This window comes from Pseudarthrobacter leeuwenhoeki (assembly GCF_055412885.1).
Window position 1 is genome coordinate 1 of the sequence record NZ_JBVAYY010000007.1, and the last position, 111,244, is coordinate 111,244.

Sequence of the window (111,244 nt, forward strand, 5' to 3'; positions counted from 1 at the left end):
AGAACCCCGCCGCGGCACAAACCCCGGCCGGCACCGAAACGCCGGAGAGCAGCACCGCCAAGTCCCGCACCGCGCCCGCACCGGACGACGCACGCAAACCGGACAACCCGTGACCCTGGCGCTCCAGCCGGAGTCGCCAGCAAAATGGACCGCTCTTGAAAGTGAAGCCTGCCTCCAGTAAAAGCAGGCGGACATAGGGGGCCGTCAGCAGGGACGGGGCAAGAGGCCGCAACTATGGGAGCGGCTGACGGGCGGCATCGTAGGAGGGCACCGTAGTTTGCCCGCCCATCGTCCGAAGAGGAAGCCGGCAAGCCTCGAGGGCTAAGTCCGATGGGCCGCAGCGCCCGGTCCGGGGGAGCGCCGCTGCAGCTCCTTCACCAGGCCACGGCCTTCTTCTGCCGCGAACTGATAGCTGAATTTTGACCGCAGTTCGAGCAGGAGATCCGGTAGGTCCTGGATGTGGTGAAGATCGGGATGAAAAACAGCGTGAATTTGGAGGCGCGTTCCTGGAGGTGGTGGTGAACGAACCGGCCACAGTTCTGGCAGGTTGCCGGCCTTCCGGGGAGGTTGTTCAGGACGGTCTTGAAGCCGAAGAGGAGAAACATGGGTGGTGCCTTTCAGGAAGTTGGCTGGTCAGGCACGGAGGTGAGGCGAGTCAACCAGGGCCAAAGCCGCTGACTTGCCCCTCGAAGAAGAGGCCTCTCATTTAGTAAGCAGGCTTGCTAATACGACAGTCTACGCGTAATTTCGTTATTGTAGGAAGTCAGGTTTCCCCCGAAAGTCCTGCCCCACACGCATCATCCCGGAGCCGCCTAGGTGCCGTTCCGGGACCCTCTTGCCGTCCCGTCCCGTCCCGTCCCGTCCCGTCCCGTCCCGTCCCGTCCATGGCGTTGGCGCCTAGGCTCGACAACGCCGTGCCGTCCTGTCAGTCCGGCCCGGTGGATCATCCGAGCGGCTCCGTCCCGACCCGCTTTTTGTCGTGTAAGTGCATTTTCCCTCGTCATCTGCACCGAGACACGGTTAAGACGGGACGACGACGGCGGGAGACTCCCGCCGTCGTCGTGGTGTTGCGCCGTGGTTGTGGTGTTAGGAGGAGACGGACTCCAGGTTGGCTGCGCCGTGGTTCAGGCTGAGCGTGAACGTGCCGGGGCCGCTGGCGTGGACCGCGATGTTGCTCTTCGGGGTGTTGTGGCGGACCGAGAGGTCGTGGATCAGGGAGTCCAGCTCGTGGTGCATCGTGGAAGGGTCCCAAAGCTTGTGGGTGACAGAGGTGGCAGTTTCAAACGTCATTGTTCAGTTCTTCCATTCGTGATCGGGGGGTCCGGCCGCCGCACCGATGCGGAGCCGCCGTGGTGTCAAACCGGGAACACTCCGGGACCGTGGGCGGCTCTGCGAGCTCACCGGTTTGGCCTCATTGCGTCCACCAGGATGGGTAAAACCGTTGCCGCGGACCCTCTGATCCGCTGGTATCGCGGAGCGTTCGAGTGACCAGGGCTGCTGCGGCCGGGAAGTTGCCGTCCCCGCCGCACCTTTCCATAGTGCACAGCGCGGCGCCATCGTCTCAAGCGTATTTCGCATTGTTGCTCGTGAGGCTCGTCACAGCCGGCCGCCGGCCAGCCATGGTTTCAGGCTACGGATGGTGGAGGAACCGGGGAGGGCCTGACATCACACTCCGCCGGGGGCCCTCACCCGGCTGGGGTCGTCGACTGCCGATTTGTTGAGCTCACGGTGGAGCCTGGTCCGGGCACTGTTTTCGATCAGCGTCGGGATGTAGATTCTGATCCGCCCGGTTTCCAGGGCGTCGTATTCCTCCGCGACGATTCCTTCGATGCGGTGCCGGGGCGCCGCGGGGAAGCGGGGGGCGAGGCGGTCCGCAACCTTGCGGATGGTCGGGTCCCTCTCGGCATCGCTCATTTTTTCATTGTGATCCAAGCCGATTCCGGCGTCAATGCACCCGCGGGTCGAGATCACCATCGACCACTGCGTCGGGCCAGAGCTGAGACTCAGCGCTCCGGAATGCAGGCAGGACGACGGCGGGGGTTCCCGCCGTCGTCCTCCCTGCAGAGGTTCCGCTTGACGCGGAAGCCTTGGGTCCTACCCGCGCTGTCCCGTGGGGGTCGCCGCGGTGAGGGCGGCGAGGGCGCCGGTGTCCACATTCTCCGACGAGCCCTGAAGGTACCGCGTCAGGCTGTCATCCATGGCATTGATCCAGCGCGTGTGGTGCCGCGCAGCCATTGTGCCGGTCATCACCGAGCGGTGCACATTGTCCCGGTAGCCGAGGATGTTGTCCTGCTTGTCGAGCATCCACTGCTTGAACAGCGCGGAAACGGTGTCCAGATCGAACTCCGGGTAGTCCGTCAGCGCGATGAGTTCGCGCAGATAGTCCGTCTGGTAGTCCGCCTCGGCATCATGGCTCGCCAGGGCGGCCTGCCGTTCCAGCCAGACCGTGATGTCGGCTGCCCGCTCCGCGGCGTCCGGCAACTCGATGCGGCCAAGCATCACATCGCGGGCGAACCACGCCTGCGCGTCGAACATGTTGAAGGTGTAGTACTGGTCCTGCGCGCCGAGGTAGAACAGATTGGTGTTGTCCTGCCAGAGCACGCCCTTGTACAGGTGGTCCGGGTAGAGCACGTTGCGCGACTTCAGCGACAGCTCACTCGGCAGGAACGGGTACTTGTGCTGGTAACCCGTGCAGAGGACGACGGCGTCGAAGTCACCGGAGGTGCCGTCGCTGAAATGCGCTGTGCTGCCCTGAAAACGTGTCACCAGAGGGCGTTCCGTCGCGTTCTCCGGCCAGTCGAAGCCCATCGGGGCGCTGCGGTAACTGAACGTCACGGACTTCGCGCCCATTTTGTGTGTCTGCATGCCGATGTCCTCGGCCGAGTAGCTGCTGCCGATCAGCAGGATGTTCTGGCCGGCGAACCGTTCGGCGCCGCGGAAATCGTGGGCATGCAGCACCTCTCCCGGGAAGCCGCCGATGCCCTCGAACTCGGGGACATTCGGGAAGGAGAAGTGGCCGGTGGAGACCACCAGCTTGTCGAAGACGTGGGTCTCGGTGGTCTCGGTGACCAGATCCTCGACGGTTACGGTGAATTCCTGTGCCTGTTCGTCATAGGAAACCCAGCGGGCCACCGTGTTGAAACGGACGTACTTGCGCACATCCGACTTCTCCACCCGGCCCTTGATGTAATCGAAGAGAACCTCGCGCGGGGGATAGGACGAGATCGCGCGGCCGAAATGCTCATCAAAGGTGTAGTCCGCGAACTCCAGGCACTCCTTCGGGCCGTTGGACCACAGATGACGGTACATGCTGCTGTGGACGGGTTCGCTAAAGGCATCCAGGCCGATCCGCCAGCTGTTGTTCCACTGGCCGCCCCAGTCGTCCTGCTTTTCGAAGCACATGATTTCCGGGATGCTGGCTCCTGCCTGCCGTGCCGACTCAAACGCCCGTAGCTGTGCCATACCGCTGGGGCCAGCCCCGATGATTCCGACTCGCATTGACATGCCTACTCCTGTTCGTTGGATCTTCTCCATCAGATTCGACGCTCGGAATGCACGAGGTGGCCGTGAGGCAAACTCGCCGTTCCGCAGGCGGCGCAAGGCGCACGGCGGTTTAACGGCTTTTTCGATGACACTGCCGGCGCGGCTGCGCGCCGGGCCTCGATAATCAATCCCCGCGGGCCTGTGCCTGCAACGGGAGAAAGGGCAAGGGGTGTCTGTTGTCAGCAGGAAAACGGTCCTGCTTAACTGTTCCGAGCGGTCCGCCTACGATCCAATAAGGTCGGCGGTCCTCTTGTATTATGCGCATCCGGGCTGTGGATAAGTCAAAATGGGGCAGTTGCGGCAGCCGTGACGGCCGCGGCAATGTTGGGATTCCGGCCTGCCGGGGGTCCAGCGGTACGGGGCTGATCGGCACGGCCGGTTCCCGACACGCTGCGGTTCGAGGGGCAAACCCGCGAAGACAACAGTGCGATGCGCAAGACATTTCTTCGTGCAGGCCTTTTCAGGGAAGCCCATTACCGGATGGGCCGGCCCACCGATGGTCATGTCGCCTCCATCGCGTATGCAATCCTTCGGCAGGGATGGAAGAACGGCACGGTGACTCAATTCGCGTGGGAAGACGTCCATATCCAGCCGTACGTCCGGCCAGGCGGGCCGCGCCAGCCAATTGCTATGGCGAAAACTATTGTCCGGGAGCAAAATGCAAGACTAAGAAGCGTGTGAGCCCGGAATCTGACCATGGGTGAGTTGTGCAATCTGCCGGCTGACCTTGGCCGGGCGTCGAAGGTCCTGAGATGAAGACTGTGGATGAATCTAGTGCAAACGAGAATGTGGTCAACCGACTGAACGCGCGTATCAGCGACCGTCGGGCTGAGCTTATGGACGAGCTGTTCCAGGACGACGCGGTGATGCACTGGGCGCAATCCGGAGAACTTGTGCGCGGCGCCGAGAACCACAGGGGAATCTACAACGCTTTCCCGCAACTGCCGATCATCACGCCCCGCAGACCTGTCAGTGGCGGGAACCTGGTAATCGCCGAGGCGTCACTGGATTATGGCGGCCCGAAGTGTGAAACGGTCTTCATTTTCGAACTCCGGGACTGCAAAATTGCCAAGGAAACGGCGTATTGGAGTGAGGCCTTCGAAGCGCCGGCCTGGCGCGCCCAGTGGGTTGAAATGATCTAGCGAGGCATCCGCGGCGTGGCCTGTTCCCAGCCTGCGGCGATTCTTGCGGGGACGAAGGAGGGGATCGTTATGACGCTGGACCAGTTTGCCGCGTTGGCGGCTTGCACGGTTCTGGCCGGCTTGGCCGTCTTTCAGGGCGCTCTGATCAGCGGAGCGCCTTTGGGACGGCTGGCGTGGGGCGGTCAACACGAGGTCCTGCCGACCGGGCTGAGGATCGGAAGTGGAATGTCAATAATCCTCTACGCCGTGTTCGGCTATGCCGCGGCGGGCAAAGCCGGCCTGGTGCTTCCCCTGGTCAACGAGAGTGCCACTTCGATCTTTATGTGGGTGCTGACGGTGTACTTCGCCCTCGGTGTGATCATGAACGGGATCTCCCGGAGCAAACCGGAGCGCCTTGTCATGACGCCTACCGCGATCGTCTTGACGGCTCTCTATCTGATCCTGGCGATTTGATGATTCCCGGCATGCGTCTACGCGACCGGGATTCCCGCCTCGGTTCGCCCCGGACGGTGCGCGGCCCCTTGGCCAGCAAACCAAAACGCTTCTGACGCAGGGAACGGCCAAACCGGAACTGTTATGCGGCAGGGCCGGGACGGTTGGTGTAGTTGGGAAGCGTGTCCGCGACAGCCTCCAAGGCTGACGTTAAGTCGGATGCGAGCCGGGGGGGTGCGCCGGCGGGGGGTATCCGGTTTTTGCGGAGTTCCGCCGCCAGGCCTGTGCAGTAGAGGGTCATCTGCTCCGCTCCGAGCATGGCCGCGCTTGCCTTGAGGCTGAGGACGGCGTCAAGGGCGGACACAGGGTCCGCCCTCGTCAGTGCTGCGTCCACGCGGGTGAGACGGCATTCGAGGAGTTTGCGGAAATCGTCCGCAAACCTGGCTGCGGCAGAACGCCCGGCGTGTTCGATCAGAGCCTGCAGTGCCAGCGGATTCAGAACCGGTGTTGCTGCGGGGCCGGTCCCGGAGGGCGGCTTTGCGGCCAGCTGATCGGGCCTGAGCGCCTCAGGGCGTGGTTTGTTCAAAGCGTCCCCCAACGTCATGATGTGAAGCTTAGCCTGCGCCGCGAGCCAGCCCCAACTGCCCGGCAGCGGGGACTTGCCCGCGGCCCCACGTGTGCATCCAAGGGGGTGCGCTCGCCGCCGGGCAGGTCACGGTGGACGGGGACGCGCTCTGGTGGAAGACGTCGGCGGCGCCCCCCTGCGTCCAGCGCCTCGATGTCCCGCCGGACGGTCATAAGAGACACGCCCAGCATCTGTGGGAGGTCCGCGGCGGGGACGATCCGCTCGCGCTGGACCTCCGCGATGATGGCGGAGTGGCGGGCTGCGGCGAGCATTCCGCATGTTTTGGGGTGTGCTGGCAGGGAAATGGGGGAGTGGGCGGAGGCAACTGCGCACGCTTCCTCATGTAGAACTGAAACCATGACGCGAACCACGATGACCCGGCTGGCCGACGGCCGCGAAATCCTCTACTTCGACGACGCGGGCTCCGCCGACCGGCCCGCCGCATCCCTCGTGGACCACCGCGAGCTGCCCGCCCGCCAGGAACCAGGCCAGCTGCGCTTCGACGCGCTCAGCCGCGAATGGGTGGCCGTTGCGGCGCACCGGCAGTCCCGAACCCACCTGCCGCCGGCGGACCGGTGCCCGATCTGCCCGACGACGCCTGCCAACCAGACGGAGATCCCGGCGCCGGACTACGACGTCGCCGTCTTCGAAAACCGTTTCCCTTCCCTCGGCCCGGACACGCACGCAGTCCCTGCGGCGCCGGGCTGGGGGACCACCGCCCCCGCCGTTGGCCGCTGCGAGGTAGTCGCCTTCACCCCGCAGCACACCGGATCCTTCGCCGAACTGGGCTGGCGCCGCACCCGCACGGTGATCGACGCCTGGGCCCACCGCACGGAAGCGCTCAGCGCGCTGCCCGGCATCCAGCAGGTCTTCCCCTTCGAGAACCGGGGCGCGGACATCGGCGTCACCCTGCACCACCCGCACGGCCAGATCTACGCCTACCCGTACGTCACGCCCCGCGCCGCGGTCCTGGCCGCCGCGGCCGGCGATTACTTCGACAACTCGGACGGCACGGCGACCCTCACGTCCTCCGTGCTCCGGGCCGAGCGCGGCGACGGCAGCCGCATGGTGCTCGAGGGCGAACACTTCAGCGCCTACGTCCCCTTCGCGTCACGCTGGCCGCTGGAAGTCCACCTCGTCCCGCACCGCCAGGTCCCGGACCTCGCCGCCCTGGACGGGGCCGAGCGCGACGAACTGGCACAGCTCTACCCCGAACTCCTAAAGCGCTTCGACGCCCTGTACCCCACGCCGACCCCCTACATCGCGGCCTGGCACCAGGCCCCGCTCGAACCGGCCCTGCGCCGGGCCGGTCACCTGCACCTGCAGTTGACGTCGCCCCGCAGAGCCGCGGACAAGCTCAAGTACCTGGCGGGTTCGGAGGCCGCCATGGGCGCCTTCATCAACGACACCACCCCCGAATCCGTCGCGGCCCGGCTGCGCGAAGTGGCCGGCGCGGTGATATCGCGGCGCTTTTCCTGACATCGGTTACGCGTAACCGCCCTTTTGACCGCCGCCACCGACCGGCTGCTATGCCAGGATCGGCTACTGCCACGCCCGCACATAGTCCACCCTCACGCTGCTTCCCTCGCCGAAAATCTGCAGACCCGCCGAAACTCCCACATTCAGGAGTAGATAATGGGGGCTGTTGCCGTCATTCGTGGTGTAGGAGTGAATGAGCCGGCCGTCATAGTAGATGTCGTTGGCTCCGGCCTTCCGGTGCAAACCGTACGTGTGGTAGGCCCCGGACCAGCAGCCGGAGGCCTCCCGCTTTTTCGAACCCTCCGCTGAGTGATAGACGCTCCACATATCACCCTCCAGGGCCTCCGCTATGTCGATTTCTCCGGTATGGGGAAACCGCTGCCCCACTGTCCACCACGCCGGCCAGTTGGGGATCCTGTTGCAGGTTCCCGGGAAGAAGATCCGCGCTTCGACGAAGCCGCTGGTGAACTCGAAGCCCACATGGCCGGGTACGCCGTCCTTGGGATTGGTGGAGAGAAGTGCGCCGGACTCGCCATCGGTGAGCTGGAGGACTGCTTCGCCATTGGCAACCCTTACGTTGCTCGAACAGGTCTTGACGTTGTTCATCACGGATTTGGGGTTGCAGTCATTGAACCAGTAAGGAGTCCAGGATGCTGTGTCCAGGGTGTCGAACTCGTCGTCGAAGACCAGATTCCACGGGCCGCGAACGCCGAGCGGAACCCGCTGTGTTGTGTCCAGGACCGGCGTGACAGTCAGCAAATCAACTCCACCGGGAGTGCCGGAAGAGGCTTCGGCGGAAGTGACTGCGCCATTGTCAGGAGGAGGCGCTTCCGTCGGGATGCCAGCCCCGCTATCGGGCAAAGGCGACTCCGCCGGCAGGTCAGCTCCCGGGGCGCTGGAGATTGCTGGATCGACGGCGGCAGATTCTGATGCCGTGTTTCCCGAGTCAGAAGATGGCTGCGGAATGGGGAATGCAGTCTGAGCTGAACTCCCTGACAGCCCGGCCAGGATGACAAGGCCGCACAACCAGCGCATTGAGCGGCCCTTCATGAAAAAACGACGCCCCGGGTCAGGGCAGGGACGGGATGCTGCCGAAGTCGTGGCCCCCTGTTGGCCGGTGCCCACCCTGTGGCGCGCTGCGCGGGCTGGTTGCACGTTGGTCCTCCCCATTTCGACCCGGCCTATAGCCGGATCCTCTTCTTTCGGTTCAGGCTATAGGCCGGGCTGCGGCAGGTCAGGCGTACCGGCTACTTATCTGTGGGCTTCCCTCCTCTCGGTTCGGCCTCCCGGATTACTTGTTTCGCGTCAGCTGCCAAAGCTAGACAACAAAAGCCGGTCAGTCCCGACCGGTGGCAACGCAAGGGTAGCCACCGGGCCTGTTTTCCTCAGTGCCGTTGCGGGTGAAACACCCCGCCGGCGGCCGATTTCGCACCACCGCGCCTCAAGCACCAAACTGCTACGCTCCACTTATCGGCGCCGTCCGGCGCCGGTAGGTGGAGCAGCAGCGGGGCTGCGGGTGAGGGAGACGCCATGACGGTTGCCGAAATCCAGGTGGACCAGCGTGTGATCGGGATTGACTCCCGCCGTTTCGCTTCGGTGGAGAAGGCGCTGGTGGAGCTGATCACCAACAGCGACGACAGCTACGCCCGGCTGGAGAAAACCGGGGCCCCTGTGAGCGGCACCATCCACGTCGGCTACGAACGGCACCACAACGGCGCGGTGCTGATGGTGACGGACCAGGCGGAGGGCATGTCCTTCGAAGCGGCCGCCCGCATCCTCACTTACGGCGGCGCGCACAGCCCGCTCTCCCGCGGCGAAGGCAATGGCCGCGGGTACTTCGGCCGCGGCCTCAAGCAGGCCATCTTCGGCCTGGGCCACGGCTGGATCGAGACCATCAAGGACGGCCGGTTCACCCGCATTGACGTCTTCCGCGGCGAGAACGGCGGCTACCTCTACGACGACGGCGAGGAGGACCGCCGGGCGTTTCCGGCGGACTACGCAAGGCTCGGCATGCCCGCCGGCGTCGCCGAAAGCGGCACCCGGGTCACGATCGTCGTCGACAATCCCCACGTCACGATCACCCAGCACGCCACCCTGCTGCAGTCTCTGTCCAACAACGTCTACCTGCGGGATGTGCTGGACCGCCGCACGGTGGAACTGATGCCTGTCCGGCTGGCGGGCCAACACGGAACGGGCCGCCACGGAGCCGGGGATCATGGCAGCGAGGCAGTCCGCTTCGAGGAACCACCTGCCATCCTCCTCCTCGGCCCGGAGCAACCGGGAAGCTTCAGCCACGAGGGGCAGAAGTATCCCTTCACTCTCACCCTGAAGCGGGCGAAGGACGTGGAGCTCGCGCTCAAGGGCGACGAACGCACCAACGGACTGGTGGTCCTGTCCGGGATGGCAGTGCTCGATTGCACACTGTTCGAGTACGAGAACCAGGTCGGAACGGAGTATCTCTTCGGCGGTGTTCGCTGTGCGGCGCTGATCCAGATGCTGGGGCGCGGCAAAGCGGTCATCAGCGACGAGCGGGAGGGCTTGAACCTCAAGGATCCGTTCGTGGCAGCGTTCTCCCAAGCCGTCAGCGCCATGATCGGCGGCGCCGTGCAGGCCGAGAAAGAGAAACTCACGCATCTGGAACGGGCCACCACCTCCGGCCGCACCGCCGAGATGATCGGGCGGCTGCTGCAGCACATGAGCGAGGCGGCCGTGATCGACCTGGGCATCGAATCATCCCCGGAATCCGCTGGCCCAACCCCGGCCGAAGAGGAACCACCGGCCGCGCTGCGCTTCACCACGCCGTTCTATTACCGGAAGCCGGGGCACCCGTTCCACGTTGCCCTGCTGCTCGATGCAGGCCAGCTGCCCGGCGGCGAACAGCTCACCTTCGAGCTCGACCTGCCCGAGTCGATGCGGCTGGAGCCAGCGCCTGTTGCCGTTCCGGTCGATTCCCTGCGCGGAACCCAGCGGATCGAGTGGACGGTCACGGGGGAGGTGCCGGGGGAGCGGGGCGAGATCACGGTCCGGGCCGGCGCCTACTGGGCCTGGTGCGAGATGGTGGTGGCCGAGCACGCCTCGCACCATAGCGAAGGCCAGCCCCCGCACGCTGCTGTTGTTCGACCTGCCGGCAACTCCCCCGACCACCCCGCGGCACATCGGGTGCCCCGGGACCACGGCATGGATTTGTTCGTCGGCTACGAATTCCGGAACCTGCACAACAACGCGGACCGGGCCGTTTACAGCGCCGCGGAGCGCAAGGTCATCATCAACACCGGCGCGCCCACCGTGCGGCTCTACGTCGACGGCCGCGGGCGCTTCCGGGACTCCGCGCGGCTGCTTCTCGCCGAACTCTTTATGGACGTAATCTCCGAGGAACTGGCGCGGCGCCGCATCGAACAGCACGGACACGCGGGAGATCTCGACGCCTTCCACAGCGCCAAACGGGACATCATCCGCCGTTTTGGCAGCGACATCCATTTGTCCTTCCTGAGCTGACACCCTCTCCCGCAATGCTGCGGGCCTGAAGCTCCCGCAGCATCGCCGCCCTAACGCTGCAGCGGCAGGAACAGCACCGTGTAGATGCCCAGCCCGGCCAGGGCCACCACGCTGCCGGCGATGGCCGCCGTTCCCCGGACATTCGCGGCCATCACCGCTCCGCCGATTCCACTGGCGTGGTGGTGGTAGCGGCGTCGCTGCGTGAGGGCAATGCCCAGGGCGACCAAAAGTGAAGCCGCCACCAGGGTGCCGGCAAACCAGCCGTAGTGGGGTACCCAGCGCAGGAAAATGCAGGCAGCCGTGATCAGCGTCAACGAGGTTCGCCGCCAGGCGAGGTCCGTACGCTCGGGCTGGAGCCCCGGGTCATCGTGCACCGCAACGGTCCTGGTTTTTGCCACGGCTAGGCCGCCCGCCCGATCACAAAAACGATCAGGACGGCCGCAACGAGGGAACCGCCGGCCGCCAGGATCGGCGCGAGCAGCGGCGCCGGGAGCGGAGTCTGGTTCCGCATGGCCCGTTCCACATTGAGCCAGCGGAAGAAGGAGCCGCCGGCAGTCATCAGCCCCAGCAGGAGCAACAGCACGGCCACAGTCTTGCGGAGTTCCGGAGCCAGCAGCCCCGAGGTGAAGGCCTCGACGGCGATGCCCCCGGCCACCATCGCCAGCGAGGTCCGGATCCAGGCCAGGAACGTGCGTTCGTTGGCCAGCGTGAACCGGGGATCCGGGTCGGTCCCGCCGCCCAATGCCCGAGCCAAGATCCCGCGGCGACTCCGGTCAGTGCCCGAAACTTCCCCGGCAGCCTCCGTTCCAGTGGCGTTCGTGGCCGGCGCCTCGCCCTCGGGTGCTTTACGGCCGGCGTCGGACGTGTCGTGTGTCTCTTCGTGTGCGCTCATGATGCTCTCAGGATGCCACCCCACCGAACAATTCAACACTCTCCTGCCGCCGCTCCCAACCTGTCAGTTGTTCACGGCCGCATACACGTTCAGACTGGCCGAAAAGACAAGCCATGAAACGTAGGGCAGCATCAGCAGGCCGGCAGTCCTGCTGATCGGCCCGAAGCAGAGCACGGTAAAGGTCGCCACCACAGCGTGGGCGCCAATAAGGAACAGTGCCAGCCACAGGGCTGCGGCCCCCATCATCGGGTACAGGCCGAAGAACATCAGCGGCCACGTCAGGTTCAGCAGCAGCAGACCTCCGTAGAGCTTGAACGCAGCCCCGCGGGGGAAGTGCAGTTGCCGCCACACCAGCCAGGCGGCTACGGCCATGGCGGCGTAGAGCACCAGCCACGCTGCGCCGAAGATCCACCCCGGCGGGGTCCACGGCGCCTTGTCGGCCAGGGCGTACCAGCCGGCGTTCATCCGGATCGGCAGGGAGGCCAGCAGCGACACCACCCAGGACACCGCCAGGAATCCGATCAATGCCGCGCCCTGCCGCGGCCAGGGGCGATCGCCCCTCAGCGCGGGGCGCGGCAGACTTCCTTCAACGATGGCGGGCACTGACTCACTGTGGACAATCGGGGGCTGGTCCGTCAAACCGTGACGGCGTAACCTCCGGCGGTCGAGGTTTGCCGCTGCGCAAAATAGCCAGCGCTGCGCAAGCGGGCCGACGGTACGTGCACATCGCAGCGCAGGGAATTGCGCGCAGCGACAGCAAGCTTGGGCAGCGCCGCTCAGCCCCCCGGCACCCGCGGCACCCCGGCGGCGGCCAGCAGATACGGCACCGGGTCCGAGCCCGCGGCCCACCGCATCCACGCTTCCAAGGTCGCGGCCAGATAGGCCGCGCACAGGTAGCCGGCCGTGTCCTCGGGAACGGCGAGGACAACCAGATGCCGCCGGGCCTGCTCGCACCGGGGTGCCAGGAATTCGTAGCTCCGGCTGGCGAGCTCGGAATGCTCGGCGATCAGGCGAAGCCACCCCCGCGACACCGAAAGATCGGGAATCACCGCAACCCCGGCGACGGCGGCGGCCCGCAACCCCGCCATCAGGCCACCGCGGCGCAAGTGGCGGCCTCAATCACCTTCCTCCTCAGCGCCGACGGCACCAACGTCAACGGCGCCATCCTGGCCTCCGACGGCGGCTGGTCCGCGGTCTGACCGAAGTCCGGCACAAGCAAGGGGACGACCACCAGAAGCCACGGAGCTTCCCGCCGTCGTCCCCTCGCGATACCTCAACCGGGCAGCAACAGGGTTAGTGCGTGCTTCCCTAGGCCGGCTTGAGTGCCGTCCGCCAGACTGCGACGGCCTTTGCGACGTTGAAGGTCCAGGTGGCTGTGCCGCTGGCGCCCGCGGTCGCCTGGACCCGGTCCGCTTGTTCAGCGATCTGGCCGTCAGCGGATTCCCAGCGTTCGGTCCAGCCGGTCGGGGCGGATGCGCCCGGTGTTGAGCTGTCGAAGCCGACGCCGCCGATCAGCATCGCGTTGTTGCTCGCCGTGGTGACGCTGGGGGCTGCAATGCTGCTGGCCAGATACGTGGTGTTCGCGGCCGTGGCGACGCTGCTGTCCAGCGGTGTCGTGTTGTTCACTCCGCGGTAGGCGGTGACTCCGCCGCCCCACTTCGCCGTGGTGCTGAGGCTCCAGCTGTAATTAGCCGGGTCGGAGGCGCCCACCACCCGGTAGTACGCGAACACCCGGGCGCCGCTTCCGACGGACAGGTTGTTGACGATGGCTGTCCAACCCGCCGGAACTGCGGACACGGTTGGGTTCTTGTCCGCCGTGAACGAGGCGACCAGGACGTCACCGGCTGCCGCGCCCGAAGGTTTGGTCAGTGTGACGGTGGTGGTGGCCGTGGTGTTGTTGGTGGTGGTGGAGGCGCCGAGGGTGATTCCTGACGTCGGCGGCGGCGTGGTGCCACCGCTGACCGTGATCGTCGTGCTGGCCGACGTCGAGCCTCCGGCGTTGGTGGCGGTCAGGGTCGCGGTGAACGTTCCCGCCGTGGAGTATGTGTAGGACGGGTTCCGGGTGGTGGAGGTCCCGCCGTCCCCGAAGGTCCAGGCCCAAGAGGTCGGCGAACCTGTGGACGTGTCAGTGAAGGCCACGTTCAAGGGTGCGGTGCCCGACGTCGGGGACGCGGTGAACGAAGCCACCGGCGCCGCCGGAGTGGACGAGCCCTGGCTAGCCGGCTTGAGTGCCGTCCGCCAGACTGCGACGGCCTTTGCGACGTTGAAGGTCCAGGTGGCTGGGCCGCTGGCGCCCGCGGTCGCCTGGACCCGGTCCGCTTGTTCAGCGATCTGGCCGTCAGCGGATTCCCAGCGTTCGGTCCAGCCGGTCGGGGCGGATGCGCCCGGTGTTGAGCTGTCGAAGCCGACGCCGCCGATCAGCATCGCGTTGTTGCTCGCCGTGGTGACGCTGGGGGCTGCAATGCTGCTGGCCGTGTAGCTCGTGTTCGCGGCCGTGGCGACGCTGCTGTCCAGTGGTGTCGTGTTGTTCACTCCGCGGTAGGCGGTGACTCCGCCGCCCCACTTCGCCGTGGTGCTGAGGCTCCAGCTGTAATTAGCCGGGTCGGAGGCGCCCACCACCCGGTAGTACGCGAACACCCGGGCGCCGCTTCCGACGGACAGGTTGTTGACGATGGCTGTCCAACCCGCCGGAACTGCGGACACGGTTGGGTTCTTGTCCGCCGTGAACGAGGCGACCAGGACGTCACCGGCTGCCGCGCCCGAAGGTTTGGTCAGTGTGACGGTGGTGGTGGCCGTGGTGTTGTTGGTGGTGGTGGAGGCGCCGAGGGTGATTCCTGACGTCGGCGGCGGCGTGGTGCCACCGCTGACCGTGATCGTCGTGCTGGCCGACGTCGAGCCTCCGGCGTTGGTGGCGGTCAGGGTCGCGGTGAACGTTCCCGCCGTGGAGTATGTGTAGGACGGGTTCCGGGTGGTGGAGGTCCCGCCGTCCCCGAAGGTCCAGGCCCAAGAGGTCGGCGAACCTGTGGACGTGTCAGTGAAGGCCACGTTCAAGGGTGCGGTGCCCGACGTCGGGGACGCGGTGAACGAAGCTGCCGGTGCTGCAGGAGGCGGCGTGCCCCCCAACGTCCGGTAGGAGAACCAGTAGCGCTTGGTCACGTTGTTGCTGGCCAGCACGACGAGGCCGGTGGTGCTGTTGACGCTCTGCTTGCTGGTGGTGACGTCGTTCATGTTGGCGGACGCTCCGTCCTGGATGATGGGCGTCCCGCGTCCGGACGGGAACACCGGGTTGTCCATGGACGCTGTCTTTTCGTAGATGGCGCCGGGGACGCCGGAGTACGCGCAGCCGCTGACGTCGGTGCCGGGCGCTGTATGGAAGGCGTGCACCGTGTTGTTCTGCGTGTCCAGGACGATCTGCGGGCGGGACACGCAGTCCCCGATCGTGGCGATGGTTGACTGCGAGAACGAGCCGGTCGCGGGCTTGAAGACCAGCAGCACCAACTGCGCCAGGCTCTTGTCGGTTTGGGCGTCGTTCAGGCCGGTCTTGATCGCAGCGAAGACCCGGCCGGCACTGTCGGACTGCAGCGTCTTAATGTTCAGGTGGTCGTCCGCCATATTGGTGCCCCTGACCGCGTCCTGGACTTTCCACGAGGACGCCGCGGTGGGGCTGGTCCCGTCGGTGCGGGTTGCCCAGCGCACGGCGCCGGTACGCTGGTCGCTCCACATGACGCCGATCTTGTTGCTGCCGTAGGCCACGATCGCGGAGATGTCATCCGGTGCGGGGTTCGGGTTGGTGACCGGGATGACGAACGGGGAATTCCAGCTGGTCCCGCCCGGTGCGGAGCGGTTGACGTAGACGGTGTTGGTGAAGCCGCTGGTCGAATTGCCGGAAACCTGGGTCCAGGTGGCCCAGATGGCGCCGGTGCTGTCCTGGTCGATCGTCATCGACTCGCTGCTGTTGTTCATGATGGTGGTCGGGAAGCCGCTGTCCAGGGTGAACTTTCCCCCGGAGTAGCTGTAGCGGTACAGCTTGGCCGGCTGGCCTGTGACCGACGCCCGGGGCGTCGTGTCACCGGACACCGTGACCACGTGGGAAGCGATGTAGAGGTGGGTGCCGTCCCAAAGGGTGTCCGCCAGTGTGCTGGCGCGGGTGTCGTTCGTGAGGCCCGTGCTGACCCAGGTCTTTGATGCAACGTCCAGCCGGTGGATCTGCCAGCCGGTTCCGGTGGTCCACATATCGGCCCACCACGACCCGTCATTCCACCAGAGCTTGCTCTGCGGTTTGTCCGAGGTCGGCGGATTGCTCACGCCGGCGTAGCTGTTGCCCTGATAGCCGTAGTCCGTGGCCGCAGTGGCGCTGGTCGAAATTCCCAGCAGCCCCCCGGCCGCAACTAATGCTATTACTATGAATTTGCTGAGCCAACTGGCGGTACTTTTCATCTTCATCGCCGTTTCTTTCATGCGTCTGATCGCCATTTCCATGGTGAATTTGCAGATATCTCCCGACTAGGGTGATGCTAGCCCATTCCGGAAGTGAAAAGGATGTTCTTTTGCAAAGATCTATAGTGCTTTCCTGGCGGGGAAAGCACTGTCATGGAATCCGCGATATGCACCCTGGGTGTCAAGCTGGACTGCACCCAGGATCCCGTTTCCCCCTGAATCCGCAGCCACCGCGGCATCGTCCCCTGCGGCTGTGGAGCAACGCCGGCCCTAGACCATTCCATCCCGTCGGCGCACCGTTCCAGTATCGGTACAAAAGCTCTGAAACTCAAAGAACATTGGCCCCCTGGCCGCTGACCGAGTAGACCATTCAAGGATGGCTCGTGGTTCCCGGGTAGGCCGCCCCGAAGACCCAAGTAGAGGCTCGGGGATCCTGCAGGGAGTGGAACAGCGAACCAAGTACTGGCCACTCGTGACACAACTTTGGGTGAACTTTACGCTTTGGGTATGGCCACCGCTTCGTGGTAGCTGGGGTATGGGGTTGAGCATAATTTTGACGGATCTCTCTGAATTCGTCCTCTAGGTTCTCATTCGCCGATGGCAACGTCGGCGACCGAAAATGTCATGAAGTGGTGAGGCTATTGTCTATTCCAAATTTAGTCCCTAATTCGCCGTCTGAGCACATATCCGCTTCGCAGCGGGCTACGGTGAGCGTCGTCATTCCAACGCTTAATGAAGAAATGAATTTGCCCTGGGTTCTCCGGCGGATGCCTTCCTACGTTGATGAAGTTGTCATCGTGGACGGACGCTCGCACGACCACACCATCGACGTCGCCCGGGCACTCAGGGTCGACGTCGTTGTGGTGGCTGAGCCGCGTAAGGGCAAAGGCATCGCTGTCCGCGCCGGCTTCGCCGCAGCGTCGGGGGACATCATCGTGATGCTGGACGCGGACGGGAGTATGGATCCGCAGGAAATCGGCTGGTTCATTTCGCCCCTTCAGCATGACTACGACTTCGTCAAGGGTTCGCGCTACGTGACCGGAGGCGGGTCGGAGGACCTGACCTGGCTGCGGAACGCCGGCAACCGCGTGCTGACTGGGTTGGCCAACACAGTGCTGAGAAGCAACTACTCGGACCTCTGCTATGGCTATATCGCACTCCGCCGGGAATGCCTCGAGGTCCTCGAGCTGGAGTCGGACGGTTTCGAGATCGAGACGGAGCTGATTGTCAAGGCCGCCCGCGCAGGTCTTCGCATCGCGGAAGTGCCGAGCTTCGAACTCGACCGCATCTCCGGAGTCTCGAACCTGCAGACCTTCCGCGACGGATGGCGGGTCCTCCGCACCCTGGCCCGGGAATGCACCATGTGGGAATCGCCAACCGCGGGGGCAAGACCAGAAGCCCTGCGGCGGGTGAAGTACACCTATCCAAATGTCCGGTTTGCTCGCACACCCACGGATCCGCAAAGCGTTCTTACCGTGGCGGAAGGAGTCTAAGATGCTCGACTTCAATTTCCGGCCCTCCGCTTCGGTGGTCATTTGCTCCTATACGGAGCAGCGCTGGGACCTGCTGATGGACGTGATTGACTCCGTCCACGCCCAGACGTTCCAGCCGAAGCAGTTGATCGTTGTGGTTGACCACAACGAGGACCTGTACAAGCGGCTGGTGGCGGCCGTGCAGGATGTCACCCTGGTGGAAAGCACCGGGCTTCAGGGGCTCTCCGGGGCGCGAAACACAGGCGTCGGCCTGGCGACCTCTGAGATCGTGGCTTTTCTGGACGATGACGCCGTGGCGGCTCCCGACTGGCTCGAAAAGTTGACGGCCCTCTACGACGATTCGGACGTACTGGGGGTCGGCGGCAAGGTTGAACCGGTGTGGGAAAGCGGCCGGCCCGGTTACTTCGGCCCCGAACTGGACTGGATAGTCGGCTGCAGCCACCGCGGTTTGCCCAAGGTAGCCTCCGAAGTGCGCAATGTCATTGGCGCGAACATGTCATTCCGGCTTTCAGTGCTCCAGCAGGTGGGTGGCTTTAACCTCTCCCTCGGCCGCCAGGGAACGAAGCCGCTGGGATGCGAAGAAACCGAAATCTGCATCCGGGCCGCGATTAGCTCCCCGGGGTCGCGCATCGTGTACGAGCCGGTAGCCCTGGTGCGTCACCACGTCCCAGCCCAGCGGGGAACGTTCCGCTACATGCTGGAGCGTTCCTGGTCGGAGGGCATTTCCAAAGCCCAGGTCAGCCACATCGTGGGCCACAAAAGGGCGCTGGGCCCCGAGCGGCGCTACGTGCGCAGGGTTTTGCCGCAGGCATTCTTTTCCGCTCTGGCGGACTGGAGCAGGGGTGCCGAGCCGCAGGGCTGGCGCCGGGCCGGGGCCTACGCGGCTGTTCTGGCGTTCACAGCCGCAGGATACTTCCGCGGACGCCGGCTCGCCCAAGGTTCAGGATCAGTCCTGACCGGTTCAGCACCCGTTCCCCAGAGCAGCCCTCCCTGGAGGGAAGCCACGTGATCGACGTTGGAAGTGAGTTTGTGGTGGCAACAGAGGACGCCGGACTGGACATTGCACCGTCGATGGGGACCGAAGCTATCCCCGACTGGCCCGGAGCCCTGTGGGTTGGAGCCGTTGATCTCGATTGCCTCGCCGGCTACACCCACCTGAGGCTCCAGGACTCCATGGGCTATCACCGTGCGCGCCTGCTGGTGCGCAGCGGACCGTCCGTGCGCGGGTTTATCGACGTCGACGCTCCAGGCGGGGTCCTGGACTGTGGCGTGCTTGAGTCCGCCGCGGCAGTCCTGCCGGCGGCCGTGGCATCCCAGGCATCCTCGACGCCCTCGATCACCGTGATCGTGTGCACACGTGACCGCGCTTCGCTGCTGCGTGGCGCCATCGCTGCGATCCTGCGCCTCGACTACCCGAACTTCGACGTCATCGTCGTGGACAACGGGGCAAGCACTGCTGAGACCCGGGACATGGTCCTTCGGGAGTTTCATGACCCCCGCCTTACCCTTATCTCGGAGCCCAAGCCGGGGCTGTCAAAGGCCCGCAATGCCGGCTTGCGCCTTGCGCGCGGGGACATCGTCGCGTTCACGGACGACGACGTCGTCGTCGACAAGTTCTGGCTGCGGGGGATTGCGGCCGGCTTTGAACAGGCACCTGATGTTGGGTGCGTAACAGGGCTCGTGCCGGCCGGAGAGCTGCGTTCGCCCGCCCAGGGCTACTTCGACGAAAGGGTCAACTGGTCCAAGATCGTCGCGCCGAAAGTCTATTCCATGGCGGATCCTCCGGCCGATCTGCCGACGTTTCCGTTCTGCGTGGGGGCCTTCGGCACAGGAGCGAACTTCGCGCTCGACCGACGCGCTGCCTTGGCGCTGGGCGCCTTTGACCCGGCTCTCGGCGTCGGAACGCGCACGTGCGGAGGCGAGGACATCGACATGTTTACCCGGGTTATCCTCGAGGGCCACTCGCTGGTCGTCCAGCCCTCCGCGATTGTCTGGCACCGCCACCGGGCAGAGCTGGATGACCTGATGATTCAGGCCCGCGGATACGGCAAGGGCCTCGGTTCGTGGCTGACAAAGATCCTCCTGGACCCACACACGGCGCGGCTTGCCATCGCCCGAAGCCCCCAGGGGGCGCTGCACTTCCTGAGAAACGCACGCAACCAATCACAGGGGCAAAGTGCGGCGGAGGCCGCGGCGCCGGTGCCGCGGGACCCGCGAGTCGCAAAGGCTCTGCGGACTGAACTTCTCTCAGTGGCGCGAGGTCCACTGAACTACCTTCTCGAACGCTGGTCGGGAAAGACATAGAAGGTCTTCCTCAGGCACGGCCGACAGCATACAGTTCCGGGGGGAACGCGTCACAAGGGGACGCTGACTTCCCACTCGCGAAGTCCCCGATGATCGATCAAGGAAGTTTCAGCGAAATGAGTCTCCTACTCCACGACGAAACACCAACCCCCGAATCACCGAAGCCAACGGTTCTGGCGTTGAGGGCGGATCGGCCCCTGGACTTTGTACTGGCTCTGGCCGGTCTCGTGCTGGCCGTCCTTGTCCTGTTCGACCTCGGCGGCCCGGTGCTCGCGCCCTTCACGCTCCTGGGGTGCTTCGTGTTGCCCGGGTGGGTCCTGGTGCGGCGGCTTCCCGACGCTGATCCGGTGGCGCGGGTGGTCTGGACCGTGGTGATGAGCGCAGCCCTCTACACAATTCTTGCCCTCATTATGGTGTGGGCTCACATATGGCATCCCCGGCCCATGACAGCCGCCATCCTGGTTGCGGCCTCGGCCCTGATCGCGGTTTTCCCGCCGGGACCCGGAACCGGAACCGGGCGCCATGCAATCGACGGGCATCCTGTCGCCAGGCGCCCGGTGGACTGGCGTTCCCTGTGGAATCTGGACGCGTTCCGCGGCTGGAGCCCGAGGACGTACGTGCCGTGGGCCCTCCTCGGGGTCGCGATGGTGGTGTGGGGTGTGGCCCTGGCAATAACAGGGGAGGAACTCGTCGGAGACAGTGGACTGCTGACAACGTTCCCGCTGATCTGGTACTTCGCCGTGGCCGTCGTCGTGGCGTTGTGCATCCGGGCCGTAGCGGCGCGGAAGATGGCGTCGAACGCCTTCCTGGCAGCCTCGACCACGGGGCTCGTCGCCATGCTCTACGCCTCGGCACCCATGCTGGTCAGTGTTCCGCGCCTTCCCTGGTCCTACAAGCACATCGCGGTGAGCAACTACATCAGTGCCACGGGCCAGGTGGATCCGTCGATCGATATCTACCAGCGGTGGCCGGGCTTCTTCTCGGTCAGCGCCTTTATGGGCGAGGCCGTCGGCTACCGAAACGCCGTGGATTATGCCGCGCTGGCAGAGTTCGGGTTCGCCCTGCTGGATGTTGTGATTATCCTGGCCATCGCGCGGACCCTCACCAGCAACCCGAGGATCTACTGGACCGCCACCCTGGTCTTTGCCCTGTCCAACTGGGTAAACCAGAACTACTACTCACCGCAGGCGTTCGCCTACACCCTCTACCTGACGATGTGCCTGGTCGCCCTGACGTTCCTCCGCGGCACACCCGCCAAAATCGCCATCTGGGTGGAGAACCGGTTGGAAGGGCTGCAGGGGCATTTCAACCGGGGACTCACGGCCGCCCCGGAGGCTCACGCGGTCCACTCCAGCCGCACTATGGTCATGCCGGCGGCAGTGGCACTTCTCTTCCTGCAGGCCGCGACGGTCCCGAGCCACCAGCTGACACCGTACATGGCCATCCTGGCGCTGTTCCCGCTTTTTGTTTTCGGCTATTTCCGGCCCAAATGGCTCGGCCCCGCGCTCGCGGTTCTGGCGGTCGCGTACTTTCTACCGAACGTCGACTACGTCGACAACAAATATGGCCTGTTTAACGGGTTCGACATTTTCAAGAACGCGAGTTACGAGCCGCCCCAAGTGAGCACCATGAAAGACGCCGCCAGCTGGATGGCACGCACCCCGGATGCCCTCTCGATCTTCGTCGGGCTGCTCGGGATGGCCGGCTTCGTCCGCAACCTGCTCCGCGGCAACGTCCGGCAAACGCTGATCGTCGGCTGGCTGGCAGTTGCGCCGATATTCTGGCTCCTGGGCCAGTCCTATGGCGGGGAGGCCAAGTTCCGCATCTTTCTTTTCGCTCTCCCGTGGCTGGCCGTCGGGGTGGCCTGGCTGTTCTGGTCCGGACCGGTCCGCACCCCGAAAAGTGTCATGGGCGCTACCGCCTCGCTGACGATCATGGCCATGCTGTTCACGATTGTGTACTTCCAGGCCGAGGGGAAGTTCCGGGTCCCCAAGGAGGACGTGGTGGCGGCGCAATGGCTGGACGCCCGGGTAGGGGAGAAAGACGTCATTTTTGAAACCAACGCTTTCTTCCCGCTGCTGATCGGCCCGAACTATCCCAACTATCTGGAGTGGGGCCAGGTCACGTCGCTGACTAAGTTCTTCCAAAAGTCCAACGGGAGCGTGATGCCGGAGGACGTGGAGCGCTACGCGAACAAAAACTGGAAAGCTGAGCGTGTCTTCGTCGTCTTCTCGGACTCACAGCTGGAGCATGCGATCGAGGACAAACTGTTTGATGTCAACATGCTCCCCGCTCTTGAACGGGAGTTAGCCGCAGGGGATAAAGCCGATCATGTATTCGACAATGGGGCCGTCCGGATCTACCAAATCAAAAAGACCCTTTAGCTTGGGCAGCAGCGGCGCAGTCCTGGCCAAAGTCGTCGCGATGTTCGCCGCAGGTGCGCTGCTGGTCGCGCTGGTTTTGTTTTTCACGCGGGGACGCCCACCGACGGAGATGCCGGTGGGGGACCTCCCGGGCTGGAAGCAGACCGGTGCCCAGGACTTCACCACCCCGGCCGGGCTGGGCCGCGTGGGCGAGGTCTACGGATCGGATATGCGCGGGTATCACGAACTTGAGGACACTTCCGGTGAGGGCCTTTACACGCCGGATTCCGTGCTCTCCGTGAAAGACGGCAAACTGGACTACCACCTGCACATGAAGCGTGGAATACCGCGGGTAGCGAGCGTCGTCCCGTTCGGCTATGCCGGTCAGACTTATGGCCGCTACTCCGTCCGGTTCCGGTCAGATACGCTGCCGGGCTACAAAATCGCTTTTCTGCTCTGGCCCGCAAGCGATGATTGGCTCGAGGGCGAGATCGACTGGCCGGAAGGCGAACTCAACGGGAAGATGTATGGGGTCTCCGCCATCAAGGACTCCACGCTCAAAGGACCGGCCAGGTTCGATCCCCCCACGCGGTACTACGCGCCGACCGATGCGACCGATTGGCATGTGGCGACGACGGAATGGACACCCGGCAAGGTCAAATGGTTCTGGGACGGGGAACTTGTTGGTGAGACGACGATGCCCGAGGGTGTTCCCACCACGAATATGCGGATGACCCTGCAGGCCGAGACGAAAGACGGAGCGGACTCGTCCTCGCCCACGCCTGAAACTTCCGGCCATCTGGAAGTCGATTGGGTCGTGCAGTATGCCTACGCGCCCTAGCCCCCACCCACTCGCCGATCACCGGCACAATTCGTCAGGCATGATTTTACGGTCTCACGGCAGTAAGGAACAGATGGATATCCCAAGTAACGGCCAGCCCGACCCCGGCGAGTGGAACGGAGAGCAACCGGACATTCACCCGGCGATCGCGAGGGCGTTCCGGGCGCTGGAGGGATCGGGGCTTCCCTGGGTGCTGTTGCGTGGCGAGGAGGACCTGGTCCGACCCGACGGCGAGGTGGACATTCTCGTGGCAGCCGGCCAGCTCCCGCGCCTGGACGCGTTGCTGGCGGATGCAGGGTTCCACCGGGTCGTGGCCCTTGGGCACGGAAGTCATCGGTTCTATTTCAGCTACGACACCACGGACGACCTGTGGCTCAAGCTGGACATCGTCTCCGAGATCTCCTTTGGTCCGTTTCAACAATGGCACACGCTCCTTGCCAGGGGGTGCCTCAAGCGGCGCCTCCGCAACGGCGTGCTCTGGCTCCCCGCAACAACCGAACAGGCATGGCTCCAGCTCCTCCACATCATGCTGGACAAAGGCGGCGCCGTCAGGCCTGGACGGATGGAAACCGTACGGGTCGCCGGCGCGCTGGCCTCGACCGACGACGTGATCGCAGCATACGTCGACCGGGAGGTGGGGCCCGGAACCGCTGCGCAGTTGCTGAAGCTCGTCCGTTCCGGCAGCGTTGACGATTTCCGTGATCCGGCACACCGCATGGCGTCAGCCCTGACCCGCAACGCGCCGTTGCGCACCCGGTTGACCGCGGCGAAAAACAGGATGCTCCGGCTGCTCAGCCCGACCGTCCCAGGGCGCTTCAGCCGCGGGCTTGTGGTTGGGGTGATGGGCCCGGAAGATGCGGTCAATGTGACACTGCTGCACCGGTTCGGAGAAAGCTTCCCCATTCCCAGCCGCTACGTGTCCTTGGGTAGGAGGGGACCCGGGCGATGGGACGGCTGGCTCACGCGGATTCCCGGTGGACGGATCGGCCAGCGCGTTATCGGGCAACTCCGCGGCGCGTTGGCGGCCAACTATCACTACCGACGGGGCCGGTTGGTTATTGTGGACCGGCCCGCCTACGACGCTAGCCTGCCGGGTTATGCCGGGACCACTGACGGAGGGCGGACGGAGACTGCCCTCGCGGTCGTGCTGACGCCCGCAGCCGACGTGCTGCTGGTACTCGCCGTTCCCGGCGAGGTCCTGTTCGCCGGGAACGGCGGATACTCGCCCGAGGTCCTCCAGAAGTGGCGACAGACCCGGCTGGAGACGGTGAGGCGGCTCCCGAACGCCTGGGTTGTTAATGCTGCCCAGCCCCAGCCGCTCATCCGAAAGGTTGCCACCGGGATCGTCTGGGGGCAGATGGTGGGTTCCTCCCCGACCTCGGCCGCGCCCGTCCAGCCCAAGTCACAGGCATTGAACGCCGGAGGGAAATCGTGAACTTCATCGACTCGGTGCTTTGCGGGCACTACGGAGAGTGGAATCTGGCGGACTACGGGCTGGGAGCGGAGTGGACCACCGTTCTGGTGACGCCGCAATTCACCACCTCCCGGCACGTGGTGGGACTGGTCTTCCCTGCCGGTGCAAGCCAACCCAAACTGGTCGTCAAAGTGCCGCGGTGCCCGGGAGACAACGAAGGTGTCCGGCGGGAGGCGGACATGCTCCGTCAACTCAGCACCCTCAGCGGCGGGCAGGTGGAAGGCGTCCCCCACATCGTGGCTGCCTTGGACGTCGGTGAGCACACTGTGTTGGTGGAGACTGCTTTGACCGGCGTTCCTTTGGACCCCTACCGGGTCGCTGGGGATCTGGCCGGTGCAGTCGCTCTCGGTGTGGACTTCCTGGCGGCACTGCCCTGCACCCGGCCGGGACCGGACAACCGGGGCTGGTACGAGCGGACGGTGGAGCGCCCGTTGGAGGCACTCGCCTCGCTATTGCCCGAGGACCCCGAGGTGTCCGCGCTGGTCAAGCGCACCCACGAGCTGCTGATGCCCCTGCGGAGCACCACCCTGCCCGCCGTGTTCGAACACGCGGACTTGAGCCACCCCAACCTTCTTGTGCAAAGCGACGGGCGGCTCCAGGTCATGGACTGGGAACGGTCGTCGCTGTTCGGCCTGCCCGGCCATGACCTCGTCTTTTACCTGCAATACCTCAGCGAATCGTCCGACATGGCGTTTTCGCGGGTTGCCCAGTTGGCGGCCTTCGACAAGGCCTTTGGGCCCGGCGGGTGGGCGCTGGCGACGCTGCGCGAGCACCTGGTGCTCAGGAACGTCGACCCGGAGTTGCTCCCGCTGGTGGTGATCGCCACCTGGGCGCGCTCTGCCGCCACCCTGGCCTTCCGCCTCGCTGCCGAGGACGTTCCGGGGCCCGGGTCAGCGCAGCTGCGGGCCGCCGTGCTGGACGACCGCGACTTCTGGCTGTGGCGGCACGTTGTGGCCTCCGGGCTGAGCTAGGCCTGCACGGGCGGAGGCAGCGCCGGAAATTCGCTGGGGAGAGGTGCTTCACGGCAAGATGTGAGCATGAAGCATACTGACCAGCAGCCCTGGGTGAAGAACTACCAGCCGGGTGTCCCGGCCGAGATCGAATTGCCTACGGAGTCGCTCGTTGCGATGCTCGAGCGGTCCGTGGCTGAGGCCGGTGCAGCCCCCGCGCTGGAGTTCTTCGGCCGCCGTACAAGCTACACCGAACTCGGCGAACAGGTCGATCGGGCAGCCGAGGGCCTGCGCCGGCTCGGCGTCCGCGCCGGCGACCGGGTGGCGCTGATCCTGCCGAACTGCCCGCAGCACGTCGTGGCGTTCTACGCGGTGCTGCGCCTCGGCGCCGTCGTCGTCGAACACAACCCGCTGTACACCTCCCGGGAACTCCGCCACCAGTTCGAGGACCACCAGGCCAGGGTCGTCATCACCTGGGACAAGGCCGCGGCTGCCGTCCGTGACTTCCCGGCGGACATCGAGATCGACCATGTCGTTTCCGTTAACCTCCTGGCGGCGTTTCCCGCCGTCAAGCGCCTGGCCCTGCGCCTGCCCGGAAAGAAACTGCGTGAGTCCCGCGAGGCGCTGACCGCCCCGGCGCCGGGCACCACGCCGTGGAAGGAACTCCTCAGCCACGGACGCATCGATCCGGAACACCCCCGCCCCGGGGTGTTTGACCTCGCCGCGATCCAATACACCTCGGGAACCACCGGCCGTCCCAAAGGCGCCATGCTTACCCACTTCAACCTGTACTCCAACGCCCTGCAGGGCGAGGCCTGGATGCAGGGGGCCGAGTACCGCAAGGAAATTTTCTACTCGATCCTGCCCATGTTCCATGCCTTCGGCATGACGCTCTACCTCACCTACGGCATCCGCAAGCAGGGCCTGCTGGTGCTTTTCCCCAAGTTCGATCCGGACCTGGTGCTGGACGCCATGAAGAAGTCGCCCGCCACGGTCTACTGCGCGGTTCCGCCGATCTATGAGCGCACAGCGATGGCCGCGAAGGAGAAGGGCATCTCGCTCCGGTCCTGCAAATACTGCATCTCCGGCGCCATGAACCTGCCGGACCACGTGGTGGAACTGTGGGAATCGGTCTCCGGCGGACTGCTGGTGGAAGGCTACGGCATGACCGAGTCCTCCCCTGTCGCGCTGGGCAACCCCTTCCACCCCACGCGCCGCAACGGCACGATCGGTGTGCCGTTCCCCTCGACCCTGATGAAGGTCGTCGACCTGGACGACCCCGCCGTCGAAGTGCCACCGGGCCAGCCGGGGGAGTTGCTGCTCAAGGGCCCGCAGGTGTTCCAGGGCTACTGGAACAACCCGGAGGAAACCGCGAAGACCCTCACCGCCGACGGCTGGCTGCGCACCGGCGACGTTGTGACGGTGGACGAGGACGGTTTCACCACGATCGTTGACCGGGCCAAGGAGCTCATCATCACCGGGGGTTTCAACGTCGCACCCACCGAAGTGGAATCGGTGCTGCGCCTGCACCCGGACGTCATGGACGCCGCCGTCGTCGGCAAGCCACTTGAACGCGGCGGCGAGATGGTGATCGCCGCCGTCGAACTGGAACCGGGCGCCGCGCTGGACGAGGACACCCTCCGCAGGCACTGCCGCGAGCACCTGGCCGGCTACAAGGTCCCCAAGCGGATCGTTGCGATCCCTGACATGCCGCGCTCCATGCTCGGCAAGATCCTGCGCAAACAGGTGCGCGAGCAGGTGCTGCCGACGCTCTGACTTCCGGGGCGGGGAACGGGTAGGCGCACGTGGAACCAGCGCACTGTACAAGTAGCCCGGTGCGGCCGGGGCCAGAAACCGCTACTGGTGACACCCCTTGGTGCTGATCGTAGGCTTCATTTCAAAGATCCAGCGGCGGCTTTGCCGGTGGTGTCATCCGGTGAGGGAAGCGGTTGGTCGAGCGGCGGGCGGCTTCACGCGGCAGCCGACCGCCAACCCGGCCAAGGAGGTCTTACGCGCATGGTTCACGAAGTCCGGAGCGACATCCCGGTACTACTGCCTCCCGGAAACGCTCGACGGCGGCGCTCATGACGGCGGGCCCGCACACCAGCCATTCGGCCGTGCACCCGACGGTAGCCAAAGCGTTCCGCGCCCTTGACGGGACGGGTCTGCCCTGGGTTCTGCTGCGCGGTGAGGATGACCTCGCCCGGCCCGCCGGCGATGTGGATATCCTGGTGGCGGGCGGGCTGCTGCCGGGCCTGGACGAGCTGATGAACGGGATCGGGCTGTGCCGGGTACGCGCCGCGGGGCACGGAAGCCACCGCTTCTACTTCGGCTATTCGGAATCCGGTGAGCTGTGGCTGAAGCTCGACATCGTCTCGGACATCTCCTTTGGGCCGTACCAGCAGTGGCGGACCCCGCTGGCGCAGGGCTGCCTTGAGCGGCGCGTCCGGAACGGCGGGCTGTGGATGCCCGCCCCGGCCGACCAGGCCTGGCTGCAACTCCTCCACCTCGTACTGGACAAAGGGGAGATCCAGCCGCAGCGGGAATGTACCGCCCTGGCTGCGGCCGCGGGCGCGTCGCCAAGGGACCGCATCGCCGGGTACGTGGACCAGCGCAGCGGGGCCGGCACCGCCGCGCAGCTGCTGGACCTGGTCCGCTCGCGCAGGTTTGCCGAGGTCTCCGACATGGCCACGCGGCTGCGGTCCGTCTGGACAGGCGGGGCGCCCCTGCGCACCCAGTCACTGGCCCTGGCGAACCGTGCCTTGCGCCAGTTCAGCCCCAGGCTCCCGGGCCGGGGCCTGATAGTGGGAGTTATGGCCCCCGACGGCGCCGGCAAGACTACGCTCCTCCACGGCCTGCGTGCAGAGTTCCCCGTCCCCACCGCCTATGTCTACATGGGGATGTGGGGCGCGGGTCCCTGGGACGGCTGGCTGCACCGGGTTCCCGGCGGGCGAACCGCAAAGAAGATGTATCGGGTCCTCATAGGTGGGATGGCCGCCAGGTACCACCGTGTCCGGGGCCGTGTGGTGCTGATGGACCGGGTTGCCTACGACGCACTGCTGCCCGCCGCTGGGGACAACAATCCCTCAAACAGCAAAGCCGCCGGCGGCGTGTCCAACGCCCTCGCTGTGTGGCTGGGCGCTGCCCCGGACCTCCTGCTGGTTCTCGATGTGCCTGGTGAGGTGATGTTCTCCCGGAAAGGTGAACACACGGCGGAAATTTTGGAGAAATGGCGGCAGTCCTATCTGACGTTGGCCGAGTGGCTGCCGGGATCCCGGGTCCTCGACGCCGCCCAGCCCCAGCACTTGGTCCAGCAGCTGGCCACGAAGACGGTGTGGCGCGGCGTGTGTCCCGGCGAACCGGAAATTTCCGCTCCGGACAGCCCAGCGGCCAACGCGGGGGACGCAGGGGATGCGGACGCCCTGTCCCTGCACCTGTGGCGGCTGCTCGACTGGCGCTTTCTGGTGCCCGTACTGCAGCCCCGCAACGTGGCCTACGGCGGCGCGTTGGGTCCGGAGCTGCTGGCGGCGCTGCGTCTCCTGGACCCCGCCGCAACTCGCATCCAGCCCGGCGGCCAGGCGGGCATCCACCCGGGCAGCCGCACCGGCCGCAGCGACACCCCTGCAGAGGTATTCGAGGTCGTGCTGCTCAGGGAGCCCGAACCCCAGCTTTTTGAAATGGCCACGGCGGCGGTGCAGCCCGGAGGCTGGATGTGTGCCCAGGTGAAACGTTCGCTGCTGCGCCGCTCGGGCCCGCGCACCCTGGCGGGGTGGAAGCGGACCTTCAGGCGGTCCGGGTTCGAGGACGTCAGCGTCTACTGGCACGCGACGAGCCTGGACAGTCCGGGCCGCCTGGTTCCCGTGGCGTCGGCAACCGCAGTCAAGGACACGCTGGCGCTGCATAAGGGAATCCGCTTCGGACTGGCCAAGGCGGTCCTGGCGCGGCTTGCCCTGGCTCTGCGGTTGTTCGACGTGGCCGTCCCGGAAGGGACCGTGACCGGCCGCCGGCCGGACTCACTTGCGCCGGAGTAGCCCCACCAGCTCATCATGCACGGGCCTGAACCCGAAGCGAAGAATCGTGTAGACGACCGCAATGGCCGTCGGGACAACCAGGACTAAAGTGGTCACCCCGCCCAGGACCGGCGCCGCCAGGACACCGAGGCCTGTCACCGCCACGGCAGCCCCGCAGACCAGCCCGGGCGCGACCGCACGGAGCAGTTCGCGTGCCCGCAGCTGGATGACTCTGGCGGCCACGAGCTGCATGCCGCAGGCGAACAGTACTGCGACGACGAACTGTGCGCAGGCGATGCCCACGATGCCCCACTGGGTGGCAAACAGCAGGACCGGCAGCAGGATGGCGAGCCGTACCAGCGATACCCCGATGGACAGGCCCGGACGGCCGATGGCCTTATAGACGTCGTTGGCGCCGGCGCCCAGCGAGCGGGCCGCGGCGTAGAGGGCGAGGAAGACCAGCGGCACGACGGCGTCCATCCACTTCTCGCCGAAGACCAGCGGCACCAGAACCGGGGCCACGACGGCCAGCCCCACGCCGGTGGTGACGCCGTACAGGGACTGGATCCGCACACTGGTCAGGTAGCCGGAGCGGAGCCGTTCCGGCTCGCCGCGGACCTGGGTGTACAGGGGGAACAGGACGGTCGAGAGCACGAAGAAGACGTTGAGGATCAGCACCTCGGGGAGCCGGAAGGCCAGCGTGTAATAGCCCAGTGCCTGCGCCCCGAGGAACAGGCCGATGATGAGGTAGTCGATGTCGAAGATCAGCCGGGCCAGGAGGCTGCTGCCGGCTACGGGCGCGCCATATTTTATGTTGGCTTTGAGGGCATCTTTGCGCACACGCCAGATTTGCCACGGTCCGCCCCTGCCGAGCAGGAACCAGCACGTCACTGCGTACGCCACGGACCCGGCAGCGGTTCCGACGGCCAGTGACCACGCCCCGTGGCCGGAAAAAGCAAGGGCCAGGGTCACGGTGCCCATCGTGGCGGCGCGGATGACCGGGGCCGTCGTGAGTTTCTTGAATTTCAGGTCGCGGCGCAGCAGTGCCTCGGGGACAGCGCCGAACGAGGTGGCCACCACCGAGATCCCCAGGACCTGGACCAGGGGTTCCACATCGGGAAGGTTAAAGAGCTCGGCAATCAGGGGTGCAGCAAGGAAGGCGCCCAGGCCCAGGAGCATGCCAAGCGCCACGGAGATCAGCAGCGCGGATCGTGCAATAACCCCGGTGCGTGGCAGATAGACCAGCGCCTGGGCCACGCCGGCGTCGGCAACAGTCTCCGCGTACGCCATGAGAACCAGGGCCAGCGCCACCAGGCCGTACTCCTCGGGGGAAAGCAGCCGCGCCAGCACGATGGTCGTGACCAGGACGATGATTCTCCCGCTGGCAAACGCCAGCCCCTGCCAGATGGCGCCCCGGACACCGGTCCGGGCCAGTTCCCCGGGAGCGTACGTCATGCCGGTGAACTTCCGAGCGGCAGATCGGCGCTGCCGGGTTGGATCGCACGGCGCAGCTCTTCCAGGTACTCCTGGGCGACCACCTGCCAGGTCCGGACGGCGTCGGCGTCGGCGTCGGCGCCAGCGCCGCGCGCTGCGTCCAGCGGTCGCGGACCGGTCAGCCGATGAACGATGTGATCAACAAAGCTCCCGGTGTCGTTCGAAACGGTAAGCAGGGGATGCGGGTCCTGTTCACGGGCGGCCACCGGCGTAGCAACCACGGGGAGCCCCGCGGCAAGGGCTTCGCGGACTGAGTTCCGGATGCCGACGCCGTGTTCGTCAGGAAAGGCTGCCACATCGGCGGACGAGAAGACGTCCAGGACGGACGGCACATTGGCGAGCACCTCCACCCGGGGGCCGGCGAGGGCGAGGACCTCAGGCTCGGGTCGGCGGCCAGCGAGAACGAACCTGGCGTCAGGGACCTGCTCCCACACCAGGGGAGCAATCTTCCCGACCAGGACCTTCGCGCTGTCGATGTTGGGCCCGTAGTTCAGGCTGCCTACAAAGCAGACCACGGGGATGGTTTGCCTGGAGTCAGGACGGACGGCCCGTTCAGCTCCGTTCGGGATGCTCCGCACGGGCCGCGCCAGGCGTTCAGCCCATTCCCGGGCATCCTGGGACCCGACCGTGAGGAGGCGTGCCCGCGCGGGCAGGCGGCGCTCGGCCCGCAGCGCCTGGCGCTCCCTCGCCCGGTAGGCCGGCCGCAGGAAACGGGGCGCAATGGCGGTGTCCATCCCGGCTCTGATCGACCAGGGGTCCACTGTCTGCAGGACAACCGGCCCCTGCACGTGGCGGGCGAGGAACAAGGCATGGGGCCCGTGGATCAGGGTGGCATCACTGTCCGCCGAAAGCCTCGCTGCCGTCGAGACGGCCTCCGCCGTGGCACGTTCGTGCTTTCCGACGCCGTTCAGGCCCGCGAGGGACCGCACGAACGCCGCCTTGCGGCCCTGGGGTGCCAGGACGTGCACCGCTGCGCAGCGGCTGCGCACCTCGTCCGGAAGCCCGACCGGGCCCTCGTACGTCAGCAGGGTCACGTCCACGTCGGCGGGCAGATTCCGCAGAATCTCATAGGGAATCATCGAGCTGCCGTCACCGAACACGGGGTCCCGATTTGGCGCACTCTCGGTGATGTACAGAAGCCTCATTGCACGAGTGTACTGGAGGCCGGAGGCCGGGCGGCCGGGGGCCAGCAACCCTGTTCGGGGGCCGCCCGCCAGGACCCGCCAGCCAACCCGAAGGTGCCTCCTGACGGCGACTCAGCACGGCGGGATCCACGTGGCCATTCAGGACGACGGCGCCCAGGGTTTCGTCCTTGGCCGCCGGGACCTTGCTCCGCATACTGGAAGCAGGGTGCAATTCGGCGCAGCCAGTAAGGACGGGGAGCCATGAGCGGCGGGTCAGACGGGTCGTTCCGGCGCCGGGTGGAGCGTGCAGCGGAACTCCGCTCCCTCCGTATTAGCGGAATGACGGTCCAGGAAGAGGAGGAACTGGCCGCCGCCGAAGAGAAGGAACGGGAACTGCGCGCAAAATTCGATGACGCCGCCAGGGCCGAGTACCTGATCCGCGATGCCATGGCGCAGGGCAAATTCGACCACCTCAAATACGCCGGAAAACCTATCCCCGGGCTGGGGGAGAAGTACGATCCCGACTGGTGGGTGAAAGGCCTGATCCAGCGCGAAAACATCACCGGGATGGGTCCCAAGGCAATCCTGCTCCGCACCGAGGACGCCGGGCTCGATGACCGGATCGACGAGCAGCGCGCGGAAACACAGGTCCGCCAACTCCTGGAGGATTTCAACGCCCGCGTGATTGATGCCAGGCGGCAACTGCAGGGCGGGCCTCCGGTCGTCACGAAAACCCGCGACGTCGAGTCCGAAGTGCGGCGCTGGCGGGAACGCCGCGCGGCCCGCGCCGCCGCCGTCGCGAAGCTGGAAGCCCAACAGGAACCGGACCGGTTCCGCCGTCGGTGGTGGCGGCGGATCCGGCCCGGTTCCTAGCGGGCTTCTGGCTCTTGGCCCCTGACTGTTCCCCGGTTCAGTACCGCGCGATCTGGGTCAGATAGCCGAAGTACTGTCCATCGATCGGCCGGAGCGGGTCGCCCTCGAAGCCGAAGCCGAGGTGTTTCTTGTTGTACGCGGCGGTGATGTCCAGGAACTGGGCCATCACGTCCTCGCTTGAACCCTCACATTCCCCTTCGCTGATGCACAGTGCAACGGAGCCGGCGACGGCAGGGCTGGCGAAGCTGGTCCCGTGTGCCACGGAATAGCCTCCCGGCGCCGTGGAGGTCATGCAGACCCCGGGGCCGGCGATGGTATGGGCCTGGTCCGCGGACTCGCTGGCGTAGTTGGAGAAGAATGCCGGACGGTCATCCAACTGCCCCCGCCCGGACCAGTCCTCGGCCCCGCAAACCGGGGCCTCAAGGCCATCAGGCTTGCCGTCGAAGTCTGCCATCGCCGTGGCGGTCAGCACCTCGTCATACGTGGCAGGGACCGTGCCGGCAAAGTCCTGGCCGGAGTTTCCGGCCGCGACGGCGTACACGACTCCGGCCCTGACCGAGCGACAAATGGCGTAGTGCATGGGATCCGTGCCCTTGCCGCAGTTGGCGGTTTCGGTGCCCGGCCCGCCGATGCTGATGTTGGCCACCGCAATGTCGTTCTTCGGGTTTTCGTCCTTGCGCGTTGCCGTCACCCAGTCGATGGCGCAGATGAGCATGTCCTCCGTGATCACACCAGCGTCGTTAACGACGCGAACGGACCACAGCGGGGTTCCCGGTGCCGCCCCAATGACGCCCTCGTTGTTGTCCTTTGCTCCGATGACCCCGGCCACGAAGGTCCCGTGTCCAACGTCATCCGTGGGCTCCACCCTGACCGGCGACCCGGTGGAGCAGTCGATGCCTCCGCGCACATTGAGGTCCGGATGGCTTCCGTCGATGCCGCTGTCAATCACGGCCACGTTGACGCCGGGGGAGTGCATGTCACCCTCGGGCTCCGTGTCACCAGAGGCAGTGCCGCCAATCCTCAGCCACCAGAGCGGCGCCACCTGGGTGCTCGGCTCGGGGTCCAACGGTTTCTCGAATTCCCGGGCCAAGGTGACGAAGTCTACGCCCGGGTCAGCAGCGAGGCGGGCCGCGACGGACGCCGTCATCGAGGCGGCGTACCCGTTCACTGCGGCCCGGTAGACCGTGGAAACGGAAAGGCCGTAGCTGCCCTGCTGTGCCGCGGCTGCTGTGCCGGCGTCAACAATGCCGTCCTTCAGCACCACGATGTAGCGATGTTCCTGCTCGGCGCCGGCTGAGGGGACGGCGGCGACGAGGCCTCCGGCCACGGCCAGGCTCAGCGCGGCGAGGCCGCACACGAGTCGCCGGAACCTTGACATGATTTTAGGCGATGGCGCGGCGGTCCCGGCATTCCGGCGTTCCCCCGCGGTTGCAGGCACTGGTTCCCGTGATCGTCCTGGCCGGCGGACGTGGCTGAACATAGTGGTCTCCCTTGAGCGTCTACGCTGCTGAACGCCCCCGCTCCTAGCTTAGGCCCGCGACTGTCTCTTGCACACGGGGCCCTTTGGCATTACTTGGGCGGCCCTAGGTGCGGAGCCAATCCTGATCAAAGTCGGGGTGGTCGTAGTAGGGCAGGGCCAGGGCGTTCAGCGACTGCTCCAGCCATTCCAGGGACTGCGGGATCCAGCCGGCGTCCTGCACGGGGTCGCTGACCAGCGATGCGAGGGCCGCCTGCCGGGAGGATTCCACGATGCGGATCAGGCGCCGCTTGGCCTCGCATTCGAGCAACAGGCGCTGTTCGTACCAGGCCCCGGATTGCGAGACAGTCCGGTCGCCCAAGAGGGTCCGCGCCACGGCCTCGTCCTCGGTGATCCGCTCGGACAGGAAATCGACAATGTCCACACCGCGAGCGTACGCGCGGTCCTTGGTTGGCAACCAGCCCCGGCCGCCGCAGATTTCCCGGTGACTAGTGTACTGCCAGGTTTTCTGCGTCCTCGGGACCGATGAAGCGGCAGGATCCAACGTGGCGTTCGGGGACGTCGCAGGTCCGGCCGGTGGGCAGGTGGACGTTGCCGCAGAGTCCGCTAATGGCCACGTCCTCGCGGACGTGCAGGCTGCTGAGGTCGGGCCGGGCCTCGCTGCCCTCGTGAATCTGGGGGCTGCCGGGTGCATTGTGGTCTTGGCTGTTCATGTCTGCGTGGTTCCTTGGAGTCTGCGGTGCAGCTGGGTTGCCAGTCTCGATTGAGTCCGATGCCCAAGTCTCACACGACAACGTTGTAAACGGGGTTACCGCCCCGCTAGATATTTGGCTCAGGCCCGGTACCGGGGCGCGTTATCAGGGGTATATTACGAAGCAGGGACGCATCGGGAATCAACTAGGCAAAAGGGGACGCCATGATGGGGCCAAAGTCAACGGAAACCGGCGAACGGGAGCCAGGTCTGCAGGACACCGAACCGATCACTGCCGACGCCCTAGCCATCCGACTGGGCGACATCGCACGGGAGCTCCAGAAGAGGGTGGACCCTGAATCCATGATGGCAGGTATCGTGTACGCGGCGTTGGAGCTCGTGCCGCACGCTGCCGAGGCCTCGGTCAGCCTGATCACGGGCCGCCGGACGATTGAATCGCGTGCGGCTTCCAGCGATCTGCCGCGCCGGGTGGATGCCCTGCAAAGCGAAACCGGGCAAGGTCCGTGCATGGAAGCCTCCTATGAAACGCGGGTTGTCAGCGTTCCTGACCTCAGCACGGAAAAGCGCTGGCCGGATTTCTCGCCGCAAGCCTTCAAACTCGGAGCGAAGAGCATGCTGTCCTTCCAGCTCTTTGTGGATGGTGACCACCTCGGAGCCCTGAATCTCTTCGGGAAGGAAGCGGGCGCCTTCGACGCCGAATCGGAGCGGATCGGAGCGCTCGTGGCTGCCCACGCCGCCGTCGCCGTCGCCGGCAGCCAGCAGGTCAGCCAGCTCACCCTGGCGCTGGACACGCGTGACCTGATCGGTCAGGCCAAGGGAATCCTGATGGAGCGCTACAAGATCACCGCCCAGCAGGCGTTCCTGCTGCTCTCGCGCGCCAGTTCAGAGCTGAACATCAAGCTTCGCGACGTCGCGGAAAGGCTGACCGTCAGCGGGGAAATGACCAAAAAGCCCTGACGCCAGCCGGGCGTGCGCCCGGCACCCGGGGGTTTCAGCCGCTGGCAGGCAGCCGCGGGCCATCGATGAGATCCGCGCACACCCGGGACAGTGGGGCACGATCGGCCCGGGCGCGGCGCAGCAACTCTTGAAGGGCCTGCTCCGCCGAGAGCCCGTGGCGTTCCATCAGGATCCCGCACGCGCGATTGGTGTTGTCCCGGCCGGCGAGCGCGCCTTTGAGCGGGCCGCTCAGCTGCCGGGGTGTCTCGGAGCCTTGGACATGGGCGAGCAGGGTCGCCGCGGGAACGGCGAATTTCTCAAGAAGCAGCCCCGTTGCGGCGGTGTAGGCCGCTGGCAGTGCGGCGTAGATCTTCAGCGTTCCGATGGGCCCGGCGGCGGCGGCCAGCGGAGTGCTGATGACGGAGCGGACGGGCAGCGGGGCGACAGCTTCGCGCCAGAGCGGCCACCGGTCATCCGCGGTGGCATCGTGGACCAGGACCGTTGTCCCTGCCGTCCAGGCCTCGACGCAGGGGCCCTGGCCCAGGCCGTGCTGGGCGGCGTCCACCTGCCCCACGAGCCGTGCTGTCGGCGCGGTGCTGCTTCCGCGCCCCTGCTCGTCGAACAGTGAGATTCCGGCCCCGGCTGATCCTGGAATGGCATCCCGGACCGCGTGAACGAGGAGCTGCAGGGCATGCTCCACCTTGTCCTCGGTCAGGAGCAGGCCTTTGATGCGCGCGAAGACGGCGGTCAGTTCATCGAGGGGGAGCGGGTTTAACGGCTGGTTGAGCACTGGGGCCTTACGGCGTGAGGGCACGATCACCCGGCGTATGCCCCCTGCTGAGCCGGGACGCCTCAAGCGACGGTCCACTTAAAGCATAGCCCCCGCGCTGCGCGGCAGGTAACAGATCATATGAGGCACGCACCCCCATTCCGCGAGCACTCCAGATGAGGACCTATGTACGCGGCAGGAGAATTTTCTACCATTAGCGGACGATCACTGTTGCCCCATCTTGGGACCGGTCGGCAGGAAGGCCTCTGGCATGGACGTTTCGGGAGCATCGGCAGCAGTCGCAGGAGCCCACGGAAAGGCGCGGTCCTCCATGCCCTTCGGGGACCGGCGCGATTTCACGAATACACAGCGTGGCTTCATGGGAAGACGCGAGCCCGGCGCTATTCACGCCGCCGACGGCACGGTGGTGTGGGATAACGACAGTTACGCCTTCCTGTCGGGGGACGCACCCGAAACGGTGCACCCGAGCCTTTGGCGTCAGTCGCAGCTGAACAGCATGCAGGGACTGTACGAGGTGGTCGAGGGAATCTATCGGGTGCGTGGGTTCGACCTCTCGAACGTCACGTTCGTGGAGGGGGATACGGGCGTCATCATCATCATCGACCCCCTGACCTGTGGGGAAACGGCCCGCGCCGCCGTCGAGCTGTACCGGCAGCACCGGGGCGAGCGGGAGGTGCGTGCGGTGATCTACACGCACAGCCATGGGGACCACTTTGGCGGGGTAAAGGGGGTGACCACCCAGGAGGAAGTCGACAGTGGACGTGTCGCTGTCATCGCTCCCGAGGGGTTCACCGGGCACGCGGTGGCCGAGAACGTGTACGCGGGAACAGCCATGGCCCGGCGTGCCGCCTACATGTTCGGAGCGGCGTTGGACCGTGGGCCGGAGGGCCAGGTCGGGTCAGGACTGGGACAGACGCTGCCCACCGGCGAGGTCACGCTGATCGTGCCGACCATTGACATCACCTCGACTGGGCAGACTCTCACGGTCGACGGGGTGGAGATCGAGTTCCAGCTCGCGCCGGGCACGGAAGCCCCGGCCGAGATGCATTTCTACTTCCCCCGCTACCGGGCTCTGTGCATGGCTGAAAACGCCAACCACATCTTGCACAATTTGCTAACGCTGCGCGGGGCGCTGGTGCGCGACCCGCGTATCTGGGGCGCGGTACCTCACGGAGGCCATCGAGCTTTTCCGTGGCCGTGCGGATGTCGAGTTCGGCTCCCACCATTGGCCCACCTGGGGCCGGGACGAGATCGTGGACTTCCTCATCACCCAGCGTGATCTTTATGCGTATCTGCATGACCAGACGCTGCGCTTGATCAATCCGGGCCTGAACGGCGCCGAGATTGCCGAAGAGATGACGCTGCCGCCCTCCCTTGAAAGCGCGTGGAGCGCCCGCGGATACTACGGGTCGGTCAGTCACAACGTGAAGGCTATTTACCAGCGCTACATGGGTTGGTTCGACGGCAACCCGGCCAGGCTCTGGCAGCACGTGCCGGAGCAGGCGGCCCCGCGCTATGTGGCCGCCATGGGCGGTCTTGATGCGGTCATCGCCCAGGCTCAGACGGCGTTCGACGGCGGTGACTTCCGCTGGGCGGCCACGTTGCTGGACCACGCAGTGTTCGCCGATACCGCCAACGAACGATACCGCCAACGAAGAGGCCAAGGGTCTGCTCGCCGATACCCTGGACCAGTTGGGCTATGGCGCGGAGAACGGCACGTGGCGCAACTTCTTCCTCTCCGGCGCGGCCGAACTGCGCGGCCGGAACTTCGGTACCCCCACGGTCCCATCGCCGGACATGCTCCGGCAGCTCAGTGTTGAGCAGTTCTTCGACGCCATCGCCATCCAAATCAACGGCCCGAAGGCCTGGGACCTGGATGTCGCCATCGACTGGACCTTGACGGATTTGGACCGTAACTACCGGACCAGGCTGCGCAACGGCGTGTTCATCACCGTGCAGAAGCCCGCCGCGTCCGATGCCGACGTGACGGTGACCTTGACCAGGGCCGTCCTGCCGTTGTTCATCGTCGACTCGCCGGCCGCGGCTGCGGCTGCCGGGGCCATGGTTGAGGGGGCGCCGCGGCATTGGACGCGCTGTTCGGCGCACTGCAGCCGGGCGATCCGTCGTTCCCGATTGTCACCCCGTGAGCGACACCTTCCGCCGGAGGGCCGGTGCGCCTCGCCGGGACGGCGGACCGGCTACCGGCGGGCGTGATGTGCTTGAGCTGATTGCGGAACTGGTGCCGCCGGCCATCGGCGTCGCCCTGAGTCCGCTCCCGTTGATCGCGGTGGTGCTGATGATCCTGTCCCCGGATGGGCGGGGCCGGAGTATCCTCTTCGCCGTGGGCCGCGTCGGAGCAGTCCTCGCCGTGGTGGTTGTGATGGCGGTGCTGTCCGAACTCAATACCAGGGGTGAGGGCGGTTCGCGTATTGGCGCTATTATCCGCCTCGTGCTCGGTGCGGCGTTCATCGTCCTGGGTATCTTGAAGCTGCGCTCACGGGCGAAGGCCGGCGCGGAACCGGAGGCCCCGGGCTGGATGCAGGCCATCGAAAGCATGCCGCCCAAGCGGACGCTGAGGATCGGATTCCTGATCTCCGCCGTCACCCGAAGGAAGTGATCTTCAGCATCACCGCCGGAGTCGTCATTGGCAGTGCGAGCGTTCCTCCGGGTCAGATGGCCGCAGCCACCGGGGTATATGTGCTGATCGCGACGGTCACGGTCGTCACACCCGTAGCGGCCTATCTGGTTTTCGGCGACAGGACACGCAGCTGGCTGAGGCCGTTCCAGACCTGGCTGGTGCGGTACTACGCGGCCATCATTGCTGCTGTGCTGTTCATTCTCGGCGGGGTCATGATCGGCAACGCGTTCGGAGATCTCCAGACGCCGCCGAATCCGCTGTCGGCCGTTCCAGCCAGGTAGGAATGATGCGGATGCGGAAGCGGAAGTTCTGGTTTCCCGGCTCGCGTTCGCTGAAACGGGACGTCGGTGCCGGCATTGCCCTCGGGCTGGTCAGCATCCCGACGGGCTAGCGGCCGGGATACTGGCCGGCGTCAGCCCCGTGGCCGGTCTCTACGGATATCCGGTGGGCACAGTGGCTGCCTCGCTGCCGCCGGGCTCACTGTTCGAGCGTCCGGAATACGTGCTGCCCGCCACGGTTGAGGCGGAGCGGCTGCTTTCCGTATCCGCGGCCGAGGCCGACCGTGCGGACACGGCAAGCCAGATCGGGGACAATTTCGTGCGCGTTCCCGTGCTGTACGCCTGGGTGCTGTTTCTTGCCGGTATTGCCGCAAGAATATCCAGTCCCCGCTCAGCCCACGCGGCCGTAGCCCTCGCCGCCCTCATGTTCGTGGCCGCAACGTCCGCCATGTTCAGCATGCCTCTGAACGCAGGGTCTGATCATGGCCACACCGGCAGCCCCGGCAGAGTTCCGCCGGCTGACCACCCCCCGGTCGGCTGCCATCGCGGGAGTGCTCTTCGCGGTGCTCTTCGCAGGCAGCCTCGTCCTCCTTCGCGTCGCGACTCCCGAGGAGGTCGACAGGGGAACCGCCTGGCTGGAACAGGGCACCCCCGCGCTGTCGGCTGCCCTGACCATCATGCCTTTTGCAGGCATTTCGTTCCTCTGGTTCATCGGGGTTGTCCGAGACAGGCCCGGGGACGGGGAAGACAAATTCTTCGCCTCTGTCTTTTTCGGCAGCGGCCTGTTGTTCCGTGCCATGATTTTCGTGTCGATGGCGGTTGCGGGCGGCATCCTCGCATCCGCGCAGACCGGCCCGGACCCGGCCTCTACGGAAGAAATCGTATATTTCGCGCGTGCCGTGATGTTTCAGATCAGCAATGTCTGCGCCCTTCGTATGGCCGGTGTCTTTATGATTTCCCTCGGGACCATCTGGCTTCGCACCGGTGCCATGCCGAAGTGGCTGGCCGTCATAACCTACGTCGCCGCGACAACGCTCCTGCTCACCGTGACCCTGAGTCTTTGGGCCACCCTGGTCTTCCCGGCGTGGGTGCTGCTCGTCAGCCTGCACATTTTGTTGCGGACCTTCGGCCGCAGGCCATCGCGCCCCCAACCCTGACCGGGCCGGCCGTGAACCGGGAAGTCCGAAGCGGCCTGCCGGCGCCGAAGGACATCTCAGCCCGCTGCAGCCAGCGGAATTTCCAGGAACCCGCCGGCAGCGTCCCAGCTGCTCGCCGTCCCGAGGTGCCGGCTGAGCCGCTGCATCCGTTCCGCGATCTGCCGGGAACCCCGGCCCGCCAACCGTGCCTGGAAATCGGTAATCAGCGTAGGGTACAGCCGGAGCCTCAGCGGTGTGCCCCGGTCCGTTTCGAGCAGGAAGATGAACGACTGGTCGTTGCGCTCCAGCGGATCCACCGCGTAGTCGTCCACAAAGTCCCCGGCGCTGTAGAGGATCGGCCGGTTCCTGAACACCTCGATGCCCTGGAAGATGTGCGGTGAATGGCCATAGACGGCCCCCGCCTCGATGAGAGCCCGCGCCAGCCCGCGGTGCTCGGACGGTGCCCCGGAGCCCCAGTTCGGCCCCCATGGGCGGAGACGATCAGGAGCCCGGCGCGGGCCCTCGTCCGCCGGACCAGGGCCAGCAGTTCAGCTACCCTGGGGTACTGTCCACCACCGGCACGTGGAAGACGCCGGCCCCGTAGTCCAGGACGTGGTTGTTGGCCAGTGACACCATCCCGATCCCCGCGGACCGGAGGCTGGCCACGTTCTACGGGTCGGAACGGAAATGGAATACCTTCCCGGCCTCCGGCTCCCCGCGGGCTGCCAGGACGCATTCGAGGTTGGCGATCGTGAGGTCCGCCTGGCGCAGCACGGAGGCGGTGTCTCCCCAGGGGTAATCGGCGTCGACCCGTCTCAGCCGCTCGTTCACGAGTCTGCCCAGCATGACGTCGCCCAGCAGCCCAATCAACATCGCATACCCGCCCGGGACTCAGGACTCGTAGTTTTCCACCTGTCTGATGGGGCGGGGCTCCGCCTCATCCGGGTTTTCGCCGTACTGCAGCTTGGCCCGGCGTTGCCGAAGGAGGTCCCAGGACTGGTCCAGGTCCTCTTCAATGCGCTTCAACCTGGCGTGCTCGGGGCTGTGCTCATAGTCCGGCGAGGAGGACGGGGCCTTCTCGCGGAGCGCCTGTTCTTCTTCCACCAGCGCTGAAATGCGTTCCAGAATGTGACGTTCGTCCACGACGGCCTTCTTTCGGGTAGCAACTCCTTCCGCCAGAGTAGCGAGGCCGTGATGCGCTGGCCAGAGGACCGTTGACCGGATGCGGCTCTCATTTCCGACGGAGCGGGGGGCCGCGGCGCCGAAGCGCCCGTTTTCGGCGGGGACCAAAACAGCAACATACTCAGCTTGCTTATTATTTTGTCGCTTCCTACAGTGGATCCTGTAAGGCATCAATCTCTCCGTGTGGAGGATCCAGGCCGGGCCACCGGCTGCGTGTTCCTCCCCGGGCACCAGAGGAGGACCCATGTCAGAGCACAACATTGCCGGTAAGAAAGTCGCCTTCCTGCTCACGGACGGTGTGGAGCAGGTGGAACTGACCAGCCCCTGGAGCGCCGTGAAGGAGGCGGGCGGCGAGCCCACGCTGGTGGCCCCCAAGGGCGGAAAGCTCCAGGGCTACGACGGCACCGAGAAGGGGCAGAAGTTCGACGTCGACCTTACCGTCGCCGAGGCGAACGCCTCCGACTTTCACGCCCTGGTGATCCCCGGCGGCGTCGTCAACGCGGACCACCTCCGGGCCGACAAGGACGCCCAGGCCTTCACTAGGGCCTTCTTCGAGCAGCACAAGCCGGTGGCCTCGATTTGCCACGGCCCCTGGCTGCTGATCGACGCCGGCGTCATCAGCGGCCGGAATGTCACGTCCTACCACACGCTCCAGACGGACCTGTTGAACGCCGGTGCCAACTGGAGCGACCAGGAAGTTGTTGTCGACCAGGGCCTCGTGACCAGCAGGACCCCGCACGATCTTCCCGCCTTCAACGACAAACTGCTGGAGGAAATCGAAGAGGGCGAGCACGCCGGCCAGACTGCTTAAGCGGCGCCGTCAGCAAGAATGAGCGCGGGCGCACCTGCTCTGGATGGCTGATCTGGGGCACGACGTGCCCTAACGTGCGCCGCCGTGGCCGCACGCGGCACCCTGGCTGGCGCCTTAGTAGCAAGGAGTCCGGATATGACCACCCCTTAGCCCGTCCCTGAATTTCCGCGACAGCGCGAAAGAAGCCATGACCGACGAGGCCGAACTGCGCGGCTACTTCGACAAGCTCGCCGACGGCGGACGGGTGACCGTGCCCCTGGCGAAAGCAGCCTGGGGAGACGTCTTCGGCATGTGCACGGACCGGTTCGGGACCGACTGGCTTGTCAACTTCGGCCCAGAGTAGGTCACGCGCCTGCTGCGGACTGAGGCCGCCCGGCTGCTCGGGTCCAACTGCGAGGGCCCGGCCGTTGGCTGTGGCTGCCCAAGATCCACCGCCGCCCGGCCGGCGTATTCCCCTCTTCGATGGACGCGGGTATTCTGGTGGCGGCCGGGACGCCGCAAATTCGAGTCCACATTCCCGGCCTAGAGAGGAATGCCATGACCGAGAAGTTGCACCTCAAGCCGGAGGATGAGTTCCCGACGGACCTTACTAAGGTGGAAACCAAGGACCTGCAGATCCTCGACAGTCAGGTACAGCGTCAGCTGGACCACGAATACGTGGCAGATGGTGAACCGAACCCGGAGACCGAGTTCAGGCACTACGACCTCGATGAGGAGTTCAGCGAGCGCGACAAGAGGGAAGACTGACAGGCTGATTTAGTCAGTATGCTTAGTAGGCGCTGATGAGTGGCGCTAAACAAATGCGCTGAACAGAAAAGAGCCCACCATGAGCAGGCCTGACCGCTTTGAGATCGAGGCCGCAGGCCATCTGGGCCATGTGTTCGTCTCCACACGCCAAGCCGGCCCATTCGGAGCCGACGCGGCGCGTCCGGCCGTCGTGCTGATCCACGGGATCGGCGTCTCGCACCGCTATTACAGGAGGCTCCACGGGCTGCTGGCCGAATCTGTCGACACCTACTCGATCGACCTGCCCGGCTTCGGCTCCACGCCACGGCCGGAGCACACCCTCACAGTCGCCGACCACGCCACCTACATCCTCGGCGCTCTCGAACAGCTGGGGGTCCTGGAGTTCGTGCTCGTCGGCCACTCGATGGGCTCCCAGTTCGCGATCGAAGCGGCACTTCAGCAGCCCGGCCGGATTTCCCAGCTGGTCCTGATGGGCCCTGTGGTCGATGCGAAGCGACGCACTGTGGTTCAACAGGCGCTGGCGCTGGGCCGGGACAGCGCGTTCTTCGAAAGCCCCTCCTCGAATGCGCTCGTTGCTACGGACTATTTCCGCTGCGGGCCCCTCTGGTATCTGAAGACCCTGCGCGTCATGATGGGCTATCCGACGGAGCAAAAGATTCCGGGGGTTTCTGCCCCGGTGCTCGTGGTGCGCGGCGCCAACGATCCCGTGGCCACCTCTGACTGGTGTCGTCGTCTGGCCGCGCACGCAGCCCAGGGGCAACTGCTCGAAATAGAAGGCACCGGGCACGTGGTGCAGCACAACCGCTCCGCGGAAGTGGCAGGAGCCATCCTGGACTTCGCAGGGGTCCGCCGGACGGCCGAAGAGGCTCCCCAACGGCGCCCGGCGTGAGCCGGGCCCTGCAGGCGGCCCGGTGGTGGGGCCAGGACTACCTCTACGCCGCGGGCCGGCAGGTCCTCAGTGCTGCGTCCCGGACCAGGCCTGAGGATTTCCTTGACGGGACCGCACGGCCCGTGGTGGTGATTCCCGGAGTGTACGAGGATTGGCACTTTATGCTGCCGCTGGTCAAACGGCTTCATCAGGCCGGCCACCCGGTGCACGTGCTGACCCTGCTGCACCGGAACCGGCTCGCGGTGCCCAAAGCTGCGGACCTGATTGCCGGATACATCCGCGACCGGGGCCTCACGGACGCGATGATCGTCGCCCACAGCAAAGGCGGCCTGATCGGTAAATTCGTTATGCTGCAGCTGGATCCCGAACGCCGGATCGCCGGCATGGTGGCGGTCTGCTCGCCGTTCTCCGGTTCAAGCTATGCCTCATTCATGCTCCTGCCGAGCCTGCGCGCCTTCTCGCCACGGAATGCCGTGACCATGCAGCTCTCCCGTGAAGAACGCGTCAACGGGCGCATCACCTCGGTCTACGGGCTCTTTGACCCGCACATCCCCGAAGGGAGCATGCTCCCCGGCGCCCGGAATATCCAGCTCGACACTGCCGGACACTTCCGGATCCTGGGCCACGAGGACACGATCCGCACCATCCTTGACGTGACCGCCGGGACGCCTGCCCCGCACCCGGCCGAGCCCACGGCCTAGCCCTCGAAGCGGGGGCGCGGGCCAATCCGGGCATTAAGGCCCTCACATCCCAGTGCCTCCTGACAGATAGTGGGAGGAGCGGCCAACTGGTCAATTTCCCAGCCTGCGGAGCGCACGCCTGGATGAGGTCACGGCCGACATTCCTATTGGAAAGCCATACCGATGAGCATTTTCGAAGACAGGGTCGACGCCGGCCGGCAACTGGGAAGGCGGCTCGCGGAGTTGCGGGGTCAGGACATCGTGGTGCTGGGCCTGCCCCGCGGCGGCGTCCCCGTGGCCTTCGAGGTCGCCGCCGCCCTTGACGCGCCGCTGGACGTGATCGTGGTGCGGAAGCTGGGTCTTCCTTACCAGCCGGAGCTTGCCATGGGAGCGATCGGGGAGGGCGGCGCCCGCGTGCTGGAAGAACACGTGCTGGCCCATGCCCGCGTCACTGAGGCAGAGCTGCAGGCGGTCGAAGACCACGAGCGTGCCGTGCTGGAAAACCGGGTGGTCCGCTATCGGAAGGGCCGGACCAGGCAGGACCTCACCGGACGCATTGCCGTCATTGTCGACGACGGGATCGCCACCGGATCCACCGCCCGGGTCGCCTGCCGGATCGCCCGGAAGCTCGGTGCCGCGAAGGTTATCCTGGCCGTTCCAGTCGCCCCCGCAGACACCCTGAGGAGCTTGACCGAGCCCGACGAGGTGGTCTGCCTCGCGACCCCGTACCAGTTCTCCGCGGTCGGCTACCACTACCGCGATTTCTCGCCCACCGAAGACGATGAGGTCGTGCAGCTGCTCGACGCTGCGGCCAAGCGCCTGCGGGACTCGCAGACGACGTCCCGGGAGCCGGCCGTGGCCAGCATGCGGGACGCGGCGGACTTCGATGAGGAAGTCGAGATCCCGTCGCGCGGCGTCCGGCTCCAGGGCCAGCTGCACCTGCCGGTTCCGGCGCGGGCCGTGGTGCTGTTCGCGCACGGGAGCGGCAGCAGCCGGCACAGCCCGCGGAACCGGTATGTCGCCGGGGTGCTTCAGCAGGCCGGTCTCGGCACCCTGCTGCTGGACCTGCTGACACCGGCGGAGGAGCGAAACCGTGCCAACGTCTTCGACATTGAACTGCTGGCCCGCCGGCTGTCCGCTGCCACTGACTGGCTCGCCACCCGGCAGGCCACGGCTGCCTGCACGATCGGCTATTTCGGGGCCAGTACCGGTGCCGGCGCCGCGCTCTGGGCCGCCTCCGAACCCACCGCCAGGATCGACGCCGTCGTCTCCCGCGGCGGCCGCCCCGATCTGGCCGGTCCCAGGCTGTCCGCCGTCCGTGCGCCCACCCTCCTTATCGTGGGCAGCTACGACCATGAGGTGCTGGAGCTCAACCGCAAGGCGAAGTCCATGATGCGCTGCCCCAACCAGTTGGCCGTCGTCCAGGGTGCCACGCATCTCTTCGAAGAACCGGGTACGCTGGCGGCGGCTGCCATCCTCGCCAGGGACTGGTTTGTCGACTACCTTCTGCCCGCCAAAACCACTCCAGGAGCAACAGCATGAGCTACACCTACACAGCCGTCGTCCCGCTGAGCTGGAAGGACGCCGTCGAAAAGACGCGTGCGGCGCTCGCCGCCCAGGGCTTCGGGATACTCTCGGAAATCGATGTGCGCGCCACCTTCGCCGCCAAACTCGGCGACGACGCCGCGGAAGCACTGGGGGACTACGTCATCCTGGGTGCCTGCAACCCGATGCTCGCCAGCCGGGCGCTCGCTGCCGAGCCGGAAATGGGGGCGCTCCTGCCCTGCAATGTGGTGGTGCGCCGCGGAACGGGAGCGACCGCGACGACGGTCCAGGCCATCGATCCGCAAACCATGGTGCAGCTCAGCGGGACCCCCGCGGTCCGCGAAGTGGCAGACGACGCCGGCACACGCCTGCGGGCGGCCATGGCCGAACTGGCAGGGGACGCCTGATCCGTCAGGCGCCGTGCACGTTGTGGTGGCTGCCGGTGCGGTGGCGGTAGGCGTAGACCAACAGTGCCACGCCGGCGAGCAGCAGGAGCGCAGGGACGAAGAACTCGCTCGCGGTGAGCAGCGCCGTGGCCTGCAGGGCGAAGATCAGCCCCATCACGGCCAGGATCGCGGCCGGAATCAGGGGCCACTTCATTCTGGCCGGTTCCGTATCCCCTGGCTGGCCGGGGATGCCGGCGGGCTGGGCGGGGCGGTGTTCGGGCCGGACGGGAACCAGGGAAAGCGCCGCGAACGTGGCAGCCAGACCGAGGAAGAGGACAGCGGGAACAGGCATGCCTTCCCAGGCCGGAGGGAGGGCCACCACAAGGGCCAGGGTCAGCATCACCCCGCAGGGGATCAGCGCCCACCAGTTGGACCGTTCGCGCACATAGACTGCGCCGAAGCCTGCGCCCATGAACAGGAACAGGAAGGCCCCGGCCCAGTACGCCGCCGGCCCCGGCCAGAGCTGGGTGATCAGGATGACCGCCGCCAGGCCCAGGAATACCGAGCCGGGGATGGCGGCCCACCAGTTGTCGCGGCTGCGGACGAACAGGACCACGAAAGCGGTCCCGGCGGCAGCGAAAATTAACGGCCACACGAGGGCCGCGCTGTCCAGGATCCCGAGCAGATCCAGCAGCAGCAGGACACCGGCCGCCATCAGTGCGATGCCGGCGATGATGCTGGTTTTTTCCGATTTCACTGGTTTCCTCCCGGAACCCGGCGGGCGGCCGCACGCCGGCCCCGAACCTTCAGGCTATTCCCGCGCGGGCAGCCGGCGTAGGGCACAAGGTCACGGAGGCTGCCAGCCGCCCAGCTACCGGCCACGGCCTTCTGCCCGGGACTTGATGCCCAGGAGCATGCGGCGTTCCATGATGAACTGCAGGGGTTCCAGCACCGGCCGGAGGATCAGCCCCACGGTCAGCGGGGAATAGTCGTAGCGCGTCCGGGACAGCAGCCTCGTGCTGCGTTCCTGGACAGGCTGCAGCACAAACGTCCAGCCGAGCTCCACCCGCGGCCCCGCGGCAGCGCCGCCGGACGGCCTGATGATCCCGCTGCGCGGATCCATCGTGCCGCCGAGGCCCAGCACTGATCCGGTCTCCATACGCCGGACCGGAATCCCCACGTCCGGACCCTTCTTGGACACTAACGGGACGACATCGCCGACGTCGAGCTGCTGGTATTCGGGAAGGATCCGGTCTGCGCTGTGCATGCCGAGGCCCGCGGCGTTCTCCAGCAGGTCGTAGCTGTACATCCCGCCGCGTCCGGCACCCAGCTGGACCAGCCAGGGCCAGACGCTCGCGGCCGGCGCGTTGATGGTGACGGCCCGGGTGCTCTGCATCCGGGGCGTTCGCACGAGCTCGTCGCCCGGAAGCGGGGCGGCGGTCTCCTGGCCGGTCGCACCCCAGTGCAGCATCCGGGGACGGACGGCGAGGACGTAGCCGGCGGCGACCGCGGCCGACGCCACGGCAGCCAGCGGTCCGATGAGCCGGAGGGAGGTAGGGGTCCGGCTCATCGCCGGATCTGCTTCGCAGCTTGCAGCTGTGCCATGGCTCCTACCTCCCCGGTCCTGAGCCCGGACCCGCGCCCGGACCGGGAATGGCGTCGGCGCCGGCACCCGCTGTGCGGGGCAGGGGAGTCCGGTTGCGGGGCGCCGCTGTGCTACTGGGGTTCAGGTCCAGCTTCCAGAGGTGCAGCCCGCCCAGCACCAGGAAGAGGGCCGATAGCAGTACCGAGGACCACAGGGACAACACGGACACCGGAACGTCGAAAAGCGGCTTGAACAGTTCGCCCAGCGCCAGGGAAAAGATCAGCGTGGAGCCGAGCAGATACAGCGCGGGCATGAACACCAGCCCGGGCCAGCGGTCCCGGAACGTCAGGACGGCGAGGATGAGGAACGCCGGCATGATGAAGCACAGGTCAAGGACGAAGACGGAGTAGAGCGAATCGATTTGATCGCCGGTCCGCATCAGCGGCAGCAGCATGGCTATCCACAGCGGATAGAAGATGAGCGGCTGCAGGAGCGCGCCGGAGGCGGACAGGACCCGGATGCCCTGTGGCAGCCGGGCCCGCCTCGGCCCGTCCGCCCGGAGCTCCAGGGCCGTGTAAACCATCCCCCAGAAGGACAGGGCAAAGACGGCCAGGTAGACGAGGTAGAAGCCGTTGTATAGCCGCTCGATGGAGTAGATGCCGTAGGCGTAAAACAGGAAGCCCAGGATTCCCAGCGCCACGAGCTGCACCTTGGCCCGACCCCGCCGGTCGGCGAAGGCCAGGACCGGCAGGGCAACGCCGGCGACGGCGGACATCAGGTCCTGGGACACCGCGCCGGGCAGGAGCTCCGGTGCCACGACGCCCCGGTAGATCTCCGGGAACAGCAGCCCAGTCACCGCGGCGGGGAGGGTCAGCACACCGGTGAGGGTCCAGAGGGCCCGCACCGGCCACCGGCTGCGGTTCATTCCCTGGCCCGGCGTTTATCGTCGTCGTCGCCGACCACCAGTACCGGGCAGTGGGCATGGGCCGCGCAGGCGCCGCTGACCGATCCCATGATCTGTGCGAGGAAGCCGCCGCGGCCGCGCCGGCCGACCACCAGGAGCTGGGCGTCCCTGCTCTCCGACACCAGGACCTTGGCCGGCGGGCCGAACTTCACGGTCCGGGTCAGTCCTGCAGGGACATCGTCGCCGAAGGCACGCTCCAGGGACTCGGCGACGAGCCGTTTGGCCGTCTCTTCGAGCTGGGTGGTGGTGGGGGAGCTCTCTTCGGGCAGGTGCGAGGCCAGGAAGCGGTCCGAGGTGCCCAGGCAGGTGATGACTTCCAGCGGCGCGTCCAGGCTGCGAGCCATGCGCCCGGCGAGCCGGAGCGCCGTCGTCGAGAAATCCGAACCGTCCACGCCCACGACTATCCGCTGTTCAGCGTTCATGGCACCAGCCTGACCGGTCCGCCCGGCCACGCCTAGGGCCAAAAGTCACGCCGAGGGCCGCGCCCGGCCGAAAGGGAGCCCCGCCCCCTGGGCGCCGGTGCCGCGGCCGGGCCTGCCAGGGGGGTGTGCACCGTCTCCGGCCCCCTCTAGGGTGGAACAAACCCACACCGTCCCACGATGCGAGGAGTACTGATGCGAGTTGCTGTTACCGGAGGAAGCGGAAAGCTGGGCCGGAGCGTCGTCCGGCGGTTGAGCGAGGACGGGCACGAGGTCACCAACCTGGACCGCACCGGCAGGCGCGGACACGGTTTTACCGAGGTGGACCTGCGCGACTACGGCCAGGTGGTGGATGTGTTCCTGGGCCTTGAAGACCGGCACACGGGGTTCGACGCAGTGGTGCACCTCGCCGCGATCCCGGCACCCGGCCACGCCCCGGACGCCGCAACCTTCGAGAACAACATGCAGGCCACCTACAACGTCTTCCAGGCTGCCCGCCGCGCCGGGATCAAGAAGATTGTCTACGCCTCCAGCGAGACGGTGCTGGGACTGCCGTTCGACGTCGACCCTCCCTACCTCCCGGTGGACGAGGAATACCCGGCGCGGCCGGAAAGCACCTACTCCCTGGTGAAGCACCTCGAGGAACAGATGGCGGTCCAGCTCACCCGCTGGGATCCGGAGCTGAGCATCACCGGCCTGCGCTTCTCCAACGTGATGGACCCGGAGGACTACGAGGAGTTCCCCGGCTTCGACGCCGACGCCAGGCTGCGCAAGTGGAATCTCTGGGGCTACATCGACGGCCGGGACGGCGCGCAGGCCGTGGCCCGCGCCCTCGAGCACGGCATCCCGGGGTTCGAGGCGTTCATCATCGCCAACGCGGACACAGTGATGAGCCGCTCCAGCGCCGGCCTCGCCGCGGAGGTGTTCCCCGACGTGCGGGTGGCCAAGGAGCTCGGCGAGCACGAAACCCTGCTCTCGATCGACAAGGCAAAACGGCTGCTGGGCTATGCGCCCGAGCACAGCTGGCGGAACTACCACCCGCTGCGCACGACGCCCACCGAAGACTGAAGAGGAGCCCCGTGCAGTACTGGACCCTGGGCACGTGACGCGCACTGCCCTGACCGTTCCATGCTGGCCATTCCATCCTGACCGTTTCCGTCTGAAACGGGCTGGCACAAAGAAGGTCCCGGGCGGGAGTCGATGCTCCGCCGCCCGGGACCTGGCTTTTTGCGCTGAGGGCAGGCGCCTACCTCAGGCACCCAGGCTCTGCCAGGGTCAGTGGATGAGTTCCCGGGTCATGCCGAAGGGCACCTGGTCGGACAGTGCCGCGGTGTAGTGGCCGGCCGTGTGCCGGGTGAGCAGGATACCCTGCGTCCCGGCTTCCATGGCGATCTGCTGAAGCCCGCGGACGGCGTCGTCGAGCCGTTCGTCAAGGACCTGACGGCTGTCGACCTGGATTTCAATGCACTCTGTGGTCATCGCACTGTTCTTTCTTGGGTGTTTCTCGTCGGCTCCAATGATCGAAGTGACAATAACGTCATACTTATCGGTCCGTCAAATCGCCGCGCCGTTCCTGCACGCTCTCGGTCCGGACCAGGAATTCGGTCGCCGCGTACCGTACGCCGTTGACCTGAAGTTCCAGGACGTGCGCGCCCGGATGATGGCGCCGCGTGGTCATCTGGCGGAAAGCGTGGCGCTTCGAGAACGTCCGGGACTCGCCTGGCCCGAGGACGGACGTTCCGAGCTTGAAAACCTTCTCCGCGCGGGTGCCGTTCGCCTTGGCATAATGCACCACATAGTCGACGGCGAGCCGGGCCTCCGCCGGCCCGGTATTGGACACCTCGAAATCGAAGGCGAGCTCTCCGGGAAGCTCGACGACGGTGCGCTCCAGCCGCGGCGGCGCCACGGCGAGCGACGCGGGCGGGAACCCCAGCAGCTCCAGCGCACCGGGGTGGGCCTTCTTGAGCAGGGTCCGCAGCCCGTGCCGGACCACCCTGGGCGTGTTCGCGTCCGGGGCGGCCAGCCATTTGGCCGCCGTGGCAACCACCTCGTCGGGGGCGTGGCGGGCCAGATCGTTGAGGTGGTTGGCCACCGAGCGCCGGACGTCCTCGACCGGGTCCCGGTACAGGGCATCGAGGATCGGCAGGGTCGCGGCGGGCCGGTCCGTGATCTCCCGGACGCGGATCGCCCACGGCAGGTATGTCCGGGTGCCCTCGCTGGCGAGCCGGCGGACCTGCCAGTCCGGGTGGGAGGTCCAGCCCTGGATGACAACCAGTGCCCGGTCCAGATCGGCCGCGAGGAGCCGCCGGATCGCGAATTCCGCGGTGAGCCTTGGCGTCAGCTCAGCGAGGAGAGCCAGGCAGTCCTCGAAGTCGCCGGTTTCCTTGCGGGCCAGGCCGAGGGTGGCTGCTGTCTCGGTCACGGGCCAGATCATCCAGCCGGTGAAGTCCGGATCATCCAGTGCACGGCGGAAGATGTCTGCGGTGCCGGAGTAATTTCCGGGCAGGTCAGCCAACAGGGCGCGGCTCAGGAGGTCGGTGCGTTCCCGCAGGCTCAGTTCGTCGAGTTCCCCGGCCGTTGCGGCGAGCCGGGTCAAGCGGCGGCCCGGTGCGGCCGCGGCGAGGATCCGCGCCAGCGAGCGGACCACTCCCGGGTTGATCAGTTCATTCATAACGCCCATGGCTTCAGGCTACCGGGCGCGCGCCGCGGGGCTTCCGGGGAGCACCAGCCCCTGCGGCAGCACCGGAACCGGGATATTCTTCACGAACGAAATGACCACACACGGCGCAGAGGCGGAGACGGGAATGGCAGAGGAAACTACCGGGAAATCGCCCGGCCGGTGGCGGGTTTTCCACGACAAGTTCGTGGTGGAGGAACGCTACATGAGCGAGCGGGACCGGAAGAACCTGTACCGGATCGCCGTCGGCCTCATGATTCTTGGCGCCGTGCTGTTCGTCTCCATCCTTGCCAGTGTCCTCCAGCAGGATGGCCTCACGGCAGCCGACGAACCGGTCCGCGCCTGGCTCCTGACCCTCCGCTCCGAACCGCTCACGACGGGCATGATCATCCTCGCGATCGTTTTCGGCCCCGTCGCCCTGCCGATCATCATCCTCGTGGTTACCGTCACCTGGGGCCTGCTGGCCAAGCACGCCTGGCGGCCGATCCTCCTGGCCGGCGCCATGCTCACGGGCGTGATCCTCGGCCAGATTATCGGTCGCACCATCGGGCGCCAGCGCCCGCCCGTGGACCTTATGCTCTTCGGCGCGGACTACACCTTCTCCTTCCCGTCCGGCCACGTCCTGGGCGCCTGCGACTTCCTGCTGGTCGGCACCTTCCTGATCTTCTCCCGCCGGCACAACCGGCTGGCCGCCGTCGCTGGCTTCCTGCTGGCCGGCGTCGGGATCTTCTTCGCCGCGGTGAGCCGGCTCTACCTGGGCTACCACTGGCTGACCGACGCGATGGCCTCGCTGTCCATCTCGTTCGTGGTTCTCGGCGGCGTGATCGCCCTGGACACCTGGCGGACCGCCCGCATCCGCGGTGAGCAGATCACCGGAACGCTTTCCAGGGCCGACACCAGCCAGTAATGACTGCCCGGCCTGGCGGGCTCATGGCCCGGATCTGGGAAGAAGGCGTGCTCACGGTCAAGACGGAGGAACGCGAAGCCCTCGAGGAATCCCACCGCATCGCCGGGGGCCGGAGGCCGGAGGCGTAATACCTAGGTGCGGCGCGAGCGGAGGCGGTGCAGCTCACTCTGCAGCCGGGCGTTGACCGCCTCCAGCTCCAGCACCTTGGCCACCCCGGCCAGGTTCAGCCCCTCCTCCAGCAGTTCGCTGATCCGCCGCAGGACCGCCAAATCCGCGTTGCTGTACTGCCGCGTTCCTCCGGCGGTGCGGTCCGGTGTCAGCAGGCCCTTCCGCTCGTAAAGCCTGATGTTCTGCTGCCCGGTCCCGACCAATTGGGCCACCACGGAGATCGCGTAGATGCCCAGTTCCTGACCTTCCGTCACAGTACTCCTTTGCAGTTTCCTGACGCCGTTCCGTCGTGCCGCCACTTTGCCTCTTGCATCAGTGTCGCGCCGGTGCCGTTTGGACCTCGACATTGAGCGTAACGTCCTGACCGTGCGGGCTGAACGGCGGGACCCGACCCAGCCCAACGTTGAGCTGATTGCCTCGGAGCGGCCGCGCGGCGTCTTCAGCCGCCAGCTCATTCTGGGCGACACCCTGGACGCCGGGAAGGTCAAGGCGCACTACGCCGACGGCGTCCTGACGCTCCGCATTCCGGTGCTGGAACAGGCCAAGCCGCGGAAGATTGAAATCACACGCAGGGCAAGATGCAGGAGATCGGAACGCTACTGCGCGGCGGACGCACGCCGTCCAGCCGTCCATCAGCGGGGGACCAGAGGACGCCGGCCGCAGCCGGCGCCGTCTGGTCCCTGCCCGGTCCGTTTCGAGGGCGGTGAGTCAATGAATCGCGACCCCCGTGGCTACTGCGCGGCCTTGCATGTGACACCGGATGCGCCGCGGCCTAAAATCAGTGAACTGCCTGAAACTACATAGGGGAATCCACTGATGAAAGCATCCGCCAAGGACTTGGCTGCCCTGCTGCCGCCGCGCTTTACCCTGGGCGTGGCCACTGCAGCCTTCCAGATCGAAGGTGCCTTGGATGAGGACGGACGAGGTCCCTCGGGCTGGGATCACTTCGCTGCCAGGCCAGGTGCGATCGTGGGGGACCACAGCCCCGCAATTGCGTGCGACCACTACCACCGGATGCCCGAAGACGTGGCCCTGATGAAGGAACTTGGGGTCGATTCCTACCGCTTCTCCCTGTCCTGGTCACGCATCCAGCCCGGCGGCAGCGGGCCGGTCAACCCCGCCGGCCTCGACTTCTATGACCGGTTGATCGACCTGCTTCTGGCCAACGGGATCGCACCGATGGCCACGCTGTACCACTGGGACACGCCGTTGGAGCTGGATGAGGCCGGCGGCTGGATGAACCGGGACACGGCCTACCGGCTGGGCGAGTTCGCCGCGATCGCCGCGGCCGCGTATGGAGACCGGGTGATCCGCTGGGTGACGGTCAACGAACCCGCCACGGTCAGCACCAACGGCTACATGCTGGGGATGCACGCGCCGGGCGAAGCGCTCAAGCTGAAAGCCCTGCCCAGCGTCCACCACCAACTGCTGGGCCACGGGTTGTCGTTGCAGGCGCTCCGGGCCGCCAATGTGCCGGGCGACATCGGGTTGACGAATGTCTATTCGCCGATGGTTCCCGCCTCGATTAACCCCCTGGACAAGCTCAGCGCCGGTCTCATGGACATGGCCCAGAACCGGCTCTACGCGGACCCCGTCCTGCTCGGCAAATACCCCGACGCCATCCGGGCCGCCACGTTCTTCTCCTCCTTCAGTCCGTCCACCGAAGACATGGAGCTGATCTCGCAGCCGCTGGACTTCTACGGGCTCAATTACTACATGCCAACGCGTGTGGCGTCCGGCCCGGGCGAGAGTGCCGTGCCCAAAGGGATGGCCGAGGCGATGGGCGATGACCTGAGCGGCACCGCACCCGGCTCCCCGTTCCACATTGTCGCGTTCCCTGACACCGAGACCACCGCGTACGGCTGGCCCATCAAACCGGAGTACATGGCCGTCGCGCTCGCGGAAATGGCTGAGCGCTACCCGAACCTTCCACCGGTCTACATCACCGAGGGCGGGGCGAGCTTCGAAGATCTTGAGATCCGGGACCCGGACGGCGGGCTGATCATCCCGGACGAACGCCGGGTGCGCTACCTGGCGGACCACATTGCCACCGCCATCGAAGCGACGTCACCCGGGGGCGCGGCTGACTCGGTCGAGCTGCACGGGTACTACGTGTGGTCACTCATGGACAACTTCGAATGGTCGGGTGGCTACAAGCAGCAATTCGGGCTGTTGCACGTGGACCGCGAGACCCAGGAGCGCACAAAGAAAGCCTCGTTTTACTGGCTCCAGGAGGTCCTCGCGGCACGGCACCGGGACGCTGACCCGGTGACTCCCGACGCCGGCACCGAACCGGTCGCGTCCGACGCCGCCAGCCCCCAGTCGGCAGGCTGATCGCCTGGACGGTGGCATCGTGCGGGGACACCGCCGGCGGCGCCAGGGCCCGGGTTGCCTGCAGGTACTCGGCGGCGAGCCGCACCTTCAGCGCCGCGGTCCGGGCCTCCAGCCGCGCGACTTCGGCGAGGCCGTCCAGGCAAGCATCCGCCAGATCCCGCAAGGGATCAGCCCCCAGCGGATCAGTTTCGGCGTCGCGCAACGGATCAACGCCGGGAGGATCAGCGTGGTCCGCGCCGGTGAAGGCCGCCAGCGCAGCAGCGGACGCGGCGACAGCCGCCAAGGGCCTCCCGGCTCTCCGCACTCCAGTCTCTTCGATCCATGCCCCAAGCATCTCAAGAGGCACCGACATTCAATGATGAAACCGGCGGCGGCGTGGGACCCGCACTGAGTACAGCAACGGCGCCCGGCTCCCGTCCGGCGGGCGTTTAGAGAATCTCCAGCTCCTGCAGGCTTTTGGCCATGCCCGCACCGTCCGGGGAGTAGATCCACGGAACATTGGAGCCCGTGTGGTCTCCGGTCTCCGAGTGGCCGCCGGCCAGGACGGCTTCGCTGGCCGAGAGCTGCCGGATGCCGATGGCGGCCACCAGGTCACCGTGGTGCTGGGCGAAGTGTGAGTAGATCGATTCGTCGTGCTGGCCGTTGTCCCCGAAGAGCAGCCAGCGCATGTTCGGGAATTCCTCGGCGAGCAGTTCCAGGTTGCGGCGCTTGTGCTCCTGGCCGCTGCGGAACCAGCGGTCATGCGTAAGTCCCCAGTCGGTGAGTAGCAGGGTGCCGGAGGGGTACATGTTCCGGGTGATGAAACGCGCCAGGGTGGGGGCGGCGTTCCACGGCCCGGTGGACAGGTAAATCACCGGGGCCTCCGGGTACTCCACCATGATCCGGTCCATCAACACGGCCATCCCGGGCGTCGCCATCCGGGCGCGCTCGTTGAGCACAAAGGTATTCCAGAGCGCAAGGAAAGGCCGGGGGAGCGCCGTGATCATGATCGTGTCATCGATGTCTGACACGATCCCGAGCTTGGTCTCGGCGGAAATGACGAAAATCTTCGCCGAGGCAGGTTTGGTCCCCTCGGCGCGCAGCACCGCGGTGTGCCAGCCCGGGGTGAGCTCCACCTGCACGACGGTGTCCACCAGGCCGCCGCGGTCCGCATGCACCCGGGCGGTCACCCCGCCGATCTCGATCTCCACCTCGGAGTATTGGATCGGGACGGACGTGAAAGCCCGCCAGCCGCGGATGTTCTGGTTGCCGTTCTGCGCTGCCTGCTCAGTCCGGCTGCCGGGGTGGGGCTTGCTGGTCAGTACCACCCGGCCGAGGACCCGGACCCAGGTGGTGGATCCGTAGCCCTGGTAGGCGACGGTCGTCGGGACAAAGTCCCAGCGCCGGGCAGCCTTCAGGCGGGCACGATTAACGGTGTCCGAGACCCGGTGTGCCAGGCGGAACGCCCTGTTGCCGGTGACTAGTTGCTCCTGGGGAGATTTCTGTGACGCCAATTCCATGCCTCCACTCTCCCACAAGGGTCCGTCCAGCCGCGGACCGTGTCCGGAAACGCCACGGTTCAGGCGCCGCCCAGAACATCTCTCAGCACCATGGCGTTACGCACGGCGTTCCCGCCGCCGTCGTTGTTGAAATACACGAAGACCTCCTTGCCGGCCGCCTGCCATTCGCGGATCCGGTCCGCCCACCAGCGCAGTTCGTCGTCCGAGTAGGAACCGCCGTAGAGGTGCTCCCGGTCCGGGCCATGCAGCCGGACGTAGACGAAAGGTGCGGTGGCCCGCAGGACGCACGGCAGTCCGGCGCCGCTCATGATGCAGTAGGCGGCGCCATGCCTTTCCAGCAGCGTGTAGACCTCCGGCGCGTCCCAGCTCGGGTGGCGGAATTCCACGCTGACCCGGATCCAGTCCGGCAGCGCCGACAGGAAGTACTCCAACCGCGCGTCGTCCCGGGCGAAACCCGGCGGCAGCTGGACCAGCAGCACCGCCCGTTTATCGCCGAGTTCATGCCAGCACCGGGCGATCCGCTCGATCCAGACCTCCGGGGCGTAGAGCTTCTTCCCGTGCGTCAATCCGCGGGGGGCCTTGACGGACAGCAGGAATCCCTGCGGAAGCCGCCGGCGCCAGCTGGCGAACGACGTGTCCCGGGGCCACCGGTAGAAGCTGGCGTTGAGTTCCACCGTTGTGAAGCGCGCCGCGTAGTGCGCCAGCCGCTCCCGCGCCGGCAGCCCCGGCGGGTAGAGCACGTTCTCCCAGTGGTCATAGCTCCAGCCGCTGGTGCCGATGTGCACTGGTCCATGCCGGGTTGCGCCGTGGTCCATTCCGCTATCCCCTTTCCCGGCCGGCAGAGCCGATGTGCCCGGCCGAATCCGAGCGCCTAAAGCTACAGGGACGTTGTTCCGAAGTTCCGTTTCAGCATCCATGGATCCTAGTCCCGGGGAAACCGGTGTGGCACTGTAAGATCCATGGCTCGCATTGAAGATTACGCACTGGTCGGCGATCTGCACACCGCGGCCCTGATCAGCACCGAGGGTTCGATCGATTGGCTCTGCCTGCCCCGCTTCGACTCGCCGGCCTGCTTCAACGCCCTGCTGGACACTCCCCGGGCCGGGCGCTGGCTGCTGGCGCCGGAGGGCGGCGGTGAATGCACACGACGGCACTACCGCAAGGGCACGCTCATCCTGGAAACCGAATGGGAGACGCCCTCCGGAAAGGTCAAGGTCATCGACTTCATGCCGCCGCGTGACGCGGTGGCGGACATCGTCCGGATCGTCGTGGGCATCTCCGGAACGGTCAGAATGCGCGGCGAACTGGTCCTGCGTTTCGACTACGGCCACATTGTCCCGTGGGTCCGCCACGACGATCACGGGATCCACGCGATCGCCGGTCCCGATGCCGCGTACCTCGTGACACAGGCGCCGCTCCGGGGCGAGCGCCTGCGGACCATCAGCGACTTCACCGTCAAGGAGGGGGAACGCGTGCCGTTCGTGCTGACCTGGGCGCCGAGCCATCTGGACCGTCCCCGCGCCGTGGACCCGGAACGGGTCCTGGCATCGACTGAGGAGTTCTGGCGGCGCTGGTCTGCCAAGTGCGCGGTCACCGGGCCCTACCGCTCGGCCGTGCAGCGCTCGCTGATCACCTTGAAAGCCCTCACGTTCGACCCGACCGGAGGGATAGTGGCGGCCGTGACCACCTCCCTGCCGGAGGAGCTCGGCGGCGAACGGAACTGGGACTACCGATTCTGCTGGCTCCGTGACGCCACCCTGACGCTCCAGGCGCTGCTCGCGGCCGGGTACACGGAGGAGGCCGCCTCCTGGCGCGACTGGCTGCTGCGGGCAGTGGCCGGAGACCCCAAGGACCTTCAGATCATGTACGGCATCCATGGCGAGCGCCGCCTCCCCGAGGTGGAGCTCCCCTGGTTGCGGGGATATGAGAATTCCGCCCCCGTCCGGACCGGCAATGGCGCGGCCGGGCAGCTCCAGCTCGACGTCTGGGGCGAGGTGCTGGACTGTCTGTCCCTGACCCGGAATTCGCTGCTCAAAAGCACCGACGAATCCTGGGACGTGCAGCTCGCCCTGATGGAGCACCTGGAGACGGTCTGGGACCGGCCCGACAACGGGCTCTGGGAGATGCGCGGACCCCGAAGGCACTTCACCCACTCCAAGGTGATGGCGTGGGTGGCGGCCGACCGTATGGTGAAGGGCGTCCGGGACTTCGGCCTGGCCGGCCCCGCTGACCGCTGGGAGGAGCTCCGGGACACCATCCGCGCCGACATCATGGCCAGGGGGTTCGATACCGAAAGGAACACCTTCGTGCAGTCCTACGGGCGGCCGGAGCTCGACGCGAGCCTGCTGCTTATCCCGCGCGTCGGATTCCTGGCCCCGGATGACCCGCGCGTGATCGGCACGATAGATGCCGTCCAGCGGGAACTGACCCACGATGGCCTCCTGCGCCGCTACAAGCCCGAAGAATGCGACGACGGGCTGCCCGGCGGGGAGGGCGTGTTCCTCGCCTGTTCGTTCTGGCTGGTCGAGGCGCTCCTGGGGGCGGGCCGGCACCACGAGGCGCGGGAACTGTTCGAGCGGCTGCTGGCGCTGCGCAACGACGTCGGACTCCTCAGCGAGGAATGGAGCATCGAGGCCGGACGGCAGCTGGGAAATACGCCCCAGGCGTTCAGCCATTTCGCTCTCGTAATGAGCGCCCTGGAACTGCACGAGGACGGTGTGCGCCGCAGCGACTCACCGGGCCCGGAGCGGTGATCCGGGCCGCTGCACGCGCACGCGCCCGCTCCCAAGTGAGCGGGGCAGGGTTTTCAGCCAGACCATAGATAAGTATACTTACTAATACCCCAGCGTGGGGTGAAGGATTAAAGGAGTGTGCAATGGCTGGATATTTCGAGCTCGTGGACGCGCCCGACGGCGGCTACCGGATCCGGATGCTTGACGGAGCAGGAAGCCTGATGGGAATTTCAGTCACGTTTCCCACAAAGCGGGCAGCTGTGGCCGGGATCGCCCAGGCCCGCGAAATCGCCGGCACAGGGCTCGTCCGGGACCGCAGCGCCGGCGGGCAGGCCGTGTCCGCGGGGCCACTGTCCAGGGTTTCGAGGAGGACCGCCGGAGGCGCCGGCCGGGGAACCTCCTTGTCCGGCGGCTCGCTGGCAGCCGGAAAACGGGCACGCACACACCACTGATGAGAATCCCGACAGTCTCCTCCGCCGTGGCCCCGCAGACCGCCTGACCGCCGCCCCGTCCCGCGGCCGGCGCCAGGCGACCGTTCTGTTCGACGTCGACGGCGCCGTGGTCGACTCCGCGTACCTGCACACCCTGGCCTGTTGGCCGAGGTTCCAGCAGGCCGGTTATGTCGTGCCGATGGCGAGCATCCACCGCTCGGTCGGCATGGGCGCCGCCCCTGGCCAGCGGTTACAGTGTCTCCATGAATCCATCCGGGGACAGGGAATCCGGGCCGTCCCGGCTGAGGCGGCTGGCCTGGCTCGCGGTGCCGCTTCTGGGCGCGGTCCTGCTGGCAGCGGGGGCTCTCTTCCTGTCGCTGCCGGTGCGGCAGGAGGAGCTCGGCTGGTTCGCGTATGCCCCGCTGTCCCAGCAGACCATTGCCGCCCCGGGCCTGTTGGTCATGGATGCGGAGAAATGGGCCGGCGCCGTGCTGGCCGGTCTCGGACTGTTGACACTCGCATTCTGGTCCGGCGTCCTCGCCGGCCGGCACTTCGCCAGGTGACATTTCGCCGCAATGTTGGTACGGAACACTGTCCCGGTGCAGCATCTGGGCATACGCTGTCCGGATGACACGACAGCATCTGCCCGGCCGAGTGGCAGTAGTTACCGGCGCAGGCTCGGGGGTCGGCCGTGCGGTCGCCCGGCTCATGCTCGCGGACGGGTACCGGGTGGTGCTGGCCGGCCGGCGGGAAGCGCAACTCCTTGAGACCGGGGCCGGCCATGCCCAGGCACTCGCCGTCCCCTGCGATGTCACCGTGCCCGACGACGTCGAGCGGCTTTTCGCCGCCGCGCTCGAGCGGTGGGGACGCGTGGACATGCTCTTCAACAATGCCGGCGTGTTCGGCCCGGCCGCCTCCGTGGACGAGATCAGCCTCGCGGACTGGGATGCCACCCTGGCGGTAAACCTGACCGGCTCCATGCTGTGCGCCGCTGCCGCCGTCCGGGCCATGAAGGCGCAGTCCCCCCAGGGCGGGCGGATCATCAACAACGGCTCGATCGCCGCACATTCACCCCGGCCCCGGACGGTCGCCTACACCGTCACCAAACACGCCATGACCGGGCTGACGAAAAGCATCGAACTCGACGGCCGCGGCTTCGGCATCAGCTGCGGGCAGATCGACATCGGCAACACGGCCACGGAACTGATGGACACGATCGGCGTCGGCTCCGGCGCGGTCCAGGCCGACGGCAGCAGCCGCGTGGAGCCGACCTTCCCGGTCGAGGACGCCGCGCGTGCGGTGCTGCTGATGGCCGGGATGCCGCCCTCCGCCAGCATCGGATCCCTCGTGATCACCGCGGCAGGGATGCCGTTCATCGGACGCGGGTAGGGCGCGGCCCGCCTGCAGTGGCAGCAGTCCGTCTACAGCGGCAGCAGGCCGGACAGGTCGGCGCGCAGCCCGGAGGCGGCCACCCGGCCGGCATCGACGGCGTCCGCCCAGCTCACCTGCCCGCTGACCATCGCCAGCCAGGTGGCGGCGTCGCACTCAATGACGTTCGGGGGAGTGCCGCGGGTATGCCGGGGGCCCTCCACACACTGCGTGACGCCGAACGGCGGGACGCGCACCTCCACTGAATTCCCGGGCGCCCGGGCGGTGACCTCCTCGAGGGAGTAGCGCACCGCCGTCGCCAGCGTGCTGCGGGGGACCGGGGTGCCGGCTTCGGGGCTGGCGGGAGCCGCGGCGTCCGGCCCGGGGGCGCTGGCTGCCTGCCACGCTGCGAGGGCGGCGCGGCCCTCGTCGAGGGCGATACGGCGTCGGGCTACAGCCATGGTCAGTCGAGCAGCGCCGACACGGCGTGGCCCAGGCGGATCCTGCCCACGGGCCGCCCGCCGCCGAGTACGGGCGGGACCACCTTGTCCAGGACACTGGCCACTTCCGGGACGTCGACGGCGCCGGCCGCTGCCAGGAGGGTCAGGCCAACGAGCGTGGTGGCCCGGATGCTGCCGTCGAGGATCTTGATGGCGACGGAGGCGCCCGTGGGGGTGGCCATCACCAGCACGCCCTCGGCGCCGATCTTGGCGAGGATGCCGAGGTCGTCCATGACGATCGTGTTGGATTCGCCCTTGCCCTGCACCGCCCACGGGTAGTCCAGCATCGACGTCGCGATCGTGGCGGCACGGGCGTTGGAGTGCTTGTCGCCGGGGGCCTTGGCCAGCGTGGAAAAGGCCCGGGCCAGCCCGGTCAGGGAGACAGCGGCCACGGGCGCGCCGCAGCCGTCGATGCCGAGGTGGGCGATGCTTTCGCCGCAGTACTCCTCGATGACGGAGCGGATGCGCTGCTGCAGCGGGTGGTTGGGTTCGAGGTAGCTGTTGGTGTCCCAGCCGTTTTCGGTGCAGGCCCAGAGAAACGCGGCGTGCTTTCCGGAGCAGTTGAAAGCGAGCTTGGACTTGCCCCGCCCGGCCTGGACCAGCCAGTTCCTGGCGGACTCGTCCTCCGGCCAGGCTGCCGGGCACTGGAGCTGCTCTTCCTTGACGCCGGCGGCCTTGAGCATGCCCTCGACGACGTCCATGTGGTCCAGTGAGCCGACGTGGCTGCCGCAGGCAATCGCTGCCTGCACGCCGCGCAGAGGCACTCCGGACTGCATGGATGCGAGGGCCTGGAGGGGCTTGAGCGTGGACCTGGCGTAGATCGGGGTGGTGATGTCGCCCAGCTCGGTGACGACGGTGCCGTCCCCGGCAACGAGGACGGCGGAGCCGATGTGCCGGGACTCCACGAAGCCGCTGCGTTCAACGACGGCCAGTTCGACGGCGGACTCGACGGTGAAGGTGGCATGCGAAGTCAGGGGCATGCAGCAAGTCTATGGTGCCCGGCGGTAATACCCGGTTATTCCACGGTCACCATCAGCGACTGCCAGCCGGAGGCGCCGTCGGGCACCGGATCCGCGCGCTGGTCCGTCTGGACCTCGCCGGTTCCGTCGGTGGCGCGGGCCTTGATGTAGTGCGGGCCCGGTGTGGCTTCCCAGTCGAAGGACCACTGCCGCCACGTCACGACGGACGCCTCAGTCGAGAGTACGGCCTCGGTCCAGGGCCCGTTGTCGATCTGCACCTCAACCTTGGTGATGCCCCGCGTCTGGGCCCAGGCGGTGCCGCCGATCGCGACCCGCCCGGCCGGAACCTTCGCGAAGGACTTGGGGACTTCCACCCGGGCCATGGTCTTGATGGGGCCGCGCTCGGACCAGCCGCGCTGCGTCCAGTAGGCCTTGCTGTCCGCGAAGCGGGTGACTTCCAGATCCACCACCCATTTGGTGGCGGAGACGAAGCCGTACAGGCCGGGGACGACCATGCGCACCGGATACCCGTGTTCGAGCGGGAGCGCTTCCCCGTTCATGCCGAACGCCAGCATGGCGTCCCGGTCGTCCTGGAGGACCTCGAGCGGAGTGGAGGCGCTGAAGCCATCGATTGAGGTGGAGAGCACCATGTCCGCGCCGTCCTGGGGCCCGGCCATTTTGAGGACGTCGCGGATGGGCATGCCCAGCCATTTGGCGTTGCCGGCCAGGTTCCCGCCGACCGGGTTGGACACACAGGTCAGGGAGACGTGGGATTCGATCAGGTCCGCGTCGAGCAGGTCCTGGAAGGTGAGCCGGATTTCCCGGTCCACGAGGCCGTGGACGCGCAGCTCCCAGTCCTGGGCGTCGATTTCGGGCACACTCAGGGCGGTGTCAATGCGGTAAAAGTCGTTGTTGGGCGTCAGCCACGGCGTGACCCCGGGCGCCGTGGACTGCACTCCGGCGGGGACCGCGGGGGCCGGTTTCGCCGCCGCGGGAAGCTGGAGGGACTCGCGGGCCTGGGCCACGTTGCTGCGGGCCGCGCTGAGCAGGCGTCCGCCGGTCGCGGCGATGGCTGAGGCCGCGGCGGTGACGCCGGTCGCGGCGAAGAAGGCGCGGCGGCTCGTGGCGGGACGGTCCGGATCCTTGGCGGCCAGGTCCGAGTCCAGGTCCGGCCACTGCTGCATCCGCCACAGCCTCGTGATGAGGAAACGGAGCGCGATGAGTCCGGCCACGGTGCCGACCACCGTGGGAATCGCATCCAGCGGCTCCACCCCGGACCGCGTCACGACGGCCGCCACGATCACCGCGCCCATCAGCAGCACACCGGCGACGCCGAGCGCCCACTTCCGGTACGCCACGATGCCCAGGACGCAGGCAAGCAGCAGGATGGTCACGGCCATGCCAACGAACAGGGCGAGCTTGTCATTGGTGCCGAAGGTGGCGATCGCGAAATCCTTCAGCCACGACGGCGTGAAGTCGATGAAGGTCGAGCCGAGGGCAATCACCGGCGTCGCCCGCGCCGTGAAGAATGCGCCGATCAGCTCGGCAACGGACAGGACGACGGCGGCCGCCGCGATCCCGGCCATCGCGGCAAGGACGCTCGGACGGCCCAGCCGCTTCGAGGCTGAGTGTTGGCCGGGCCGCTTCCGTGCGGGCTTCTCTATCCTGAGTTCTTCCGCCCGGGGCCTCTGCGTGCTGGGTTTGTCCATACTGGGTCTTCGGAGCAGCCCGGGCCGCGGATTGTCCGCCGGGGCGGCGCAACCCCGTGGGACATGCCCTCCCTTCGGGCGCAGGGATGGGCATGCTGGCATTATGTCCAGCGGGCGCGGCCGGGACTGGGCATGTCCCCGTGGGGGTCGCGGCTTAGGAGCCTGCCGGGTCCACAAAGTACCCTTGGGAACTGTGAAGGTACTAGTCATCGGCCCCGGCGGCCGCGAACACGCCATTGTCCGATCCTTGCTTGCCGACCCGAACGTGTCCGAGGTCCATGCGGCCCCGGGCAACGCCGGCATCAGCCAGCTGGTCCCCACACACGCCGTCGACGCGAACGATCCCGACGCCGTCGCGGCCCTCGCCGCCAGGCTCACCGTTGACCTTGTGGTGGTCGGCCCCGAGGCGCCGCTTGCCGCCGGAGTGTCCGACGCCGTCCGCGCCGCAGGCATCCCGGTGTTCGGGCCCAGCAAGGCCGCGGCCCAGCTCGAAGCCTCCAAGGCCTTCGCGAAGGAGGTCATGGCCGAGGCCGGTGTCCCCACCGCCATGGCCCGGGTGGCGTCCAACGCCGAGGAAGCCGCCGACGCGCTCGACACCTTCGGGGTTCCCTACGTGGTCAAGGACGACGGGCTTGCCGCAGGCAAGGGCGTGGTCGTCACCAACAACCGGGACGAGGCGCTGGCGCACGCGCAGAGCTGCTTCGCTGCCGGCGGCACGGTGGTGATCGAGGAATTCCTCGACGGCCCCGAAGTCTCGGTCTTCGTCCTCTGCGACGGCCTCAACACCGTCGCGCTCTCCCCGGCGCAGGACTTCAAGCGGATCTTCGACAACGACGAAGGCCCCAACACCGGCGGCATGGGCGCCTACACCCCGCTGGAATGGGCCCCCGAAGGCCTGGTCCAGGAAGTCCTCGACCGGGTCGCCCAGCCCACGGTCAACCAGATGGCGCACCGCGGCACCCCGTTCGTCGGTGTCCTGTTCGTCGGCTTGGCCCTGACCTCCCGCGGCACCCGCGTGATCGAATTCAACGTCCGCTTCGGCGACCCGGAAACCCAGGCCGTCCTCGCCCGCCTCAAGACCCCCCTCGGCGGGCTGCTGATGGCGGCCGCCAAGGGCGAACTGGACAAGGCCCAGCCGCTGCGCTGGTCGAAGGAAACCGCGGTCGCCGTCGTCGTCGCCGCTGAAAACTACCCGGACACGCCGCGCACCGGCGACCGCATCCGGGGGCTCAAGAAAGCCGAGTCCGTCGAGGGCGTCCATGTGATCCATGCCGGCACCAGGCTCGACGACGAAGGCAAGGTGGTCTCCGCCGGCGGGCGGGTCCTGGCCGTGGTGGCGCTCGGCACGGACCTGGTGGAGGCCCGGGAACGGGCGTACGACGGCGTCGAGCTGGTCCAGCTGGAGGGCGGCCAGTTCCGCACCGATATCGGAGGCAAAGCGGCCCGCGGCGAGATCAAAGTGCAGACGCCCGGCGCCCCCGCCGCCCCGAAAGCGAAGGCCTGAGCATGACCACCCCCGAGTCCTCCGCGCCGGAAGCCACTGACCCTGCCTCGTCCGCGCCCAAAGGCGGCCTGGACACCGCGACGCTGGACCTGCCCGGCTGGAAGCACATGTACTCCGGCAAGGTCCGTGACCTCTATGTTCCGGCGGACGGGTCCATCACGGAGCGCATCGGCCAGGAGTGCGTCCTCGTCGTGGCCAGCGACCGGATCAGCGCCTACGACCACGTCCTCGCCAGCGAGATCCCGGACAAGGGCCGCATCCTGACGCAGCTAAGCCTGTGGTGGTTCGATCAGCTCGGCGTGGAGCACCACGTGCTCGCATCCACAGTCGAGGCCGGCGTGCCCGCCGCAGTGGAGGGCCGGGCAATGATCTGCAAGAAGCTGGACATGTTCCCGGTCGAATGCATCGCCCGCGGCTACCTCACCGGCTCCGGGCTCCTGGAGTACCGGCAGTCCGGCACCGTGTGCGGCATCCCCCTGCCCGACGGGCTGGTCGACGGATCCCGGCTGGACGAGCCCATCTTCACCCCCTCCGCGAAGGCCGAGGTGGGCGAGCACGACGAGAACATCACCTACGACGCCGTCGAGGAGATCGTGGGCGCGGAGACGGCCTCCCGGCTGCGCGAGCTCACTCTGGAGATCTACACGAAGGCCGAGGAGACCGCCCGCGGCCGCGGCATCGTCCTTGCCGACACCAAGGTCGAATTCGGCCTCGACGCCGCCACCGGCGTCATCACGCTCGGCGACGAGGTGCTCACCCCGGACTCTTCACGGTTCTGGGATGCCGCCACCTATGAGCCGGGCAGGGCCCAGCCCTCCTACGACAAGCAGTACGTCCGCGACTGGCTGACCTCGGCTGAATCCGGCTGGGACAAGTCCACGGACGAGACACCGCCGGCGCTGCCGGCCGACGTCATCGCCCGCACCCGCAGCCGCTATGTCGAGGCCTACGAAAAGCTCACCGGCCGGACGTTCGCGTAGGCCGCCGCGCGGAGTGACCGCCTGCGGCAGGCCGGCTAAGTTCCGGTTGACCCGGCGGCCTGCGCGCGGCGCTGGGCGAGCCGGATTTCCAGCACGGCGTCCATCGACTGCTGGACCCGGTCCGAGGCGCCGGCGGCGCTGAATTCTGTCTGTGCCTCCTTGAGATAGACCAGGGCCTCGTCGGACTCTCCGGCAGCCTTGAGCGCCTTGCCGAGCAGCAGGGCCACCTCACCGGCGACGTGCTTGGCGAGCGCATCCTTGTCGGCGTGGATCTCGCGCAGCTTCTGCACGGCTGCCACGATGTCCCCGGTCAGGTAGAGCCAGCGGGCCCGGATGAACGCGACCTCGAGCTGGTCCGTCTTGTTCCCGCCAACGATCGAGAGCGCCAGTTCGGCGCGCTCGATCGACTTCAGGGTCTCGGGCTCCACGATCCCGGAGGACAGGCGGACCGCGGCCGAGGCCTTGTTGAACCGCGCCCAGAGGTCGATGTCATTGGCGGGGGAGAGCAGCTGGGCCGCCCGCTCGTGGTATTTGATGCCCTCCGTGTAATCGTGGCGCATAAAGGCCACGTTGCCGATCACCCAGGCGACTTCACCGGCGAGCTGGGTCATGGAGTGCTCATCCATCTGCTCGTTCATGGCCTGGCAGTACTCCCAGGCCTCATCCAGCCGGCCGCTTTCGGCCAGCGCACCGATGAGGGCGCGCAGCGCACCAATGATCAGGGTGGAGCCCTTGGGCAGCTCGGCGCAGAGCCGCACGGCTTCCTGCGCGTGTTCGACGGCGACTGCCAACTGACCCTGGCCGTGGCACACGGCCGCGAGCATCTGCCGCGCCCGGACCCCCAAACCTGCCGATTCGGCGGCCATCGGGTGGTCCAGCAGCCGCTGCACAATGTCCTGGCATTCCTTCAGGTGGCCCTGCTTCATCAGGCACTCGGCCTGCATGTAGGTCATGTTCCACCAGGCGCTGGTGTTCTTGGCCTCCAGGGCAATCTGGGCCGCAGTCGCGGCATGGGTCTCCGCCAGGGCGTAATCCCGGAGGTCCCAGGCCTGACGGGCATAGAGGCCCGCGAGAACATACTCGGCATCGCTGACCGACACCGGCTGGCTCCACGCCTCCAGCGCCTTCGGGGCGAGCTCGAGCCGCCGGGCCAGCTCCTCGATCACATCCGCGGTCGGTTCACGGCGCCCAGTCTCCAGCAGGGAGATGTAGCTGGGCGAGTACAGATCGCGGCCCAATTCCGCTTGCGTCAGGCCGCGGTCGAGCCTTTCCGCTCGGAGTTTTTCCCCGAATCCGTTCCCCACGAACACCTCCAAATTCCGGACAGTCTTTGTACTAGATGCTTGACAGTCTCTGTGCAAGTCATTTTACAATGTATGTCAACAAGGGCTCGTACTGGCTTTGTAATGTGTCCGACTCGCGTTTCCCACCTGTATTGAGGAACCCACATGATCAAGAAGATTGCAGCTTCCGTCGCCCTGGCGGGGGCACTGGCTCTCTCCGCAGCTGCTCCCGCAGTCCTGTCCATCAGCGCCATCGGCAACTGGCCAGACCCCATGGGCAGCACCACCTCGGCGATCGGCAACTGGCCCGACCCCATGGGTTCCACCCAGGGAAGCCTCTCGGCTATCGGCAACTGGCCGGACCCGATGACCTACTCCACCAACATCGGCAACTGGCCGGACCCCATGTAGTCAGCAACTGTTTCATGGCCCCGGGACAGGTGCGAACCTGTCCCGGGGCGATTTTTTTGCCGGTCAAACCGCCGGGCTGCGGCCGGCTGGAAGTCCGGGCGCACAAAGAAGAGGGCCTTCCAGCTGGAAGGCCCTCTTCTTGATTGGTCGGGATGACAGGATTTGAACCTGCGACCTCGTCGTCCCGAACGACGCGCGCTACCAAGCTGCGCCACATCCCGATCCGTTACTTCAAAAGCAACTTCACAAGACTATCCGATCAGGACCCCGGATGCGAAATCGGGCCGCCGGCGCCCGCGTCAGAGGCCGCGCAACCCCGGTCGGCTCAGACCAGCGAATCCTTCCAGGCCCCGTGCATTTGCGCGAAGTGGCCGCCGCCGCCGATCAGCTGCTCGGGAGTGCCGTCCTCGACGACCCGCCCGTCGTGGACCACGAGGACCCGGTCGGCGGTCTGCACCGTCGACAGGCGGTGCGCGATGATGAGGGCGGTCCGGCCGCTGTCGGCGCCGATTCCCTGCAGCAGTCCGGCGAGGCCCGCTTGCACGAGCCGCTCGGACGGGATGTCCAGCGAGGACGTGGCCTCGTCCAGGATCAGCACGGCAGGCCGGGCCAGGAACGCGCGGGCGAAGCTGATCAGCTGGCGCTGCCCGGCGGAGACGCGGCCGCCGCGCTTGTTGACATCCGTGTCGTAGCCTTCCGGGAGTTCCCGGATGAACTCGTGGGCCCCCACGGCCTTCGCGGCCGCCTCGATCTCCTCGCGGGAGGCCCCGGGCCGGCCCAGGGCGATGTTGTCCGCGACGGAGCCGCTGAACAGGAAGGCCTCCTGGGTGACCATCACGACGTTCCGGCGCAGATCCGCCGTCGCAAGCTCCCGCAGGTCCACGCCGTCGAGCGTGAGGGAGCCGGCGGAGACGTCGTAGAAGCGGGCGATCAGCTTGGCGAAAGTCGACTTGCCGGCGCCGGTCCGGCCCACCAGCGCCACGGTCTGGCCGGCGGGAATGTGCAGGTCCAGAGTGGGGATGATGACCGGGCCGTCGCCGTAGCGGAATTCCACGCCCTTGAAGTCGAGGGTTCCCTTGGCACCGTGCAGGGCCACGGGATTCCTGGGCGGACGGACGGTGGGGACCTCCTCGAGCAGTCCGGAGACTTTCTCCAGCGCCGCCTGGGCGCTCTGGAAGGAGTTGTAGAACATGGCCATCTGGTCAACCGGCTGGAAGAAGCGCTTGGTGGACAGGATCAGGGCCAGCAGCACACCGATGGCGAGCTCGCCGCTGAGCACCCGGAAGCCACCGAAGAGCAGGACGACGGCGACGCAGATGTTGCCGATCAGCACCAGGCCGGGCTGGAAGATGCCGTTGAGGTTGATGGAGCGGACCGTGACCTTGCGGTAGTCCTCGGCGAGGTCGGTGTAGCGTGCGGTGTTTTCGCGTTCCTTGCGGAAGGCCTTGACCGCGCGGATCCCGGTCATGGTCTCGACGAAGTGCACGATCAGCCGGGCCGAGACGACGCGGGATTCGCGGAAAGCGATCTGGGAGTGCTTCTGGTACCAACGGGCCAGGAAGTACATCGGCACGCCGGCGGCCAGGACCAGAAGCCCGCTCCGCCAGTCGAGGACGAACACTGTCACCGCCGTGAACACCATAAACACCATCCCCGAGGCCAGCGAGCTGATCCCCGAGTCCAGGAGTTCGCGCAGCGCCTCCAGGTCAGAAGTCTGCCGGGCGATGATGCGCCCCGAGGTGTACTTTTCGTGGAATTCCAGGCTCAGCCGCTGGGTGTGCCGGAAAACCCGGACGCGCAGGTCCAGAAGCATCGCCTGGCTCAGCCTCGCCGTCGACGTCACGTACAGGGCGGTGAGGCCCGCCGTCGCGACGGCGGCGGCGAGGTAGGCGACGCCGGTCAGCACCAGCGGTAGGTTGTCCCCGGCGCTCAGGGCGGGCAGGGCCCGGTCGATGCCGAAAGCGATCAGCACGGGACCGGCGACCCGCGCCGCCTGGGACAGCACGACGGCGGCAATGGTCAGCCAGAACCGCCGGCGGACCGGGCGGATGAGCGAACCCAGCAAGGCCAGGGAGCGGCGCCGGACAGTCCTGCTCTCGCTCTTGGACAGGTGCGCGTTGTCCTCGTTCGCGGTGCCGAAGGCTGCGCTGCTCATCGGGAGACCTCCTCGGCGTTGAGGCCCGACAGCTCGGAGTCAATCAGGTCGGAGTCCAGGTCCCGGGGTTCCGGGTCCAGGCTGGCGATCACATGGCGGTAGTGCCGGTTCTCCGCGAGCAGTTCGGTGTGGGTGCCGACCGCGGTGATCCGGCCCGCCTCAAGCAGCGCCACCCGGTCCGCCAGCGCCACGGTGGACGGCCGGTGGGCCACGATCAGGGTCGTGGTGTCGGCGAGAACCTCCCGCAGCCTGGTCTCGACGAGCTCCTCGGTGTGGACGTCCAGGGCGGAGAGCGGATCGTCCAGGACCAGGACCTTGGGCCGGGCGGCGATGGCCCGGGCCAGGGCGATGCGCTGCCGCTGGCCGCCGGAAAGGCTGAGCCCTTCCTCGCCGATCAGGGTGTCCAGACCGTCCGGGAGCGAGTAGGCGAAGTGGGCCTGGGCGACGTCGAGCGCCTCCTCGAGGGCGTCCTCGCGGCGCCCGGCAGGGAGGCCCGCCGGGGCGCCGAGCAGAACGTTGTCCCGGACCGAGCTGGAGAACAGGGTGGTGTCCTCGAAGGCGACGGCGACCACGGTGCGGAGCTCCTCGACGCCGAACTCGCGCAGGTCCACCCCGTCGATGGTGATGGAACCGTCGGTGACGTCGTAGAGCCGGGGGACCAGCTGGAGCAGGGCGCTTTTGCCGCTGCCGGTGATGCCCACCAGGGCCATGGTTTCGCCGGGCCGGATGTCCAGGCTGATGTCCCTAAGGATCGGTTTGTCCGGGGCGTCCTCATAGGCGTAGGTGGCACTGTTGAAGCTGAGGGCGCCCTGGAGCTCGGCGGGGCGGCGGGGCTGTTCGGGGCTGGTGATGGTGTTCGCCGAGTCCATGACCTCGAAGTGCCGGTCCACGGCGGTCTTGGCGGTGAGGGCCATGGCCAGCAACATGCCGGAGAACTCCACCGGGGTGGCGATCACGGCGGCGGTGGCGAAGAACGCCACGAGGGCGCCGATGCTCAGCTCGCCGGTGGAGGCCAGCAGAACGCCGACGACAAGGCCGGCACCGAGGGCCAGCTCGGGCAGGAGGGTGACGACCAGGCTGAAGGTCGCGAGGTGCTTGGCCTTGACGATCTCCGTCTGGCGGAGTTCCTCGGCCTGTTCGTTGAAGTTCTCCAGCGCCTCGCGGCTGCGGCCGAACGCCTTGAGCACGCGGATCCCGTGGACGGATTCCTCGACCGTGGTGGCGAGGTCCCCGGCCTGGTCCTGGCTGCGGCGGGCCACCCTGCTGTAGCGGGTGCGGAACCGGAAGCCATAGATCATGATCGGCAGCGCGGCGGCGAGGAAGATCAGTGCCAGCTGCCAGCTCATCGTGAACATCACCACGACACCGATCACCACGGTCAGGGTGGTCACCACAAGCATGATGGCGCCGAAGGCCATCCAGCGGCGCAGGAAGTTCAGGTCCGTCATGGTGCGGGAGAGCAGCTGCCCGGAGCCCCAGCGGTCGTGGAAGGAGACCGTCAGGTCCTGCAGATGGTCATAGAGGGACACCCGCATCCGCGTCTCGACCGTGGTGGCGGGGTTGATGACGAACTGCCGGCGCAGCGCCACGAGGCCGGCCTCGGCGATGCCCAGGCCCAGGATGATGAGGGAAGCGATCCAGACCGCGTTCGCGCTGCCTCCGGGCTGGAGCGATTCGTTGACCAGCACCCGCAGCACCTGGGGGATGGTCAGGGCCACCACACTGGCGAGCAGGGCGCAGACCAGCCCCAGGACGAGCCGCGGAATAATCGGCCTGACGTGGGGGTAGAGACGGCTGATGGAGGAGAAAAATGAGATCTGCTTGGCCATGCCTGCTTCTTCAAACGCACGTGCGGATTTCTGACGCACCGGGATGTAGTTTCCTGTAGCAACTACCCTAGGCCATCAGGTGACCGGGTTCACATGAAAATGGAGGGCATCAGGATCTCGCCCAGTAATTACGTTCCGCAATGGCGCGCGGCACCGGTCCCCCCGCGGGACATGCCCATTCCACACCGCGGGACATGTCCAGTCCAGGGCGCGGGGAGTGGACATGGACCCACTATGTCCAGCCGTGGAGTGCAGGGGAGGGCATGTCCCGTGGTGGCGGGGAGCCGGGCAGTCTCAGGAACGCGCGGTGAGCGTGAGCAGCACGGCTTCGGGCTTGCAGGCGATCCGGACCGGGGCGAAGCGCGAGGTGCCGATGCCGCCGGAGACGTTCACCGGCGTCGTGCGGCCCTTGCTTTCCCAGTCGTGGAGGCCCTTGGCGCGCCAGGTCGGGAGGTCGCAGTTGGCGACGAGGGCACCGAAGCCGGGAACGCAGATCTGGCCGCCGTGGGTGTGTCCGGCCAGCAGCAGGTCGGCGCCGTCCTCGGTGAAGTGGTCCAGGACGCGCTGGTACGGGGCATGGATGACGGCGACCCGCAGGTGCGGCCTGGTGTCCTGGCCCTTGGTGCCCCGTGGCCAGCCGGCATACCGTTCGAGGCCCAGGTGCGGATCGTCCACACCGGAAAAGTCAACGCGCAGGCGTTTGATCACGAGCGACTGGCACCGGTTGGTCAGGTCGACCCAGCCGCCCATGCCGAAGCCGGCGCGGAGCCGTGGCCAGTCGAGCCGGGCCGGGCCCGTGGGCTTCGAGGACGGCCCCAGGAAGTACGACGCCGGGTTCTTCAGCCGCGGCGCGAAGTAGTCGTTCGATCCGGGAACGAAGACGCCGGGGAACTTCATCAGCGGGCGCAGCGACTCCAGCAGGGGTTCCACGGCCTTGACGTGGCTGAGGTTGTCGCCGGTGTTCACCACCAGGTCCGGCTCGAGCCCCGCCAGCGAGGACAGCCATTCGGCCTTCCGGTGCTGGCCGGGCACGAAGTGGATGTCGCTCAGGTGCAGCACCCGGATGGGGCCGAAGCCGGCCGGGAGGATCGGCAGGGTCTCCTCGCGGAGCACGAACTGGTTCTTCTCCCACACCCCGTATCCGGTGGCGGCGGCACCGGTCACGGCCCCGGCGGCGGCGGTGACGGCAACGCCGCGACCGATGCTCCGGGCGCGGCGGGCCAGCGAGTCAAGCCCGGTCACGGGGTGGGCACGTCTTCCTTCTTGTCCTGGCCCGGCGGCGCGGGCTCACTGGGCGCGGGCTCACTGGGTGCCGGCTCACTTGGTGCCGGCTCACTGGGTGCCGGCTCACTCGGCGCAGGCCTGGTCGGTGCCGGCGTCGCCTTGGTGGACGGCCGGGGTGCCGGACCGTTCACCAGGGGCGACGGCGGGGCCTTGAACGGGTCGGTGCCGTAGGCCGGTGCCACCTGGGTCATGTAGTTCGAGAACTGCGGGCCCGCGATCATGTAACCGTCGATCGCCTTGTAGAACTTGCCGTTGAGGGTCAGGTTCCGCCCCGGCCGGTCCTGGCCGCCCAGCGCGTCGCCGAACCAGGAAGCCGTCGCGAGGCCGCTCGTGTAGCCGACAACCCAGGTGGAGTTGTTGGGGTCGTTGGTACCGGTCTTGGCGGCGACCGGGAAGCTGGTCCGGGTCGAGATCCGCGGCTTGATCAGCGCGCCGGAGCCGCGGTTGAGGACTTCCTGCAGCGCGAAGCTCACGCCGCGGGCAACTTCCGGTTTAATCGCTTCGCGGCAGCTCGTGGCCTGGGACGGCAGCTGGGCGCCGGAGGCGTCCGTCACCGATTCAATCGCGATCGGCTCGCAGTACTTCCCGTCGTTCGCGAAGGTGGCGAACGCGCTGGCCATGGTCAGCGGCGAGGTCTGGGTGGCGCCGATCAGGTTGGACAGGCGCGTCATCGGAACGGGCTCGTTGGTCTGGCCGGCGTGGATTCCCACGGCGTCGACGATCTTCTGGATGCCGCAGAGGTCCACCTGCGCCGCCGTCGCGAACGTCATGGTGTTGATCGAGTTCGCCAGGCCGTCAACGACGCTCATGTTCTTGTAATAGCCGTCCTCGGCGTTCTGCAGGTCATCCGCCGCGCCCAGGGCTTTCTCCGCCGTGTTGTAGGCGCCGTCCACCCGGGTGGGGCAGGTGTTCTTCCACCGGTAATTCAGCGGGTACCTGCGCACGGAGCCGTTGAGGACCGTGTTCATGGACTTGCCCTCGTTGAGCCACTGCGCGAAGGTGAACGGCTTCATCGTGGAACCCGGCTGGAAACCGCCCAGCCCGCCGAGGTCGTTGCCCCGGGCGTCGCGCATGTCCACGTTGAAGTTGATGACGTTGTTGAACTTGCCTTCGGCCTCCAGGAACTGAGTGTTCTGGGCCATCGAGATGATCTTGCCGGAACCCGGCTGCACGGAGACCAGCGAGGCGCCCCACTTGTCCGGGTTCTCCCCGGCGGAGCCCTCAACCTGGGCCTGCGCCACGGACTGGGCGTTCGGGTCCAGCGTGGTCTTGATGGTCAGGCCGCCGCGGAAGACCGTCCGCTCGCGCTCGTCGGCGTCGGCGCCGTAGGCGGGGTTGTTCAGCATCAGGTGCAGCACGTAGTCGCAGAAGTACGGGGCTGTCGCCGAGTAGGCGCAGCCCTGGCGGGGCTGGGTGACCTTGGTTTCGATCGGCGTGGCGACGGCGGCGTCGTACTCGGCCTGCTGGATCTTGCCCTGGGCCAGCATGGAGTCGAGGACCAGGTTGCGGCGGGCCTCAGCGTTGTCCGGGTTGTTGATCGGGTCGAAGAACGACGGGCTGTTGACCAGGCCTGCGAGCAGTGCGGCCTGCGGCAGGGTCAGATCCTTGGCGGTGGTGCTGAAGAAAAACTTGGATGCGGCCTCGATGCCGTAGGCGTCGCGGTTGAAGAACACGATGTTGAGGTAGCCCTCCAGGATCTGCTCCTTGGTGAACTTCTTCTCCAGCGCGATGGCGAGCTTCATTTCCCGCAGCTTGTCGCCGACGCCCTTGTTCACACCGTTCAGCAGGACCTGGTCGCTCTTGCCCTCGGCTTCGAGGGAGGAGTTGATGACATTGTTCACGTACTGCTGGGTGATGGTCGACGCGCCCTGGCGGTTGCCGCGGGCCGTGGCGACGAGGGCGCGCATGATGCCGGTGGTGTCCACACCGCCGTGCTCGTAGAAGCGGCTGTCCTCGATGGCGATGACGGCGTCCTTCACATACGGCGACATCTGGTCGAGGGAGACCCGGGTGCGGTTTTCGGCGTAGAGGTTGGCGATCACGCTGCCGTCGGAGGCCAGGATCGATGTCGACTGGCTTGGCAGGTCGACCTGCAGTTCGGCCGGCAGGGTCTCGAAGAACTTGACCGAGCCGCTTGCCGTGCTGCCGGTGACGGCGGCCGCAGGGACCAGCAGTCCCGCCACCAGGACGCCACAGATGGCGCTCACGCCCAGGAAAAGAATGATCTTTCCGAGGGTGGTGGCCGTGTCAAATAAAGGGTTTTTACCAGTCGCCATGTTTTCCACTTTACCGGCAAGGACTAGGCTTTAGCTCATGACCAAATGGGAGTACGCCACGATTCCGCTCATTATCCACGCCACAAAGCAGATTTTGGACCAGTGGGGTGACGACGGCTGGGAGCTTGTCCAGGTTGTCCCCGGCCCCGAAGGAAACGGACTTGTTGCCTACCTGAAGCGGGAGAAGCAGTAGCCATGGGCACCCCCGCATCTGCCTCCCCGGGCGCCTCCGCCGTCCCCGGAACACCGGCGGAGAACGCCGCCGCAGCGGGCGCGCCGTCCGCCGTCGAGCAGCGCCTGGCCGAGCTCGGCCTGACATTGCCGGAGGTGGCCGCCCCGGTTGCCGCCTACGTTCCCGCCGTGATCTCCGGCAACCACGTCTACACCTCCGGCCAGCTGCCGTTCATTAACGGCTTGCTCGAAGCGACCGGCAAGGTCTCCTCCGGCACCGAAGGCGCCTCGGACGAGGCCACGGTCTCGCCGGAAGCCGCCAAGCAGTACGCCGCTGTGTGCGCCGTCAACGCACTGGCTGCCGTCAAGAGCGTCATCGGGGACCTGGACCGCATCACGCGGATCGTCAAGGTTGTCGGCTTCGTCTCCTCCGACCCGTCCTTCACCGGCCAGCCCGGCGTCATCAACGGCGCGTCCGAACTGCTTGGCCGGGTCCTCGGCGACGCAGGCCAGCACGCACGGTCCGCCGTCGGCGTTGCTGTACTTCCCCTCGACTCACCTGTTGAAGTCGAACTGATCGCCGAATTCGCCTAAGGGCAGGTCAGTTCCCTTGCCTCAGTTAGCCCGACGCCTGTTTGCCCTTCCCCCGGATCTCGAGGGGGCGGCCCGCAGCTGGATAGAACACGGCGAGCGGACTCCCCGCGCGCCCCGCTTCGCTTCCTCGGTCGTGCTGCTGCGTGACTCGCCGACCGGCCTGGAGACCTGGCTGGGATACCGGCCCGGCTTGTCACCGCTGGGAGTTCTCGCCTTTCCCGGCGGGTCGCTGGAAGCGTCCGACGACGACGCCGTCGGCTGGCTGGGCCCCTCGCCGCAGTATTGGGCCGAGCGCATGGGGACCGCCGACATCGGACTGGCGCGCCGCCATGTGGTGGGCGCCATCCGTGAATTGTTCGAGGAAACCGGCATCCTCCTGGCCGGACCGGACCTGTCCACCACAGTGGAGGCGACCTCCAAAGCTGAATGGATGCGGGCCCGGGTTGCGGTGGCGGAGCAGGAGAAGTCCTTCACGGACGTGCTCGCCAACCGCGGACTCTCGGTGCGGACGGACCTGCTCAAGCCCCTGGTCAACTGGCTCAGCCCGGACTTCGCGCACCGCCGCTTCAACACCCGCTATTTCGCGGCCACCGTGCCGATGAACCAGCAGCCGTCGTTGCTGGCCAGCAAGGGTGTGTGGGGCCGCTGGGTGTGCGTCCGCAAGGTCGTCGAGGGACGGAATACCTCGTTGCTCGGCGATGAGGTGGGCCAGGAGAATACGGTCGGACGCACCCTCGGCCAGCTGCTGGTGCCCGGCTCGGAGATCATGCTCGAGAAGATGGCCGCCGCTAACGGCTGCATCGCCTACCTGAGCTACAAGCGCAAGGCCCACGTCTACCAGCCGACGCTCGTCGAGGAAGATGGCCAGCTCATGCTCGAGGTCGAGGCGGCCAAGACCGTTGCCGGAGAACCCCAGCGCGAACGCTGACACCTCCGCCGCGCCACTGGACATGCCCCCTGCCGGGCCGGGCCGGTGGACATGATGGCACTGTGTCCGCCCGTTGCCGCGAGGAATGGGCATGTCCCGCGGTTCCCGGGACCAAGATTGAGCATGTCCCCTCACCCCGCCCGCCGCTGGACATGTCCCGCGTACGCCCGAGCCCGTCCCGCCGCTGGACATGTCCCGCGTACGCCCGAGCCCGTCCCGCCACTGGACATGTCCCCTGCTGGGCCGGGCCGGTGGACATGATGGCACTCTGTCCGCCCGTTGCTGCGAGGAATGGGCATGTCCCGCGGACCCGGATCCCACAGCGGGCATGTCCTGGGCAGGGCGACCAAGAATGAGCATGTCCCCCCAGAGGGGCGTGCGGCAGGCTTAAACGCCGCAGGCCGGCGCCGTTTTCACGGGCCGGCCCGAGGGGTGCTGCCAAACAGGCTTAGCGGGAGCGCTGGCGGAGGCGCTGCATGTCGAGGATGACGACGGCGCGGGCCTCCAGGCGCAGCCAGCCGCGCTGCACGAATTCGGCGAGGGCCTTGTTGACCGTTTCACGGGATGCTCCGACCAGCTGGGCCAGTTCTTCCTGCGTGAGCTCGTGGGCCACCAGGACACCGTCGGTCGCGGGCCGGCCGAAGCGGTCCGCCAGGTCCAGCAGCGCCTTGGCTACACGGCCCGGAACGTCGGAGAAGACCAGGTCGGACAGGGAATCGTTGGTGCGGCGCAGGCGGCGGGCCAGGGCCTGCAGCAGCTGCGCCGAAACCTCCGGGCGGGTGCGCAGCAGGGCGTTGAGGCTCTCATTCTTCAACCCGGCCAGGCGGGTTTCCGACACGGCTGTGGCCGTGGCGGTACGCGGGCTCGGATCGAACAGTGCCATCTCGCCGAAGAGCTCGCCCGGGCCGAGGATGGCGAGCAGCGATTCCCGGCCGTCCGGGGACGTGCGTCCGAGCTTGACCTTGCCGGAGACGATGAAGTACAGCTGGTCGCCCTGGTCTCCTTCCCGGAAGACCGAGGCTCCGCGTGAGAGGTCCACCTCGGTGAGTTCGTCCGTCAGCAGACGGAACGCCTCGTCGTCGAGCGTGGCGAAGAGGGGTGCGCGGCGCAGTACCTCGATATCCATGAAATCTCCTGACTAAAACTGTGTCGGCTGGGGCGCTTCAGCCATTGTTTCAGAATTTTGGCGCGTCTGTGACGTACTTGGCACCGAAACGTGCCAAACGTCGTGGCAGCGGGAGAGTGAGAGCCGGCTCCGGGCTCCGCGCGCGACCGGCAAACTGTCAGCTGGCGCCGGTAGAATCGGGGGCTTACCTGCCTCAAAGGAGCATTGGTGTTCGGCTTGACCATCTTGGACCTCGTGTTGATCGTGACGCTTTTGTCCTACCTGTTCCACGGCCTGCGCAACGGCTTTCTGGTCACAGTCGGCGGCATCGCCGGGTTCGCCGCAGGAGCTGTGGCAGCGTTTGTGTCCGTACCCATCGTCAGCGGCCTCGTCGAGGACAGCGGCTGGCGCCTCACAGCGATCATTGCTGCCGCCCTGCTGTTGATGGTCCTGGGGCGCGGACTGGGCACCGCCATCGGCCGCCGGATCCGCAGCGTCGTGCGGATCCGCCCGCTCCGGTCCATGGACCGGCTCGCCGGCGGCGTCGTCAACGTCGTCGTGTCCGCGCTGGTCATGTCGATGCTGGCGTTCAGCATCGGGGCGCTCGGCGTTCCCTTCGTTTCCCAGCCGCTCGCCGATTCCAAGGTGATCCGCTTCATCGACGGCGCGACCCCTGTACCGGTGAAAACCTCCATGGCGCAGCTGCGGTCCACCGTGATCGGCGGCGACATCCCGACCCTGTTCGAGGGAATCGGGCAGGGGGGCCAGCCGCTAGCGGTCCCGGACGCCAGCACCGACACCCCCGCCCTGAACCGGGCCGCGGCGTCGGTCCTGAAGATCGCGGGAACCGCTTACCAGTGCGGCCAGAACCAGACCGGCACCGGTTTCGTGGTGTCGCCCGGCCGGGTCGTCACCAACGCCCACGTGGTCGCCGGCGTGCCGGAACCGGTGGTGGAGATCCCCGGCGGCGGCGCCCTGCCGGGGCGCGTGGTGTACTTCGACGCCCAGCACGACCTCGCGGTGGTTGCCGTGGACGGCCTCCGCTCCGCCCCGCTGCCGCTCAGCCCGGACCTGCCGGCCGGCACCCCGGCGGCGTTTTCCGGCTACCCCCACGGAGGCCCGTTCCAGTCCAAACCGGCCACCGTGCAGGACATCGCGACGGTGCTGGTCCCGGACATCTACGGCAACAACCCCGCACCGGAGGACGTGTACCGGATCGCCGGGGACGTCCAGCCGGGCAACTCGGGAGGACCGCTGCTGACCACCGACGGCCAGGTGGCGGGAGTGATCTTCGCGAAGGCCACGGGCGAATCCTCGCTCGGCTATGCCATCACCATGACGGATCTGGGACCGGTGGCCGCCCGGGCACCGGGCCTTGGCGATGCTGTGTCCCCGGGCCAGTGCATCCGGAACTGACAGGGCATCCGGAACTGACAGGGCATCCCAAAGTGGCAGCGGCCGAAATCCGGGCGTCAGCCCCCTAAAGCCATTCCAGGCTCTGGCCGTGCGGGCCGGCGATCGCCGTGGGCTCCCCGTTGTGCAGCAGCAGAAAACGGCCGCGGAGCCGGGACTCGTCCATCTCGGGAACCACACTGGAGCCGTCCGCCTGGATGATCACCGTCTGCCCCTCGTTGGAGAGCCAGTGGCAGCCGCGTTCGACGGCGAGCCGCGCCATGGTGGCCCGGAACCGGTCCCGCGCCTCCGTGTCGAGGTAGGCCATGACCGCGCTGTGGAAGACCACCAGGGTGGCGTTCGACGGCGCCCGCGCTGCCAGGGCGGGGAGCCGGTCGTTGAGGTCCCCGGCCACGAGGAGGGGCGGATCCGCCCGGGCGATCGCGATGGCCCGGCGCAGCCGTTCGTGGCGGAAATCCTGCTCCGGCCAGATCAGCGCTTCCAGCCAGGCGACATCGTCGGGGTTCCGGACATCCAGCGGGTTAAGGTCGATCCCCGCCCGCCACACCACCCGGGGGAGTTCCGGCGGCAGCGGTACCGGGCCGCTGACGGCGCAGCCCAGGACCGGGTAGCTGCCGGGAGCGGCGCCGGCCGGCGCCAGCCGCGTGAGCCCGGCGCCGGCGTCGTACTCATAGCCGTAGCGGTCCGGAAAGAGGGCCAGCCCGGCCGAGGCCCCGACCTCGATGAGCGCCAGCGGGCGCCTGCCGGCGGCGGCGATCTGCGCCAGGGACGGCAGCAGGGTGGCGCAGCGCCCGGCCTCATTGGTCTGGGTGGCGCGGGTGAGCACGGTCCGGGACACGTCCTCCCAGTGCGCGTCCAGGAACGCCCGGAAGTCCGGGTAGGGGCTGATCCGCGCGCCCAGGAAGCGGGCGGCCGCGAGCAGCAGCAGCGGCTGCCGCTTGTTGTGCGGCCACTTCTCGATCCGCCGGAGCAGTTCCGGATCCTCGGCGATGCCCACCGACCAGGCGGCGTAGCAGTCGGAATTGCCGGGCGCGTCGACGGTGCCGAAGTGGCGGTACCACTGCGCCGTGGCGGGCTCCACACTGCCCGGTTCCCCGCGGGTGGGATCAACGGGGGACATGCTCAGTCCCGGCTGGCCTGCAGCCCGGCGAGGTACTCGACGGCGAACTGGTAGCCCAGGATCCCTGCGCCGGCAATCACGGCCTTGCTGATGTCCGAGAGGTAGGAATGGTGCCGGAATGGCTCACGGGCGTGGACGTTCGTGATGTGGACTTCGACGGCGGGCAGCTGCACTGCGGAGATGGCGTCCCGGATGGCCACCGAGGTGTGCGTGTACGCGCCGGCGTTGATGACGATGCCGACGGCCTTGCCGCGGGCGGCGTGGATGGCGTCCACGAGGGCGCCCTCATGGTTGGACTGGAAGCACTCGACGTCGAGACCGTGCGCGGCGCCGGTGTCCTTGGCGAGCTGTTCGACGTCGGCCAGGGTGGCGGTGCCGTATTTCTCGGGTTCGCGGGTGCCGAGCAGGTTCAGGTTGGGTCCGTTGAGGACCAGGATGGTACCGCGGCCGGCGCCGGCGTGGGTGGCTTCGCTCATGCCAGCCAATGTATCGCGTTGCGCTGCGGGCTGCCGCCCCGGCGGCGGAATCGGCACGCAGATGACCGAACAACGCGGGGTCAGATCCGGCCCATCCGGGGCGCCAACATGGGCGCTAGGTGACCCCGCGTTGCTCTCAGCCGGGTGATTTGCAGGTGGCGAGCCGCTCGATCCGCCGCAGCGCCAGGGCGCACACCGGCAGGTAGGCGGGCGCCCACCACGGGACCGTGAAGGTGACGAGGCAGCCGCCGTCCTGCGGAATGACCCGGTGGCCGGTGGCCGGGATGCCCGCCACCGACCAGGCCCAGTACCGTCCGGGTTCAAATGCCGTCACGGTGTACGGAAGCGCCGCGCCCAGGACGGTGCGGACCGTGCCGCGGCTGCCCGGCGCGAGCCCTCCGGAGCCAGTCCCGGCTGCCGGCCCGGCGGTAAGCCTGGCCGTGGCCGGTTCGACGCCGGTGATCGACGGCCCCCAGGCCGGCCACTTCGTGGTATCGGTGAGCAGAGCCCAGACGTCCTCCGTGGGCGCGGCGACCCGGCGTGACACGGAGAACGTCACCGGGGCCGTCCGAGGATGGTCAGTGCGGCACGGTGGCCGCTGACGAGGGCGCCGTTGATGGACGCCGTCTCCCGGTGGTCCCCGCAGATGACCAGACCGGACCGGTCCTCCATCGGCTGTTGGGACAAAAGCGGCGGCGGCTGCAGGGGCAGGGCCTGCGGGACCTCGTGCCTGGCCACCAGCTCCCAGCCGGCCGTGGAGGAGCCGAAAAGGTCCGCGGCGTGGCGGAGGACGTCGTCGTCGGTCGGGACCGGCCGGCCCGGGCCCAGCAGCGCGGAGGTCTGGACCAGGTGCCGCCCGACGGGGGCGTAGCTCGGCGCCGCGTTGGAAATGACAGCCGCGTTGACCAGCGGCCCGCCGGGTTGCGCGCGGCCGTCGACGTAGATCATGTCCACCCCGCTGGGAGCCGCGTCGGCAGCGAACCAGTGTGTCAGCACCCCTTTCATGGCCGGGACGGTGCCGCCGGCCAGCCGGGCGGAGTTGACCGGATCGGCGGCGAGGACGACATGGCGGGCCCGGAGCGTGGAATCCGCAGCGGTGGCCAGGGCCCCGTTTCCGTCCGGGATGATCGACTCCACCCGGGTCGAGGTGCGGACCGGGGTGGTGAGGGTGTCCGCCAGCTGCCGGGGGAGGGCCTGCATGCCGTCGCGCGGCAACCCGGGCACCCCGGTCGCAAACACCCGCAGCAGCTGCAGCGCGAATTCGTTGGAGGTGCTGCCCTCGTCTTCCAGCAGCACACCGGCGAGGAACTGGTCCACTGCCCGGCGGAGTCCGCCGGAGCATCCGGCCCTGTCCAGGGCCTCCCGCAGCGGAACGTCGCTGCCGGGATGCCGCCGGCGGCTGGTGAACGCCGGGGCGGCCCAGTACAGCAGCCCCGCGACAGAGCGGGGGTTCAGCAGGCCGCTGCGCAGGGTCTGCAGGATCAGGCCGGGCTCGCGGACGGGGTGGGCGAGGACCGCGAGACAGTCCTGCCGGCGGACCCGCAGGCCGGCGCCGAAGGCCTGCAGCGCCAGGGCTTCGACGTCGACCCAGCGGCGGACCGCAGGGTAGGCGGGATTCAGCACCTGGAACCCGCGGTCCACCAGGAAGCCGTCGATCCGGTCGGTCCGGATCCGGCCTCCGACATCGTCGGCGGCCTCCCACACCAGAACCTCGCGCCCGGCGGCCTGCAGCTCCCGGGCGCACTGCAACCCGGCCAGGCCGGCGCCGACCACCAGCACGTCACACGAATCCGTCATCGCTGCAACGTTCCGCCTCTGATAGGCCGGACCGGGCCTTCGCTCACTTTCTTAGCGAGTTCGCGATCTGGGCCATCACCGTGTTGTCGGCCAGGGTGGTGGCGTCTCCGACTTCGCGTCCTTCTGCGACGTCCTTGAGCAGGCGGCGCATGATCTTACCCGAACGGGTCTTGGGCAGTTCGGGCACCACCAGGATGGTCTTGGGCTTGGCGATCGGCCCGATCTCCTTGCTGACGTGGTTCCGGAGCTCCTGGACGATCGTGTCCCCGGTGTCCACGGCATCCCCGCGCAGGATCACGAAGGCGACGACCGACTGGCCGGTGGTCTCGTCCGCAGCGCCCACGACGGCGGCCTCCGCCACCGCGGGGTGGCTGACCAGCGCGGATTCGATCTCGGCGGTGGAGAGCCGGTGGCCGGAGATGTTCATCACGTCATCGACCCGGCCGAGCAGCCAGATGTCGCCGTCCTCGTCCCTCTTGGCGCCGTCCCCGGCGAAGTACATGGTCTCGAAGCGGGACCAGTAGGTTTCCTTGAAGCGCTCCGGGTCGCCCCAGATGCCGCGCAGCATGGCGGGCCACGGCTCGCGGATCACGAGGTAGCCGCCGGAACCGTTGGGCACGGACTCGCCGGCTTCGTCCACGACGTCCACGGCGATGCCGGGCAGCGGGACCTGGGCGGAGCCGGGCTTGGTGGCCGTCACGCCGGGCAGCGGTGCGATCATCTGCGCGCCGGTTTCGGTCTGCCACCAGGTGTCCACGATCGGCGCCGGGTTTTCCTTGCGCTCGCCGTTCTTGCCGGCGTTGCCGCCGATGACCTCGCGGTACCACATCCACGCTTCGGGGTTGATGGGCTCCCCGACGGAGCCCAGGACGCGGATCGAGGAGAGGTCCGACTTCGCCGGGATCTCCTTGCCCCACTTCATGAACGTCCGGATGGCGGTGGGGGCGGTGTAGAGGATGGAGACCTTGTACTTCTCCACAATCTCCCACCAGCGGCCCTGGTGCGGGGAATCCGGTGTGCCTTCGTAGATCACCTGGGTGGCGCCGTTGATCAGCGGGGCGTAGGCGACGTAGGAGTGCCCGGTGATCCAGCCGACGTCGGCCGTGCACCAGTAGACGTCGGTTTCCGGCTTGAGGTCGAAGACGGCCTTGTGCGTGTAGGCGCCCTGGGCGAGGTAGCCGCCGGTAGTGTGCAGGATGCCCTTGGGCTTGCCGGTGGTGCCGGAGGTGTAAAGGATAAAGAGCGGATGCTCCGAGTCATGTCCGACGGCGGTGTGCTCGGCGGACGCGGTCCCGACCGTGTCGGCCCACCAGTGGTCGCGGCCCTCGCGCCAGTCGACGTCCTGGCCGTTGCGCTTGACGACGACGACGTTCTGCACGGTGTGGCCGCTGCCGTCTCCTTCATGGGCGAGGGCCTCGTCGACGGCGGGCTTGAGCGCGCTGGGCTTGCCGCGCCGGTAGGTGCCGTCAGCGGTGACGACAAGTTTGGCTTCGGCGTCGTCGATCCGGGAGCGGAGCGCCTCCGCGGAGAAGCCGCCGAACACCACGGAGTGGATGGCGCCGATCCGGGCGCAGGCCAGCAGCGTGATGACGGCCTCGGGAATCATCGGCAGGTACACGGCCACGCGGTCGCCCTTGGCGACGCCAAGGGACTCGAAGGCGTTGGCAGCCTTCTTGACCTCGTCGGTGAGCTGGGCATACGTGTAGGTGCGGGTATCGCCGGGTTCGCCCTCGAAGTAGATGGCGACGCGGTCCCCGTGGCCGGCCTCGACGTGGCGGTCCAGCGCGTTGTAGGCGGCGTTGATCTCGCCACCGACGAACCACTTGGCGAAGGGCGGCGTGGACCAGTCCAGGGCCTGGTTGAAGTCCTTGCTCCAGCTCAGAAGCTCGCGGGCCTGCTTCGCCCAGAAGGCGGGCCGGTCGGCGTCGGCCTCGGCATAATCCGCGGCGGTGACCACCGCGTTGGCGGCGAACTCGGGGGAGGGGGCGAACTTGCGGTTCTCCTGCGACAGGTTCGCGAAGGCATCGCCGCTGGGAGCCTGCGTGGTCGTGGAGTCGGGGGTCTGCTGGGACATGGTGAACCTCATCATTCATCGATCCGTGCTGCGGGGGACCCCCGTTCCGCCGCAGCGCCGGGACGCTTGAACGTCATCGGCCGGCGGCTGGTCACGGACGTACCGCAAAGAGCTGTTCCGAAATACACACTAACGCCTCCGCCGCCCCCAACGTGTGCCGCGTCACAGAGCGAACCGTGAGCGGTGTTTTTTAAGCGACGAATGGCGGGTGGACGGCCTGCGGGGGCCCTGGCGCGGCCGGGTTCAGTACCGCCGTCCCCGGCTTGTCAGCTAGTGATCGGCCAGCCACTTGACTAGGCTGAGATGAAGTTGTGACATCCAATGGAGGCGACGGGACCGCTTGCGGTCCTGCTTGGCCTGCCGTTAGGCGGCGCTGTCCAGAGTGCCGCCATGCTAAGGAGAACCGAATGAACGAGCAAACAAGCGGGCAGCTTAAGCAGCCCGCCCAAAGCCAGGGCACCAGCCAAACCCAGGGCACCGGCGGCGCGGACCGGTCTGGCGGCCACGGGGGCGCACCGCGTCCCACAGCCGACACGACGAGCGGGATGACGGCCGGCAAGAAGAACCAGGCGGTCCTCGGACCGTTCACCGTCCGTGATCTCACGGTGTTCGGCTCGACGCTGATTCTCTTTGTGGCCTCGCTGATCCCGATGTTTGCCGTCCGCTACAACCTGTGGAACCTGGGCAGCCTCTTCTTCCTGGGCCTCGGGATCCTGCTGCCGGTGATTGTTACCGCCCTGTTCGTGGCGCGCCGCGTCAGCCCGGGAACGAAGATCCGCATCGGATCCCTGTCGGTGGACCAGTTCGGCTCCGTGGTGGCGTCCTTCGCTGTCGCGTTCTTCTTCCTGGCCGTCGCGGGCGCCTACGTCCCCAGCATGCTGCTGGCCCTCGTTGGAGCCCTCGGGCTCCTTGCGGCCACCGTTCTGGGCCGCCTGATTCCCTTCTTCGCCGGAGATTTCCTGGACCGCGCAGAAGTCCCTGCCCACATCGTGGCCCGCGAGTCGGCGGTCCCCGTCCACAAACCGCGCGCCGCCAAGGCGTCGAAAGAAGCCAAGGACGAGGCAGCACCGAAGGCCGCCGGCACGAGCGCCGTCGCCGGTTGGGCGAAACGGATGACACCTGGCGCAAAGACAGGCGCCGCGGGTGCCGCAGGCGCCGCCGGCACAACTTCGGGCCCAGCCACAGGCGGCCCCGCGGCAGTTCGCCCCGCGGCCGGAACGCCGGCCGTAGCCCAGGAATCACGGACCCGGGCCGCCGCGCCGACGCCGGTCGTCAGCTACCCGGAAGCCCAGGCCGCGGGTACCGTTCCCGCCGCGGACGCCTCGAAGGCGCCGTCCGCGGCCGAGCAGACCCAGGCCGCCGGTGCGGCTGAGGAAACCCGGGTCGCCGAGGCTCCCGTAACGTCAGGCAACAGTGCCCCCACCACGGTGAACCCGCAGGTGCGCAAGCAGGAGCCGATCGGCGCCACCGTCGACCCGGCAAACCGTCCCGGGGAAGATGAGGTCCAGATCGTCCACGAGGCCTTCTGGTTCGCCGTCGCCCAGCCCCGCACCGCCGTGGAGGAGCACAGCGGCGTCGCAGCCTTCGTGATCGAACCCGGCGGCTGGGTGCTCGCCCTGGAGGACCGGGGCCACGAATTCCTGGTCCAGCACACCGATGGCAGCGTCGGCGTGCTCCGCGACCTCAGCAACATCGAACGCGGTTAGCCAGCCCCCGTGGCCAGCGAGTCCGGCATTCCAGTCCCCGGCAGCGCCGTGGCCAACCCCACAAGGGCGAAACCGACAAGTCGCGGCGCTCGGGCTGCAGGGGAGTCACTGCTGGGGTTGAAGCGGCGCGCCCGGCGGATCAACAAGGCGCTGGCGGAACAGTATCCCTACGCCCACGCGGAACTCGACTTCCGCAGCCCGTTCGAGCTGGTGATCGCCACCGTGCTGTCAGCCCAGACCACGGATGTGACCGTCAACCAGATCACGCCCCTGCTGTTCGCCCGGTACCCGGACGCCCGGAGCATGGCGGAGGCGGACCCGGCCGAGCTGGAAGCCATCATCAAACCAACCGGGTTCTTCCGGGCCAAGGCCCGGAACCTGATGGCGCTGTGCAACCGGCTCGTGGATGAGTACGACGGCGAGGTGCCGGGCCGGCTTGCTGATCTGGTAACGCTTCCCGGCGTCGGGCGGAAGACCGCGAACGTGGTGCTCGGCAACGCCTTCGGCGTCCCCGGGATCACGGTGGACACCCACTTCGGCCGGCTCGCCCGGCGCTTTGGCTGGACTGAGTCCGATGACCCGGTGCGGATCGAGTCCGACGTCGCGGAACTGTTCGAGCCCCGGGACTGGACCATGCTCTCGCACCGGGTGGTGTTCCACGGCCGGCGCGTGTGCCATTCCCGCAAGCCGGCCTGCGGCGCCTGCGCCGCCGCGAACTGGTGCCCGAGCTACGGGATGGGGGAGACGGACCCGGAGAAGGCGAAGAAGCTGCTGAAGTACGAGTTGGCCCCGGGGCAGGAGGAGCTGCTGTCGAAACTCCTCGCAGAGACCCACCGGGCCGCGGAAATCCGGATGGAATCCCAGAGGAAGCCGCTGTGACGGCCAGACAGGACCTCATCGACCTGCTGGCTGCGGTGGAGGCCGGCACGGCGCCGCCTCCCGATTCGCGCTGGCGGGAAATCCCCGTCGAGTCCGGGGGCCGGACCCGCCGGGCGGCCGTGCTGATGCTCTTCGGCTCCCTCGATGATGTCCCGGCCACCTCGGTCAAACGCCTGGCGCCGGCCGACCTGGATGTCCTGCTGCTGCAGCGCGCCCATACCCTGAATGACCATCCGGGCCAGGTCGCGTTCCCCGGCGGCCGCATCGACCCGGGCGAATCCGTCATCGGCGCCGCCCTGCGGGAAGCGGAAGAGGAAACCGGGCTGGATGCGGCCGGCGTCGAGGTCCTCGGCGTGATGCCGGAACTGGCGCTGCCCCGCGGCAACTTCATGGTGACCCCGGTGCTGGGCTGGTGGGCGTCCCAGTCGCCCGTGCGGGTGGTCGACCACGGCGAGTCCGCCCAGGTCTTCCGCGTGCCGGTCCGGGACCTGCTGGACCCGGACAACCGCGTGATGGCCACCGTGGCCCGGGCGGAGCAGACGTTCCTGAGCCCTGCCTTTACCGTCAACGATGTCGTGGTCTGGGGCTTCACCGGGATGATCCTCAGCCAGCTCTTCGACCAGCTGGGGTGGGCGGTCCCTTGGGACCGCGAGAGCCTCCTCAGCGTCGACACCTGGAGCAGGCTCAACGGCTGAGGCCGGGACTATCGGGGAGCCGGCCTGGCAGCGGGCCCCGTGGCGTTCTTTTGAGGGTCGGACGTGCTGCGAACGTCACGGCCGGCTGCTCCGCAGCGTTATTTGGCGTTGTCGTAGGAGTCCACGACCGCGACGCTGACCGGGAATTCCACCGGGATCCTGCCGAACAGCAGTTCCTTGGCGGCGTTTGCGGCTTCCTCGATGGCGCGGATGCAGTCGGCCACCGCGGCCTCGGGACAGTGGACCATGACCTCGTCGTGCAGGAAGAACACCAGTTCCCCGGCGGGGCCGCCGTCCGCGCGCATGGCGCGGAGCCGGCGTCGCAGTTCTGCCAGCCAGCAGGCCGCCCAGTCCGCCGCTGAACCCTGGACAACGAAGTTGCGGGTGAACCGGCCCCGCGAACGGGCGATCGAATCGGCCCGGCGCTGTTCCTCGGCGCTGGTCGACTGCTGGCTCTGCAGCCAGTGCTCGGACGGCGGCGGGCTGCTGCGGCCCAGCCGTGAGGTGACCGTCCTGCCGGCCTCGCCCTCGCGGGCCGCGTGCTCCACGAAGCCCACCGCGCGCGGGTAGGTGCGGGTCAACTGCGGCATCAGGCGCCCCGACTCGCCGGTCGTTGCCCCGTAGATCGCCCCGAGCAGCGCCACCTTGGCCTTGGCGCGGTCGCCGCCGAAGCCCTGCGCGGCGATACCGGCGTACAGGTCCTTGTCGCGCGCGGCCTCGGCCATCCTGGAATCCTGCGCGAGCGCCACGAGCACCCGGGGTTCCAGCTGGGAGGCGTCGGCGACGATCAGCTTGTGGCCCGGATCGGCATGGACGGCGCCACGGATCTGGCGCGGAATCTGCAGCGCCCCGCCGCCGCGGGAGGCCCAGCGGCCGGAGACGACTCCGCCGACCACATACTCCGGCTGGAACCGGCCGTCGTTCACCCACACATCCAGCCAGGCCCAGCCGTTGGCGGCGTGCAGACGGGAGAGCTTCTTGAAGGCCAGGAGCGGCTCGATCGCGGGATGGCTGGATTCCTTCAGTTCCCACTGCTGGGTGGTCTTCACCTCGATGCCGTTCCGGTGCAGGGCCCGCATGAGATCCTGCGGGGAATCCGGGTTAAGCGACGGGGAATTCAACAGCTGCCGCAGCTCAGTAGCCAGGGCCTCCAGCTTGGCCGGACGGTGGCCCAGAGGAGGCCGGGGGCCAAGATAGTCCGCCAGAATCTGCTCATGCAGTTCCTCGCGCCACGGCACACCGGTGTGCTGCATTTCCGCCGCGATCATCGCGCCGGCGGACTCGGCCGCGAGCAACAGCTGGAGCCGCTGTTTGCGGTTGTCGCTGTGGCGTTCGACGCCGGCCCCGCCCGCCTGACCGAGCGCCTCCTGCTGGGCGGCGTATTCGGTGCGGAGGTCCTCGGGGCTGTGGCGGGGTGTTTTGCGCAGGCCGGGATCATCGAACAGGGCGCCCTGGTCAGCGGGCGGGGGAGGCGGCTGCAGCGCGCGCGGGGGCGGCTGCAGCTCATCGTCCTGGACCCTTTTCTCCGCGTTCTGCGCATACGCGGTGTGGGCGGTGAACTCCGAATGGGCCAGGATCGCGCCGCACAGCGTGAGGTCGTAACAGCGTTCCAGCTCGACCCCGGCGGCGAGCAGGGCTGGGTACCAGTCCTGGGTGCGGTGCCAGATCCAGCGCGGCCTCCGCTTTTCGAGGTCGCGCACGACGCCGGCCAGCTCGGCGGCGCTGACGGTCCGCGGTTCCGGCGTGGCCGGGTGCGGGGCGCCGTCCGCGGTGAGTTCCTGCAGGGCTGCGCCGTCGGCGTGGGCGGCGAGCAACAGGTACATAAGATCAATTCTGCCCTGCGGATCGGGGCACCCGGTTCACCGGGCCTGATGACCTGGCTTGTCCACATAGCGGCCGGCGCGGGTTACGGCAGGTTGCGGGGACGTGAAGAGTGGCCGCATGAGCAGGCACCAGATACCGCCGTCCGGCCCCGGGGCCGGTGCTGCGCAGTGGGTGCCGGACGGGTCGGCGGAGACGCTGCTCGTGACGGGGCTCGAGGTGCTGTGCGGTGAAGTGGAACGCGTCGTGGCGGCGTCCGGCGGCCAGCTGCGCACGGTGGCAAACATCAGGGAAGCGGCGCCCTTCTGGGACACTGCCGCGGTGGTGTTGCTCGGCAGCGACATCCGCGAGCTGCCGCCGCGGGGGCGGTCGCCGGCCGTGCTCGTTGGCCTCACCGGGGACGGCGACAGCCTGTGGCACCTGGGTGCCGCCATCGGCGCCGAACGCGTTGCAGTGCTGCCCGGGGCCGCGGCCTGGCTCGCCGAGTACCTGAGCCGCTCCCGCACTCCCGAATCCGGCGGACTCGTCCTCGGGATTGTCGGAGGTTGCGGCGGCGCCGGAGCCAGCACGGCGGCTGTCTGGCTGGCCCATGCTGCCGCCCGGGAAGGTCTGCGTGTCCTGCTTGTGGACGGTGACCCGTGGGGCGGGGGCCTGGAACTGGCGCTCGCCGCCGAGGAAACACCCGGTCTCCGCTGGCCGGATCTGGCGGATGCCAGCGGTACGATCGATCCCCGCCAGCTCGCTGACTCGCTGCCGCTGGCTGGCGGATTCCCCTTCCTCTCGTGGCCCGGGAACAAGGAGCGCCACAGCGGAGTGGAGCACGCGGTCGTGGCCGGGGTGCTTGACGCCGCCAGGCGCGGCTTCGAGCTGGTCCTCGTGGACATTGGCCGGGGACGGGAAGCGCTGCGGACTTTCGCCTGGGACTGCGATCGGATGATCGTCGTTGCGCCCGCGCTGCTGCGTGCGGCCGTGGCCACGGCCAGGCTCCTGCAGGACCTCCCTGCGGTGGAGACGGCGCTGGTGGTGCGCGGCAAGTCCGGGGCCGCGCTGGACGCAGAGCTGATTGCCGAGTCCGTCGGATTGCCCCTGGCCGGGATCATGCCGGACGTCAGGCGCGCCGCCGCCGCCACGGAACTCGGGCGCCTGCTGGACACCGGCCGGCAGCGCAATGTCCGGCGGTTCGCCAGCACGGTCCTGGACTTCGGGGCTGGAGTCACCGGATGAGCGCCCACTCGGCACCGGGGCCCCCGGATGCCGGTGCAGGCCCGGGCGGCCAGCGCTTCCGGCCGCCGGCCCGGGGCTCCGTTGATGCGCGGCTGCTGGCGTCCGTCCGCGAATCCGTGATGTCAGACGCCGGTCCGGTGACCCCCTCCCGCGTGGCAGCCGCCGTGCAGGCGAGCGGGCGCCTGCTGGGGACCGCCGGAGCGCTGGCCGCGGTCGAGGGGATCAGTGCGGAACTGAACGGCCTCGGGCCCCTGCAGGTCCTGGTCCAGGACCGGGCCGTGACAGACATCTTCGTCAACGGACCGGGCTCCGTATGGCTGGACCGCGGCGGCGGACTCGAAAGGGCTCCGGTCGCGTTCTCCGGTGAACAGCAGGTCCGGGCACTGGCCGCCCGGCTCGTGTCGGCCGGCGGGCGGCGTCTGGACGACGGTTCGCCCTGCGTCGACGTCAGGCTCGACGGCGGGTTCCGGGTCCATGCCGTCCTTCCACCGATCTCCACGGCGGGAACACTCCTGAGCATCAGGATCCGGCGTGAACGGGTCTTCTCGATGGACGAGCTGCGGCGGAACGGAATGTTTGGGGCACTGGTGCAGACCGTGCTGGAGCGGATGGTGGAACGCCGCCTGAGCTTTCTGATCAGCGGCGCCACGGGGTCGGGGAAAACAACCCTGCTCGCCACGCTCCTTGGCCTGTGCGCGGCCGGTGAGCGGCTGGTCCTGATTGAGGACGCCTCGGAACTGAACCCGGTCCACCCGCACGTCGTCTCGCTGGAGGCGCGCCACGGCAACCTCGAAGGCGGCGGCGCTGTGGATCTGGGCGAGCTCGTGCGGCAGTCCCTGCGGATGCGGCCGGACCGGCTGGTCGTGGGGGAGTGCCGGGGTGCCGAAGTGCGGGAACTGCTGGCTGCCATGAACACCGGCCACAGCGGGGGCGGCGGAACCATCCATGCCAACACCGCGGCCGACGTCCCGGCAAGGCTCACCGCGTTGGGTGCGCTGGCCGGGATGGGGCAGGACGCCGTACGGCTGCAGGCGGCCAGCGCCCTCGACTCCGTGGTCCACGTGGAAAGGATGCACAACGGGCGGACCGTCGCCTGCATCGGAGTGCTCGAAGACACCCCGGCGGGCCTGGTGGTCGGCTCCGCGCTGGACATTTGCGCCGGTGTCGTCCGCGGTGGGCCGGCGTGGCCGCGGCTGGCGGTCCGCCTCGGAATGGACCCGGCCTCAGTGGACCCGGCCTCAGTGGAGCCGGCATGACCGCCCTGCTCATCGGCGTGCTCTCCCTCGCCATCTTCCTGGCCCTCTCCCCGCCGGGAGCCCCCCGCCGGCGGATCCGCGCAGCCCTGGCCGGCGGGCGGGGCAGTCCGGAGGCAGGCACTCCCGCGTGTGCGGGCGGAGTGGCAGGATGGCGGCGACGGAGCGCCCCGACGGTTTCGATGACCCTGCTCGTGCAGCAGCTGGCGGCTTTGCTCAAGGGCGGCCGCTCTCCCGCGCGCTTGTGGGATGAACTGTGGCTCCTGCATGGGGACGATCCCGCCGCGTCCGCGCCGGCGTCCGGGGCAGGAACCGGATCCCGGAGCCTGGTGCTCGCTCCGGGATCCGGGCGGATCCTTGCCGCGGCCCGCGCCGCCGCGGTGCGCGGATCGCCGGTCGGAGCGGCGATCCGCTCCGCCGCGGTCAGATGCGGCGGAACGGCGTCCGGGAAGGCCTGGGGACGTGGTGCCGGCGAGGACGTCCGTGCGCGCCGCGTCTGGTTCCAGCTTGCCGCCTGTTTTGACGTTGCCGAGGCCAGCGGGTGCCCGCTGGCGGATGTGTTGACGCGCTTCGCCGCGCAGCTTGAGGCCGAGGACGACGCCGAGGCCGCCCGGCAGACAGCGTTGGCCGGGCCCCGTGCGACCGTTCAGCTGCTGACGTGGCTTCCGTTCCTGGGTCTGGGCCTGGGTGTGCTGCTGGGCGTGGACCCTGCCGCGGTTCTGCTGGGAACCCCGCTGGGTGTGGCGGCGCTCGCGGCGGGCCTCGCCCTCACCACGGCAGGCCGGATCTGGTCGGCCCGGCTCGTCCGGGCCGCTGAGGGGCCTCCGCCGTGACAGCGGACGGCGCGGGTCTTGCGGTGCTGGCGGTTCTGGCAGCCGCGGCCGTGACCGCTTATTCGGACCGTGGCATGGCCAGGCGGAGACTCCGGCGCCAGACGCTGCCCGCCCCGAACGCCGGAAACCCAGGCGGTTCAGACTGCAGCCGCGAGCCGGCAGGGGAAGCCGGCGGGCCCGGTCTGGGTGATGCGGCCATGTTGCTGGAACTGATCGGGGCGATGCTCGAGGCGGGGGCCGGACTCGGCCGTGCCCTGGCGCTCGTCGCCGAGTTGGCAGCACCTGACATCCGTGGTCCGCTGCGGCCGGTCGTCGCGGCACTCGCCATTGGCGCCGATTGGGACACCGCCTGGGGCAGCTCCGACGTCCGGACGCCGGCACTCCTTGCCGTGCGCGATGCGCTGGGGTTCGCCGCGCTCACCGGCGCCCCGTCTTCGGCCATCCTCTACGCCCAGGCGGCCCGCCTGCGGCGCGAGCGGTTCCGGACCGCGGAGAAGCAGGCCGCAGCCCTGGGCGTGAAGCTCGTTGTGCCGCTCGGCGTGTGTTCGCTGCCGGCCTTCATCTGCCTGGGTGTCGTGCCGGTGCTGCTGGCGATGCTGCCGGGCTGACGCCGGTGGTGGAAAGGCGATGGCGGTGGCGGCATTCCTCCACAGCCCGCGTGGGGGGCCGGTTTTCCACTTGGCTGCAGGGACGCCTTACGGGCCGCGGTCCCAGCAGGAAGAGTCTAAGAACAGCCGGCGGTCCCGCCGGAACCCAAGGAAAGGAAAAACCATGTCACTTCATCCCGTTGCGCCCGCCGGAACCCGCGAGGCGCCGAAAGTCCATCCGGAAACGGAGAGCGCTGAGATCCACGAAATCTATCCAGGAGCCAGTGCCGCCGACCCGCTCAGGGGGCGAAAACCGAGAAAGCCGGGGTGGCTGCGGACGCTGTTTGGCTCGGAGACAGGAATGGCGACGGCCGAGTATGCCATTGCCACGCTCGCCGCTGTGGGGTTTGCCGGCATCCTCGTGTTCATCATGCGCAGTGACGAAGTCCGGGGTTTCCTCTTGAACCTCATCCGTACGGCGCTCGCCTTGCCATGAGCTGCGGATGGCCGGCCGGGAGAATGCAGGGGGCAGCGTCGTCCCCGCCAGCCACACGGCGACCCCGGTGGCGGCAGAGCGCGGGATGCGGCACGTGCCGCGGTGCGGTAACAGCCGAATTCGCGGTGGCGCTGCCCGCCGTCCTGCTCCTGCTCGCCCTGCTGCTGGCCGGTTCAGCGGCGGGAGTCACCCAGCTGCGGCTGGAGGAAGCGGCCCGGGCCGGTGCCCGGGCCCTGGCCCGGGGCGAGGATGCTGCCGCCGTGGACGTGATCGTCCGCCGGCTCGCGGGTTCCGCAGCAGCGTCGGCGGTGGCGTCCGACGGCGGATGGCTCAGCGTCACAGTTTCCGGCAGGGTTCCGGGCGCCGTTGGCTCGCTCCTTCCCTGGACCCTGACGGCACGCGCCTGGGCACGGAGCGAAACGTCCGGGCCTTCGGCCGCGGCCCTGGTCCCCCCGGCCTGGCGCCATCAGCTGCAGAGTCTGGCCGCATGAGACGGCCGGGCAGCCACGCACCCCGGGTCGAGCAACCGGCCCCTCCGGGCGGGCCTCCGGAGCTCCCGGAGCGTCCCGAGCCCGGGGAGCGCGGTGCCGGCACCGTCCTGGCGCTGGGGCTGGGACTGCTGGTCGTGCTCGCCGCAGTCCTCATCGCACTGCTGGCCCAGTCGGCCGCGATGGCGTCCCGGGCGGCGGCTGCCGCGGATCTGGCGGCCCTCGCCGCCGCGGATGCTGCCCGGGGAATCGCCCCGGGAGAGCCGTGCGCCGTCGCCGCGGACGTGGCACACCGGAACGGCGCCAGGGTCCTTAGCTGCGAGGTAGGCGCCGGCTCCACGGTCCAGGTCCGGACTGAACTCGCTGTCCGCACGCCCCTGGGTGCGGCCACCGGTCTGGCCAGGGCCGGGCCGCCGCCGTGAGCAGGTGGCTGCAGCCATGGACGCAGCCGCGGCTACGTCTGCAGCGGTGTCGCGGCGTGGTCCGGCTGCCCGGTGCGCATCTGGTCCGTCGCGTCCTTGAGCAGCACATCGATGAGGGTCACGGCGGCGTCCTTGTCGAGGGGATTGTTCTTGTTGCCGCATTTGGGCGACTGCACACAGGACGGGCAGCCGGACTCGCATTCGCACGCCTTGATCGCGTCGCGGGTGGCGGCAAGCCAGACCCGGGCCTTGTCGTAGCCGCGCTCGGCGAAACCTGCCCCGCCGGGGTGGCCGTCGTACACGAAGATGGTCGGCACCCCGGTGTCGGCGTGAATGGCCGTAGACACCCCGCCGATGTCCCAACGGTCGCTGGAGGCCACCAGGGGCAGGAGGCCGATGGCCGCGTGTTCCGCGGCATGCAAGGCACCCGGGAACTGCGCCTCGATCAGCCCCGCACCGGTCAGCGAGCGGTTGTCCATGACAAACCACACCGCCTTGGTGAAGAGGTCCCGGGCACCCAGCTGCAGCGGCTCCTCACCGAGGATCTCATTGGAAATCAGGGCCTTGCGCTGGAAGGAGACCACCTGCGTTGTAACCAACACGTCCCCGAAGTGCACGGCCACGTCACCCCACTGGGTGGTGCGCTGCGTTTCGAGCACCTCGATCTGGGTCACGTCCCGTGCGGTGGTGTAGTAGTCCGGGTTCGCCCGGCGCACCACCACGCAGTGATCGTCCTCGTTCAGGTCCTCCACCACGTAGCTCTCGCCCTGATGGACGTAGATCGCCCCCGTGTGGGCCTGGTAATGCGTCTGCGGGGAATCCATGGTCCCGAGCAGGGATCCCGTGTCGGCGTCCACGATGCTCACCGGGCCGCCGCCGTCGGCCCTCAGGTTCACCATGGCCGCAGCGCTTTGCGGGTGGGTCCAGAACCACCCCGCGGGGCGCCGGCGCAGGTATCCCTGGACCACCAGCTGGTCCAGCAACTTCTCCGACGTTGCGCCGAACAGGTCCAGTTCGGCAGACCCCAGCGGCAGTTCGGCGGCGGCGGCACACAGATGCGGACCGAGTACATAGGGATTGGAGGGATCAAAGACGGTGGCCTCCACCGAGACGTCGAAAATCGCCTCGGGGTGGTTCACCAGATAGGTGTCCAGCGGGTCATCGCTGGCTACGAAGGCGGCGAGGGCATCCTGGCCGGCCCGGCCGGCCCGGCCGATCTGCTGGAACAACGACGCGCGGGTCCCCGGCCAGCCGGCCACGAGCACGGCGTCGAGGCCGGAGATGTCGATCCCCAGTTCCAGGGCCGAGGTGCTGGAGACGCCCAGCAGCTCGCCGGAGCGCAGCGATTTCTCCAGGGCGCGGCGCTCCTCCGGCAGGTAGCCCGAGCGGTAGGCCGCAACCCGCTGCGGCAGGCTGGGATCGACCTCTTCGAGGAGGCGCTTGGTGATGGAGGCAATGGTTTCGGCGCCGCGCCGGGACTTGATGAACGCAATGGTCCGCACCCGCGAAGAGACCAGATTGGCCAGCAGGTCCGCGGTTTCAGCCACCGCCGTGCGCCGCTCCTTGGCGCCGTTCTCGCCGCGGAGTTCGCTCAGGGCTGGCTCCCAGAACGCCACGGTGGTGGAGCCGTGGGGCGAGGAGTCCTCGGACACGGCCCGGACCGGTGCGCCGATGAGCCGGCCGAAGGAGGTGCCGGGCTCGGATGCCGTGGCGGAGGCGGCGATGAACACCGGTCCGGACCCGTCCGGGCTGTAGTAGGCGCAGATGCGGCGCAGCCGGCGCATCAGGTTGGCTACGTGAGATCCGAAGACGCCGCGATAGCTGTGGGCCTCGTCCACGACCACGTAGCGCAGCCGGCGGAAGAACCGTGCCCACCAGGCGTGGTTGGGGAGGATCCCGAAGTGCAGCATGTCCGGGTTGGCCAGGATGAAGTTCGCGTGGTCCCGGATCCAGCGGCGGGACGCGGGGTCGGTGTCGCCATCGTAGGTCTCGGCCCGGACGGTGGGGAGTTTCAGCGCCCGGACCGCGGCCAGCTGGTCGGCAGCCAGGGCTTTGGTGGGGGAGAGATACAAGGTGACGGCGCCGTCGTCGTGGATTCTGCCGGGATCGGCGAGGACCCGCAGTTCGGAGCGGTGGATCGCGTCCAGCGCCGGCAGCTGGTAGGCCAGCGATTTTCCGGAGGCGGTGCCGGTGGCGATCACCACGTGTTCGCCGGCGTGGGCGAGTTCAGCGGCCTGGATCTGGTGGCGGTAGGGCTCGTGGATGCCCAGCGAAGCGTAGGCGTCCACCAGATCGGGGTGGGTCCATCCGGGCCAGGGCGCGTGCACGGCCTGGCGGGCGGGAATGGTGCGCACATGACGGAGCTGCTCCGGGTCCGGGCCGCGGCCCAGCAACGGAATCAGGGACTCATGTGGGTTCACTCGTACATTCTTTCACCCGGCCTCAAATCGACCGGGGCACGTGGCCCGCCGGCCCAGGGCCTCAGGCCACGGAAAGGTCCGAGCCCTCGTCCGAGGCGGAGAGCATCAGCACGTGGCTGACCGTTGTCCAGCCGAGGTTCGAGTAAAGCATCTGCCCGTCGAGTGAAGCGAGCAGCAGCCCGGTCTCGACGTCGTGCTCGAAAGCCTGGGCGGCGAGGGCGCGCATGATGAAGCTGCCCAGGCCCCGGCGCTTGTAGCCGGGCTCGGTGACGATCTTGTCGAAGATCGCGGTATGGCCCACTACGAACATACGACCGCTTGCCGCCACCTCGTCCCCGGCGTAGACCACGGCATGTTGGACTCCGTCCGTCCGTGACGGAACCCACCTGAGATCATCATCCGGAAGCCAGGGATCCTCGGTGTCCTGGGTCTCCATGTCCACGATCATCATCGTCTGCGAGGCGGACGTGACGTTGAGCCCGTGCTGCTGGGCCAGGGTGTGGTACCGCGCAACGTCATTCGTGAGGACCGTGAGTATCCGGGCGGGTACTTCCGCGGTAGCGGCGGCCAGCGCCGCGAACTCCGCATCGGCGGGATCGTGGGCGAAGTATTCCCATTCATGGGTGGTGTCCGCCCTGAAAACCGCCGGGAAGTTGCCCTCCCTGCGTGTCTCATATCCGCGGCAGGCGGCCCAGCCGGTGACCCAGATTTCCAGCAGATGAGTGGTGTCTTCAACCATGGCCTCAAGACTCATGTGATGAGCGTATTCCAGCCCCGCCACAAGCAACAGGGCCCGGGTCCGTGAACAGGCCCTGCGTACGCAATTGTGACAGGACACGCCCGCCGGTACCGGGGGCGGCCGGTACCGGGGGCGGCGGCGTCCGGGCCGCGGCACGCGTCAGCACGGTACCGGTCAGCACGGCGGGTTCCCCTCGGCCCGTGGTCCTTGGTCCACCCAGTACCCTTAAAACGTGGCTTTGAACAGAATTGTGCTTTTTTACGGCTTTACCCCTCTCCCGGACCCGGATGCCATCCGGCTCTGGCAGCGCGCGCTCTGCGAGAAACTCGGCCTGACCGGGCGCATCATCATTTCCGGGGACGGCATCAACGCGACCGTCGGCGGTGAGCTGAAAGCGGTCAAGCAGTACGTGAAGACCACCCGCGAATACAAGGGCTTCCACGGTATCGACGTGAAGTGGTCCGACGGCGGCGCCGCGGACTTCCCCCGGCTGAGCGTCAAAGTCCGCGATGAGATTGTGTCCTTCGGTGCCCCCGGAGAGCTCAAGGTCGATGCCGGCGGCGTCGTCGGCGGCGGCACGCACCTCTTGCCCGAGGAACTGCACCAGCTTGTGGCGGCGCGGAAGGAGGCCGGCGAGGAGGTCGTCTTCTTCGACGGCCGCAACGGCTTCGAGGCGCAGATCGGCAAATTCAAGGACGCAGTCGTCCCGGACGTGGCCACCACCCACGACTTCATCAGGGAACTCGACTCCGGCAAATACGACGCACTCAAGGACAAGCCGGTGGTCACGTACTGCACCGGCGGCATCCGCTGCGAAGTGCTGTCCAGCCTGATGGTCAACCGCGGCTTCAAGGAGGTCTACCAGCTGGACGGCGGGATCGTCCGCTACGGCGAAACCTTCAAGGACCAGGGCCTCTGGGAGGGGTCCCTCTACGTGTTCGACAAGCGCATGCACCTGGAATTCAGCGAGGACGCGAAGACCATCGGAGCATGTGTGCGCTGCGCGGCGCCGACGAGCAAATTTGAGAACTGCTCGAACTCGTCCTGCCGCACGCTTACGCTCTACTGCCCGGACTGCGCCGCCAGCCCGGAGACGCTGCGCTGCCCGGACGGCTGCGGCCCCTGAGCCCCTGCGGCCCCTGAGCCCCTGCGGTCCCTGAGCCCCTGAGCCCCTGCGCCCCTGCGGCCCTGCGGCCCCGACGTCCTGCCGGCTGAGTCTGCAGACCGCAGGCCCTAGATGCGGCTCACCCGGTAGGCGAAGTTGGCGCCGGCGTTGGCTTCCACTTTGATGGTGAGTATGGAGCCAGCGGGTAGATACACCACATACACCCGTGAGGTTCTGCAACGCAGTTTCAGGTCCACCAGTTCCGTTTTGCCGTGGCTGATAATGAACTCGACCCGGCGCGGGCTCCGGCAGGCGAGGGTCAACGCGTAGCTGCCACCAGGCAGTGGGGCGGTGGTCTCCTCCCGTACCTCGTCGGCCTCGACGGTGCCGTAGCCGGTGTGGAACACCTGGCCCTCGGTGGCGGGGAGTACCTGCGCCAGCCACGCCTCCAGCTCGGGCCCGGAGACAGGCTCGCGCGTCGACGGATTCCGCGGTAGCGCGGCATCGGTGAACGCCGGGGCGGAGGCGGACTCCGTCCCGCTGGCAGAAACGTCGTCTTCGTAGGCGCAGCCGGCCAGCGCCATGGCCAGCGTCAGGCAGAGTCCCACGGCGGACGCCGTGCGAGTCCGGGCCACGCTCGACACCGGAACAGTGGGCATCTCCCGACTTTAACCCCGCCCCTGCCCGGGCACCAGAGTCCAACGGCGGGCGCAAGAGTCGTCGCTCCGGTATCTAGGGCCCTTCCTCGGTGAAGCCGATCCGGACGCCTGCGACGGCGCCGGTTCCGGGCCCGGGGCCGCCGTCGCCATACCGGGTGCGGTGGGCCGATACAGTCCCGGGTAGCAGGTCGACCAGCGCTTCCGCCACGTCGCCGCAGTCGAAGTTACGCTCCAGGAGCGTGCCGCCCTCACGGGCGCCCTGAATAACGGAGAGGTGGGCATGCGGTGCCCCGATGCAGGCCGCCGTGACCTTGTACTCGCCTGCCCGCGTAACGATGCCTGAGGTCGAGAATCCTCCGCTGCCGGGGCCGCCGAGCCCACCTGATCCGCCGGCCAGGAGCCCGTCCGGTGAACCGCCGAGGACAACCCCCAGCTCTGAGAGATTGCGGGTTTCGGCGGCAACGAGTTCCGGGTCCCTGGCCGGCATCGGTGCCCCGGCAGGGTATGACCAGGCGGACGGCCCGGCTGCGGCCGGTGAGGGTCCGGCGTCGTCCGCGTAGGCACATCCCGCCAGCGACGCCGAAACCGCGCCCACCGCCAGCAGCAGCGCAGTCCGGACCGTCCAGTGCGTCCCCCCCAGGAGCAACCATGAGCAGAGCCTAGCCGCAGGGGCGGTGAACGCAAGCCACGGCGCACGTGCCCGGCGTCCTCGTCCGGGGGCGGGCCCGGCTGCTACGCCTCAGGCACCAAGTGGTAGGCGTAAATGATCGGGGCATCCACGCTTGTGGTGCTGATCTGAAGCGTGCCGGCGGAGGGGACTGTGAGGCGTGCCGTCTCGCGGCTGCCGTTGCAGGCGGCGCCGGCCTCGGTCAGGTTCTCGCCGTCGAGGGAGACATCGAAGAAGGCCTTGCCGCCGCCGTCGCAGGTGATGGTCAGGACGTAGGTGCCCGCCCCAATTCCGGGTGCGGTCTTGACGATCGGATCCCGGTTGAGGATTTTTCCCGCATCCTCGACCACTATGCCGGCGGCGGAGGGAAGTGCCGTCGCCTTCCACTCCGGCACGTCGGCCGACTCGATGGAACCGGCCGGGGAGCACGCGGCTGCGGCCAGGACGACGGCGGCGCCCGCCGCGACACCGAGGGCGGCGCGCCGGAAAGGCCGCATTGCGCGCCCGACAGGCCGGGCGCGACGGGAACGGGGGATAAGGAGCATGCCTCCAACTTACCGCCGTTGCGGCCGGCCGCTGATGCCCCGACAGGCCGGCCGCAGCGGTCCCGCGGCCCTACCCGGCGATCAGTTCGAGTACCTGGCCCCGGTGCAGGGCAAGGTGCACGCGGTCGCGCCGGCGGTTGGCCTGCCCATCGGTCAGCGTCCGGTCCAGCGGCGGCAGCTCCAGCCGCAGCAGCACATTCACCTGGTCCGGAGCGAGCCGGAGCCGTTCGGCGGCGGGCGGCAGCTCCGGCGCCGGGATGACGGCCCGGATCTCCAGCGCGGCCAGCAACTCGGCCTCCGCCCCGGTAGTCGTCCGTGCGCCCCGGGGCCGCCGGGGCGCTGGACTAAACTTGTCCGGTGACTCCCTCAACGCATTTCATGGCCGGCAACACCCCCGACGCCCCGCGCAGCGACCTGCCCGGCCTGCTCGACGCCCTGGCCGCTGACCTGCGCGGCATCGGCTACACCGTTGACGGCGTCGCCGGACTGCTCGGCGCGGCCGCGCACAGCGCCCTGGGCCGGGACCAGCTGGTTCCCGCGCTGATCGTTACCGGGACGGCCCGCCACGGGGAGCCGACGACTGCGGCGCTCGCCGCCGTCGTCCGCTTCTGGCTGCTCGCAGAACCGCAGTCCGCCGCCACACTCGACGCCGCCCTGCCCGGCATCCGCACGGCGGGCCTGCTGGAACTGGGCCTCGTGGAGCCGTCCTCCGACGGCCTGATCCAGGCGAAGGTGGACCTGCGTCCCTACGGCTGGGACGGAGCCCCCGGGGACGGGACCCCCGGGGAGGACGCTGTCAGCAACGGGGGTGCGGAGCTCTGGGTGGCCAGCGACCTTGCCGCCCACCAGCGCCCCGGTGTGCTGCGCCACGACCACGTCCTCGGGATCGGGCAGGCCTCCACCACGCTGGTGCAGGTCACCGCCCGCCGGCACGTGGCCCGGGCGCTGGACCTTGGCACCGGCTGCGGCATCCAGACCTTCCACCTGCTCCACCATGCCGAGCACGTGACGGCCACCGACATCTCCGGCCGTGCCCTCGCGTTCACCCGCTTCAATCTGCTGCTCAACGCCGGCCAGCTGCAGCTGGACCCCTCCGACCTGCAAGCCCGGGTGAGCCTGCGCTTGGGCTCCCTGCTCGATCCGGTGGCGGGCGAGGAGTTTGAACTGGTGGTCTCCAACCCGCCGTTCGTGATCACGCCGCGCAGCGTGGGGGAGGCCGCCGCGGAGCAGTTCACCTACCGCGACGGCGGCCTGCCGGGCGATGACATCGTCGCCTCGCTGGTCCGCGCCCTCCCGTCGGTCCTCGCCCCCGGCGGGACAGCCCAGCTCCTGGGCAACTGGGAGATCCCGGCGGGCGCAGCCTGGGACGGGCGGCCGCAGAGCTGGGCGGGCCCGGACGCGGACACCTGGTTCATCCAGCGCGAGCAGGTCAGCCCGGAACAGTACGCCGAGACCTGGCTGCAGGACGCCTCCGAGGCCCGCGACCGGCGGCTCTACCAGGACTCCTACGCCGCGTACCTGGACGACTTTGCCTCCCGCGGCGTCGAGGCCATCGGCTTCGGGATGATCTGGCTGCGGCGGCCCGCCGCGGGCGCCACCCCGGTGCTGCGGCGATTCGAGGAGATCACCTATCCGATCGAGCAGCCCGTGGGCCCGCACCTGGGTGCCGCCGTGGAACGTGCGGACTGGCTGGCCGTCCACGACCTGGCGGCGGCGCACCTGCTCGTGGCCGAGGACGTCACCGAGGAGCGGCACCAGCGCCCCGGAGCCGAACACCCCGGCGTCATCCTGCTGCGCCAGGGTGCCGGCCTGCGCCGCACCAACCTGCTCAGCACCGAACTGGCCGGCTTCGTCTCAGCGTGCGACGGCGACCTGTCCGTCGGGCAGATCATCGGCGCCCTCGAGGCGCTGCTGGGCGGGGGCGAGGACTGGGACGCCGGGACCTTCCGCGCCGGGCTCCTCACCGAGGTGGGGAACCTGGTCCGCGACGGCTTCCTGCTGCCCGCCTGATGCCGCGGATCCGCCCAACGCGGCGGCTGCGCCCTCGCTGCCGTAGCGCGGCAGGACATACGCGGTGACGGCCAGGGCCGCCAGGACCCCGCCCACCCCGGCGGCCAGGAAGCTCACCCGGATAGGGAGCGTGGCCCCGAGCAGCCCGCCCAGCGCGAGCGCCCCGACGGTGACGGCCCGGGTCATGCCGCCGATGATCGCCATGGCCTGGCCGCGGCCACTTTCCGGGATCCGCATGATCGCAATTGCCCCGAAACACGCGTTCAGCACCCCGCAGGCGACACCCATGGCGGTGTAGGCCACGAACAACAGTTCCATGTTCGGCACCAGGGACATGATCCCCAGGAAAGCCGAGGTCAGGGCCATCGAGACCAGCAGCGCGCGGAGCCGGGTGGGTGGGGTCCTGATCCGGCTGGCGACCCCCGCCCCGGACGCCATCCCGAGACCGAACGACGCGGCCAGCAGCCCGTACTGCGTTTCTGTGGCGCCGAGCTCGTCGCGGGCCAGGAACACCTCAAGGACGTTGGTCGTCTCGCCGACGGTAATGAAGAACAGCGCGCCCAGGACCAGGGCCCAGACCAGGCCGTCGCGCCGGATCAGGCGCAGTCCGTCCAGCAGGGCAGGGTTCTTCTTGCCGACCCGCTCGGCGGCCGTGCCGCGGCGGGCCCGGATCAGCAGGGCGGCCGCGCCCATCGCCAGATAGCAGCCGCTGGCCACGGCAAACACCAGGCCGGATCCGCCCCAGCCGCTGAGCAGCCCTCCGGCCGCCGACCCAACCATGGCGGCGATCATGATGGTGGCCTGCATGGTGCCCAGCGCCCGCGGGGTCCGTTCCTCGCCGACGATCCGGGGCAGCAGGGCCTGCCAGGTCGGTCCGGCCACAGCCTGGGCGGTGTCGAGGAGGAAGGTCAGGGCGAACAGCACCGGAAGGTAGTTGTCCAGATACTGCATGCCCAGCCCCATCCCGGCGACCGCCGCGGCACTGACCGCGGAGGACGCCGTCGCCAGCGTCCTGGAATCCCGGGTGTCGGCCAGCCGGCCCGCCCACGGCGCCAGGAGCACCAGTGGCAGCGCCGAGCAGAGCAGATACGCCGCCACGAGCCAGGGGCCGGCGATTGCTGTCTGGCCGGCGGCAGCGAGGTTTTGAAGGTGTAGCATGACGCTGATGATGACGGCGCCCATGCCGGCCGTTGCGATGAAACGGGCGCCGCTGGCGAGGACGAAATCGCGGTTGCGCCAGAGGGGCTGGGCGGCCCCGGCGGCGGCCTGCTGGTTATGAAGTACCCGTTTCATTATCAGAAGGTACTCTGCGGCGGAATGCAGTGTCAAGCATTCCTTTCATAGTTTGGCGGTGCTCGGTAGACTGGTGGTGTGAATGCAGAAACCTCAATGGCGGAGTCACCGGTCCCACCGGCCACGAAACGCCGGCAGCGCCCGGAGAAGAACGTGGAGATCACGGACCCGAAGGCGATCCGGGCGCTGGCCCATGCTGCCCGCCTGGAAGTCATCTCCGAACTGTATTCCACCCAGGTGAGCCGGACGGCCACCGAACTTGCCGCACAGACCGGCCTCACCCCGAGCGCCATGAGCTACCACCTGCGCGCGCTGCAGAAGTGGGGCATCGTGGTGCCGGCCGCGACCGCCGGCGACGCGCGGGAGCGCCGCTGGAAGGCCGCGGGCACTGACTTCACCATCAACTCGGGCGGAGGGGTGGCGAGTCCCGAAATCGCCGTGCTGGACCTTGAACTGGCCGCCTACCGCCGGCGTGTCAGCGCCTACGCCAGGGCCCGGGACGAGCAGCGCCAGCGCGGCGAGGCCGTGGACGGGTCCTCCTCTGTGGTGCTGGCCAGCAACCTGCTCTATCTGACCCCGGACCAGGGGGCAGAGCTGAACAACCGGCTCTTCGAGTTGCTGCGGGACTACGAACTGGAGGACCCGGACCAGGTCCCCGAAGGGGCCGAGCGCATGGCGACGCTGTGGTCGTTGATCCCGGATGACCGCGGGAAGCCTCCGGCGTAGCCCTCCGGCAGCCCCGCCTGAGCGCGACGCCGGCCGCCCTGGCCGGCCCCGGCGGAGGACTGCCTGTCGGGGGTTCATTACATCCGGAAGTCGTGCCCGGGGGCCCTCCGTTTGGGGCTGGATGCGCGGTAATCCGCAAAATATGGTGAACTAGGCGGGTATGGGCGCATCTGCCCGAGCAACCTTTTTCTGTAGGAGCACCGTGCCAAGCAAGGCCAAAACCGGTAAGAAACTCGTGATTGTGGAGTCTCCCGCCAAGAGCAAGACCATCGCCAAGTACCTCGGCGAGGGCTTCATCGTTGAGGCCTCCATTGGTCACATCCGCGACCTCCCGCAGCCTTCGGAACTGCCGGCGGAGCTGAAGAAGACCTCGGTGGGCAAGTTCGCCGTCGACGTTGATAACGACTTCAAGCCGTACTACGTGGTGTCCCCGGACAAGAAGAAAAAGGTCGCCGAACTCAAGGCCCAACTCAAAGACGCTGACGCTCTTTATCTCGCAACCGATGGGGACCGCGAGGGCGAGGCCATCGCGTGGCACCTGCTGGAAGTGCTCAAGCCGAAGGTGCCGGTCTACCGGATGACCTTCGGTGAAATCACCAAGGAAGCCATCCACCGCGCCATGGAAAACCTGCGCGACGTCGACCAGGACCTTGTCGACGCGCAGGAAACCCGCCGCGTGCTGGACCGCCTCTACGGCTACGAGATCTCCCCGGTGCTGTGGCGCAAGGTGGCCCGAGGCCTCTCCGCCGGCCGCGTGCAGTCGGTCGTGACCCGCATGGTCGTGGACCGCGAGCGTGAGCGGATCGCCTTCAAATCGGCCTCCTACTGGGACCTGACCGGCCAGTTCGGCGCCGGGTCCGGCTCGTTCAAGGCCAAACTGGCCATGGTCGACGGCGCCAAGGTCGCCAGCGGCCGCGACTTCAACGACAACGGCGAGCTCACCTCCCGCAATGCCGTGCACCTCAACGAGGACCTTGCCACCTCCCTCGCCGCCGGCCTACAGGACGCCGATTTCCGCGTCCGCTCCGTCGACACCAAGCCGTACACCCGCCGCCCGGCCGCGCCGTTCACCACCTCGACGCTGCAGCAGGAGGCCGGCCGCAAGCTGCGCTTCTCCTCCAAGAGCACCATGCAGGTGGCCCAGCGGCTGTACGAAAACGGCTACATCACCTATATGCGTACGGACTCCTCCGCGCTGAGCAACGAGGCCGTCACGGCCGCGCGCCGCCAGGCCTCCGAGCTGTACGGCCCGGAATACGTCCCCGCATCCCCGCGCGTCTACAGCGGCAAGGCAGCGAACGCGCAGGAGGCGCACGAGGCCATCCGCCCCGCCGGTGACTCCTTCCGCACCCCGGCCCAGGTCGCCAAGCAGCTCTCCGGCGACGAATTCCGGCTCTACGAGCTGATCTGGAAGCGCACCGTCGCCTCGCAGATGGCCGACGCCAAGGGCTCCACCGCCACGATCCGCCTCGGCGCCGTGACTGTCGGTGCCCCGGGTGCAAGCCGCGACGCCGAGTTCTCGGCTTCCGGCACCGTCATCACCTTCCCGGGCTTCCTTGCCGCCTACGAGGAAGGCAAGGATGAAAGCCGCGGCGACGACGAGTCCGACGAAGCCCGCCGGCTGCCCAACGTGGCCAAGGACGATGCGCTGACCGCCTCGGAGATTGTCGCCGTCGGGCACGAGACGTCCCCGCCGCCGCGCTTCACCGAAGCGTCGCTGACCGCCGAGTTGGAAAAGAAGGGCATCGGCCGCCCGTCGACCTACGCCTCCACCATCTCCACCATCCAGGACCGCGGCTACGTCCGGAAGCAGGGCTCCGCGCTGGTCCCGAGCTGGATCGCGTTCTCCGTGATCCGGCTGCTCGAACAGCACTTCCACGACTACGTGGACTACGAGTTCACGGCCGACATGGAAGCGGACCTGGACAAGATCGCCAACGGCCAGGCCCAGGGGCCCGCCTGGCTCAAGCACTTCTACTTCGGCGCGGATTCCAAGCCCGGGCTGTTGAGCATCGTCAACAACCTCGGTGAGATCGACGCCCGCGAAATCAACTCCATTCCGATCACCGAGGGCATCACGTTGCGGGTCGGGAAGTTCGGCCCGTACCTGGAAAGCTCCATCCCCACGGTCGATCCGAAGACCGGCGAAGTGGTGGAGGCCGCCCGCGCCAACGTCCCCGAGGACCTGGCCCCGGATGAGCTCACCGCGGCCAAGGCGGTCGAACTGATGGAAACCGCAGCCCCCGAGGAACGGGTGCTCGGCGCGGACCCGCACACCGGGCACACCGTCGTCGCCAAGAACGGCCGCTACGGCGCCTACGTTACCGAGGTCATCCCGGAGATGACCGAGGAGCAGCTGGCCAACCAGCCCGTTGAGTACTACAAGAACGGCAAGCCCAAGCCGCCGAAGAAGCCGGTGAAGGCCAAACCCCGCACCGGATCGCTGTTCGCCTCGATGAGCGTGGACAGCATCACCCTGGACGAGGCCCTGCAGCTGATGAGCCTGCCCCGGGTGCTCGGCCAGGACGCCGAAGGCAACCCGATCACGGTGCAGAACGGCCGCTTTGGCCCGTACCTGAAGAAGGGCACGGACTCCCGGTCCATCGGCTCGGAAGAGGAAATCTTCACGATCACGCTGGAGCAGGCCCTGGAGATCTACTCCCAGCCCAAGCAGCGCGGCGCCCGCGCCGCCGTCCCGCCGCTGGCCGAATTCGGCCCGGACCCGGTCTCGGAGAAGAACATCGTGGTGAAGGAAGGCCGCTTCGGCCCGTACATCACCGACGGCGTCACCAACATCACCGTGCCGCGCTCGACCGCGGTGGAGGAGCTCACCCGGGAACAGGCCGTGGAACTCCTCGCGGAGAAGCGCGCCAAGGGCCCGGTCAAGCGCACGACGACGGCCCGCAAGGCCCCGGCACGCAAGGCGGCCGCGAAGAAGTAGCCCAGCCACACCGAAGTCGCCGGAAGCGTGCGGGTTCGCCGGAGGGAGTTTCCGGCGACTTCGCAGGTTTCCGGCGATCTCGCGTTTGCGGACCCGGGCGCAACGTGGTCGAGTAGAGACATGACTGAACAGCCCGATCACCTGGACCTCCAGCCGCTGAACGACCTCGAAATGCAGCTTGCCCGGGGGGAGGAGCCCGACGCCAACCCCGTGGACGTCATCCTCGCTTTCCTCAACAACGAGGTCTACATTGTCAGCTCCGACGTGCTCGACGGCGCCGATGCCCAGGTCGAGCCGCTGGTTCTGGCCAACTCCGCCGGGAATCCTGTGCTGGCCGTGTTCTCCCACCCGAGCCGCGTGACCGAGCAGTACCTGGCGGCCGCCCCGAACGTGCTCGGCACCCAGGGCGCCGCGATCCTGGGCAACCTCGGCGACGATCTCGGCATGGTCATCAACCCCGGCGCAGCCTTCGGCTTCGAAATCGATCCGGAAGGCGTGGCGAACATCCGCCGCGACTTCAAGCCCGCCGACGAGCCCGAAGACGCCTCCAGTACGGACGGCCAGGCCTGAGCCGATTATCGGGGCGCGGCCGGTCCGTTAGGCGGGGCGCGTGCCCGGGGGCAATAATGGCACTATGCGTCTAGGCGTCCTCGATATTGGTTCAAACACCGTCCACCTCCTGCTCGTTGACGCCCACCCCGGTGCGCGCCCCGTGCCGTTCGCCTCGCACAAGCGCCCGCTCTCCCTCGTGCAGTTCCTCGAGAGCGACGGCAGCATCAACGACGCCGGCCAGCATGAGCTCATCGAGTTCGTCCTTGAAGCGTGGGAATTCGCGGCCAAGCACAAGGCCGAAGACCTGCTGGCTTTCTGTACTTCCGCCATCCGCGAGGCCACCAACGGCCCTG

General features: G+C 67.8%; 108 protein-coding genes, 1 tRNA gene and 7 pseudogenes (1 of these 116 cut by a window edge). 62 read left to right on the plus strand and 54 right to left on the minus strand.

What is annotated here, in order from left to right:
• Positions 1-374 precede the first annotated feature (374 nt).
• The 4 genes from ACZYX4_RS07305 to ACZYX4_RS07320 all read right to left on the minus strand — a co-directional run bounded on the left by ACZYX4_RS07305 (position 375) and on the right by ACZYX4_RS07320 (position 3,504).
• Positions 375-605 (minus strand): zinc-ribbon domain-containing protein, encoded by a 231-nt coding sequence (locus ACZYX4_RS07305; protein ID WP_463874833.1) that lies wholly within the window; start codon positions 603-605, stop codon positions 375-377.
• 481 nt (positions 606-1,086) lie between these two features.
• On the minus strand, positions 1,087-1,290 hold the full coding sequence (locus ACZYX4_RS07310) for a hypothetical protein (RefSeq protein ID WP_463874834.1): 204 nt from the start codon (positions 1,288-1,290) through the stop codon (positions 1,087-1,089).
• Positions 1,291-1,665: 375 nt separating this feature from the next.
• A complete protein-coding gene (locus ACZYX4_RS07315; protein WP_463874835.1) occupies positions 1,666-1,914 on the minus strand; it encodes a three-helix bundle dimerization domain-containing protein in 249 nt (82 codons plus the stop codon).
• A 180-nt stretch (positions 1,915-2,094) separates the two neighbouring features.
• Positions 2,095-3,504 (minus strand): NAD(P)-binding domain-containing protein, encoded by a 1,410-nt coding sequence (locus ACZYX4_RS07320; RefSeq protein WP_463874836.1) that lies wholly within the window; start codon positions 3,502-3,504, stop codon positions 2,095-2,097.
• A gap of 791 nt (positions 3,505-4,295) precedes the next feature.
• On the opposite strand from ACZYX4_RS07320, the gene ACZYX4_RS07325 reads away from it, so the two are divergent.
• Positions 4,296-4,685, plus strand: coding sequence for a nuclear transport factor 2 family protein (locus ACZYX4_RS07325; protein ID WP_463874837.1), 390 nt, complete (start codon positions 4,296-4,298; stop codon positions 4,683-4,685).
• Between the two features lie 225 nt (positions 4,686-4,910).
• Positions 4,911-5,138 carry a hypothetical protein gene (locus ACZYX4_RS07330; protein WP_463874838.1) on the plus strand — a complete coding sequence of 76 codons (228 nt, stop codon included), beginning with the start codon at positions 4,911-4,913 and terminating at the stop codon, positions 5,136-5,138.
• Between the two features lie 121 nt (positions 5,139-5,259).
• Here the strand turns inward: ACZYX4_RS07330 and ACZYX4_RS07335 are convergent, their stop codons facing one another.
• Positions 5,260-5,721: an Hpt domain-containing protein gene (locus ACZYX4_RS07335; RefSeq protein WP_463874839.1), complete on the minus strand. Its 462-nt coding sequence runs from the start codon at positions 5,719-5,721 to the stop codon at positions 5,260-5,262.
• Entirely contained in the window at positions 5,718-6,101 is a 384-nt protein-coding gene (locus ACZYX4_RS07340; protein WP_463874840.1) for a DeoR family transcriptional regulator, read from the minus strand. Before ACZYX4_RS07340 ends, ACZYX4_RS07335 begins: the two co-directional genes overlap by 4 nt.
• Here ACZYX4_RS07340 and galT point away from each other — a divergent pair.
• A complete protein-coding gene (gene galT / locus ACZYX4_RS07345; protein WP_463874841.1) occupies positions 6,100-7,221 on the plus strand; it encodes a galactose-1-phosphate uridylyltransferase in 1,122 nt (373 codons plus the stop codon). The two genes, ACZYX4_RS07340 and galT, sit on opposite strands and share 2 nt — an antisense overlap.
• Before the next feature lie 63 nt (positions 7,222-7,284).
• Here the strand turns inward: galT and ACZYX4_RS07350 are convergent, their stop codons facing one another.
• Positions 7,285-7,980 (minus strand): glycoside hydrolase family 16 protein, encoded by a 696-nt coding sequence (locus tag ACZYX4_RS07350; protein WP_463874842.1) that lies wholly within the window; start codon positions 7,978-7,980, stop codon positions 7,285-7,287.
• A 771-nt stretch (positions 7,981-8,751) separates the two neighbouring features.
• Here ACZYX4_RS07350 and ACZYX4_RS07355 point away from each other — a divergent pair.
• Positions 8,752-10,716 carry an ATP-binding protein gene (locus ACZYX4_RS07355; protein ID WP_463874843.1) on the plus strand — a complete coding sequence of 655 codons (1,965 nt, stop codon included), beginning with the start codon at positions 8,752-8,754 and terminating at the stop codon, positions 10,714-10,716.
• A gap of 50 nt (positions 10,717-10,766) precedes the next feature.
• Here the strand turns inward: ACZYX4_RS07355 and ACZYX4_RS07360 are convergent, their stop codons facing one another.
• The 4 genes from ACZYX4_RS07360 to ACZYX4_RS07375 form a co-directional block, all read right to left on the minus strand.
• Positions 10,767-11,114, minus strand: coding sequence for a DUF202 domain-containing protein (locus ACZYX4_RS07360; RefSeq protein WP_463874844.1), 348 nt, complete (start codon positions 11,112-11,114; stop codon positions 10,767-10,769).
• A gap of 2 nt (positions 11,115-11,116) precedes the next feature.
• Positions 11,117-11,608 carry a YidH family protein gene (locus tag ACZYX4_RS07365; protein ID WP_463874845.1) on the minus strand — a complete coding sequence of 164 codons (492 nt, stop codon included), beginning with the start codon at positions 11,606-11,608 and terminating at the stop codon, positions 11,117-11,119.
• A 63-nt stretch (positions 11,609-11,671) separates the two neighbouring features.
• Entirely contained in the window at positions 11,672-12,211 is a 540-nt protein-coding gene (locus ACZYX4_RS07370; RefSeq protein ID WP_463874846.1) for a TspO/MBR family protein, read from the minus strand.
• Positions 12,212-12,384: 173 nt separating this feature from the next.
• A complete protein-coding gene (locus ACZYX4_RS07375) occupies positions 12,385-12,714 on the minus strand; it encodes a hypothetical protein (protein WP_463875078.1) in 330 nt (109 codons plus the stop codon).
• Here ACZYX4_RS07375 and ACZYX4_RS07380 point away from each other — a divergent pair.
• A pseudogene (locus ACZYX4_RS07380) lies at positions 12,700-12,807 on the plus strand (short-chain dehydrogenase); the annotation flags it as partial. The gene ACZYX4_RS07375 and the pseudogene ACZYX4_RS07380 overlap by 15 nt on opposite strands.
• Before the next feature lie 109 nt (positions 12,808-12,916).
• Here ACZYX4_RS07380 and ACZYX4_RS07385 read toward each other — a convergent pair.
• Positions 12,917-16,051 (minus strand): PKD domain-containing protein, encoded by a 3,135-nt coding sequence (locus tag ACZYX4_RS07385; protein WP_463874847.1) that lies wholly within the window; start codon positions 16,049-16,051, stop codon positions 12,917-12,919.
• A 701-nt stretch (positions 16,052-16,752) separates the two neighbouring features.
• On the opposite strand from ACZYX4_RS07385, the gene ACZYX4_RS07390 reads away from it, so the two are divergent.
• The 9 genes from ACZYX4_RS07390 to ACZYX4_RS07430 all read left to right on the plus strand — a co-directional run bounded on the left by ACZYX4_RS07390 (position 16,753) and on the right by ACZYX4_RS07430 (position 29,501).
• A complete protein-coding gene (locus ACZYX4_RS07390) occupies positions 16,753-17,538 on the plus strand; it encodes a glycosyltransferase family 2 protein (RefSeq protein ID WP_463874848.1) in 786 nt (261 codons plus the stop codon).
• 1 nt (position 17,539) lies between these two features.
• A complete protein-coding gene (locus ACZYX4_RS07395) occupies positions 17,540-18,547 on the plus strand; it encodes a glycosyltransferase family 2 protein (RefSeq protein ID WP_463874849.1) in 1,008 nt (335 codons plus the stop codon).
• Entirely contained in the window at positions 18,544-19,842 is a 1,299-nt protein-coding gene (locus ACZYX4_RS07400; protein ID WP_463874850.1) for a glycosyltransferase family 2 protein, read from the plus strand. Before ACZYX4_RS07395 ends, ACZYX4_RS07400 begins: the two co-directional genes overlap by 4 nt.
• 116 nt (positions 19,843-19,958) lie before the next feature.
• Positions 19,959-22,226, plus strand: coding sequence for a hypothetical protein (locus tag ACZYX4_RS07405; RefSeq protein WP_463874851.1), 2,268 nt, complete (start codon positions 19,959-19,961; stop codon positions 22,224-22,226).
• 1 nt (position 22,227) lies between these two features.
• Complete coding sequence (locus tag ACZYX4_RS07410; protein ID WP_463874852.1) at positions 22,228-23,046, plus strand: glycoside hydrolase family 16 protein; 819 nt, start codon at positions 22,228-22,230, stop codon at positions 23,044-23,046.
• A gap of 73 nt (positions 23,047-23,119) precedes the next feature.
• Complete coding sequence (locus ACZYX4_RS07415; RefSeq protein WP_463874853.1) at positions 23,120-24,481, plus strand: hypothetical protein; 1,362 nt, start codon at positions 23,120-23,122, stop codon at positions 24,479-24,481.
• On the plus strand, positions 24,478-25,491 hold the full coding sequence (locus ACZYX4_RS07420; protein ID WP_463874854.1) for an aminoglycoside phosphotransferase family protein: 1,014 nt from the start codon (positions 24,478-24,480) through the stop codon (positions 25,489-25,491). Before ACZYX4_RS07415 ends, ACZYX4_RS07420 begins: the two co-directional genes overlap by 4 nt.
• A 66-nt stretch (positions 25,492-25,557) precedes the next feature.
• The gene (locus ACZYX4_RS07425) at positions 25,558-27,246 is read left to right on the plus strand and encodes a long-chain-fatty-acid--CoA ligase (RefSeq protein WP_463874855.1); all 1,689 of its coding nucleotides are present in this window, start codon (positions 25,558-25,560) and stop codon (positions 27,244-27,246) included.
• A 308-nt stretch (positions 27,247-27,554) separates the two neighbouring features.
• Positions 27,555-29,501: a nucleoside/nucleotide kinase family protein gene (locus tag ACZYX4_RS07430; RefSeq protein WP_463874856.1), complete on the plus strand. Its 1,947-nt coding sequence runs from the start codon at positions 27,555-27,557 to the stop codon at positions 29,499-29,501.
• On the opposite strand, the gene ACZYX4_RS07435 is transcribed toward ACZYX4_RS07430, so the two are convergent.
• Together ACZYX4_RS07435 and ACZYX4_RS07440 are read right to left on the minus strand one after the other, a co-directional pair.
• On the minus strand, positions 29,484-30,935 hold the full coding sequence (locus tag ACZYX4_RS07435; protein ID WP_463874857.1) for a lipopolysaccharide biosynthesis protein: 1,452 nt from the start codon (positions 30,933-30,935) through the stop codon (positions 29,484-29,486). The genes ACZYX4_RS07430 and ACZYX4_RS07435 overlap by 18 nt on opposite strands.
• On the minus strand, positions 30,932-32,119 hold the full coding sequence (locus ACZYX4_RS07440) for a glycosyltransferase (RefSeq protein WP_463874858.1): 1,188 nt from the start codon (positions 32,117-32,119) through the stop codon (positions 30,932-30,934). Before ACZYX4_RS07440 ends, ACZYX4_RS07435 begins: the two co-directional genes overlap by 4 nt.
• Before the next feature lie 240 nt (positions 32,120-32,359).
• On the opposite strand from ACZYX4_RS07440, the gene ACZYX4_RS07445 reads away from it, so the two are divergent.
• Positions 32,360-32,971 (plus strand): DnaJ family domain-containing protein, encoded by a 612-nt coding sequence (locus ACZYX4_RS07445; RefSeq protein WP_463874859.1) that lies wholly within the window; start codon positions 32,360-32,362, stop codon positions 32,969-32,971.
• A 37-nt stretch (positions 32,972-33,008) separates the two neighbouring features.
• On the opposite strand, the gene ACZYX4_RS07450 is transcribed toward ACZYX4_RS07445, so the two are convergent.
• The 3 genes from ACZYX4_RS07450 to ACZYX4_RS07460 all read right to left on the minus strand — a co-directional run bounded on the left by ACZYX4_RS07450 (position 33,009) and on the right by ACZYX4_RS07460 (position 35,161).
• The gene (locus tag ACZYX4_RS07450; RefSeq protein WP_463874860.1) at positions 33,009-34,349 is read right to left on the minus strand and encodes a S8 family peptidase; all 1,341 of its coding nucleotides are present in this window, start codon (positions 34,347-34,349) and stop codon (positions 33,009-33,011) included.
• Between the two features lie 205 nt (positions 34,350-34,554).
• Positions 34,555-34,872 (minus strand): DUF6221 family protein, encoded by a 318-nt coding sequence (locus ACZYX4_RS07455; protein ID WP_463874861.1) that lies wholly within the window; start codon positions 34,870-34,872, stop codon positions 34,555-34,557.
• A 64-nt stretch (positions 34,873-34,936) separates the two neighbouring features.
• The gene (locus ACZYX4_RS07460; RefSeq protein ID WP_463874862.1) at positions 34,937-35,161 is read right to left on the minus strand and encodes a hypothetical protein; all 225 of its coding nucleotides are present in this window, start codon (positions 35,159-35,161) and stop codon (positions 34,937-34,939) included.
• A 203-nt stretch (positions 35,162-35,364) separates the two neighbouring features.
• On the opposite strand from ACZYX4_RS07460, the gene ACZYX4_RS07465 reads away from it, so the two are divergent.
• The gene (locus tag ACZYX4_RS07465; protein ID WP_463874863.1) at positions 35,365-36,117 is read left to right on the plus strand and encodes a GAF and ANTAR domain-containing protein; all 753 of its coding nucleotides are present in this window, start codon (positions 35,365-35,367) and stop codon (positions 36,115-36,117) included.
• A gap of 34 nt (positions 36,118-36,151) precedes the next feature.
• On the opposite strand, the gene ACZYX4_RS07470 is transcribed toward ACZYX4_RS07465, so the two are convergent.
• Positions 36,152-36,886, minus strand: coding sequence for a GAF and ANTAR domain-containing protein (locus ACZYX4_RS07470; RefSeq protein ID WP_463874864.1), 735 nt, complete (start codon positions 36,884-36,886; stop codon positions 36,152-36,154).
• A gap of 310 nt (positions 36,887-37,196) precedes the next feature.
• Here ACZYX4_RS07470 and ACZYX4_RS07475 point away from each other — a divergent pair, with 310 nt between their 5' ends.
• The 7 genes and pseudogenes from ACZYX4_RS07475 to ACZYX4_RS07505 all read left to right on the plus strand — a co-directional run bounded on the left by ACZYX4_RS07475 (position 37,197) and on the right by ACZYX4_RS07505 (position 40,959).
• Positions 37,197-38,165, plus strand: a complete 969-nt coding sequence (locus ACZYX4_RS07475) for an MBL fold metallo-hydrolase (RefSeq protein ID WP_463874865.1) — start codon at positions 37,197-37,199, stop codon at positions 38,163-38,165.
• 76 nt (positions 38,166-38,241) lie between these two features.
• A pseudogene (locus ACZYX4_RS07480) lies at positions 38,242-38,448 on the plus strand (alkyl sulfatase dimerization domain-containing protein); the annotation flags it as partial.
• A pseudogene (locus tag ACZYX4_RS07485) lies at positions 38,426-38,587 on the plus strand (hypothetical protein); the annotation flags it as partial. The pseudogenes ACZYX4_RS07480 and ACZYX4_RS07485, both read left to right, overlap by 23 nt.
• A gap of 96 nt (positions 38,588-38,683) precedes the next feature.
• Complete coding sequence (locus ACZYX4_RS07490; protein WP_463875069.1) at positions 38,684-39,100, plus strand: alkyl sulfatase C-terminal domain-containing protein; 417 nt, start codon at positions 38,684-38,686, stop codon at positions 39,098-39,100.
• A gap of 1 nt (position 39,101) precedes the next feature.
• Entirely contained in the window at positions 39,102-39,503 is a 402-nt protein-coding gene (locus ACZYX4_RS07495; protein ID WP_463874866.1) for a GAP family protein, read from the plus strand.
• The gene (locus ACZYX4_RS07500; protein WP_463874867.1) at positions 39,500-39,805 is read left to right on the plus strand and encodes a GAP family protein; all 306 of its coding nucleotides are present in this window, start codon (positions 39,500-39,502) and stop codon (positions 39,803-39,805) included. Before ACZYX4_RS07495 ends, ACZYX4_RS07500 begins: the two co-directional genes overlap by 4 nt.
• 479 nt (positions 39,806-40,284) lie before the next feature.
• Positions 40,285-40,959: a hypothetical protein gene (locus tag ACZYX4_RS07505; protein WP_463874868.1), complete on the plus strand. Its 675-nt coding sequence runs from the start codon at positions 40,285-40,287 to the stop codon at positions 40,957-40,959.
• A gap of 56 nt (positions 40,960-41,015) precedes the next feature.
• Here the strand turns inward: ACZYX4_RS07505 and ACZYX4_RS07510 are convergent, their stop codons facing one another.
• The 4 genes and pseudogenes from ACZYX4_RS07510 to ACZYX4_RS07525 all read right to left on the minus strand — a co-directional run bounded on the left by ACZYX4_RS07510 (position 41,016) and on the right by ACZYX4_RS07525 (position 42,081).
• Entirely contained in the window at positions 41,016-41,312 is a 297-nt protein-coding gene (locus ACZYX4_RS07510) for a hypothetical protein (protein WP_463874869.1), read from the minus strand.
• A gap of 6 nt (positions 41,313-41,318) precedes the next feature.
• Positions 41,319-41,381, minus strand: a pseudogene (locus tag ACZYX4_RS07515) (hypothetical protein); the annotation flags it as partial.
• Positions 41,382-41,607: 226 nt separating this feature from the next.
• The gene (locus ACZYX4_RS07520; protein WP_463874870.1) at positions 41,608-41,811 is read right to left on the minus strand and encodes a CapA family protein; all 204 of its coding nucleotides are present in this window, start codon (positions 41,809-41,811) and stop codon (positions 41,608-41,610) included.
• An 18-nt stretch (positions 41,812-41,829) separates the two neighbouring features.
• The gene (locus ACZYX4_RS07525; RefSeq protein WP_463874871.1) at positions 41,830-42,081 is read right to left on the minus strand and encodes a DUF2630 family protein; all 252 of its coding nucleotides are present in this window, start codon (positions 42,079-42,081) and stop codon (positions 41,830-41,832) included.
• Between the two features lie 283 nt (positions 42,082-42,364).
• On the opposite strand from ACZYX4_RS07525, the gene ACZYX4_RS07530 reads away from it, so the two are divergent.
• From ACZYX4_RS07530 to ACZYX4_RS07560, 7 genes and pseudogenes are all read left to right on the plus strand, one after another.
• Positions 42,365-42,931 carry a type 1 glutamine amidotransferase domain-containing protein gene (locus ACZYX4_RS07530; protein ID WP_463874872.1) on the plus strand — a complete coding sequence of 189 codons (567 nt, stop codon included), beginning with the start codon at positions 42,365-42,367 and terminating at the stop codon, positions 42,929-42,931.
• Between the two features lie 190 nt (positions 42,932-43,121).
• Positions 43,122-43,274: pseudogene (locus ACZYX4_RS07535) on the plus strand (VOC family protein); the annotation flags it as partial.
• Positions 43,275-43,468: 194 nt separating this feature from the next.
• Positions 43,469-43,678, plus strand: coding sequence for a hypothetical protein (locus ACZYX4_RS07540; protein ID WP_463874873.1), 210 nt, complete (start codon positions 43,469-43,471; stop codon positions 43,676-43,678).
• Between the two features lie 79 nt (positions 43,679-43,757).
• On the plus strand, positions 43,758-44,567 hold the full coding sequence (locus tag ACZYX4_RS07545; protein ID WP_463874874.1) for an alpha/beta fold hydrolase: 810 nt from the start codon (positions 43,758-43,760) through the stop codon (positions 44,565-44,567).
• Entirely contained in the window at positions 44,564-45,268 is a 705-nt protein-coding gene (locus ACZYX4_RS07550; protein ID WP_463874875.1) for an esterase/lipase family protein, read from the plus strand. The genes ACZYX4_RS07545 and ACZYX4_RS07550 overlap by 4 nt, the downstream gene beginning before the upstream one ends.
• Before the next feature lie 162 nt (positions 45,269-45,430).
• The gene (locus tag ACZYX4_RS07555; RefSeq protein WP_463874876.1) at positions 45,431-46,789 is read left to right on the plus strand and encodes a phosphoribosyltransferase family protein; all 1,359 of its coding nucleotides are present in this window, start codon (positions 45,431-45,433) and stop codon (positions 46,787-46,789) included.
• Complete coding sequence (locus ACZYX4_RS07560) at positions 46,786-47,199, plus strand: DUF302 domain-containing protein (RefSeq protein ID WP_463874877.1); 414 nt, start codon at positions 46,786-46,788, stop codon at positions 47,197-47,199. Before ACZYX4_RS07555 ends, ACZYX4_RS07560 begins: the two co-directional genes overlap by 4 nt.
• Before the next feature lie 4 nt (positions 47,200-47,203).
• Here the strand turns inward: ACZYX4_RS07560 and ACZYX4_RS07565 are convergent, their stop codons facing one another.
• The 4 genes from ACZYX4_RS07565 to ACZYX4_RS07580 all read right to left on the minus strand — a co-directional run bounded on the left by ACZYX4_RS07565 (position 47,204) and on the right by ACZYX4_RS07580 (position 50,149).
• Positions 47,204-47,935 (minus strand): hypothetical protein, encoded by a 732-nt coding sequence (locus tag ACZYX4_RS07565; protein WP_463874878.1) that lies wholly within the window; start codon positions 47,933-47,935, stop codon positions 47,204-47,206.
• A gap of 114 nt (positions 47,936-48,049) precedes the next feature.
• A complete protein-coding gene (locus ACZYX4_RS07570) occupies positions 48,050-48,748 on the minus strand; it encodes an SRPBCC family protein (protein ID WP_463874879.1) in 699 nt (232 codons plus the stop codon).
• A 40-nt stretch (positions 48,749-48,788) separates the two neighbouring features.
• The gene (locus ACZYX4_RS07575; RefSeq protein ID WP_463874880.1) at positions 48,789-49,688 is read right to left on the minus strand and encodes a hypothetical protein; all 900 of its coding nucleotides are present in this window, start codon (positions 49,686-49,688) and stop codon (positions 48,789-48,791) included.
• On the minus strand, positions 49,685-50,149 hold the full coding sequence (locus tag ACZYX4_RS07580; protein WP_463874881.1) for a universal stress protein: 465 nt from the start codon (positions 50,147-50,149) through the stop codon (positions 49,685-49,687). Before ACZYX4_RS07580 ends, ACZYX4_RS07575 begins: the two co-directional genes overlap by 4 nt.
• Before the next feature lie 192 nt (positions 50,150-50,341).
• Here ACZYX4_RS07580 and ACZYX4_RS07585 point away from each other — a divergent pair, with 192 nt between their 5' ends.
• On the plus strand, positions 50,342-51,214 hold the full coding sequence (locus ACZYX4_RS07585) for an NAD-dependent epimerase/dehydratase family protein (protein WP_463874882.1): 873 nt from the start codon (positions 50,342-50,344) through the stop codon (positions 51,212-51,214).
• A 207-nt stretch (positions 51,215-51,421) separates the two neighbouring features.
• Here ACZYX4_RS07585 and ACZYX4_RS07590 read toward each other — a convergent pair whose 3' ends face one another.
• Positions 51,422-51,625: a hypothetical protein gene (locus ACZYX4_RS07590; protein WP_463874883.1), complete on the minus strand. Its 204-nt coding sequence runs from the start codon at positions 51,623-51,625 to the stop codon at positions 51,422-51,424.
• A gap of 64 nt (positions 51,626-51,689) precedes the next feature.
• Positions 51,690-52,826: a DNA alkylation repair protein gene (locus ACZYX4_RS07595; protein ID WP_463874884.1), complete on the minus strand. Its 1,137-nt coding sequence runs from the start codon at positions 52,824-52,826 to the stop codon at positions 51,690-51,692.
• Between the two features lie 124 nt (positions 52,827-52,950).
• Between ACZYX4_RS07595 and ACZYX4_RS07600 the strand changes: the two genes are divergently transcribed.
• Together ACZYX4_RS07600 and ACZYX4_RS07605 are read left to right on the plus strand one after the other, a co-directional pair.
• Entirely contained in the window at positions 52,951-53,730 is a 780-nt protein-coding gene (locus tag ACZYX4_RS07600) for a phosphatase PAP2 family protein (protein ID WP_463874886.1), read from the plus strand.
• Complete coding sequence (locus ACZYX4_RS07605; protein WP_463874887.1) at positions 53,730-53,858, plus strand: hypothetical protein; 129 nt, start codon at positions 53,730-53,732, stop codon at positions 53,856-53,858. Before ACZYX4_RS07600 ends, ACZYX4_RS07605 begins: the two co-directional genes overlap by 1 nt.
• 3 nt (positions 53,859-53,861) lie before the next feature.
• Here ACZYX4_RS07605 and ACZYX4_RS07610 read toward each other — a convergent pair whose 3' ends face one another.
• The gene (locus tag ACZYX4_RS07610; protein ID WP_463874888.1) at positions 53,862-54,152 is read right to left on the minus strand and encodes a MerR family transcriptional regulator; all 291 of its coding nucleotides are present in this window, start codon (positions 54,150-54,152) and stop codon (positions 53,862-53,864) included.
• A gap of 79 nt (positions 54,153-54,231) precedes the next feature.
• Here ACZYX4_RS07610 and ACZYX4_RS07615 point away from each other — a divergent pair.
• Together ACZYX4_RS07615 and ACZYX4_RS07620 are read left to right on the plus strand one after the other, a co-directional pair.
• A pseudogene (locus tag ACZYX4_RS07615) lies at positions 54,232-54,488 on the plus strand (Hsp20/alpha crystallin family protein); the annotation flags it as partial.
• A gap of 226 nt (positions 54,489-54,714) precedes the next feature.
• Positions 54,715-56,232, plus strand: a complete 1,518-nt coding sequence (locus ACZYX4_RS07620) for a glycoside hydrolase family 1 protein (protein WP_463874889.1) — start codon at positions 54,715-54,717, stop codon at positions 56,230-56,232.
• A gap of 428 nt (positions 56,233-56,660) precedes the next feature.
• Here ACZYX4_RS07620 and ACZYX4_RS07625 read toward each other — a convergent pair whose 3' ends face one another.
• Both ACZYX4_RS07625 and ACZYX4_RS07630 read right to left on the minus strand, forming a co-directional pair.
• Positions 56,661-57,731 carry an App1 family protein gene (locus tag ACZYX4_RS07625; RefSeq protein ID WP_463874890.1) on the minus strand — a complete coding sequence of 357 codons (1,071 nt, stop codon included), beginning with the start codon at positions 57,729-57,731 and terminating at the stop codon, positions 56,661-56,663.
• Between the two features lie 59 nt (positions 57,732-57,790).
• Positions 57,791-58,546 (minus strand): DUF72 domain-containing protein, encoded by a 756-nt coding sequence (locus tag ACZYX4_RS07630; RefSeq protein WP_463874891.1) that lies wholly within the window; start codon positions 58,544-58,546, stop codon positions 57,791-57,793.
• Between the two features lie 144 nt (positions 58,547-58,690).
• Between ACZYX4_RS07630 and ACZYX4_RS07635 the strand changes: the two genes are divergently transcribed.
• From ACZYX4_RS07635 to ACZYX4_RS07650, 4 genes are all read left to right on the plus strand, one after another.
• Entirely contained in the window at positions 58,691-60,484 is a 1,794-nt protein-coding gene (locus ACZYX4_RS07635) for a glycoside hydrolase family 15 protein (RefSeq protein ID WP_463874892.1), read from the plus strand.
• Between the two features lie 122 nt (positions 60,485-60,606).
• Positions 60,607-60,915: a YegP family protein gene (locus ACZYX4_RS07640; RefSeq protein WP_463874893.1), complete on the plus strand. Its 309-nt coding sequence runs from the start codon at positions 60,607-60,609 to the stop codon at positions 60,913-60,915.
• Between the two features lie 242 nt (positions 60,916-61,157).
• Positions 61,158-61,457, plus strand: a complete 300-nt coding sequence (locus ACZYX4_RS07645; protein WP_463874895.1) for a hypothetical protein — start codon at positions 61,158-61,160, stop codon at positions 61,455-61,457.
• A gap of 64 nt (positions 61,458-61,521) precedes the next feature.
• Complete coding sequence (locus ACZYX4_RS07650; protein ID WP_463874896.1) at positions 61,522-62,283, plus strand: SDR family oxidoreductase; 762 nt, start codon at positions 61,522-61,524, stop codon at positions 62,281-62,283.
• 32 nt (positions 62,284-62,315) lie between these two features.
• On the opposite strand, the gene ACZYX4_RS07655 is transcribed toward ACZYX4_RS07650, so the two are convergent.
• Genes ACZYX4_RS07655 through ACZYX4_RS07665 form a run of 3 tightly spaced genes read right to left on the minus strand, consistent with a single transcriptional unit; the run spans position 62,316 to position 65,307 of the window.
• Entirely contained in the window at positions 62,316-62,723 is a 408-nt protein-coding gene (locus tag ACZYX4_RS07655) for a sterol carrier family protein (RefSeq protein ID WP_463874897.1), read from the minus strand.
• 2 nt (positions 62,724-62,725) lie between these two features.
• Entirely contained in the window at positions 62,726-63,742 is a 1,017-nt protein-coding gene (locus tag ACZYX4_RS07660) for an asparaginase (RefSeq protein ID WP_463874898.1), read from the minus strand.
• Between the two features lie 35 nt (positions 63,743-63,777).
• Complete coding sequence (locus ACZYX4_RS07665; protein WP_463875070.1) at positions 63,778-65,307, minus strand: molybdopterin-dependent oxidoreductase; 1,530 nt, start codon at positions 65,305-65,307, stop codon at positions 63,778-63,780.
• Between the two features lie 316 nt (positions 65,308-65,623).
• Here ACZYX4_RS07665 and purD point away from each other — a divergent pair, with 316 nt between their 5' ends.
• The gene (purD, locus tag ACZYX4_RS07670; RefSeq protein ID WP_463874899.1) at positions 65,624-66,934 is read left to right on the plus strand and encodes a phosphoribosylamine--glycine ligase; all 1,311 of its coding nucleotides are present in this window, start codon (positions 65,624-65,626) and stop codon (positions 66,932-66,934) included.
• Positions 66,935-67,041: 107 nt separating this feature from the next.
• Positions 67,042-67,914, plus strand: a complete 873-nt coding sequence (locus ACZYX4_RS07675; RefSeq protein ID WP_463875072.1) for a phosphoribosylaminoimidazolesuccinocarboxamide synthase — start codon at positions 67,042-67,044, stop codon at positions 67,912-67,914.
• 35 nt (positions 67,915-67,949) lie between these two features.
• On the opposite strand, the gene ACZYX4_RS07680 is transcribed toward ACZYX4_RS07675, so the two are convergent.
• A complete protein-coding gene (locus ACZYX4_RS07680; RefSeq protein WP_463874900.1) occupies positions 67,950-69,218 on the minus strand; it encodes a helix-turn-helix domain-containing protein in 1,269 nt (422 codons plus the stop codon).
• A 144-nt stretch (positions 69,219-69,362) separates the two neighbouring features.
• Between ACZYX4_RS07680 and ACZYX4_RS07685 the strand changes: the two genes are divergently transcribed.
• On the plus strand, positions 69,363-69,608 hold the full coding sequence (locus tag ACZYX4_RS07685; RefSeq protein WP_463874901.1) for a hypothetical protein: 246 nt from the start codon (positions 69,363-69,365) through the stop codon (positions 69,606-69,608).
• 144 nt (positions 69,609-69,752) lie between these two features.
• Here ACZYX4_RS07685 and ACZYX4_RS07690 read toward each other — a convergent pair.
• From ACZYX4_RS07690 to ACZYX4_RS07710, 5 genes are all read right to left on the minus strand, one after another.
• Positions 69,753-69,829: transfer RNA gene (locus ACZYX4_RS07690), tRNA-Pro, on the minus strand.
• A gap of 104 nt (positions 69,830-69,933) precedes the next feature.
• Positions 69,934-71,763, minus strand: a complete 1,830-nt coding sequence (locus ACZYX4_RS07695; RefSeq protein ID WP_463874902.1) for an ABC transporter ATP-binding protein — start codon at positions 71,761-71,763, stop codon at positions 69,934-69,936.
• Positions 71,760-73,592 carry an ABC transporter ATP-binding protein gene (locus ACZYX4_RS07700; protein WP_463874904.1) on the minus strand — a complete coding sequence of 611 codons (1,833 nt, stop codon included), beginning with the start codon at positions 73,590-73,592 and terminating at the stop codon, positions 71,760-71,762. Before ACZYX4_RS07700 ends, ACZYX4_RS07695 begins: the two co-directional genes overlap by 4 nt.
• Positions 73,593-73,886: 294 nt before the next feature.
• Complete coding sequence (locus ACZYX4_RS07705; protein ID WP_463874905.1) at positions 73,887-74,834, minus strand: metallophosphoesterase; 948 nt, start codon at positions 74,832-74,834, stop codon at positions 73,887-73,889.
• Positions 74,831-77,152 (minus strand): transglycosylase domain-containing protein, encoded by a 2,322-nt coding sequence (locus ACZYX4_RS07710; protein ID WP_463874906.1) that lies wholly within the window; start codon positions 77,150-77,152, stop codon positions 74,831-74,833. Before ACZYX4_RS07710 ends, ACZYX4_RS07705 begins: the two co-directional genes overlap by 4 nt.
• A 37-nt stretch (positions 77,153-77,189) precedes the next feature.
• On the opposite strand from ACZYX4_RS07710, the gene ACZYX4_RS07715 reads away from it, so the two are divergent.
• From ACZYX4_RS07715 to ACZYX4_RS07725, 3 genes are read left to right on the plus strand one after another with little or no spacing between them, the layout of a single operon-like run.
• Complete coding sequence (locus tag ACZYX4_RS07715) at positions 77,190-77,345, plus strand: DUF4177 domain-containing protein (RefSeq protein ID WP_144671455.1); 156 nt, start codon at positions 77,190-77,192, stop codon at positions 77,343-77,345.
• A 2-nt stretch (positions 77,346-77,347) separates the two neighbouring features.
• The gene (locus tag ACZYX4_RS07720; RefSeq protein ID WP_463874907.1) at positions 77,348-77,917 is read left to right on the plus strand and encodes a RidA family protein; all 570 of its coding nucleotides are present in this window, start codon (positions 77,348-77,350) and stop codon (positions 77,915-77,917) included.
• A gap of 16 nt (positions 77,918-77,933) precedes the next feature.
• Complete coding sequence (locus ACZYX4_RS07725; RefSeq protein WP_463874908.1) at positions 77,934-78,845, plus strand: NUDIX hydrolase; 912 nt, start codon at positions 77,934-77,936, stop codon at positions 78,843-78,845.
• A gap of 448 nt (positions 78,846-79,293) precedes the next feature.
• On the opposite strand, the gene ACZYX4_RS07730 is transcribed toward ACZYX4_RS07725, so the two are convergent.
• The gene (locus ACZYX4_RS07730; protein ID WP_011693220.1) at positions 79,294-79,971 is read right to left on the minus strand and encodes a Crp/Fnr family transcriptional regulator; all 678 of its coding nucleotides are present in this window, start codon (positions 79,969-79,971) and stop codon (positions 79,294-79,296) included.
• A 207-nt stretch (positions 79,972-80,178) separates the two neighbouring features.
• On the opposite strand from ACZYX4_RS07730, the gene ACZYX4_RS07735 reads away from it, so the two are divergent.
• Positions 80,179-81,366, plus strand: coding sequence for a MarP family serine protease (locus ACZYX4_RS07735; RefSeq protein ID WP_463874909.1), 1,188 nt, complete (start codon positions 80,179-80,181; stop codon positions 81,364-81,366).
• A gap of 64 nt (positions 81,367-81,430) precedes the next feature.
• Here the strand turns inward: ACZYX4_RS07735 and ACZYX4_RS07740 are convergent, their stop codons facing one another.
• The 5 genes from ACZYX4_RS07740 to acs all read right to left on the minus strand — a co-directional run bounded on the left by ACZYX4_RS07740 (position 81,431) and on the right by acs (position 86,830).
• A complete protein-coding gene (locus tag ACZYX4_RS07740) occupies positions 81,431-82,483 on the minus strand; it encodes a DUF2332 domain-containing protein (RefSeq protein ID WP_463874910.1) in 1,053 nt (350 codons plus the stop codon).
• A 2-nt stretch (positions 82,484-82,485) separates the two neighbouring features.
• A complete protein-coding gene (aroQ, locus tag ACZYX4_RS07745; protein ID WP_463874911.1) occupies positions 82,486-82,959 on the minus strand; it encodes a type II 3-dehydroquinate dehydratase in 474 nt (157 codons plus the stop codon).
• Positions 82,960-83,095: 136 nt separating this feature from the next.
• Positions 83,096-83,518 (minus strand): SRPBCC family protein, encoded by a 423-nt coding sequence (locus tag ACZYX4_RS07750; RefSeq protein WP_463874912.1) that lies wholly within the window; start codon positions 83,516-83,518, stop codon positions 83,096-83,098.
• A complete protein-coding gene (locus ACZYX4_RS07755; protein WP_463874913.1) occupies positions 83,515-84,756 on the minus strand; it encodes a flavin monoamine oxidase family protein in 1,242 nt (413 codons plus the stop codon). The genes ACZYX4_RS07750 and ACZYX4_RS07755 overlap by 4 nt, the downstream gene beginning before the upstream one ends.
• Before the next feature lie 43 nt (positions 84,757-84,799).
• Positions 84,800-86,830: an acetate--CoA ligase gene (gene acs / locus ACZYX4_RS07760; protein ID WP_463875073.1), complete on the minus strand. Its 2,031-nt coding sequence runs from the start codon at positions 86,828-86,830 to the stop codon at positions 84,800-84,802.
• A 407-nt stretch (positions 86,831-87,237) separates the two neighbouring features.
• Here acs and ACZYX4_RS07765 point away from each other — a divergent pair, with 407 nt between their 5' ends.
• Genes ACZYX4_RS07765 through ACZYX4_RS07775 form a run of 3 tightly spaced genes read left to right on the plus strand, consistent with a single transcriptional unit; the run spans position 87,238 to position 90,110 of the window.
• Positions 87,238-88,536 (plus strand): hypothetical protein, encoded by a 1,299-nt coding sequence (locus tag ACZYX4_RS07765; RefSeq protein ID WP_463874914.1) that lies wholly within the window; start codon positions 87,238-87,240, stop codon positions 88,534-88,536.
• Positions 88,537-88,584: 48 nt separating this feature from the next.
• Positions 88,585-89,415: an endonuclease III gene (gene nth / locus ACZYX4_RS07770; RefSeq protein WP_463875074.1), complete on the plus strand. Its 831-nt coding sequence runs from the start codon at positions 88,585-88,587 to the stop codon at positions 89,413-89,415.
• Positions 89,412-90,110: an NUDIX hydrolase gene (locus tag ACZYX4_RS07775; protein ID WP_463874916.1), complete on the plus strand. Its 699-nt coding sequence runs from the start codon at positions 89,412-89,414 to the stop codon at positions 90,108-90,110. The genes nth and ACZYX4_RS07775 overlap by 4 nt, the downstream gene beginning before the upstream one ends.
• A gap of 98 nt (positions 90,111-90,208) precedes the next feature.
• Here ACZYX4_RS07775 and ACZYX4_RS07780 read toward each other — a convergent pair whose 3' ends face one another.
• Positions 90,209-91,933: a bifunctional 3'-5' exonuclease/DNA polymerase gene (locus ACZYX4_RS07780; protein WP_463874918.1), complete on the minus strand. Its 1,725-nt coding sequence runs from the start codon at positions 91,931-91,933 to the stop codon at positions 90,209-90,211.
• Between the two features lie 118 nt (positions 91,934-92,051).
• On the opposite strand from ACZYX4_RS07780, the gene ssd reads away from it, so the two are divergent.
• From ssd to ACZYX4_RS07815, 7 genes are all read left to right on the plus strand, one after another.
• Positions 92,052-93,155 (plus strand): septum site-determining protein Ssd, encoded by a 1,104-nt coding sequence (ssd, locus tag ACZYX4_RS07785; protein ID WP_463874920.1) that lies wholly within the window; start codon positions 92,052-92,054, stop codon positions 93,153-93,155.
• Positions 93,152-94,411, plus strand: coding sequence for a TadA family conjugal transfer-associated ATPase (locus ACZYX4_RS07790; protein ID WP_463874922.1), 1,260 nt, complete (start codon positions 93,152-93,154; stop codon positions 94,409-94,411). The genes ssd and ACZYX4_RS07790 overlap by 4 nt, the downstream gene beginning before the upstream one ends.
• On the plus strand, positions 94,408-95,241 hold the full coding sequence (locus tag ACZYX4_RS07795; protein WP_463874924.1) for a hypothetical protein: 834 nt from the start codon (positions 94,408-94,410) through the stop codon (positions 95,239-95,241). Before ACZYX4_RS07790 ends, ACZYX4_RS07795 begins: the two co-directional genes overlap by 4 nt.
• On the plus strand, positions 95,238-95,849 hold the full coding sequence (locus tag ACZYX4_RS07800) for a type II secretion system F family protein (RefSeq protein WP_463874926.1): 612 nt from the start codon (positions 95,238-95,240) through the stop codon (positions 95,847-95,849). Before ACZYX4_RS07795 ends, ACZYX4_RS07800 begins: the two co-directional genes overlap by 4 nt.
• A gap of 163 nt (positions 95,850-96,012) precedes the next feature.
• Positions 96,013-96,324: a DUF4244 domain-containing protein gene (locus ACZYX4_RS07805; RefSeq protein WP_463874928.1), complete on the plus strand. Its 312-nt coding sequence runs from the start codon at positions 96,013-96,015 to the stop codon at positions 96,322-96,324.
• Positions 96,325-96,347: 23 nt separating this feature from the next.
• Complete coding sequence (locus ACZYX4_RS07810) at positions 96,348-96,815, plus strand: TadE family type IV pilus minor pilin (RefSeq protein WP_463874930.1); 468 nt, start codon at positions 96,348-96,350, stop codon at positions 96,813-96,815.
• Positions 96,812-97,234: an Rv3654c family TadE-like protein gene (locus ACZYX4_RS07815; protein WP_463874932.1), complete on the plus strand. Its 423-nt coding sequence runs from the start codon at positions 96,812-96,814 to the stop codon at positions 97,232-97,234. The genes ACZYX4_RS07810 and ACZYX4_RS07815 overlap by 4 nt, the downstream gene beginning before the upstream one ends.
• Positions 97,235-97,266: 32 nt before the next feature.
• Here ACZYX4_RS07815 and ACZYX4_RS07820 read toward each other — a convergent pair whose 3' ends face one another.
• Entirely contained in the window at positions 97,267-99,654 is a 2,388-nt protein-coding gene (locus tag ACZYX4_RS07820; protein WP_463874934.1) for a DEAD/DEAH box helicase, read from the minus strand.
• 61 nt (positions 99,655-99,715) lie between these two features.
• Entirely contained in the window at positions 99,716-100,408 is a 693-nt protein-coding gene (locus ACZYX4_RS07825; protein ID WP_463874936.1) for a GNAT family N-acetyltransferase, read from the minus strand.
• A 217-nt stretch (positions 100,409-100,625) separates the two neighbouring features.
• Between ACZYX4_RS07825 and trhO the strand changes: the two genes are divergently transcribed.
• The gene (trhO, locus tag ACZYX4_RS07830; RefSeq protein WP_463874938.1) at positions 100,626-101,519 is read left to right on the plus strand and encodes an oxygen-dependent tRNA uridine(34) hydroxylase TrhO; all 894 of its coding nucleotides are present in this window, start codon (positions 100,626-100,628) and stop codon (positions 101,517-101,519) included.
• Positions 101,520-101,626: 107 nt separating this feature from the next.
• On the opposite strand, the gene ACZYX4_RS07835 is transcribed toward trhO, so the two are convergent.
• The 4 genes from ACZYX4_RS07835 to ACZYX4_RS07850 form a co-directional block, all read right to left on the minus strand.
• On the minus strand, positions 101,627-102,157 hold the full coding sequence (locus ACZYX4_RS07835) for a hypothetical protein (protein ID WP_463874940.1): 531 nt from the start codon (positions 102,155-102,157) through the stop codon (positions 101,627-101,629).
• 73 nt (positions 102,158-102,230) lie between these two features.
• Positions 102,231-102,803 carry a hypothetical protein gene (locus tag ACZYX4_RS07840; RefSeq protein ID WP_463874942.1) on the minus strand — a complete coding sequence of 191 codons (573 nt, stop codon included), beginning with the start codon at positions 102,801-102,803 and terminating at the stop codon, positions 102,231-102,233.
• An 86-nt stretch (positions 102,804-102,889) separates the two neighbouring features.
• The gene (locus ACZYX4_RS07845) at positions 102,890-103,369 is read right to left on the minus strand and encodes a hypothetical protein (protein ID WP_463874944.1); all 480 of its coding nucleotides are present in this window, start codon (positions 103,367-103,369) and stop codon (positions 102,890-102,892) included.
• A 70-nt stretch (positions 103,370-103,439) separates the two neighbouring features.
• Positions 103,440-103,658 carry a hypothetical protein gene (locus ACZYX4_RS07850; protein WP_463874945.1) on the minus strand — a complete coding sequence of 73 codons (219 nt, stop codon included), beginning with the start codon at positions 103,656-103,658 and terminating at the stop codon, positions 103,440-103,442.
• An 89-nt stretch (positions 103,659-103,747) separates the two neighbouring features.
• On the opposite strand from ACZYX4_RS07850, the gene ACZYX4_RS07855 reads away from it, so the two are divergent.
• Positions 103,748-105,379 (plus strand): DUF7059 domain-containing protein, encoded by a 1,632-nt coding sequence (locus ACZYX4_RS07855; RefSeq protein WP_463875075.1) that lies wholly within the window; start codon positions 103,748-103,750, stop codon positions 105,377-105,379.
• 42 nt (positions 105,380-105,421) lie between these two features.
• Here ACZYX4_RS07855 and ACZYX4_RS07860 read toward each other — a convergent pair.
• A pseudogene (locus tag ACZYX4_RS07860) lies at positions 105,422-106,672 on the minus strand (MFS transporter); the annotation flags it as partial.
• A gap of 78 nt (positions 106,673-106,750) precedes the next feature.
• Between ACZYX4_RS07860 and ACZYX4_RS07865 the strand changes: the two are divergent.
• From ACZYX4_RS07865 to ACZYX4_RS07880, 4 genes are all read left to right on the plus strand, one after another.
• Positions 106,751-107,398 carry an ArsR/SmtB family transcription factor gene (locus ACZYX4_RS07865; RefSeq protein ID WP_463874947.1) on the plus strand — a complete coding sequence of 216 codons (648 nt, stop codon included), beginning with the start codon at positions 106,751-106,753 and terminating at the stop codon, positions 107,396-107,398.
• A gap of 202 nt (positions 107,399-107,600) precedes the next feature.
• Positions 107,601-110,339 (plus strand): type I DNA topoisomerase, encoded by a 2,739-nt coding sequence (topA, locus tag ACZYX4_RS07870; RefSeq protein WP_463874949.1) that lies wholly within the window; start codon positions 107,601-107,603, stop codon positions 110,337-110,339.
• 120 nt (positions 110,340-110,459) lie between these two features.
• Entirely contained in the window at positions 110,460-110,909 is a 450-nt protein-coding gene (locus tag ACZYX4_RS07875; protein ID WP_463874951.1) for an SseB family protein, read from the plus strand.
• 64 nt (positions 110,910-110,973) lie between these two features.
• On the plus strand, positions 110,974-111,244 hold the 5' portion of the coding sequence (locus ACZYX4_RS07880; RefSeq protein WP_463874953.1) for a Ppx/GppA phosphatase family protein. 710 nt of this gene lie beyond the right edge of the window; 271 of the gene's 981 nt are visible here — the first part of the coding sequence; its start codon is at positions 110,974-110,976; the stop codon falls past the right edge of the window.

Excerpts from the sequence above, each read along its gene's own strand:
- ACZYX4_RS07450 (WP_463874860.1), bottom strand. The coding sequence starts at position 34,349 with ATGTCAAGGTTCCGGCGACTCGTGTGCGGCCTCGCCGCGCTGAGCCTG.
- ACZYX4_RS07335 (WP_463874839.1), bottom strand. The coding sequence starts at position 5,721 with ATGACGTTGGGGGACGCTTTGAACAAACCACGCCCTGAGGCGCTCAGG.
- ACZYX4_RS07810 (WP_463874930.1), top strand. The coding sequence starts at position 96,348 with ATGCAGGGGGCAGCGTCGTCCCCGCCAGCCACACGGCGACCCCGGTGG.
- ACZYX4_RS07415 (WP_463874853.1), top strand. The coding sequence starts at position 23,120 with ATGGATATCCCAAGTAACGGCCAGCCCGACCCCGGCGAGTGGAACGGA.
- ACZYX4_RS07570 (WP_463874879.1), bottom strand. The coding sequence starts at position 48,748 with ATGAGCCGGACCCCTACCTCCCTCCGGCTCATCGGACCGCTGGCTGCC.
- ACZYX4_RS07320 (WP_463874836.1), bottom strand. The coding sequence starts at position 3,504 with ATGTCAATGCGAGTCGGAATCATCGGGGCTGGCCCCAGCGGTATGGCA.
- ACZYX4_RS07600 (WP_463874886.1), top strand. The coding sequence starts at position 52,951 with ATGGCAGAGGAAACTACCGGGAAATCGCCCGGCCGGTGGCGGGTTTTC.
- ACZYX4_RS07505 (WP_463874868.1), top strand. The coding sequence starts at position 40,285 with ATGGCCACACCGGCAGCCCCGGCAGAGTTCCGCCGGCTGACCACCCCC.
- ACZYX4_RS07530 (WP_463874872.1), top strand. The coding sequence starts at position 42,365 with ATGTCAGAGCACAACATTGCCGGTAAGAAAGTCGCCTTCCTGCTCACG.
- ACZYX4_RS07645 (WP_463874895.1), top strand. The coding sequence starts at position 61,158 with ATGAATCCATCCGGGGACAGGGAATCCGGGCCGTCCCGGCTGAGGCGG.
- ACZYX4_RS07580 (WP_463874881.1), bottom strand. The coding sequence starts at position 50,149 with ATGAACGCTGAACAGCGGATAGTCGTGGGCGTGGACGGTTCGGATTTC.
- ACZYX4_RS07650 (WP_463874896.1), top strand. The coding sequence starts at position 61,522 with ATGACACGACAGCATCTGCCCGGCCGAGTGGCAGTAGTTACCGGCGCA.
- ACZYX4_RS07715 (WP_144671455.1), top strand. The coding sequence starts at position 77,190 with ATGACCAAATGGGAGTACGCCACGATTCCGCTCATTATCCACGCCACA.
- ACZYX4_RS07425 (WP_463874855.1), top strand. The coding sequence starts at position 25,558 with ATGAAGCATACTGACCAGCAGCCCTGGGTGAAGAACTACCAGCCGGGT.
- ACZYX4_RS07660 (WP_463874898.1), bottom strand. The coding sequence starts at position 63,742 with ATGCCCCTGACTTCGCATGCCACCTTCACCGTCGAGTCCGCCGTCGAA.
- ACZYX4_RS07855 (WP_463875075.1), top strand. The coding sequence starts at position 103,748 with ATGGCCGGCAACACCCCCGACGCCCCGCGCAGCGACCTGCCCGGCCTG.
- ACZYX4_RS07635 (WP_463874892.1), top strand. The coding sequence starts at position 58,691 with ATGGCTCGCATTGAAGATTACGCACTGGTCGGCGATCTGCACACCGCG.
- ACZYX4_RS07330 (WP_463874838.1), top strand. The coding sequence starts at position 4,911 with ATGTCAATAATCCTCTACGCCGTGTTCGGCTATGCCGCGGCGGGCAAA.
- ACZYX4_RS07640 (WP_463874893.1), top strand. The coding sequence starts at position 60,607 with ATGGCTGGATATTTCGAGCTCGTGGACGCGCCCGACGGCGGCTACCGG.
- ACZYX4_RS07595 (WP_463874884.1), bottom strand. The coding sequence starts at position 52,826 with ATGGGCGTTATGAATGAACTGATCAACCCGGGAGTGGTCCGCTCGCTG.
- ACZYX4_RS07730 (WP_011693220.1), bottom strand. The coding sequence starts at position 79,971 with ATGGATATCGAGGTACTGCGCCGCGCACCCCTCTTCGCCACGCTCGAC.
- ACZYX4_RS07700 (WP_463874904.1), bottom strand. The coding sequence starts at position 73,592 with ATGGCCAAGCAGATCTCATTTTTCTCCTCCATCAGCCGTCTCTACCCC.
- ACZYX4_RS07575 (WP_463874880.1), bottom strand. The coding sequence starts at position 49,688 with ATGAACCGCAGCCGGTGGCCGGTGCGGGCCCTCTGGACCCTCACCGGT.
- galT (WP_463874841.1), top strand. The coding sequence starts at position 6,100 with ATGACGCGAACCACGATGACCCGGCTGGCCGACGGCCGCGAAATCCTC.
- ACZYX4_RS07875 (WP_463874951.1), top strand. The coding sequence starts at position 110,460 with ATGACTGAACAGCCCGATCACCTGGACCTCCAGCCGCTGAACGACCTC.
- ACZYX4_RS07465 (WP_463874863.1), top strand. The coding sequence starts at position 35,365 with ATGATGGGGCCAAAGTCAACGGAAACCGGCGAACGGGAGCCAGGTCTG.
- ACZYX4_RS07545 (WP_463874874.1), top strand. The coding sequence starts at position 43,758 with ATGAGCAGGCCTGACCGCTTTGAGATCGAGGCCGCAGGCCATCTGGGC.
- ACZYX4_RS07310 (WP_463874834.1), bottom strand. The coding sequence starts at position 1,290 with ATGACGTTTGAAACTGCCACCTCTGTCACCCACAAGCTTTGGGACCCT.
- ACZYX4_RS07605 (WP_463874887.1), top strand. The coding sequence starts at position 53,730 with ATGACTGCCCGGCCTGGCGGGCTCATGGCCCGGATCTGGGAAGAAGGC.
- ACZYX4_RS07765 (WP_463874914.1), top strand. The coding sequence starts at position 87,238 with ATGAACGAGCAAACAAGCGGGCAGCTTAAGCAGCCCGCCCAAAGCCAG.
- ACZYX4_RS07720 (WP_463874907.1), top strand. The coding sequence starts at position 77,348 with ATGGGCACCCCCGCATCTGCCTCCCCGGGCGCCTCCGCCGTCCCCGGA.
- ACZYX4_RS07630 (WP_463874891.1), bottom strand. The coding sequence starts at position 58,546 with ATGGACCACGGCGCAACCCGGCATGGACCAGTGCACATCGGCACCAGC.
- ssd (WP_463874920.1), top strand. The coding sequence starts at position 92,052 with ATGAGCAGGCACCAGATACCGCCGTCCGGCCCCGGGGCCGGTGCTGCG.
- acs (WP_463875073.1), bottom strand. The coding sequence starts at position 86,830 with ATGTCCCAGCAGACCCCCGACTCCACGACCACGCAGGCTCCCAGCGGC.
- ACZYX4_RS07435 (WP_463874857.1), bottom strand. The coding sequence starts at position 30,935 with ATGACGTACGCTCCCGGGGAACTGGCCCGGACCGGTGTCCGGGGCGCC.
- ACZYX4_RS07365 (WP_463874845.1), bottom strand. The coding sequence starts at position 11,608 with ATGAGCGCACACGAAGAGACACACGACACGTCCGACGCCGGCCGTAAA.
- ACZYX4_RS07845 (WP_463874944.1), bottom strand. The coding sequence starts at position 103,369 with ATGCTCCTTATCCCCCGTTCCCGTCGCGCCCGGCCTGTCGGGCGCGCA.
- ACZYX4_RS07805 (WP_463874928.1), top strand. The coding sequence starts at position 96,013 with ATGTCACTTCATCCCGTTGCGCCCGCCGGAACCCGCGAGGCGCCGAAA.
- ACZYX4_RS07555 (WP_463874876.1), top strand. The coding sequence starts at position 45,431 with ATGAGCATTTTCGAAGACAGGGTCGACGCCGGCCGGCAACTGGGAAGG.
- ACZYX4_RS07560 (WP_463874877.1), top strand. The coding sequence starts at position 46,786 with ATGAGCTACACCTACACAGCCGTCGTCCCGCTGAGCTGGAAGGACGCC.
- ACZYX4_RS07440 (WP_463874858.1), bottom strand. The coding sequence starts at position 32,119 with ATGAGGCTTCTGTACATCACCGAGAGTGCGCCAAATCGGGACCCCGTG.
- ACZYX4_RS07710 (WP_463874906.1), bottom strand. The coding sequence starts at position 77,152 with ATGGCGACTGGTAAAAACCCTTTATTTGACACGGCCACCACCCTCGGA.
- ACZYX4_RS07675 (WP_463875072.1), top strand. The coding sequence starts at position 67,042 with ATGTACTCCGGCAAGGTCCGTGACCTCTATGTTCCGGCGGACGGGTCC.
- ACZYX4_RS07460 (WP_463874862.1), bottom strand. The coding sequence starts at position 35,161 with ATGAACAGCCAAGACCACAATGCACCCGGCAGCCCCCAGATTCACGAG.
- ACZYX4_RS07305 (WP_463874833.1), bottom strand. The coding sequence starts at position 605 with ATGTTTCTCCTCTTCGGCTTCAAGACCGTCCTGAACAACCTCCCCGGA.
- ACZYX4_RS07490 (WP_463875069.1), top strand. The coding sequence starts at position 38,684 with ATGCTCCGGCAGCTCAGTGTTGAGCAGTTCTTCGACGCCATCGCCATC.
- ACZYX4_RS07520 (WP_463874870.1), bottom strand. The coding sequence starts at position 41,811 with ATGTTGATTGGGCTGCTGGGCGACGTCATGCTGGGCAGACTCGTGAAC.
- ACZYX4_RS07585 (WP_463874882.1), top strand. The coding sequence starts at position 50,342 with ATGCGAGTTGCTGTTACCGGAGGAAGCGGAAAGCTGGGCCGGAGCGTC.
- ACZYX4_RS07665 (WP_463875070.1), bottom strand. The coding sequence starts at position 65,307 with ATGGCCGGGATCGCGGCGGCCGCCGTCGTCCTGTCCGTTGCCGAGCTG.
- ACZYX4_RS07695 (WP_463874902.1), bottom strand. The coding sequence starts at position 71,763 with ATGAGCAGCGCAGCCTTCGGCACCGCGAACGAGGACAACGCGCACCTG.
- ACZYX4_RS07475 (WP_463874865.1), top strand. The coding sequence starts at position 37,197 with ATGCCCTTCGGGGACCGGCGCGATTTCACGAATACACAGCGTGGCTTC.
- ACZYX4_RS07685 (WP_463874901.1), top strand. The coding sequence starts at position 69,363 with ATGATCAAGAAGATTGCAGCTTCCGTCGCCCTGGCGGGGGCACTGGCT.
- ACZYX4_RS07540 (WP_463874873.1), top strand. The coding sequence starts at position 43,469 with ATGACCGAGAAGTTGCACCTCAAGCCGGAGGATGAGTTCCCGACGGAC.
- ACZYX4_RS07825 (WP_463874936.1), bottom strand. The coding sequence starts at position 100,408 with ATGAGTCTTGAGGCCATGGTTGAAGACACCACTCATCTGCTGGAAATC.
- ACZYX4_RS07430 (WP_463874856.1), top strand. The coding sequence starts at position 27,555 with ATGACGGCGGGCCCGCACACCAGCCATTCGGCCGTGCACCCGACGGTA.
- ACZYX4_RS07655 (WP_463874897.1), bottom strand. The coding sequence starts at position 62,723 with ATGGCTGTAGCCCGACGCCGTATCGCCCTCGACGAGGGCCGCGCCGCC.
- ACZYX4_RS07625 (WP_463874890.1), bottom strand. The coding sequence starts at position 57,731 with ATGGAATTGGCGTCACAGAAATCTCCCCAGGAGCAACTAGTCACCGGC.
- ACZYX4_RS07405 (WP_463874851.1), top strand. The coding sequence starts at position 19,959 with ATGAGTCTCCTACTCCACGACGAAACACCAACCCCCGAATCACCGAAG.
- ACZYX4_RS07795 (WP_463874924.1), top strand. The coding sequence starts at position 94,408 with ATGACCGCCCTGCTCATCGGCGTGCTCTCCCTCGCCATCTTCCTGGCC.
- ACZYX4_RS07835 (WP_463874940.1), bottom strand. The coding sequence starts at position 102,157 with ATGCCCACTGTTCCGGTGTCGAGCGTGGCCCGGACTCGCACGGCGTCC.
- ACZYX4_RS07355 (WP_463874843.1), top strand. The coding sequence starts at position 8,752 with ATGACGGTTGCCGAAATCCAGGTGGACCAGCGTGTGATCGGGATTGAC.
- ACZYX4_RS07755 (WP_463874913.1), bottom strand. The coding sequence starts at position 84,756 with ATGACGGATTCGTGTGACGTGCTGGTGGTCGGCGCCGGCCTGGCCGGG.
- ACZYX4_RS07815 (WP_463874932.1), top strand. The coding sequence starts at position 96,812 with ATGAGACGGCCGGGCAGCCACGCACCCCGGGTCGAGCAACCGGCCCCT.
- ACZYX4_RS07780 (WP_463874918.1), bottom strand. The coding sequence starts at position 91,933 with ATGTACCTGTTGCTCGCCGCCCACGCCGACGGCGCAGCCCTGCAGGAA.
- ACZYX4_RS07740 (WP_463874910.1), bottom strand. The coding sequence starts at position 82,483 with ATGTCCCCCGTTGATCCCACCCGCGGGGAACCGGGCAGTGTGGAGCCC.
- ACZYX4_RS07385 (WP_463874847.1), bottom strand. The coding sequence starts at position 16,051 with ATGAAGATGAAAAGTACCGCCAGTTGGCTCAGCAAATTCATAGTAATA.
- ACZYX4_RS07620 (WP_463874889.1), top strand. The coding sequence starts at position 54,715 with ATGAAAGCATCCGCCAAGGACTTGGCTGCCCTGCTGCCGCCGCGCTTT.
- ACZYX4_RS07395 (WP_463874849.1), top strand. The coding sequence starts at position 17,540 with ATGCTCGACTTCAATTTCCGGCCCTCCGCTTCGGTGGTCATTTGCTCC.
- ACZYX4_RS07325 (WP_463874837.1), top strand. The coding sequence starts at position 4,296 with ATGAAGACTGTGGATGAATCTAGTGCAAACGAGAATGTGGTCAACCGA.
- aroQ (WP_463874911.1), bottom strand. The coding sequence starts at position 82,959 with ATGAGCGAAGCCACCCACGCCGGCGCCGGCCGCGGTACCATCCTGGTC.
- ACZYX4_RS07445 (WP_463874859.1), top strand. The coding sequence starts at position 32,360 with ATGAGCGGCGGGTCAGACGGGTCGTTCCGGCGCCGGGTGGAGCGTGCA.
- ACZYX4_RS07315 (WP_463874835.1), bottom strand. The coding sequence starts at position 1,914 with ATGAGCGATGCCGAGAGGGACCCGACCATCCGCAAGGTTGCGGACCGC.
- ACZYX4_RS07590 (WP_463874883.1), bottom strand. The coding sequence starts at position 51,625 with ATGACCACAGAGTGCATTGAAATCCAGGTCGACAGCCGTCAGGTCCTT.
- ACZYX4_RS07790 (WP_463874922.1), top strand. The coding sequence starts at position 93,152 with ATGAGCGCCCACTCGGCACCGGGGCCCCCGGATGCCGGTGCAGGCCCG.
- ACZYX4_RS07340 (WP_463874840.1), bottom strand. The coding sequence starts at position 6,101 with ATGGTTTCAGTTCTACATGAGGAAGCGTGCGCAGTTGCCTCCGCCCAC.